Below are 115,343 nucleotides of genomic sequence, written 5' to 3'. Positions count from 1 at the left end.
TAACAACTTTAACTACTCTTTAATGCAGTATTAAAGATTAATCGGTAACAAAGTGAGCTGTTATGACTGATAAAACCATTGCATTTTCGCTACTCGATCTGGCCCCCATTCCCGAAGGTTCTTCAGCGCGAGAAGCATTCTCCCACTCTCTCGATCTCGCCCGTCTGGCTGAAAAGCGCGGCTATCATCGCTACTGGCTGGCAGAACACCACAATATGACTGGCATTGCCAGTGCTGCCACGTCGGTATTGATTGGCTATCTGGCGGCGAATACCACCACGCTGCATCTGGGGTCTGGCGGCGTGATGTTGCCTAACCACTCACCGTTGGTCATTGCCGAACAGTTCGGCACGCTCAATACACTCTATCCGGGGCGAATCGATTTGGGGCTGGGTCGTGCTCCGGGTAGTGACCAGCGAACCATGATGGCGCTACGTCGTCATATGAGCGGGGATATTGATAATTTCCCCCGCGATGTCGCGGAGCTGGTGGACTGGTTTGACGCCCGCGATCCCAATCCGCATGTGCGCCCGGTACCAGGCTACGGCGAGCAAATCCCCGTGTGGTTGTTAGGCTCCAGCCTTTACAGCGCGCAACTGGCGGCGCAGCTTGGTCTGCCGTTTGCGTTTGCCTCACACTTCGCGCCGGATATGTTGTTCCAGGCGCTGCATCTTTATCGCAGCAACTTCAAACCGTCGGCACGACTGGAAAAACCATACGCGATGGTGTGCATCAATATTATCGCCGCCGACAGCAACCGCGACGCCGAATTCCTGTTTACCTCAATGCAGCAAGCCTTTGTGAAGCTGCGCCGTGGCGAAACCGGGCAACTGCCGCCGCCGATTCAAAATATGGATCAGTTCTGGTCACCGTCTGAGCAGTATGGCGTGCAGCAGGCACTGAGTATGTCGTTGGTAGGTGATAAAGCGAAAGTGCGTCATGGTTTGCAGTCGATCCTGCGCGAAACCGACGCCGATGAGATTATGGTTAACGGGCAGATTTTCGACCACCAGGCGCGCCTGCATTCGTTTGAACTGGCGATGGACGTGAAGAAAGAGTTGTTGGGCTAATTTTATAACGCCGGTTTTCAACGGTGATGGTTGGCAATCGGTGATTTTTTTCGAAGTAATCATAGCCGGGCTTCAACATACGCCAGAAATTATATTCCGGCCATGCTTGCGCCTGGCGCATATTTTCGTCGTTCATCGTAAATGGGAAGATATGGACAGGCACGCTCTTCTGCCCGCTCTTTAGCGCCTGCGCCACCAGTTGATAAATCTCTTCAATACCGGCATCAGTCATGGCATAGCAGCCCGCCGAAACACAATTCCCGTGAACCATAATGAAATCACCGGTGTAGCCGTTTGCCCGATCGTAAGCATTCGGATAGCCAATATTAAATGCCAGATGGTAGCGGCTGTTTGGGTTAAGTAACCCTTTGTTGGTGGCATAAAAACCTTCCGGGCTTTTACCATCCCCCTGTTTGTGTTTTGGCCCTAAGCCACCAGACCACGCACATATAATCCAGGTTTTGTAGAGTTCGTAGGGCTTGTTATTGGAGCTTGCCCACAGTTCCAGCTTATCTTCCGCTTTCAAAATACGGATAAATAACTGGTCGCTGGGGTGAATGATTTTTAAAGACGATATGACAGGTTGTTCAACGGGTAGGAAAACATGTTCATCGTGCGGGGTGGGCCAGAAAAATTTTAAAATCAAAGCGATAAACAGGCTCAACAATACAATAGCGAGTAGTCCTTTACGCCCCATTTTCGTATTCCGCTTATTCTGACCAAGTTCAAGTATATATTTTCCTATGATATGAAATAGAGGAAAGGTCCAGTTCTGTACTTTTATAAAATAGTAATCGTTTTATCATCACCGAACAGGGATATGAATAAATCGACTTATTACCAGAGAAAATAATCATGAGTGAACCTGCTTCCTTTTTTCTTCACGCACATATTACTGAGAGTAACCTCGAGAAGTTTTTCCATTCACCAGCAACAAATATCAAAGACTATGACGACTGGTTGCCATGGTTTATCGAGAAGCAGCGGTTGTACGGCGATCCTGCAAAAATGCTTAACAATCTTGCAGCTTGTAATTCTGGTGACAGTGAAAAGAATATTTATGCCGAACATATCAACTTTAATAAAGAAACACAGATAGTCACTATGGATCACATATTTATCTCAGAGAGCTATGAAATCTTCATGCCACTCATGGCCTGTGTGCGGGGAATCGAGAAATTTATTACGCCGGGTGAAAGTAATTTTGCGCTAATTTATTATTACTGGTGGGGTTCGGAGACAGCTATCGCGCTCGAATTTGATGCCAATGGTAGCAGAATAACGGCAAATCCTAAGGCAGAAAATTTAACTATCGCCGATGCTTTTTTTGATGAAAACGGGGAAGCACTCGCTGAAGAACTTTATAATAAACAGGGTTTTATTTGATACGATCTCGCGTATTTGTTCAATATTGCCGGATGAAAACAACTCATCCGGCTCGTGCAATTACTGATACACCGGCAGTAAATTAAAGCTCGATAAAATATGGATCAGTGCGTTACCAACGCCAAACACCAGAATCAGCACGATCATCGGTTTGCCGCCCCAGACGCGGAATTTCGGACTACCAAAGCGTTTACGCGATGCGCGGGCCAGCAACGCAGGAACTATTGCCGCCCAGATGGTAGCCGCTAAACCGGCATAACCAATGGCGTACAGGAATCCGTTCGGGAACAGCAGGCCACCCACAACAGGCGGGGCAAAGGTCAGCAACGCTGTTTTCAAACGGCCCATAGCCGAGTCGTCGAAACCAAACAGATCTGCCAGATAGTCAAACAAACCCAGCGTTACGCCAAGGAACGAACTCGCTACCGCAAAGTTTGAGAACACGACCAGCAGAAGGTCCAGACTACGGCTGTTCAGCACGCCGCTTAACGCCTGTACTAGCACATCAATATTGCCGCCCTTCTCGGCGATGCCGATAAACTCCGGACGAGGGATGTTGCCCATTGTCGCCAGCAACCAGATGGTATACAGCGCCAGCGCCATCAGCGTACCGTACACCAGGCATTTCACGATGGTTTTCGGATCTTTGCCGTAATACTTCATCAGGCTTGGCACGTTACCGTGATAACCAAACGACGCCAGGCAGAACGGCAGGGTCATCAGTAAATACGGTGCATAAGACGCATTGCTTTCGGCGACGTTGAACAATGTCGCAGGCTGCACATGCCCCAGCAGGCTACCGAAGGTGAGGAAGAAGGTAATGACTTTCGCCCCCAGCACAATCGCCGTCATCCGGCTGACCGCTTTGGTGCTCAACCACACCACAAACGCCACCAACAGTGCAAAACCAAAACCCGCCGCCCGTGCCGGGACATTCAGCGACATCTCCGCGAAGGTGTGATGCAGAATCGAACCACTGGCAGAAATATAGGCATAGGTCAGGATATAGAGCACAAAGGCAATGGAAATGCCGTTGACCACGTTCCAGCCTTTGCCCAGCAAGTCTTTGGTGATGGTGTCAAAACTCGAACCGATTCGGTAATTCAGGTTAGCTTCCAGAATCATCAAGCCAGAATGCAGCATACAGAACCAGGTGAAGATCAGCGCCGCCATTGACCAGAAGAACCACGCACCGGACATGACCACTGGCAGAGAAAACATCCCTGCGCCAATAATGGTGCCGCCGATAATCACCACGCCGCCAAGCAGCGACGGTGACGTTTGGGTGGTGGTTAGTGTTGCCATGAGGGCTTCTCTCCAGTGAAAAATAGTGCGACTGCGTTGTTATGTATTGCACTGTACCAGTACATGAGTACAAAAGACAGAAAAAAAGCCCCGATTGTTAAAATCGGGGCTGTATATATTATTTTACAGACTGTGTTCGCTGTTCAGCGATGATTACGCATCGCCACCGAAACGACGACGACCGGTAGAGTCATCACGACGCGGTGCGCGGCCTTCACGACGTTCACCGCTAAAACGACGACCATCACCACGACCACCTTCACGGCGTTCACCGCTGAAGTTACGACCGCCTTCACGACCACCTTCACGACCACCTTCACGACGCTCGCCACTGAAACCACGACCACCGCCACGACGCTCACCACCAGTATGCGGCTGCGCATCGCCCAGTAACTGCATGTTCATCGGCTTGTTGAGAATGCGAGTGCGCGTAAAGTGTTGCAGCACTTCACCCGGCATACCTTTCGGCAGTTCGATGGTGGAGTGAGAAGCAAACAGCTTGATGTTACCGATGTAACGGCTGCTGATGTCGCCTTCGTTAGCAATCGCGCCAACGATATGACGAACTTCAACACCATCATCGCGGCCCACTTCAATGCGATACAGTTGCATATCGCCAACATCACGACGTTCACGACGCGGACGATCTTCACGGTCGCCACGCGGGCCACGATCGTTACGATCGCGCGGACCACGGTCATCACGGTCACGGAATTCACGTTTCGGACGCATCGGCGCATCTGGCGGAACAATCAGAGTACGTTCACCCTGTGCCATTTTCAGCAGTGCGGCGGCCAGAGTTTCGAGATCCAGTTCTTCACCTTCTGCAGTCGGCTGAATTTTGCTCAGCAGTGCGCGGTATTGATCCAGATCGCTGCTTTCCAGCTGCTGCTGTACTTTAGCGGCGAATTTTTCCAGACGGCGTTTGCCCAGCAGTTCTGCGTTCGGCAGTTCTACTTCCGGAATAGTCAGCTTCATAGTACGTTCAATGTTGCGCAGCAGACGACGCTCGCGGTTCTCAACGAACAGCAGCGCGCGGCCAGCACGACCCGCACGACCGGTACGACCGATACGGTGAACGTAAGACTCAGAATCCATCGGGATATCGTAGTTAACTACCAGGCTGATACGCTCAACGTCCAGGCCACGAGCCGCAACGTCGGTCGCAATCAGGATGTCCAGACGACCGTCTTTCAGGCGTTCCAGAGTCTGCTCACGCAGCGCCTGGTTCATGTCACCGTTCAGCGCGGCGCTGTTGTAGCCGTTACGCTCAAGAGCTTCAGCCACTTCCAGAGTCGCGTTTTTGGTACGAACGAAGATAATCGCCGCATCAAAATCTTCCGCTTCCAGGAAACGTACCAGTGCTTCGTTTTTACGCATACCCCAGACAGTCCAGTAGCTCTGGCTGATGTCAGGACGGGTAGTCACGCTGGACTGAATGCGCACTTCCTGCGGCTCTTTCATAAAGCGGCGGGTAATGCGGCGAATCGCTTCCGGCATGGTTGCAGAGAACAGAGCGGTCTGATGACCTTCCGGGATCTGCGCCATAATAGTTTCAACGTCTTCGATGAAGCCCATGCGCAGCATTTCGTCAGCTTCATCCAGAACCAGACCGCTCAGTTTAGAGAGGTCCAGAGTGCCACGTTTCAGGTGGTCCAGCAGACGGCCCGGAGTACCGACAACGATCTGCGGCCCCTGACGCAGGGCGCGTAATTGCACGTCATAACGCTGGCCGCCGTACAGGGCAACCACATTTACGCCGCGCATGTGTTTAGAGAAATCCGTCATTGCTTCAGCAACCTGTACCGCCAGTTCGCGGGTCGGTGCCAGCACCAGAATCTGTGGTGCTTTCAGCTCAGGATCAAGATTCTGCAGCAGAGGTAAAGAGAATGCTGCAGTTTTTCCGCTCCCCGTCTGGGCCATACCCAGAACGTCGCGGCCATTCAGCAGATGTGGAATACACTCTGCCTGAATTGGAGATGGTTTTTCGTAACCCAGATCGTTAAGGGCTTCAAGGATAGGAGCCTTCAGGCCCAGATCTGCAAAAGTGGTTTCGAATTCAGCCATGTAGTACGTGTGCCTCAAAATTAATGGCGGCCAGTCTACATAACTCATCATGAAATTGATCAGCAATTTTCATTGAAAAGTGTGAACCGGCTCAAAGTAGGTGTATTAACGAACAACAACGCCCTCACCCGTTAAGGTGATGGCAATCAAAAAAGATTACGGGCTGATGTGTACGTCAGCTATTGCTGGTCCGATTCTGCCAGGTCATCTTGGTCCTGGCCCAGGAGCGATAATTCCAACAATGCGTATCGGTGCTCAACAAAGTTATGAACGTTGTTGGCAACCGCCAGTTTGAACAGTGCCGTGGCGCTGTCCAAATCCCCCAGACTTAGGTAGTACTTACCTAAATAGAAGTTGGTTTCACTGAGATGCTCAGCGAGCGAGGTGTTATCCGTTGCGTCCGCCTTGAGCCTTTCCATTAACGTTTGTTCGCTAATGTTGCCCAGGTAGAACTCGACAATGTTCCATCCCCACTGTTCCTTGTCCGATTTTTCGAAGTGCTGTTTCAACACTTCTTTAGCCTGCTTCTCATCGAGCTTCTGCTCGGCGAGATAAAGCCACAGACTACGGAAAGGATCATTGGGATCGTCTTGATAAAACGCCAGCAGATCATCTTGCGCTAACTTGTCACGACCGCCGTAATATAATGCGATCCCGCGATTCAAGTGCGCGTAGTTGTAAGTTGGATCAAGCTCAAGTACAGAATCAAACGCTTCATAGGCAGCATCAAAATTGCCTGCCTGCGTTAAATATATGCCTAAGTAATTGAATACTTCAGGCATATCTGGTCGGATTGCCAGCGCTTGCGAAAAATCGTTACGCGCTAATGCCCTCAGACCGAGACTATCATACAACACTCCGCGCTCATATAAAAGCTGTGCGCGTTCGTCATCGGTTAAAGCCCGACTGGCAAGGATTTGTTCCATACGTGCCAGAATCACTTCCTGCTGTAAAGTCGGTTGCAATGGTACCGCGAGGACTTCACTTTTACGCCAGGAAGTATTACTGCATCCTGCAAGCGTAAGTGCTGTCGCAACGAAACACCAGCGCAAAAAAGGCTTCATTTCCCACTCCCGAAGACCACGGTTGAATGAACGTCCTGTTCCCGGTTGCTAACAAGGCGTCCTGCCCGGTTAAAAGCCCCCCGCCGCAGCGGAGGGCAAATGGCAACCTTACTCGCCCTGTTCAGCAGCCGGAGCTTCCGGTGCTGCAGCAGGTTGAGACTGCTCAGTCGCTTCTTTAATGCTCAGACGGATACGGCCCTGGCGATCAACTTCCAGAACTTTCACCGGTACTTCCTGACCCATCTGCAGGTAATCGGTCACTTTCTCAACGCGTTTGTCAGCGATTTGAGAGATGTGGACCAGACCTTCTTTACCGCCGCCGATGGCAACAAATGCGCCAAAGTCAACGATACGGGTCACTTTACCATTGTAGACGCGGCCCACTTCGATTTCTGCAGTGATCTCTTCGATACGACGAATAGCATGTTTCGCTTTCTCGCCGTCGGTCGCTGCGATCTTCACAGTACCGTCATCTTCGATTTCGATGGTGGTGCCAGTTTCTTCGGTCAGGGCACGGATAACAGAGCCGCCTTTACCGATAACGTCTTTGATCTTGTCCGGGTTGATCTTGATGGTATGGATACGCGGAGCGAACTCAGAGATATCGCCACGTGGCGCGTTGATCGCCTGTTCCATTACACCCAGGATGTGCAGACGCGCACCTTTAGCCTGGTTCAGTGCAACCTGCATGATCTCTTTGGTGATACCTTCAATTTTGATATCCATCTGCAGTGCAGAGATACCGTCGCGGGAACCCGCAACTTTGAAGTCCATATCGCCCAGGTGATCTTCGTCACCCAAAATGTCAGACAGTACAACGTAGTTGTCGCCTTCTTTCACCAGACCCATTGCGATACCTGCAACAGCGGCTTTGATTGGCACACCTGCGTCCATCAGCGCCAGAGACGCGCCGCACACGGAAGCCATAGAAGAAGAACCGTTGGATTCGGTGATTTCAGACACAACACGTACGGTGTACGGGAATTTGTCCATATCCGGCATTACTGCCAGCACGCCGCGCTTCGCCAGACGACCGTGACCAATTTCACGACGCTTCGGAGAACCGACCATGCCAGTTTCGCCTACGGAGTACGGAGGGAAGTTGTAGTGGAACAGGAAGGTGTCAGTACGTTCGCCCATCAGTTCATCAAGAACTTGCGCGTCACGTGCAGTACCCAGCGTTGCGGTAACCAGCGCCTGCGTTTCACCACGGGTGAACAGCGCAGAACCGTGAGTACGCGGCAGCACGCCAGTACGCACATCCAGACCACGGATCATATCTTTTTCGCGACCGTCGATACGCGGTTCGCCTGCCAGTACGCGGCTACGAACAACGTTTTTCTCGATAGCGTGCAGAATTTCACCCAGTTCGTTTTCGTCCAGGGTTTCATCTTCAGCAAGCAGCGTCGCGATGGTTTCAGATTTGATGACATCAACCTGCGCATAACGCTCTTGTTTGTCGGTGATGCGATAAGCATCGCTCAGACGAGCTTCAGCCAGCGCAGCAACGCGCGCGTTCAGCGCTTCGTTTACCGGCTCCGGCTGCCAATCCCAACGCGGTTTGCCGGCTTCTTTCACCAGTTCATTGATGTTCTGAATAACAACCTGCTGTTGTTCATGACCGAACACTACTGCGCCCAGCATCTGGTCTTCGCTCAGCAGTTCAGCTTCAGATTCAACCATCAGTACAGCGGCTTCAGTACCCGCAACAACCAGATCCAGTTTGCTCTCTTTCAGCTCGTCCTGAGTCGGGTTCAGTACGTACTGGTCATTGATGTAACCTACGCGGGCAGCACCAATCGGGCCATTGAACGGAATACCAGACAGAGACAGTGCTGCGGAAGCACCAATCATCGCGACGATATCCGGGTTAACCTGCGGGTTAACAGAAACCACGGTGGCGATAACCTGAACTTCGTTGACGAAGCCTTCCGGGAACAGCGGGCGAATCGGGCGGTCAATCAGACGCGCGATCAGGGTTTCGCCTTCGCTTGGGCGGCCTTCACGACGGAAGAAGCTACCCGGGATACGACCAGCAGCGTAGGTACGCTCCTGATAGTTAACGGTCAGAGGGAAGAAGTCCTGACCTGGTTTGGCTTTTTTCTGGCCGACAACGGTAACAAATACCGCGGTGTCATCCATGCTAACCATAACAGCGGCAGTGGCTTGACGCGCCATCATGCCGGTTTCCAGAGTCACGGTGTGTTGGCCGTACTGGAATTTACGAACGATCGGATTAAGCAATGTAATACCCTTTTCTTTCTTAGACAGCACCTTACGGTACTGGTGTTAATACCCGATCTTCTGCGCATCCTCGCGACTAATGACAACCCTAACCCAGCCAAATGTGGGTAAAGCCTCTCATTAGCCGCGCGAACCTCTGCAACGGAAGATCATTCATAGCAACAATACATTAGTTTCCAGTGAATTGCTGCCGTCAGTTTGAAAAAAGGGGCCACTCAGGCCCCTTTTCTGAAACTCGCAAGAATTAGCGACGCAGACCCAGGCGCTCGATGAGCTGGGTGTAACGTGCTACGTCTTTACGTTTCAGGTAGTCGAGCAGTTTACGACGCTGAGAAACCATGCGCAGCAGACCACGACGGCTGTGGTGATCTTTTTTGTGCTCTGCAAAGTGACCCTGCAGGTGGTTGATCTGTGCAGTCAGCAGTGCTACCTGAACTTCGGTAGAACCGGTGTCGTTTTCACCACGACCAAACTCAGAAACGATTTTAGCTGTTGCTTCAGTACTTAGAGACATTTTAAAACTCCAAAGTATATAGAATGAAAGGACGCCGATCTCTAATTCAGCGATCCCAGTGTACGTTACGCAAAGTGTTAAACAATTTACGCGACGTTAAGCGGCAGTATTCTACTCGTAGCGACCTGTTATCGCAAGACGGTTAACATTACGCCGGATATTCAACCACCAGACGACGAGGCGCAACGCGGCCTTCATCGTCAATTTCACCCATACCGATAAACTTGCCATTCTCACCTTCTGTAACACGAACCAGTCCTTCCAGCGGCGCACCAGATGTACGAACTGGGTTACCATTTTTGAAGTAAACAGAAGACGTTAACGGAAGATTCACCACCGGATAGTCCGAAGCTGGACTGTCCATTGGCATCAGTAATGGATCAAATAACTCCGCAGCCGGAATATCCTGCTGTTCAGCTTGCTCAACAAGTTCTCGCAGGTGCTCCAGGGTCACCATCCGTTCAACCGGATATTTACTTACCGCCAGACGGCGCAGGTAAATAACATGCGCGCCACAGCCGAGTTTTTCACCCAGGTCGTCAATGATAGTGCGGATATAAGTGCCTTTTGAGCAGTGAATTTCCAGCTCCAGCTCATTGCCTTCATGGCGAATAAACAGCAATTCATAAACGGTAATCGGACGCGCTTCACGCGGAACTTCAATGCCCTGACGCGCGTATTCGTACAGTTTTTTGCCCTGATATTTCAGTGCTGAATACATTGAAGGGATCTGTTCGATATCGCCACGGAAGGTATCCAGCGCCGCCGCCAGTTGCTCTGCACTAAAGGTTACCGGACGTTCTTCAACGATTTGTCCATCGGCGTCAGAAGTATCGGTACGCTGTCCAAGACGCGCAATCACCCGATAGCGTTTGTCGGAGTCCAGCAGATACTGGGAAAACTTCGTCGCTTCCCCGAGGCAAATCGGCAACATGCCAGTTGCCAGCGGGTCCAGCGCGCCGGTGTGTCCGGCACGGTTGGCGTTATATATACGTTTCACTTTTTGCAGCGCATCGTTGCTGGACATACCCTGCGGTTTATCCAGCAACAAAACGCCGTTAATGTCGCGACCGCGACGACGAGGACGACTCATTAGTCCTCCTTGCTGTCGTCCGGGTTAACACGACGCTCTTCGTCATGTTTGACCACGCTGGTCACCAGGTTTGACATACGCATCCCTTCAACCAGTGAGTTGTCGTAGAAGAAGGTCAGTTCCGGCACGATACGCAAGCGCATCGCTTTACCCAGCAGGCTGCGGATGAAACCAGAAGCTTCCTGCAACGCTTTGATGCCCGCTTTAACCGCGTCTTCATCTTTGTCGTTGAGGAACGTCACATATACTTTGGCATACGCCAGGTCACGAGACATTTCGACACCGGAAACGGTGGTCATCATGCCCAGACGAGGATCTTTAATTTCACGCTGCAGGATGAGAGCGATCTCTTTTTGCATTTCCTGCGCTACGCGCTGCGGGCGACCAAATTCTTTCGCCATAATAAATTCTCCTGACAAAAAAGGGGCTGTTAGCCCCTTTTTAAAAATTAATTTCAGGTGGAAGGGCTGTTCACGTTGGCCTGATAAGACGCGCCAGCGTCGTATCAGGCAATCCATGCCGGATGCGGCATAAACGCCTTATCCCGCATGGAACCCTAAAAACCTTAAGCGATGGTACGTTGGATCTCGATGATTTCGAATACTTCGATCACATCGCCAGTGCGGACGTCGTTGTAGTTCTTAACGCCGATACCACATTCCATACCGTTACGGACTTCGTTAACGTCATCTTTGAAGCGGCGCAGGGACTCCAGCTCACCTTCGTAGATAACCACGTTGTCGCGCAGGACGCGGATCGGGTTGTGACGTTTAACCACACCTTCAGTAACCATACAGCCTGCGATGGCACCAAATTTCGGCGATTTGAACACGTCACGAACTTCCGCCAGACCGATAATCTGCTGTTTCAGTTCCGGAGACAGCATACCGCTCATCGCCGCTTTCACTTCGTCGATCAGGTTATAGATGACGGAGTAGTAACGCAGATCCAGGCTTTCCGCTTCAATCACTTTACGTGCAGAGGCATCAGCACGAACGTTAAAGCCAACCAGGATGGCATTGGACGCCGCAGCCAGGGTGGCGTCGGTTTCGGTGATACCACCTACACCAGAACCGATGATCTTCACTTTAACTTCGTCAGTAGACAGTTTCAGCAAGGAGTCGGAGATCGCTTCCACAGAACCCTGTACGTCTGCCTTCAGGACGATATTCACTTCGTGAACTTCGCCTTCGGTCATGTTGGCGAACATGTTCTCGAGTTTAGATTTCTGCTGACGAGCCAGTTTAACTTCGCGGAATTTGCCCTGACGGTACAGTGCAACTTCACGTGCTTTCTTCTCGTCACGTACAACGGTAACTTCATCACCCGCAGCCGGAACACCGGACAAGCCGAGGATTTCCACCGGAATGGACGGACCCGCTTCCAGCACTTCCTGACCCAGTTCGTTACGCATCGCACGAACACGACCGTATTCGAAGCCACACAGAACGATATCGCCCTTATGCAGAGTACCTTCGCGGACCAGTACAGTAGCAACCGGACCACGACCTTTATCGAGGAAGGATTCGATAACCGCACCGCTCGCCATCCCGTTACGCACGGCTTTCAGTTCAAGGACTTCAGCCTGCAGCAGGATAGCATCCAGCAGTTCATCAATACCGGTACCCGCTTTTGCAGATACGTGTACGAACTGGCTTTCGCCGCCCCACTCTTCTGGCAGGATGCCGTACTGAGAGAGTTCGTTCTTAACGCGATCCGGATCGGCTTCTGGTTTATCGATTTTGTTCACAGCAACCACCACCGGAACACCCGCCGCTTTCGCGTGCTGGATAGCTTCGATGGTTTGCGGCATTACGCCGTCGTCTGCAGCAACAACCAGGACTACGATGTCCGTTGCCTGCGCACCACGTGCACGCATTGAAGTAAACGCGGCGTGCCCCGGGGTGTCCAGGAAGGTGATCATGCCGTTTTCAGTTTCAACGTGGTATGCACCAATGTGCTGGGTAATACCGCCCGCTTCGCCAGAGGCCACTTTCGTTGAACGAATGTAGTCCAGCAGAGAGGTTTTACCGTGGTCAACGTGACCCATGATGGTCACAACCGGTGCGCGCGGTTCAGCCGCAGCGCCCGTGTCACGGTCGCTCATTACCGCTTCTTCCAGCTCGTTTTCACGACGCAGGATAACTTTGTGGCCCATCTCTTCGGCTACCAGCTGTGCGGTTTCCTGGTCGATAACCTGGTTGATGGTCGCCATTGCGCCCAGTTTCATCATCGCTTTGATGACCTGAGAGCCTTTAACCGCCATCTTGTTAGCCAGTTCGCCAACGGTGATGGTTTCGCCGATCACAACGTCACGGTTAACGGCCTGAGCTGGCTTCTGGAAGCCCTGCTGCAGCGAAGAACCTTTACGTTTTCCGCCTTTACCGCCACGTACCGCTGCACGCGCTTCTTCGCGATCAGCTTTTGATTCAGCGTGTTTGTTGCCTTTCTTCGGACGCGCTGCTTTCGCGTTACGACCACGGCCACGGCCGCCTTCGACTTCACGATCGCTTTCGTCTTCTGCCTGACGGGCATGTTGAGAGGTAGTAACGTGATAATCGCTGGAATCTTCAGTTGGTTCCGCGTTATCAGTCCATTTATTTTCTTCCGCCATACGACGTGCTTCTTCAGCAACGCGACGTGCTTCTTCTTCGAGTTTACGACGCGCTTCTTCTTCAGCTTTACGCTTGAGCTCTGCAGCTTCCTGCTCACGGCGGGCTTTTTCAGCCTGGGCGGTTTTAGTCATATCGTCTTGTTGATTGCTCACTTTGTCTTTTTCCGCAGCTTCACGTTTCGCTTGTTCAGCGGCTTCACGTTTAGCTTGTTCTGCGGCCTCACGTTCAGCTTTTTGTTGCGCCTCGCGTTTGGCCGATTCTTCTGCCTCACGACGGGCTTGCTCTTCCGCTTCACGCTGCGCTTGCTCTTCCGCCGCAAGGCGCTCGGCCTCTTGCGGGTCACGTTTCACAAAGGTGCGTTTCTTGCGGACTTCGATTTGTACCGATTTGCTTTTTCCACCGGTACCAGGAATGTTAAGGGTGCTGCGTGTCTTACGCTGCAGCGTTAATTTGTCCGGCCCTGAATTTTTCTGATTCAGGTGGTCAATTAAAGCCTGTTTCTCTTGTGCGGACACAGAGTCGTCAGCAGACTTCCGGATACCTGCATCAGCAAATTGCTGTACCAGGCGTTCCACGGAGGTCTGTCGCTCTGCGGCCAGCGTTTTAATCGTTACATCTGTCATGCTGTTCCTTCCTGCTACAGTTTATTACGCTTCGTCACCGAACCAGCAAATATTACGGGCAGCCATAATCAGTGCTCCGGCTTTTTCGTCGGTCAACCCTTCGATATCAGCCAGATCATCAATGCCCTGTTCGGCGAGATCTTCCAGCGTACAAACGCCACGGGCGGCCAGTTTGAATGCCAAATCACGATCTATCCCTTCAAGGTTCAGCAGATCGTCAGCCGGTTTGTTATCACCGAGGCTTTCTTCCTGGGCCTGTGCAATGGTGGCCAGTGCATTTTTAGCACGCTCACGCAGTGCTTCAACGGTCGGCTCATCAAGGCCTTCGATTTCCAACAGCTCTTTCATCGGCACATAGGCCAGTTCTTCCAGCGTCGAGAAACCTTCTTCTACCAGGACAGTCGCGAAGTCTTCGTCAATGTCGAGATAACGGGTGAAGGTGTCAATCGCTGCATGCGCTTCCGCCTGATGCTTAGCCTGCAGGTCGTCAACGGTCATCACGTTGAGTTCCCAACCGCTGAGCTGCGAAGCCAGACGCACGTTCTGACCGTTACGGCCAATCGCCTGTGCCAGGTTACCGGCTTCAACGGCGATATCCATGGTGTGTTTATCTTCATCCACCACGATAGAAGCAACGTCTGCCGGTGCCATCGCATTAATCACGAACTGCGCCGGGTTATCATCCCACAGGACGATATCGATACGCTCGCCGCCCAGTTCAGTAGAAACCGCCTGAACACGCGCGCCACGCATACCTACGCAAGCACCTACCGGATCGATACGTTTATCGTTGGTTTTCACCGCGATTTTCGCACGAGAACCCGGGTCGCGAGCCGCTGCTTTAATTTCAATCACTTCTTCGCCGATTTCTGGCACTTCAATGCGGAACAGTTCGATCAGCATTTCCGGCTTGGAACGGGTAACGAACAGTTGCGCGCCACGCGCTTCCGGGCGAACGGAATAAAGCACGCCACGAACGCGGTCGCCAGGGCGGAAGTTTTCACGCGGCAGCATATCTTCGCGCAGGATCACGGCTTCAGCGTTGTTGCCCAGATCCAGAGAGATGTTGTCGCGGTTTACTTTTTTCACCACGCCGGTGATGATTTCACCTTCGTGTTCACGGAACTGATCAACCACCATCGCACGTTCGGCTTCACGCACTTTCTGCACGATAACCTGTTTTGCCGTCTGGGTGGTGATACGGTCAAAGGTAACAGACTCAATCTGATCTTCAACGTAATCGCCCAGGTTCAGGCTTTCATCTTCATAACGTGCAGCTTCAAGGGTGATTTCCTTGGTCGGCTGGGTGACTTCATCAACAACTAACCAGCGACGGAAGGTGTCAAAATCACCGCTTTTGCGATCGATCTGTACGCGGACGTCGATCTCTTGTTCATATTTTTTCTTTGTTGCTGTCGCCAGCGCGCTTTCCAATGCTTCGAAAATCTTCTCGCGAGGTAGCGCCTTTTCATTGGATACGGCTTCAACTACAGCCAAAATTTCTTTGTTCATCGCGGGCTTTTCACCTCATCCAGACTATTAAAAGTGGGGAACCAGGTTCGCCTTCTGGATATTACTCAGCGCGAACACTTCATCTTTACCTTCGACGGTAACTGTGATCATTTCACCGTCTACCGCTTTGATAACGCCCTGCCATTTACGACGGTTTTGTACCGCCATACGGAGAACCAGAGTCACCTCTTCTCCGACAAAACGGGCGTAGTGTTCAGCCGTGAACAGTGGGCGATCGAGACCCGGTGAGGAGACTTCCAGGTTATAAGCAACGGTGATGGGATCTTCAACATCCAGCACAGCACTTACCTGGTGGCTCACATCAGCACAATCATCAACATTGATGCCATCTTCACTATCAATATAGATGCGCAGTGTGGATGTGCGACCGCGAATAAACTCGATGCCAACCAGCTCAAAACCCAGGGCCTCAACTGGCGCAGTAATCATCTCTGTTAATTTTTGCTCTAATGTGGACAAGCCCACCCCCAAGACATAAAAAAAGGGCCTAAAGCCCAGTTATTCTGTAGTCAGATAACAAAAAACCCCGATAAATCGGGGCTTTATATAACTGAACCCTATAACCGCAACTGCGGTCTGGAGCACTTTCCAGAAGGATTTTTTCAAATCCCACTACGAAGGCCGAAGTCTTCACAGTATATTTGAAAAAGAACTCTAAGGGAAAGTGGTTGCGGGGGCCGGATTTGAACCGACGACCTTCGGGTTATGAGCCCGACGAGCTACCAGGCTGCTCCACCCCGCGCCTGAAACGTGGCAAATTCTACTCGTTTTGGGTAAAAAATGCAAATACTGCTGGGATTTGGTGTACCGAGACGGGACGTAAAATCTGCGGGCATTATAGTGATCCGCGCCACATTTTGTCAACATTTATTGCTATTCACGTGAATGGATATCCAGTTCACTTTCATTTGTTGAATACTTTTGTCTTCTCCTGCTCTCCCTTAAGCGCATTATTTTACAAAAAACACACTAAACTCTTCCTGTCTCCGATAAAAGATGATTAAATGAAAACTCATTTATTTTGCATAAAAATTCAGTTAGAGCGGAAATACAGGCTCATCATCAGTTAATTAAGCAGGGTGTTATTTTATGACGACGATTCTCAAGCATCTCCCGGTAGGTCAACGTATTGGTATCGCTTTTTCTGGCGGTCTGGACACCAGTGCCGCACTGCTGTGGATGCGAAAAAAGGGAGCGGTTCCTTATGCATATACTGCAAACCTGGGCCAGCCAGACGAAGAGGATTACGATGCGATCCCTCGTCGTGCCATGGAATACGGCGCGGAGAACGCTCGTCTGATCGACTGCCGCAAACAACTGGTGGCTGAAGGTATTGCCGCTATTCAATGTGGCGCATTTCATAACACCACCGGCGGCCTGACCTATTTCAACACGACGCCGCTGGGCCGCGCCGTGACCGGCACCATGCTGGTTGCTGCCATGAAAGAAGATGGCGTGAATATCTGGGGTGACGGCAGCACCTATAAAGGAAACGATATCGAACGTTTCTATCGTTACGGTCTGCTGACCAATGCTGAACTGCAGATTTACAAACCGTGGCTTGATACTGACTTTATTGATGAACTGGGCGGCCGTCATGAAATGTCTGAATTTATGATTGCCTGCGGTTTCGACTACAAAATGTCTGTCGAAAAAGCCTACTCCACAGACTCCAACATGCTTGGTGCAACGCACGAAGCGAAGGATCTGGAATACCTCAACTCCAGCGTCAAAATCGTCAACCCGATTATGGGCGTGAAGTTCTGGGATGAGAGCGTGAAGATCCCGGCAGAAGAAGTCACAGTACGCTTTGAGCAAGGTCATCCGGTGGCGCTGAACGGTAAAACCTTTAGCGACGACGTAGAAATGATGCTGGAAGCTAACCGCATCGGCGGTCGTCACGGCCTGGGCATGAGCGACCAGATTGAAAACCGTATCATCGAAGCGAAAAGCCGGGGTATTTACGAGGCTCCGGGGATGGCACTGCTACATATCGCTTATGAACGTCTGTTGACCGGTATTCACAACGAAGACACCATTGAGCAGTATCATGCACATGGTCGTCAATTGGGCCGTCTGCTGTACCAGGGGCGTTGGTTTGATTCCCAGGCGCTGATGCTGCGTGACTCTCTGCAACGCTGGGTTGCCAGCCAGATCACTGGTGAAGTGACGCTGGAACTGCGTCGCGGGAACGACTACTCGATCCTCAATACCGTCTCTGACAACCTGACCTATAAAGCAGAGCGTTTGACCATGGAGAAAGGCGACTCTATGTTTACGGCTGAAGATCGTATTGGTCAACTGACCATGCGTAACCTGGATATTACCGATACCCGCGAGAAGCTGTTCGGTTATGCCAAAACTGGCCTGCTTTCCTCCTCTGCCGCTTCAGGCGTGCCGCAGGTGGAGAATCTGGAAAATAAAGGCCAGTAATATCAGAGCTTTCGTGCTAAAGGCCGCCGATGCGGCCTTTTTTACGACCAATAAAATCTGATTGTGCATAACGATTTAGATGTCTGTTCCAGCAAAGCTGGGCAATATCATGAGTTCATTAATATCGCTTGTCGCATGCAAACTGAAGCTAAACGCACTATTGTGCGCCGATTCGTTTTGACGTTCGAAAGACAACGGAAATTGATCAAGTTGATGACATTCAGGATGGATCAATAAAAACGAAAAAGACGCTTTTCAGCGTCTCTTTTTTGGAATTTGGTACCGAGGACGGGACTTGAACCCGTAAGCCCTATTGGGCACTACCACCTCAAGGTAGCGTGTCTACCAATTCCACCACCTCGGCACGGATACTACTTTTTAGTTCGGGATATCGCTGGTCGGCTTAGCCGGAGCAGCTGGCTGAGTTTGTTCGGTTTTCGCCGGCGCACTCAGGTTTTCCCATTCGCTACCTTTATTGGTTTTGTTGCTATTGATGTTACCCAGCACCAGACTGATGATGAAGAATAACGTTGCCAGCAGCGCCGTCATGCGGGTCATGAAGTTACCAGAACCACTTGAACCAAACAGCGTAGCGGAAGCGCCTGCTCCGAAGGAGGCTCCCATATCAGCGCCTTTACCTTGCTGCAGCATGATCAGACCTACAAGGCCAATTGCTACAATAAGGAAAACTACTAAAAGAGCTTCGTACATAATCAACCTGTTCCTTGCGGAGTTGCCGCGTACCAATGCTTCAACCAATAAAGCGGGAGTTTTTAATCTTTCCCACTGAAGCGGGTGTGAATACTAACCAAAGCGAATGACCTTCGCAAGGGCAATTTTATCGCATTGTATCAACTGCGGAAAAAAACAGCAAAACCGATGTGCTTAAGAAGAACAAAGGCGACAAGCGCCGCCTTTTTAGCCAGTTAGCTATCGAATCAAACTGCTTTTACCGCGTCAGCGATGCGATGCGCAAATTCGGTTACCTGCGCTTCGTCTTCACCTTCTACCATCACGCGAATTAACGGCTCGGTGCCAGATTTACGCAGCAACACGCGTCCACGGTTGCCCAGCGCAGCTTCAACCTCTGCGGTCACGGATTTAACTGACTCATGCTCAAGCGGATCGCCGCTACCTGCGGTGTAACGCACATTAACCAGAATCTGCGGGAACATTTTCATGCCGCTGCAAAGGTCGTGCAGGCTCATATGGTTACGCGCCATCGCCGCCAGCACCTGCAAACCAGCAACGATGCCGTCACCGGTAGTGGTTTTATCCAGCAGGATCACATGACCGGAGTTCTCGGCACCGATGCGCCAGCCTTTCTCCTGCATTTTTTCCAGTACGTAGCGGTCGCCCACTTTCGCACGAGCAAATGGAATACCTAACTGTTTCAGCGCCAGTTCCAACCCCATGTTGCTCATCAATGTACCCACAGCGCCACCACGCAGCTGGCCCTGACGAAGACCTTCACGCGCGATGATATACATGATCTGATCGCCATCGACTTTATTGCCTTCATGGTCAACCATAATCACGCGGTCGCCGTCACCGTCAAAGGCGATACCGAGATCTGCTTTTTCAGCCAGTACGCGCGCCTGTAACGCACGAACATCAGTTGCGCCCACTTCGGCATTGATGTTTACGCCGTTCGGCTCACAACCGATAGAGATAACATTCGCTCCCAGCTCGCGCAGCACGTTCGGTGCAATGTGATAAGTCGCGCCGTTGGCGCAATCCACCACAATTTTCAGTTCGCTCAAACTAAGTTCATTCGGGAACGTGGCTTTACAAAATTCGATATAGCGCCCCGCTGCGTCAACGATACGGCTGGCTTTACCCAGTTCTGCCGAATCAACGCAGCTAATCTCTTTTTCCATTTCAGCTTCGATGGCTTCTTCAACTGCATCCGGCAGCTTGGTGCCGTCGATAGAGAAGAATTTAATGCCATTATCGTAGAACGGGTTATGCGATGCAGATATCACAATTCCGGCCTCTGCGCGGAAGGTACGCGTCAGATAAGCCACGGCCGGTGTTGGCATCGGGCCAGTGAAGAGTGCGGAAAGACCGGCAGCCGCCAGACCCGCCTCCAGCGCCGACTCCAGCATATAGCCAGAAATACGCGTGTCTTTACCAATAATGATCTTACGGGAGCCGTGGCGCGCCAGCACTTTACCCGCAGCCCACCCCAGCTTAAGCACAAAATCAGGCGTGATCGGCGCATCCCCAACACGACCACGAATCCCATCGGTACCGAAATATTTACGATTACTCATAGCGTTTGTTTTCCTTTGCAGACAGAGTGGCTTCCACCACTCGCATCGCTTCTACGGTTTCTTTGACGTCATGAACACGAATAATGTGCGCGCCTTGCATTGCGGCAATGACCGCACAGGCCAGACTACCGCTCAGACGCTCAGATGGCCCAACGTTCAGCAGCTGTCCAATCATCGATTTTCGTGACATACCCACCAATAGCGGCAGGTTGAAATGGTGAAATTCAGCCAGACGCGCCAGTAATGAATAGTTATGGGAGAGATTTTTACCGAAACCGAATCCGGGGTCGAGCAACAATTTCTCTTTTGCGATACCCGCCTGTTCGCAGCGTGCTATTTGCTCAACAAAGTAGCGATTTACCTCGGCAAAGACATCGTCATACTTTGGTGCTTCCTGCATGGTCTTTGGGTTTCCCTGCATATGCATCAGGCAAACTGGCAAACCAGTTTCAGCGGCAGCTTCCAGGGCGCCGGGTTCGGAAAGGGAGCGGATATCATTAATGATGTGAGCGCCTGCTTTAGCTGACTCACGGATCACTTCTGGTTTGGATGTATCTACCGAGATCCAGACTTCGAAGCGTTGAGCAATTGCCTCAACCACAGGAATAACACGTTGCAACTCTTCTTCAACGCTCACTTCCGCAGCCCCTGGACGTGTGGACTCGCCGCCAACGTCAATGATCGTTGCGCCAGCATTGATCATCAGATTCGCATGTTTCACCGCATCAATCAGCGAATTATGCGTGCCGCCATCGGAGAAAGAATCAGGCGTGACGTTGAGGATCCCCATTACGTGAGGATGGCTAAGGTCCAGTGAAGTGCCCTGGGCAAAGAGTTTCATGGTGTTATCCCTGGTATGAATTGATAAGAAAAAACCCCGGAGCACGCCCCGGGGTTTTCGGTACAAATACAGTCATCTGATGCGGGAACTTACTTGTCGCCTAACTGCTCTGACATGGTGTTACCCGGGTTCGGCGTACGCGGTTCATCAACCGGACGCGGAGCCTTTGGACTACCATTGTCGCCAGAATTGTTAGAAGCGCCTGGTTCTTCCCAGCCCGCTGGCGGACGTACATCGCGACGTGCCATCAGGTCGTCAATCTGCGGTGCATCGATGGTTTCATATTTCATGAGCGCATCTTTCATCGCATGCAGAATATCCAGGTTGTCGTTCAACAACTGACGCGCACGATTGTAGTTACGCTCAATCAGTAACTTCACTTCCTGGTCGATGATACGCGCAGTTTCATCGGACATATGTTTCGCTTTCGCCACGCTACGACCGAGGAACACTTCACCTTCTTCTTCCGCGTACAGCAGCGGACCCAATTTCTCAGAGAAGCCCCACTGGGTCACCATGTTACGCGCCAGGTTGGTCGCAACTTTAATATCGTTGGACGCCCCGGTAGAAACATGTTCCGGCCCGTAGATGATCTCTTCTGCCAGACGACCACCGTACAGCGTAGAAATCTGGCTTTCCAGTTTCTGACGGCTGGCACTGATTGCGTCGCCTTCAGGCAGGAAGAAGGTCACACCCAACGCACGTCCGCGCGGGATAATCGTCACTTTGTGCACCGGATCGTGTTCTGGAACCAGGCGACCGATAATCGCATGGCCTGCTTCGTGGTATGCCGTCGATTCTTTCTGCGCTTCCGTCATCACCATGGAGCGACGTTCCGCACCCATCATGATTTTGTCTTTCGCTTTCTCGAACTCAACCATCGACACAACGCGTTTGTTGCCACGAGCAGCGAACAGTGCCGCTTCGTTCACCAGGTTCGCCAGATCAGCACCGGAGAAACCAGGAGTACCACGGGCAATGATTGCCGCGTCGATATCGGGTGCCAATGGTACGCGACGCATGTGAACTTTCAGGATCTGCTCACGACCGCGAACATCTGGCAAGCCAACCACAACCTGACGGTCGAAACGGCCAGGACGCAGCAGTGCCGGGTCCAGAACGTCCGGACGGTTAGTCGCGGCGATAACGATGATACCTTCGTTACCTTCGAAGCCATCCATCTCAACCAGCATCTGGTTCAGAGTCTGTTCACGTTCATCGTGACCACCGCCCAGACCTGCGCCACGTTGGCGGCCGACGGCGTCGATTTCATCGATAAAGATGATACACGGTGCCGCTTTCTTCGCCTGTTCGAACATGTCACGAACACGGGATGCACCCACACCGACGAACATTTCTACGAAGTCAGAACCGGAGATAGTAAAGAACGGAACTTTCGCTTCGCCTGCAATCGCTTTCGCCAGCAGCGTTTTACCGGTACCCGGAGGACCGACCATCAGGACGCCTTTCGGGATCTTACCGCCGAGTTTCTGGAAGCGGCTTGGCTCGCGCAGATACTCAACCAGTTCGGCAACTTCTTCTTTTGCTTCGTCGCAGCCCGCAACGTCAGCAAAGGTCGTTTTGATCTGATCTTCCGTCAGCATGCGCGCTTTGCTCTTACCGAACGACATGGCACCTTTGCCACCGCCGCCCTGCATTTGACGCATGAAGAAGATCCAGACACCAATCAGCAACAGCATCGGGAACCAGGAGATGAAGATAGAAGCCAGTAGGCTTGGCTCTTCAGGCGGTTCACCGACAACCTTGACGTTCTTGGTCAGCAGGTTATCCAGTAACTTCGGATCCTGAACCGGAATGTAAGTGGTATAACGGTTACTATCTTTCTTGGTAACGTTGATTTCACGTCCGTTGATACGCGCTTCACGAACCTGGTCGTTATTGACCTCTTGTAGGAAGGTAGAGTAATCCACCTTACGTCCATTAGACTCGCTGGGCCCAAAGCTCTGGAATACTGACATCAGCACAACGGCAATGACCAGCCAGAGTATTAGGTTTTTCGCCATGTCACTCAAGGGATTAACCTCTTATTACAACTGTGTTAAAAACAGCGTCAGGATACTCTATATCCAGCATCTTTCAAACTTTCGTCTGAAATCTCCCGGTTAGGGTTTACGCCCGGTCGCTACAATATACACTTCCCGCGAACGTGCACGAGAAGAGTCCGGCTTACGAACTTTGACCTTCGTAAACAGGGAGCGAATTTCCCTTAGATACTCATCGAAACCTTCGCCCTGGAACACCTTCACTACAAAACTGCCACCTGGCGCTAATACATCACGACACATTTCTAGCGCCAGTTCCACCAGATACATGGCACGGGGGATATCCACCGCCGGTGTTCCGCTCATGTTTGGTGCCATATCGGACATGACAACCTGGACTTTGCTGTCGCCTACGCGCTCCAGCAGTGCTTTCATCACCAGTTCATCACGAAAATCGCCCTGAAGAAAGTCCACACCAACGATAGGATCCATAGGTAAAAGATCGCAAGCGATGATACGGCCTTTGCCGCCAATTTGGGTGACCACATATTGTGACCAACCACCTGGCGCAGCACCAAGGTCGACAACCGTCATTCCCGGTTTAAAGAGTTTGTCACTTTGCTGTATTTCATCAAGTTTAAACCAGGCACGGGAACGTAACCCCTTTTTCTGTGCCTGTTGAACATATTTATCGCTAAAGTGTTCCTGAAGCCAGCGACTGGAGCTGGCAGAACGCTTCTTACCTGTCATTTAACTTTCCCATTGGGATAACTCATCGTAACCAATTGCGTAAATTTTTACGCGCCTATTTGGCGATATATGGGAGATGGCGGTAGAATGACCCGTTTTCAATCCCAACGTAAGCAAAAAAATACGATGAATCTGAGTACTAAACAAAAACAGCACCTGAAAGGTCTGGCACATCCGCTCAAGCCAGTTGTTCTGCTTGGCAGTAATGGTTTGACCGAAGGGGTGCTGGCCGAGATTGAACAAGCGTTAGAGCACCATGAACTCATCAAGGTGAAAATCGCCACTGAAGATCGCGAAACTAAAACCTTGATCGTGGAAGCTATCGTGCGCGAAACCGGCGCCTGTAATGTACAGGTCATCGGTAAAACGCTGGTGCTTTATCGTCCAACTAAAGAACGTAAAATCTCGCTGCCACGCTAAGATTATCCTAAAGTTACACACATTTGCTGTGTAAAACGAGGGATTTTCCGCAAGCAGGAGAGCAAAATGCCACGCTCTGTTCGTTGATAAAAGGCCGCATAGCGGCCTTTTTCCTTTCTTTACAATACATCAACATTTTGAGTATTGGGTAATTCTTACAGGTATTCCACCTTAATTACTTCAAATTCTACATCGCCGCCCGGCGTTTTGATGACCACTACATCATCTTCTTCTTTGCCAATCAGTCCACGAGCGATAGGCGAGTTAACAGAAATCAGGTTCTGTTTAAAGTCAGCTTCGTCATCGCCAACGATGCGATAAGTCTGTTCTTCGTCAGAATCCAGATTCAGCACCGTTACGGTAGCACCAAAAATAACGCGCCCATTGTTGGGCATTTTGGTGACATCAATCACTTGCGCGTTCGACAGCTTAGCTTCGATATCTTTGATACGGCCTTCGCAGAAGCCCTGCTGTTCACGCGCTGCGTGGTATTCGGCGTTTTCTTTCAGGTCGCCATGCTCACGCGCTTCCGCGATAGCAGCAATGATTTCAGGACGGCGCACAGATTTCAGAAAATCCAGCTCTTCGCGTAATTTTTCAGCGCCGCGTAAGGTCATCGGAATAGCTTGCATTTGTTATACCTCTTGAATATTCCTGATGGGGAGAGTCTCCACTCGCCCCGGCTGTTCGGCATGCCCGGCACAACTCCTCGTCGGGGCCAGAAGCAAAAAAATACCGACCCGGGAACAGGTCCCAGGCCAGCAATAATTCACATTTTGATAGTCATTTTACCCTGAAGTTCCCGAAGGGTCATCGTTTACTTTATAGGGCGTTGCGCCGTAGTATGACGGCTCGATTCCAGGTTGTTAGCGCGAGATTATGCGATTTTCCAGATTTATCATCGGATTGACCAGCTGTATAGCGTTCAGTGTTCAGGCCGCGAATGTAGATGAGTACATTACTCAACTCCCCGCTGGCGCCAACCTTGCCCTGATGGTGCAAAAAGTCGGCGCGTCTGCCCCCGCTATTGATTACCATAGTCAGCAAATGGCGCTGCCCGCCAGTACGCAGAAGGTGATCACTGCGCTGGCGGCGTTGATTCAACTTGGCCCCGATTTTCGTTTTACCACGACGCTTGAAACCAAAGGCAATGTGGAAAACGGCGTACTCAAGGGTGACTTAGTGGCGCGATTTGGTGCCGATCCGACGCTAAAACGTCAGGATATTCGTAATATGGTGGCGACCCTGAAAAAATCAGGCGTCTCCCAAATCGAGGGCAATGTGTTCATAGACACGTCCATTTTTGCCAGTCACGATAAAGCCCCCGGCTGGCCCTGGAACGATATGACACAATGCTTTAGCGCCCCGCCTGCCGCCGCCATTGTTGACCGCAATTGCTTTTCCGTCTCGCTCTACAGTGCCCAAAAACCCGGTGATATGGCCTTTGTTCGCGTGGCCTCTTATTACCCTGTAACGATGTTCAGCCAGGTACGCACTCTCCCCCGTGGTTCAGCCGAAGCGCAATATTGCGAGCTGGATGTGGTGCCAGGCGACCTTAACCGCTTTACGTTAACCGGATGCCTACCACAACGTTCTGAGCCGCTCCCGTTGGCTTTTGCCGTACAGGATGGCGCCAGCTACGCCGGAGCGATTCTGAAAGATGAGTTAAAACAGGCAGGCATTACCTATTCCGGCACGCTACTGCGACAAACGCAGGTTAACGACCCAGGAACGGTGGTTGCCAGTAAACAGTCGGCCCCTTTGCACGATCTGCTTAAGATTATGCTGAAAAAGTCCGACAACATGATCGCCGATACCGTCTTTCGCATGATTGGTCATGCGCGCTTTAATGTCCCTGGGACATGGCGGGCCGGGTCGGACGCCGTGCGTCAGATCCTGCGTAAGCAGGCGGATGTGGATATTGGCAACACGATTATTGCAGATGGTTCAGGCCTTTCACGGCATAACCTTATTGCACCAGCCACCATGATGCAGGTGCTGCAATACATTGCCCAACACGACAATGAGCTTAACTTTATCTCAATGCTACCTTTGGCAGGCTACGATGGTTCGTTGCAGTACCGTGCAGGTCTGCATCAAGCGGGAGTAGATGGTAAAGTTTCAGCGAAAACAGGTTCGTTGCAGGGCGTGTATAACCTGGCAGGATTCATCACCACAGCAAGTGGGCAACGAATGGCGTTCGTACAATATCTTTCTGGTTACGCAGTAGAACCCGCGGATCAGCGTAATCGCCGTATTCCGTTGGTACGTTTTGAAAGCCGTTTGTATAAAGATATTTACCAGAACAATTAGTCAAAAAGAAACCCCGGCACATGGCCGGGGTTTCAGATTATTGACAAAGCGCGCTTTGTTTATGCCGGATGCGGCGTGAATGCCTTATCCGGCCTACAAAATCGTGCAAATTCAATATATTGCAATCATCTTGTAGGCCTGACCTGATAAGTGTAGCGCATCAGGCTTATTTGGCGTTTGTCATCAGTGATTAACGCTTGTAAATGAACTCAACGCCTTCTTCGTCGTCTTCGTCCCAGTCGTCATCCCAGTCTTCATCATCCTCTTCAGCAATCTCTTCAAGCTGCTGACGGTGATAATCATCCCACATGAATTCGACTTTCTCAGGCTGTTTCGCTTCTTCTGCCTGCACGACCGGGTTTTCAATGATAAAGGTCATCACATCCCAGCAGAGATCTTTCACGCCCAGTCCGCTCGCCGCAGAGATCAGATAATATTTATCTTCCCAGCCCAGCGCCTCAGCGATCGCTTTCGCTTTCTCTTCAGCTTCTGCTTTATCCAGCAAGTCAATCTTGTTGAAGACTAACCAGCGTGGTTTCGCCGCCAGATCCTGGCTGTATTTTTCCAGCTCGCTGATAATAATACGCGCATTTTCAACCGGATCGGAGCCGTCAATCGGATCGATATCGATGAGGTGCAACAGGACGCGGCAACGTTCCAGGTGTTTCAGGAAGCGAATGCCCAGACCTGCGCCTTCCGCAGCGCCTTCAATCAACCCCGGGATATCAGCAACAACGAAGCTCTTCTCGTTGTCCATACGTACCACACCAAGGCTTGGTACGAGCGTAGTAAACGGATAGTCCGCTACTTTCGGTTTAGCCGCCGAGACAGCGCGGATAAATGTCGATTTACCGGCATTTGGCATCCCCAGCATACCGACATCAGCCAGCAGCATCAGCTCCAGCAGCAGCTCGCGCTTATCGCCCGGCGTACCGTTGGTTTTCTGCCGTGGTGTACGGTTAACGGACGATTTGAAACGGGTATTGCCCAGACCGTGCCAGCCGCCCTTGGCAACCAGCAGACGCTGACCGTGTTTGGTCATATCGCCCATGGTTTCACCGGTACCCTGGTCGATTACACGCGTACCTACCGGCACTTTAATCGTCACGTCTTTACCGCGCTTACCGGTACAATCGCGGCTTGCGCCGTTTTGACCGCGCTCTGCACGGAAAGATTTTTCAAAACGATAATCGATAAGCGTGTTCAGGTTCTCGTCGGCTTCCATCCATACGTCACCACCGTCACCGCCGTCGCCGCCATCCGGGCCGCCTTTCGGAATATATTTTTCGCGGCGGAAGCTCACGCAACCATTACCGCCATCACCTGCAACGACCAGAATCGATGCTTCATCAACAAACTTCATTTTATTCTCCGTAAATCATTCGCCTGCGCGGGGTTGCGATACCACCGTTGTATGCTTACGTAATCCGCCCCAAATACGATGACCAATGGCGGAATACATCGCGCCCGCAACCACGACAAACGCACCGAGATAACCTAAAAGGTTTAACATCGGTCTGGCGAAGAAATCGGGCCAGGCCAGTGATAAAAGATCTGAAAAAAACAGCGTAAACAGTGGGGTGAGCGTGATGATCGCACTCACCTGCGCTGCCTGCCAGCGAGCCATCGCTTCCGCCAGGGCGCCATATCCTACCAAGGTATTCAGTCCGCAAAAAATTAAACATGCGAGCTGCCAGTGGCTAAGCTGCGCTATCACCTCTGGATTTGCCAGAGGGAAGAGCGCAATTGTACATAAAGTGTACAGCAAAAACAGGATCTGCGGTGAGGCCAGCCGACGCAATAAAACCTTTTGCGCCACGCCATAACTCACCCAGACCGTCGCCGCACCGACCCCAAAGATAACTCCCCAGGTATAATCGGTGAGCTTTGTAAATATCTCGACCAGACTGGTGTTAAAAAACATCACCAGGCCGCTCAGGAGCATCAATGCCCCTACAACCTGAGTGCTGCGCATTTTCTCTTTCAGGATAAATACGCTGGCAACCATCATGCCAACTGGCGAGAGTTGCCCAATCACCTGCGAAGCGGTCGGACTCAGGTATTGCAAGGATGAGCTGAACAGGATGAAGTTCCCAAACAGCCCGGCGGTCGCCACTGCCAACAAAATCAACCAGCGTGGCTTACGAAACACGCGTAATGGCGGCAACCTCTTCTTCATCGCAAGAATGGCACCAAGACCAATACTCGCCATCAAGAAACGGTAAAACACGATTGTCGGAGGCTCCATCACCTCCAGCACCTGCTTCATTGCGATTGGCAACGCCCCCCAGCAAATTGCTGTGGTGAGCGCCAAAAGAATGCCAATGCCTGCCTGCTGCTTCATACCGTATTCCCTGCAAAGCGCATTTGCGGATTAACGCCGCACCATGCGCATTTTACCGGTTATCGAATGTAAAAAGCCCCGCAACGTGTTGCGGGGCTTTCATCCGTTACCGGGACGCGAAAAACTTATTCAGCTTCGATGCTGATAAATTTACGGTTTTTCGGGCCTTTAACTTCGAATTTCACTTTACCGTCTGCTTTAGCAAACAGAGTGTGGTCACGACCGCAACCTACGTTAGCGCCAGCGTGGAATTTGGTACCACGTTGACGAACGATGATGCTACCCGCCAGAACGGATTCGCCACCGAAACGCTTAACGCCCAGGCGTTTAGCTTCTGAATCGCGACCGTTACGTGTGGAGCCGCCAGCCTTTTTATGTGCCATTTGAAATCTCTCCTCAGGTCTTAGGCGCTGATGCCAGTAATTTTCACATCAGTGAACCACTGACGATGGCCCTGCTGCTTACGATAGTGTTTACGACGGCGAAACTTAACGATTTTAACTTTCTCGCCACGACCGTGAGCAACAACTTCAGCTTTGATTACGCCGCCATCAACGAAAGGAACGCCGATTTTGACTTCTTCACCGTTTGCGATCATCAGCACTTCAGCGAACTCAACAGTTTCGCCAGTTGCGATGTCCAGCTTTTCCAGGCGAACGGTCTGACCTTCGCTTACTCGGTGTTGTTTACCACCACTTTGGAAAACCGCGTACATATAAAACTCCGCTTCCGCGCACACCTTTTCAATGATTCAGAGTGCGCTATAAATATTCACAATAGGGCGCGAATATTACGCAAAACGCACGCCTTTGACAAGTGCTACAGTCAATACACGAAGAAAAAAAACACAACTTGTACGGTAACGTTTATCTGTGCCATTTTTTCAGTACAATCACTCTATATTCCTAACCATAAACCCTAAGTTGCCTCTGTTCACAGTAAGGTAATCGGGGCGAAAAGCCCGGCTTTTGCGATGAATTTAGAAAAAATCAATGAGTTAACCGCGCAAGATATGGCGGGTGTTAATGCAGCAATTCTCGAGCAGCTTAATTCCGACGTCCAACTGATCAATCAGTTAGGCTATTACATCGTCAGCGGCGGCGGTAAACGTATTCGTCCGATGATTGCTGTACTGGCTGCACGAGCTGTTGGCTATGAGGGGAATGCACATGTCACCATTGCTGCCCTAATTGAGTTTATCCACACGGCGACCCTGCTACACGACGACGTTGTGGATGAATCAGATATGCGCCGAGGTAAAGCTACCGCCAACGCCGCTTTTGGTAACGCTGCCAGCGTGCTGGTAGGCGATTTTATTTATACCCGTGCGTTCCAGATGATGACCAGCCTCGGCTCGCTCAAAGTGCTGGAAGTGATGTCAGAGGCTGTAAACGTCATCGCGGAAGGTGAAGTTCTGCAACTGATGAACGTTAACGACCCGGACATCACCGAAGAGAACTACATGCGTGTTATTTACAGCAAAACCGCACGTCTGTTCGAGGCTGCAGCTCAGTGTTCCGGTATTCTGGCAGGCTGTACGCCGGAAGAGGAAAAAGGCCTGCAAGATTATGGTCGTTACCTCGGCACCGCTTTCCAGTTGATCGACGATTTGCTCGATTACAATGCCGATGGCGAACAGTTGGGTAAAAACGTCGGCGACGATCTGAACGAAGGAAAACCAACGCTACCGCTGCTTCATGCGATGCATCATGGCACACCAGAACAGGCACAGATGATCCGAACCGCCATCGAACAGGGTAACGGTCGACATCTTCTGGAACCGGTTCTGGAAGCAATGAACGCTTGCGGCTCTCTGGAATGGACGCGTCAGCGTGCAGAAGAAGAAGCAGACAAAGCTATTGCTGCATTGCAAGTATTGCCGGATACCCCGTGGCGAGAGGCGTTAATCGGCCTCGCACACATCGCTGTTCAACGCGATCGTTAATCCCTTCCTGTTATCCCGCGTACTGCGCGGGATAATTCTAATAAACTCCCAAAAACCCTCAATCAATCGCAAAATTGTCTGAAATACAGATAACTTATCTTAATATATTCTGAATATTCACACTCCTTACAGGAACTTTTTAGAACAATGCGCCATCAGGAGTATAGTAGCGTTACCCGGAGTGCATGTTCTGAAAATAAGCGACTAACTTAAGGAGTGAGGGAAGATGGAGAATAATTTTATTGACTGGCATCCCGCCGATATCATTGCGGGTTTGCGGAAAAGAGGAACGTCAATGGCGGCGGAATCTCGCAGAAATGGTTTGAGTTCCTCGACACTGGCGAATGCATTATCGCGTCCCTGGCCAAAAGGAGAGATGATTATTGCGAAAGCATTAGGAACTGATCCCTGGGTTATCTGGCCATCACGCTATCATGACCCGCTGACTCATGAGTTTATCGACAGATCGCAGTTGATGCGCAGCTACACCAAACCGCAAAAATGAGTAGCCTGGCGGTAGCCCCGCGAACGGGGCTGCCAGCTATCAGACGATTACTCGCCTTTCACACGCTCAATGTTAGCACCAAGCGCGCGAAGTTTGTCTTCAATGCGCTCGTAGCCACGATCGATGTGATAAATACGATCAACAACCGTAGTACCTTCTGCAATGCAGCCAGCCAGCACCAGACTTGCTGAAGCACGCAGATCGGTTGCCATTACCTGTGCACCGGAAAGTTTTTCAACACCGTGACAAATAACGGTATTGCTTTCAATTTCGGCATGCGCGCCCATACGGCTCAGCTCAGGTACGTGCATAAAGCGGTTTTCAAAGACCGTTTCGGTGATGAATCCCGTTCCTTCTGCCACCAGGTTCAGCAGCGTGAACTGGGCCTGCATATCGGTCGGGAACGCCGGATGCGGCGCAGTACGTACGTTAACGGCCTTCGGACGTTTGCCGTGCATATCCAGGCTAATCCAGTCTTCACCCACTTCAATGTCCGCCCCAGCGTCACGCAGTTTCGCCAGCACAGCGTCAAGGGTATCTGGCTGGGCGTTACGGCAGATGATTTTGCCGCGAGAGATCGCCGCCGCCACCAGGAAGGTGCCGGTTTCGATGCGGTCAGGAAGCACACGATAGACACCGCCCCCCAAGCGCTCCACACCTTCGATAACAATACGATCGGTACCCTGGCCGCTAATTTTCGCGCCCAGCGTAACCAGGAAGTTCGCGGTATCGACGATTTCCGGTTCACGTGCCGCGTTTTCAATAATCGTGGTGCCTTCTGCCAGGGTTGCAGCACACATAATGGTCACGGTTGCACCAACACTGACTTTATCCATCACGATATGCGCGCCTTTCAGACGGCCATCGACGGAAGCTTTAACGTAACCTTCTTCCAGTTTGATGGTCGCGCCTAATTGCTCAAGGCCGGAAATATGTAAATCAACCGGACGAGCACCAATCGTACAACCACCAGGCAGAGAAACCTGCCCCTGACCAAAACGAGCCACCAGCGGCCCAAGCGCCCAGATAGAGGCACGCATGGTTTTAACCAGATCGTAAGGCGCGCAGAAGACATTAACGTCACGGGCATCGATATGCACAGAACCATTACGTTCTACTTTGGCGCCAAGCTGGCTAAGCAGCTTCATTGATGTATCGACGTCTTTCAGTTTCGGGACGTTCTGGATCTCCACCGGTTCTTCCGCCAGCAGTGCAGCGAAAAGGATAGGCAGAGCAGCATTTTTAGCGCCGGAAATTGTGACTTCGCCCTGGAGCTTCGTTGGCCCCTGAACACGAAATTTATCCATTTAGTATGTTCTCAGTTAACAATTCATATCCGCTACCGGCGTATCGCCCATAGCTCAAAAGCCGTTCAGTTTGCGATCACGCGCCCACTCCGCAGGGGTATACGCTTTGATCGACACAGCATGAATGCGGTTATCCGCAATATATTCCATCAGCGGACCGTAAACCGTCTGCTGTTTTTTAACCCGGCTCATGCCATCAAACATCTCACCCACGGCAATAACCTGAAAGTGGCTGCCATCGCCGGAAACGTGGACTTCCTGGAGGGAAAGAGCGTTCATCAGCACGCTCTGAATTTCATTATTTTCCATGGGATCTTCATTCATCAGTTAATAAACCAGCGAAACATCTTAGAGCAAAGTTGCGCTGTCATAAATAAGCAAAAAGCCTTGCTGATTAATCAGACAAGGCTCGACTTACTGGTAGGTTTGCCGGACTGGCGGGTAACGCCTTATCCAGCCTGAAAAAAATTAACGAGGCAGAACATCAGACGGCAAATTATACAATTTTGCCAGGGTATACACCTTGTCGTTTACCCCCTGAAGCGTCACGCTGTTGCCTTGCTTTTTCGCCAGATCGATCAGATGGAGCAGCAACGCCAGTCCACCCGTATCAACGCGGGACACTCGACTAAGATCGATGCGGGTAATCCCCCTCACCGCTTCGTCACGCATTTCCCACAGCGGCAGCAGAACGTCCTGATCCAGCTCTCCGGTCAATACCAGGGTGTCACCCGTCTGCATCCAGCTCAGTGACTCGCTCATTATTTTTTCTCTTCCAGGGTGATTTTCTGTTGAGAAATAGACTTCAGTTGTGCGGTCAGACCATCGATGCCTTTCGTGCGCAGTAAAGTCCCCCACTCATTTTGTTTCGTGGTGATCATGCTGACGCCTTCGGCAATCATGTCATAAGCCTGCCACTTGCCAGTCTGAGAGTTTTTACGCCACTGGAAATCGAGACGTACCGGTGGACGGCCATTCGGGTCAATAATGGTGACGCGGATAGGCACAATGGTTTTATCACCCAACGGCTGTTCTGGCGCAATCTGATAGGTCTGACCGTGATACATCGCCAGCGCCTGACCGTAAGCCTGCTTCAGATACTCATGGAAAGCGGCAAAGTAGGCTTCACGCTGGGCTGGGGTCGCGCTTTTGTAGTACTGACCCAGTACCAGCGCACCGGCGTATTTTATCTGTACGTACGGTAGCAGTTCCTGATCGACGATGGTACGCAGGTAATCCGGATTAGCCCGAATTTGCGATTGTTCATTCTTCAGGCGATCGAACGTTTTCTGTGCCGCCTCGTCCATCAGCTTATACGGATTGGTCTGATCTGCCGCGGTTGCCGCACTCAGAGGTGCAATCATTAGCAAAGCGACCATCATTAAACGTTTAAACATGCGTCGGTTCTCCTGAAATTATTTCGTTGTACCCACAGGTTCAGTGGTTTCATTATTACCTGGCGCAGCGGCTGGCGCATCGCCACTATTCTTATTGTCATCACCTTTACTGCCGTAAAGGAACTGACCAATGAGATCTTCCAGAACCATCGCAGATTTGGTGTCCTGAATCGTATCCCCCTCTTTCAGAATAGCAGTCCCTAGTTCCGGGTCTTCAAAACCGACGTTTAATGCCAGATATTGTTCCCCAAGCAAACCGGAAGTACGAATGCTCAACGAACTGGTATCAGGAATGTGGTTATAACGTTGTTCAATTTCCAGCGTCACGCGCGGTAGATAGGTTTTCGGGTCCAGCGTAATATCTGCAACCCGGCCGACGACAACACCACCAATACTAACCGGAGAGCGCGCTTTCAGGCCGCCGATATTATCGAACGTCGCATAAAGCGTGTAGGTCGGTTCAGTTCGCATTGACGTCACGTTTGCCGCCTTCAGGCAAACAAACAGCGCCGCCAGCAGTGCTGCTAATAAAAAGATACCCACCCAAATTTCATTTTTTTTCGTTTGCATGAACTCAATTCCCAAACATCAATGCGGTCAGCACAAAATCCAGCCCCAGAACGGCCAGAGACGAGTGGACAACGGTACGAGTGGTTGCCCGGCTAATCCCGGCAGAGGTCGGGATGGCGTCATAACCGTTAAACAGCGAAATCCACGTCACCGTAATAGCGAACACCACGCTCTTAATCAGACAGTTGACCAGATCCATACGCCAGTCGACGGCGTTTTGCATTGCCGACCAGAAGAACCCACTATCAATGCCTTTCCAACTGACGCCAACCAGCGATCCGCCCCAGATCCCCACGGCGACGAAAATTATCGTCAGCAGCGGTAGTGAAATTACCCCCGCCCAGAAACGTGGGGAAATGACGCGGCGCAGTGGATCCACGGCCATCATCTCCATGCTGGAGAGCTGCTCTGTGGCGCGCATCAAACCGATTTCCGCAGTTAACGCCGAACCGGCACGTCCGGCAAACAGCAGTGCTGCGACCACCGGCCCCAGTTCGCGCAGCAGCGACAAGGCCACCAGCATCCCCAGACTGGTTTCCGCACTATAAGTGGTCAGCACCAGATAACCTTGCAGACCCAGCACCATTCCGATGAACACGCCAGAAACCACAATAATCAGCATCGACAGGACGCCGACATTATAGAGCTGACGCACCAACAGCGGCGCATGTTTGCGAAATTCCGGTTTGCCGACCAGCGCATTGAATAACATTAACCCGGCTCGCCCGAACGTTCTCAGGGTTTTAATCCCTTTATGTCCGAGCGACGCCAGCGCATTTAACAGCATGAGTGGCTTAACTCCCTGGTAAAAGATCAGCGTGATAATCGCCGGCAGGATAACGGAACGGAACTGGTCCGTCAGCAATCCCGTCCAGAAACTGACGTACGCGAGGATCAGGATTCGCCTGCAACGCCTGGGCGCTACCGTGAGCGACAATCTTTTTGTCTGCCAGGATCCAGGCGTGATCCGCAATACTTAAGACTTCCGGCACATCGTGAGAAACCACCACACAGGTTACGCCCAGCGCGCTGTTCAGCTCGGAAATCAGCTTCACCAGGACGCCCATAGTGATGGGATCTTGCCCAACAAACGGCTCATCAAACATGATGAGATCCGGCTCCAGCGCAATTGCACGCGCCAGTGCCGCACGACGCGCCATCCCGCCTGAAAGCTCCGATGGCATAAGTTTAGCCGCTCCGCGCAGCCCCACGGCTTCCAGCTTCATCATCACCGTGCTATGCAGCAACGCCATGGGAAGGTGGGTATGCTCGCGCAGTGGATAGGCGACGTTGTCAAAAACGTTCATATCGGTGAACAGCGCGCCGGACTGAAACAACATGCTCATTCGTTTGCGCACGGTATACAGGCGCGAACGAGACATTGCCGGAATATTTTCACCATCAAAAAGGATCTCGCCGTGATCTGGCGCGATTTGCCCACCAATCAGACGGAGTAGCGTCGTTTTACCGATGCCTGATGGCCCCATAATCGCCGTGATCTTCCCTCGCGGCACGGTCAGGGAAATATTATCGAAGATGCAGCGATTGCCACGCGTAAAACTGACATCGCGCATATCGACTAAATTCGCCACAGACTGCTCCATAATTCACCCTTTGTCTTGCGTTGATTTTCTAAGCATGGCGCTCAATTTAACCTTGAACCCAACATATTTACAGAATATTACCCGCCGCGGTTAGCGAAAGCTGGCATTTGTTTTACTTTTTAGCCGCATAAAGTCAAAATTAAGAATTCATTACGGCTTTCTGAAAATCTTCAGCGGACCGGCGAGTATACCTGAAGAAAGGACGTTAGATGCTTTTAGCTACGGCACTGTTAATTGTTGGTTTACTTTTGGTCGTTTACAGTGCCGACCGTCTGGTATTTGCCGCCTCTATTCTTTGCCGCACTTTTGGCATCCCACCGCTGATCATCGGCATGACGGTGGTCAGTATTGGTACGTCACTTCCAGAAATAATCGTTTCGCTTGCCGCGTCGCTGCATGAACAACGAGATTTAGCCGTCGGCACAGCACTCGGCTCAAACATAATCAATATTTTACTGATCCTCGGTCTGGCAGCGCTGGTGCGCCCTTTTACCGTCCATTCCGATGTTCTGCGCCGTGAATTACCATTAATGTTATTAGTCAGTGTGGTGGCCGGTTCCGTACTCTATGACGGACAACTTGGTCGCAGCGATGGTATCTTTCTCCTCTTTCTGGCTGTGCTATGGCTGCTGTTCATTGTTAAACTTGCACGTCAGGCAGAACGTCAGGGGACTGACAGCCTGACCAGAGAACAGCTTGCAGAGCTACCGCGCGAAGGCGGTTTACCTGTCGCGTTTTTATGGCTCGGCATTGCATTGATTATCATGCCGGTAGCAACGCGGATGGTGATTGACAACGCCACCGTACTGGCGAATTACTTTGCCATCAGCGAGTTGACGATTGGTCTGACGGCAATCGCTATCGGCACTAGTCTGCCGGAACTGGCAACCGCGATAGCAGGTTTTCGCAAAGGTGAAAACGACATTGCTGTCGGTAATATCATTGGCGCAAACATTTTTAATATTGTCATCGTGCTGGGTTTACCCGCGCTGATAACGCCCGGGGAGGTTAACCCACTGGCGTACAGCCGTGACTGCAGCGTGATGCTGTTGGTCAGTATTATTTTTGCGTTGCTATGCTGGCGACGCTCCCGGCAATCTGGCCGTGGCATTGGGGTATTATTAACAGGCGGATTTGTCGTATGGCTGGCGATGTTGTACTGGTTATCGCCAATACTCGTTGAATAACTGGAAACGCATTATGTCGCACGTAGAGTTGCAACCGGGTTTTGACTTTCAGCAAGCAGGTAAAGAAGTCCTGGCGATTGAACGTGAATGCCTGGCAGAGCTTGATCAATACATCAATCAGAATTTCACGCTCGCCTGTGAAAAGATGTTCTGGTGTAAAGGTAAAGTCGTGGTCATGGGAATGGGTAAATCGGGACACATTGGGCGCAAAATGGCAGCAACCTTTGCCAGCACCGGTACTCCGTCATTTTTCGTCCATCCCGGTGAGGCCGCACATGGCGATTTAGGCATGGTCACCCCGCAGGACGTGGTCATTGCGATTTCTAACTCAGGTGAATCCAGCGAAATCACGGCCTTAATCCCGGTACTCAAACGCCTGCATGTACCGTTAATTTGCATCACCGGTCGTCCGGAGAGCAGCATGGCACGCGCAGCAGACGTGCATCTGTGTGTTAAAGTAGCAAAAGAAGCTTGTCCGTTAGGGCTGGCGCCAACCAGCAGTACTACCGCGACGCTGGTCATGGGAGATGCGCTCGCCGTCGCCTTGTTGAAAGCGCGCGGCTTTACCGCCGAAGATTTTGCACTTTCGCATCCAGGCGGCGCACTTGGTCGTAAACTTCTGCTTCGCGTCAGCGATATTATGCATACGGGCGACGAGATCCCGCATGTCAAGAAAACGGCCAGCCTGCGCGATGCGCTGCTGGAAGTCACCCGCAAAAATCTTGGTATGACCGTCATTTGCGATGACAATATGATGATTGAAGGCATCTTTACCGACGGTGATTTACGCCGTGTCTTCGATATGGGCGTGGATGTCCGTCAGTTAGGTATTGCCGATGTGATGACGCCAGGGGGAATTCGTGTACGTCCTGGCATTCTGGCCGTTGAGGCGCTGAACTTAATGCAGTCCCGCCATATCACTTCCGTAATGGTTGCCGATGGCGACCACTTACTCGGTGTGTTACATATGCACGATTTATTGCGTGCTGGCGTAGTGTAAAGATTCAAGGATAAACAACAATGAGTAAAGCAGGTGCGTCGCTTGCGACCTGTTACGGCCCTGTTAGCGCCGATGTGATGGCAAAAGCAGAGAACATTCGTCTGCTGATCCTCGACGTTGATGGCGTATTGTCAGATGGTCTGATTTATATGGGTAACAATGGCGAAGAGCTGAAAGCGTTCAATGTTCGTGACGGTTACGGTATCCGCTGTGCGCTCACCTCTGATATTGAAGTCGCCATCATTACTGGACGAAAGGCTAAACTGGTAGAAGATCGGTGTGCAACGTTAGGGATCACCCATCTGTATCAGGGGCAATCAAACAAGCTTATCGCCTTTGGCGATCTGCTGGAAAAACTGGCGATTGCGCCAGAAAACGTGGCTTACGTTGGTGATGATCTTATCGACTGGCCAGTGATGGAAAAAGTGGGCTTAAGCGTGGCCGTAGCCGATGCGCATCCGCTATTGATTCCGCGCGCTGATTACGTGACGCGCATTGCTGGCGGTCGTGGCGCGGTTCGTGAAGTTTGCGACTTATTACTTCTGGCGCAGGGCAAACTGGATGAAGCCAAAGGGCAATCGATATGAGTAAAGCCAGACGTTGGGTTATCATTGTGCTATCACTGGCGGTTCTGGTGATGATCGGCGTTAACATGACCGAGAAAGACGATACCGCCCAGGTGGTCGTCAACAACAATGATCCCACCTATAAAAGCGAGCATACGGACACGCTCGTCTATAACCCAGAAGGAGCCCTAAGCTATCGATTGATTGCTCAACACGTTGAATATTATTCCGATCAGGCCGTTTCGTGGTTTACGCAACCCGTACTTACCACGTTTGATAAGGATAAAATCCCGACATGGTCGGTTAAAGCAGATAAAGCCAAGCTAACCAATGACCGGATGCTCTATTTATATGGACACGTTGAAGTCAACGCACTCGTGCCGGACTCTCAACTTCGCAGAATCACGACGGATAACGCGCAGATCAATCTGGTGACGCAGGATGTTACCTCTGAAAACCTCGTCACGTTATACGGAACAACATTTAACTCCAGCGGTCTGAAAATGCGCGGCAACTTACGCAGCAAGAATGCCGAGCTGATTGAAAAGGTTAGAACATCCTATGAAATTCAAAACAAACAAACTCAGCCTTAATCTTGTGCTTGCCAGCTCACTTCTGGCCGCCAGCATTCCGGCATTTGCCGTTACCGGAGATACTGACCAACCGATCCACATTGAGTCGGACCAGCAATCTCTTGATATGCAAGGCAACGTGGTTACCTTTACCGGTAATGTCGTCGTGACTCAAGGCACCATTAAAATTAATGCCGATAAAGTGGTCGTTACCCGTCCGGGCGGCGAACAAGGTAAAGAGGTGATTGACGGCTACGGTAAACCGGCAACGTTCTACCAGATGCAGGACAACGGTAAACCCGTTGAAGGTCACGCTTCCCAGATGCATTACGAACTGGCAAAAGATTTTGTCGTTCTGACGGGTAACGCTTATCTGCAGCAGGTCGATAGCAACATTAAGGGCGATAAGATCACTTACCTGGTGAAAGAGCAGAAAATGCAGGCTTTCAGTGACAAAGGTAAGCGTGTGACCACCGTTCTGGTGCCGTCACAGTTGCAGGACAAAAACAACAAAGGCCAGACCCCGGCGCAGAAGAAGGGTAATTAATTCGTTATGGCAACTTTAACTGCAAAGAACCTTGCAAAAGCCTATAAAGGCCGCCGCGTGGTGGAAGACGTCAGCCTGACCGTCAACTCCGGGGAGATTGTCGGTCTGCTGGGGCCAAACGGTGCCGGTAAGACGACCACTTTCTATATGGTCGTTGGCATTGTACCGCGCGATGCGGGCAACATTATTATTGATGACGACGATATCAGCCTGCTGCCGCTGCATGCGCGTGCGCGTCGCGGTATCGGCTATTTGCCGCAGGAAGCCTCTATTTTCCGTCGCCTCAGCGTTTACGATAACCTGATGGCGGTACTGCAAATTCGTGACGACTTATCCGCTGAACAGCGTGAAGATCGCGCGAACGAGCTGATGGAAGAGTTCCACATTGAGCATTTACGCGACAGCATGGGGCAATCGCTCTCCGGTGGTGAACGCCGTCGTGTAGAAATTGCGCGCGCACTGGCTGCGAATCCGAAATTTATCCTCCTCGATGAACCATTTGCCGGGGTTGACCCGATCTCGGTTATCGACATCAAACGTATCATTGAACACCTGCGCGACAGCGGCCTGGGCGTGCTTATCACCGACCATAACGTGCGTGAAACGTTGGCTGTTTGTGAACGCGCTTATATCGTCAGTCAGGGGCATTTAATCGCTCATGGCACGCCGACAGAAATCTTACAAGATGAACATGTTAAGCGTGTATACCTTGGGGAAGACTTCAGACTCTGATAGGGTAGAAGTTTGCGACGTTTTAGCAGGAGAGTACGATTCTGAACATGAAGCAAGGTTTGCAACTCAGGCTTAGCCAACAACTGGCAATGACGCCTCAGCTACAACAGGCGATTCGTCTGTTGCAGTTGTCCACGTTGGAGCTTCAGCAGGAGCTACAGCAGGCGCTGGAAAGTAATCCATTGCTTGAGCAAATCGACACTCATGATGAAATCGACACTCACGAAACGCCAGACAGCGAAACGCTGGATACCGCTGACGCGCTCGAACAAAAAGAGATGCCGGAAGAGCTGCCGCTCGATGCCAGTTGGGATACCATCTACACCGCCGGTACGCCATCAGGCACCAGCGGTGACTACATCGACGACGAGCTGCCGGTCTATCAGGGCGAAACGACGCAGACCTTGCAGGATTATCTGATGTGGCAGGTCGAGCTGACACCGTTTTCCGACACTGACCGCGCTATCGCCACCTCCATCGTCGATGCCGTTGATGACACCGGTTATCTGACCGTCCCGCTGGAAGATATTCTCGAAAGTATGGGCGATGAAGAGATCGACATCGATGAAGTTGAAGCAGTTCTGAAACGCATCCAGCGTTTTGATCCGGTCGGTGTGGCAGCGAAAGATCTGCGTGACTGTCTGCTGATCCAACTTTCCCAATTCGATAAAACCACGCCGTGGCTGGAAGAAGCTCGACTGATCATTAGCGATCATCTCGATCTGCTGGCCAATCACGACTTTCGCTCATTAATGCGCGTCACGCGTCTGAAAGAAGATTTGCTGAAAGAAGCCGTCAATCTGATCCAGTCACTCGATCCACGTCCTGGCCAGTCGATCCAGACCGGTGAACCGGAATATGTCATCCCTGATGTGCTGGTGCGTAAGCATAACGGCCAGTGGACGGTTGAACTGAACAGCGACAGTATTCCACGTCTGCAAATCAACCAGCATTACGCCTCAATGTGCAATAACGCACGTAACGATGGCGACAGTCAGTTTATCCGCAGCAATCTGCAGGATGCTAAATGGTTGATTAAGAGCCTGGAAAGCCGTAACGATACGCTGCTGCGCGTCAGTCGCTGTATTGTTGAACAACAGCAAGCCTTCTTTGAGCAAGGCGAAGAATATATGAAACCGATGGTGCTGGCTGATATCGCCCAGGCCGTCGAGATGCATGAATCGACGATATCTCGCGTGACCACGCAAAAGTACCTGCATAGTCCACGAGGCATTTTTGAACTGAAGTATTTCTTTTCCAGTCACGTCAATACCGAAGGGGGTGGCGAAGCCTCTTCCACGGCGATTCGTGCACTGGTGAAGAAATTAATCGCGGCGGAAAACCCAGCGAAACCGTTGAGCGACAGCAAGTTAACCTCTTTGTTGTCAGAACAAGGTATCATGGTGGCACGCCGCACTGTTGCGAAGTACCGAGAGTCTTTATCCATTCCGCCGTCAAACCAGCGTAAACAGCTCGTTTGACCCAACCGATAAGGAAGACACTATGCAGCTCAACATTACCGGAAATAACGTCGAGATCACCGAGGCCCTGCGCGAATTTGTCACCTCAAAGTTTGCCAAACTTGAGCAATATTTTGACCGAATCAACCAGGTTTATGTTGTTCTGAAAGTGGAGAAAGTCACCCACACCTCAGATGCAACACTGCATGTTAACGGTGGCGAAATTCATGCCAGCGCGGAAGGTCAGGACATGTACGCCGCCATTGATGGCTTAATTGATAAGTTGGCACGTCAGCTAACCAAGCATAAAGATAAATTGAAACAACACTAATTGTCCGGGCAATTAGCAAGTGCATGGCGGCCTGTTGTATGGCACAACAGGCCATTTGTACGGTTAATGCTCCGAATCTGCCCCACTGTTTGAGTGGGCAGATTCTTAGGTGAAATTATGACAAATAATGATACAACTCTACAGCTTAGCAGTGTTCTTAACAGGGAATGTACGCGAAGCCGCGTCCACTGTCAGAGCAAAAAACGCGCCCTGGAAATCATCAGCGAACTGGCGGCAAAACAACTTAGCCTGCCGCCGCAGGTGGTTTTTGAAGCTATTCTGACGCGGGAAAAAATGGGCAGTACCGGTATTGGTAATGGCATTGCCATTCCGCACGGCAAACTGGAAGAAGATACCCTACGCGCGGTTGGCGTTTTCGTTCAGCTAGAAACACCCATTGCTTTTGATGCCATCGATAACCAGCCGGTAGACTTACTTTTTGCCCTGTTGGTACCCGCAGACCAAACCAAAACGCACCTGCACACTCTTTCGCTGGTCGCGAAACGTCTGGCGGACAAAACTATCTGCCGCCGTTTACGTGCAGCCCAGAGCGATGAAGAGCTGTATCAAATCATTACGGATACCGAAGGTACTCCGGATGAAACGTAGTTATTCTGTAATGTCTCTTTTAGACGTTGTGAGGAGAAACAGTACATGGTACTGATGATCGTCAGCGGACGTTCAGGGTCAGGCAAATCTGTCGCCCTGCGGGCGCTGGAAGATATGGGTTTTTACTGCGTGGATAACCTTCCCGTAGTGCTGTTACCCGATCTGGCTCGGACTCTGGCCGATCGCGAGATTTCTGCCGCCGTCAGCATTGATGTCCGCAATATGCCAGAGTCGCCAGAAATATTCGAACAGGCGATGAGCAATCTGCCTGATGCTTTCTCACCGCAACTCCTGTTTCTCGATGCCGATCGTAACACGCTGATTCGTCGTTACAGCGATACGCGCCGCCTGCATCCGCTTTCCAGCAAAAACCTGTCGCTGGAAAGTGCTATCGACAAAGAAAGCGATCTGCTGGAACCGCTGCGTTCACGGGCGGATCTGATTGTCGATACGTCTGAAATGTCCGTTCATGAACTGGCAGAAATGCTGCGTACCCGCCTGCTGGGTAAACGCGAGCGTGAACTGACAATGGTCTTTGAATCCTTCGGCTTCAAGCACGGTATTCCTATCGACGCGGATTACGTCTTTGACGTACGTTTCCTGCCGAACCCACACTGGGATCCGAAACTGCGTCCGATGACGGGCCTTGATAAACCTGTCGCCGCATTCCTCGATAGGCACACAGAAGTACACAATTTTATCTACCAGACGCGTAGCTATCTTGAGCTATGGTTACCTATGCTGGAAACCAACAACCGTAGCTACCTGACGGTCGCCATTGGTTGTACTGGCGGGAAACACCGTTCGGTGTATATTGCAGAACAGTTGGCTGACTACTTCCGCTCACGCGGTAAAAACGTCCAGTCACGCCATCGCACGCTGGAAAAACGTAAACCATGACCGTCAAACAAACTGTCGAAATCACTAACAAGCTGGGCATGCATGCCCGGCCTGCTATGAAACTGTTTGAATTAATGCAGGGTTTTGACGCCGAAGTGCTTTTACGTAATGACGAAGGCACCGAGGCTGAAGCCAACAGCGTTATTGCGCTGTTGATGCTGGATTCTGCCAAAGGACGACAGATTGAAGTCGAAGCGACCGGTCCGCAGGAAGTTGAGGCGCTGGCCGCCGTCATCGCCCTCTTTAACTCAGGTTTTGACGAAGATTAATCTTCGTCATTCCGACACTTAATTCCCCCAGACACGCCCCTTCCGCCCTAACGTACGAAAAAAGCACAACCCCCAAATATCCCCATTTCTCGCAAATTGTACATTTCGTGCGCTTTTCTGTAAGTATAAAACCTTAAGAAAACCTTAAAAAAGCTTGTTTAGGTTTTGTTTAAGTTAAGCCCTCATACTGGAGACAGTCAGAAAATACCTCCAGGAGATGGCATGATTCGCTTATCTGAACAAAGTCCCCTGGGCACCGGAAGACATCGAAAATGTTATGCGCATCCGGAAGATGCCCAACGCTGTATTAAAATTGTCTACCACCGTGGCGACGGTGGTGATAAAGAGATCCGCCGTGAGTTAAAGTACTATGCGCATCTTGGTCGTCGTTTGAAAGACTGGAGCGGTATTCCGCGCTATCACGGTACGGTTGAGACTGATTGCGGAACCGGTTATGTCTACGATGTCATTGCCGATTTTGATGGCAAACCGTCTATTACACTGAGCGAATTTGCTAAACAATGCCATTACGAAGAAGATATCGCGCAACTGCGTCAGTTACTAAAACAGTTAAAGCGTTATTTGCAGAATAACCACATCGTGACGATGTCGCTGAAGCCGCAGAATATCCTCTGCCACCGCATCAGTGAGTCAGAAATTATCCCTGTCGTCTGTGACAACATTGGTGAAAGCACGTTGATTCCACTGGCGACCTGGTCGAAGTGGTGTTGTCTGCGTAAGCAAAAGCGGTTGTGGCGACGTTTTATCACTCAACCAGCGTTAGCTGTTGCTCTGCAAAAAGAGGCGCAACCGCGTGACAGCAAAAAGCTCGCCCTCTCCTCGCGCGAAGCCTAATACAGCTGGTGTTGTTGCATAAACGACTCACCGCCTAACTGATGCATTTGCTGCAAAATCCACGCCTGACGGCTACGCACGTAGCCCGAAGGTGCAGTAACTTTGAAACGAAGTGGATTGGGTAATACAGCCGCCAGTAACGCTGCTTCCGAACGGGTAAGTTTGCTGGCGGATTTATGGAAATAACGCTGTGCCGCAGCCTCGACGCCAAACACACCTTCGCCAAATTCGGCGACATTCAGGTAAACCGTCAGGATGCGCTTTTTGCTCCAGACCGTTTCTATCCCCAGTGTTAATCCGGCTTCCAGCCCTTTTCTTACCCAGCTTCGCCCATCCCACAAAAAGAGATTTTTGGCTGTCTGCTGCGAAATTGTTGATGCGCCGCGAATGCGGTTTTCATTGCGCTCGTTGTGCGCCAGGGCTTTCTCAATGGAAGCGACATCAAAACCCCAGTGCTCGGGAAATTTCTGATCTTCTGCGGCAATCACCGCCAGCCCCATCCACGACGAGATTTGATCCATACTGACCCAGTCAGAATGCGCCACGTAACGAAAGTTGCCATGCAGCCAGGCACTTAGCTGACGCTCGGCCATCACCGCAGAGAACGGGACTGGCGCTATACTAAACAGCGCTATACCCCCGCCCCAGAGCACAACGAGGACAATCAGTAACCGCAGAATGAAACGGCGAACGAAACCGAACGCCGTTATGCGGCGTTTGCTCATTCCGCCAGAACCAGTACGCGGGAAACCAGCTTATCAATACCACTTGCTGCTTCCGCAATGTTCTGTGCCAACATATACGCAGGTGTGGTAACAATCTTATTGTCTTCATCAACGACAATATCATCTACCGGACATGGCACATGCTCCGCGCCCATATCTTCCAGCACTTCTGCGGTATCGATATCTGTACCGATAGTCAAACGCAGCGGGAAATTGAAGATTTTCGGCAACATTGCCGGGGCAATGCACATAAAGCCAAGCGGTTTTCCGGCCTGATGCATTGCCTGCGCCAGCGCCTTTAACTCACGATCCACGCTGCATTCACTGCCAAGACTGGCAAAATCACTCAAATTCTTTGCCGCGCCAAATCCACCCGGCACAATTAACGCATCCAGTTCGGCGGCATCAGCCTGTGCCAGAGGGCGGATCTCACCACGCGTAATACGCGCCGCTTCAATCAACACATTGCGCGTTTCCGCCATTGCTTCACCGGTTAAATGGTTGATGACATCAACCTGCTGCTTATCTGGAGCAAAACAAACTGCCTGCGCGCCGCTGCGAGATATCGCTAATAACGTCAATACCGCTTCATGAATTTCAGAACCGTCATAGACGCCGCATCCGCTCAGAACTACGCCAATTTTCTTCATTGTGATCATCCTTTCGCAATTGACTGAAACACATTAATTTTTTTAATAAAAACGCTACGCATCACACATTTAACTGATTCATGTAACAAATCATTTAAGATTTGCTATCTTAACTGCATGCGGCCTGAAAAACAGTGCTGTGCCTTTGTTACTTATCATAAAAAATTACGGCGCAGCCAAGATTTCCCTGGTGTTGGCGCAGTATTCGCGCACCCCGGTCTAGCCGGGGTCATTTTTTAGCGGCTTTTGCCACCCACGCTTTCAGCACTTCTACGTCGTGACGCCACTCTTCTTTCATCTCTTCAATCCATTCACCTACGTTATCTTCCCACGCAGGAAGATCGGGAGACTGAATTTGCTGCCCCAGCTGTTGTAGATGGCGTAACCCCACGGAACCCGCCGCGCCTTTAATTTTATGTCCTTCCTCAACGATGCCTTTTTTGTCCTGTGCCGTCAGGTTCGACTCCAGTACGCTGACATAGCCCGGCATCATCTTCTCAAACACGGCCAACCCGTCGGTAATCAGCTTCGGTCCTACAAGTTCGAGATACTGTTCCAGCATGGGAATATCGAGCAATGCTTCTGATTTACCACTCTCTTCTGTCGTCACCATGCTCTCCTCATCATCCTGGGTATCCCAGAATTTCTTGATCATCGCGGTTAGCGCCGGAACAGAAAGCGGCTTACTCAGCACATCATCCATTCCAGCATTGAGGTACTCTTGTTTGTCTTTCAGCACGTTAGCGGTTAAGGCCACCAGCGGTGGTAAATCTTCACGCGGATAACGCTTCGTCAGTTCGCGAGATATATCCAGCCCGGTCATATCTGGTAACTGAATATCCAGCAATACAAGGTCGTATTCGCCCGGCTTAAACATCTCCAGTGCTGCCTTACCAGACATCGCCACATCAACGCTGTTGCCCAGTTTTTCCAGCACCGAACGGGCAACGATGACGTTCAGCTCAATGTCTTCTACCAACAGCACATTCAGCGCTGGTAAAGGCATATCATCTTCATCAAACGCGTCATCTACTTCTTCCGCCACCGACGGCGCGTGGATCGTCAGGGTAAAGGTCGAGCCTTTACCTTGTTCGCTGGTGACTGTGATATCACCACCCATATTTTTCGCCAGTCGACGAGAAACCGCCAGGCCAATACCCGTACCGGTTGCAGGTTTGCCACCGTGGCTGTCTTTCACCTGGTAATACATGGCGAAAATTTTATCCAGTTCATTCTGTGGAATACCGATGCCGGAGTCTTCCACTTCAAAATGCAGCATGTCGCCTTCGTCATAACGTACGCGAACAGTCACCTGGCCCTTCTGGGTAAATTTCACAGCGTTACTGATTAAGTTCCACAGGATCTGGCGTAAGCGAGTCCCGTCGGTAATCACCTGATGCGGCAACGGCAGTGTTGGTTCAAGAACAAAGCGCAAACCTTTTTGTTGCGCCTGCAGTGCGGAGAGGTTTTCCAGATCGGCCAGGAAGCTGGTGAAATCAACCGGCTGGTTATCGAGCTGAACTTTACGTCGCTCCATCTTATCCATATCAATAATATCGTTGAAGATATTCCCCAAAGTGATGGCGGAAACATGGATAGTTTTGAGATATTTTTCCTGCTCGGCGGTGAGCTCTGTATCCAGCAGAATTCGGCTTAAGCCGACGATACCGTTCAGCGGCGTACGCAACTCATGACTGATGGTGGAGATAAAGGTTGTTTTGTCGCGGCTGGCGCGTTCTAGCGCATCCTGATAACGCTTACGCTCGGTAATGTCGCGGCCGAACCCCATCAAGCCGTGGCGTTTACCCACGCGGTCGTAGTACGGCACTTTACGGATTTCAAAGCAGGCTTTGCGTCCATCCGGATAATCCAGCCACTGCTCATAGGTTAGTGACACATTATGACGGAACACCTTCTCGTCGGTTTCAATGACTTTCGCTGCGGCTTCCGGCGAGTAAACGTCCGCAGGTTTCAAATGCACCAACTGTTTTTCGCTTTTCCCGGTCAGCAGTTCCATCGCACGGTTACAGCCGGAAAACTCTTTATCTTCGTTACGGTAAAAAACCAGATCGGGTGAAGCATCAAGGAAGGAACGTAAGAACGAAGATTGTTGTTCGAGTTGAATTTGCGTCTCTTCGCGCTCTTTGATTTCAATTTTCAGCTGACCGAAGGTTTCCTGCAGTTCTGCTTCTGCTTTTTCACGAACGGCGATTTCCTGATTTAGCTGGGCAATATTATCTTTTAACTGAACGTTGAGGCTTAGATCGCGCTCGCGCATCTCCTCCAGTTTTTGCACCAGCCGTGACAGGCGTTGCCGTGACTCCTCGAGTTGCTCAACGACTACCGAAAGAAAGTAGACCGCCCATGGCGTAATCAACAAACCAAAGAAAATAGAGCGGATAACATCAATGCTTTCGACCTGACCATGCAGCACCATGGTTACCGCCATTTGTACCACAATGGCAAGAACGACGAGGGCCAGCGCCAGCAACATTGAGAAGCGCACCAGACCTAACTTCATCATCAGGTCAACATAGTACTGCGCCAGCAGACGAATTTGCTTCATTAGGGGATTCCTTCACGACAACCTGCCCCAATAATACCCAATTCTGGCAGTTACGTTATAAATTGTGTGAGAAATGCGGAATTCCCCTCAATGGCCTACGCCGTTGGAGGTAGCCACGGACGTCCCAGCGCCGATCCCTGTACGCCATGTTCAGTAAGATAGCGATCCAACTCAACCATCCCCGTCCAGCGATTTTCACACCATAGCGGTGCAAGTAGCGTCGGGCGACGGGCGCTGGCGGAAATGCGGTGGTAGATAACTTCCGGCGGCGTATGGCGAATCATTTCTCCGGCAGTGAGCGTGTAATCTTCCAGTTCAATACCGTTCAAACGCCCCGCTTCCCAGGCTTTCGCCATAATGCTGCCTTTCACAATATGCAGCGGATGCAGCTTTATGCCGTCCACGCCGGTTTCAACCACTCGCTCCAGCGTTTGCAAACATTCAGCCTGCCCTTCGCCAGGCAGCCCGACAATTAAGTGAGAACACACCTTCAGACCGCGCTGACGTGCCAGCTGGGTTTTACGCTGATAACAGGCAAAATCATGGCCGCGATTGATGCGATGCAGCGTTTTGTCGTGTGCGGTTTGCAGCCCCAGCTCCAGCCACACTTCATAGCCCTGGTCTTTATATTCGCAAAGCAGATCCAGCACCGCATCTGGCACGCAGTCCGGGCGCGTACCAACACACAAACCAACGATATTGGCCTGGCTTACCGCCTGTTGATACATAGAACGCAGCACCTGAACTTCCGCAAAGGTGCTGGTATACGCCTGAAAGTAAGCCAGATAGCGTTTCGCGCGGTTAACTAAATTCGCCTGGTGCGCCAGTTGCTCGGCAATGGAACGATGTTGCTGCGCTTCATCGGCAAACGAGGCAACATTACAGAATGTGCAGCCGCCACGCCCGATGGTACCGTCACGGTTAGGGCAGCTAAAACCGCCGTGCAGCGTCAGCTTATGCACCTTTTGCCCATAGCGACGGGTGAGATCACCACCAAACATATTGACTAATTTCTGTAACTGCATAATCTGATAGACCGCGCCTTGAAAAGAGGCCAAAGCCTGCCATTTTTAGCTCAATTCGGCGATGACCTGGATCAATCGTCCCGGCTTGCTTTTATCAACTGCATAATCAATCAAAATTACCGAAATTTCATGCATAATCACATAAATCACTTTTGCTTATCTTGTGTCAGATTTTTTTATCTCCTTATGGATTTTAGGCAAAAACAGTAGCATGAAACGTCATTACCAATTAAGGCAGTATAAAATGCTGGTTTTCTCGTCAGTTCAAGGCAGGATAAGGGTTAACACGCCTTAATGACAGTCAGGAATTGGCTGTTTCTCTAACGACGTCCCTTTTAGCCTTAAATAGAAAATCTATTTTAATTTCAGATAATTAATAAAGAATTTTGCGCTAAAGCACATTTTTGTACCAATAAGCTTGCCATTTGACCTGTATCAGCTTTCCCGATAAGTTGGAAATCCGCTGGAAGCTTTCTGGATGAGCAGCCTGCTCATCATATTTATGCAGTAATTGAGATCCCCTCTTCACCGTATTAACCGATGCGAAAAGGACAACAAGGGGGCGAATGCGAGGCGCGCGTATGACACGCAAACCCCGTCGCCACGCTCTTTCTGTGCCCGTGCGTAGCGGTTCGGAAGTGGGGTTCCCGCAGAGCCTGGGGAGGTTCACTGATATGTTGTACGATAAATCCCTTGAGAAGGATAACTGTGGTTTCGGCCTGATCGCCCACATAGAAGGCGAACCTAGCCACAAGGTAGTGCGTACTGCAATACACGCACTGGCCCGAATGCAGCACCGTGGTGCGATTCTCGCCGATGGTAAAACCGGTGACGGTTGCGGCCTGCTATTACAAAAACCGGATCGCTTTTTTCGCATCGTTGCGCAGGAGCGCGGCTGGCGTTTAGCAAAAAACTACGCCGTCGGGATGCTCTTCCTGAATAAAGATCCTGAACTCGCCGCTGCCGCACGCCGCATCGTTGAAGAAGAGCTGCAACGCGAAACCTTGTCGATTGTGGGCTGGCGTGATGTCCCCACTAACGAAGGCGTGCTGGGTGAAATCGCCCTCTCTTCTCTGCCACGCATTGAGCAAATTTTCGTTAACGCTCCGGCTGGCTGGCGTCCGCGTGATATGGAGCGCCGTCTGTTTATCGCCCGCCGCCGCATTGAAAAGCGTCTCGAAGCCGACAAAGACTTCTACGTCTGTAGCCTGTCGAATCTGGTGAACATCTATAAAGGTCTGTGTATGCCGGCAGATCTGCCGCGCTTTTATCTGGATCTTGCGGACCTGCGTCTGGAATCTGCCATTTGCCTGTTCCACCAGCGCTTCTCCACTAACACCGTACCGCGCTGGCCGCTGGCGCAGCCGTTCCGCTATCTGGCGCATAACGGCGAGATCAACACCATTACCGGTAACCGCCAATGGGCGCGCGCCCGTACCTATAAATTCCAGACGCCACTGATCCCTGACCTGCACGACGCCGCGCCGTTCGTCAACGAAACCGGCTCCGACTCCAGCTCAATGGATAACATGCTGGAACTGTTGCTGGCTGGCGGGATGGATATCATCCGCGCCATGCGCCTGTTAGTACCACCCGCCTGGCAGAACAACCCGGATATGGACCCGGAACTGCGTGCCTTCTTTGACTTTAACTCCATGCATATGGAGCCGTGGGATGGCCCGGCGGGCATCGTGATGTCTGACGGTCGTTTTGCCGCCTGTAACCTTGACCGTAACGGTCTGCGTCCGGCGCGCTATGTCATCACCAAAGATAAGCTCATCACCTGCGCCTCTGAAGTCGGTATCTGGGATTATCAGCCTGACGAAGTGGTCGAAAAAGGCCGCGTCGGGCCAGGCGAACTGATGGTAATCGACACTCGCAGTGGGCGCATTCTGCACTCGGCAGAAACCGATGACGATCTGAAAAGCCGCCATCCCTATAAAGAGTGGATGGAGAAAAACGTCCGCCGTCTGGTACCGTTTGAAGATCTGCCCGATGAAGAAGTAGGTAGCCGCGAACTGGACGACGACACGCTTGCCAGCTACCAGAAACAGTTTAACTACAGCGCGGAAGAGCTGGACTCTGTAATCCGTGTGCTGGGCGAAAACGGCCAGGAGGCGGTCGGTTCGATGGGCGACGACACTCCATTCGCCGTGCTCTCCAGTCAGCCGCGCATTATTTACGACTATTTCCGTCAGCAGTTTGCGCAGGTAACTAACCCACCAATCGACCCGCTGCGTGAAGCGCACGTTATGTCGCTCGCCACCAGTATCGGTCGTGAAATGAACGTCTTCTGCGAAGCAGAAGGCCAGGCGCACCGTTTAAGCTTTAAATCGCCGATTCTGCTCTACTCCGATTTCAAACAGCTCACGACGATGAAAGAGAAACACTACCGCGCAGATACGCTGGATATCACCTTTGACGTCACCAAAACCACGCTCGAAGCGACGGTCAAAGAGCTGTGCGACAAAGCCGAAAAAATGGTACGTAGCGGCACCGTATTGCTGGTGCTTTCCGACCGGAATATCGGCAAAGATCGCCTGCCGGTTCCGGCCCCGATGGCGGTTGGCGCGATCCAGACCCGTCTGGTCGATCAAAGTCTGCGTTGCGATGCCAACATCATCGTCGAAACCGCCAGCGCCCGCGATCCGCACCATTTCGCCGTGTTGCTGGGCTTCGGCGCGACGGCTATTTATCCATACCTTGCCTATGAAACGCTGGGCCGCCTGGTAGACACTCAGGCGATTGCTAAAAATTATCGTACCGTGATGCTGAACTACCGTAACGGCATCAACAAAGGCTTGTACAAAATCATGTCCAAAATGGGCATCTCCACCATCGCCTCTTATCGCTGCTCGAAACTGTTTGAAGCGGTCGGCCTGCACGATGATGTAGTGGGCCTGTGCTTCCAGGGCGCGGTCAGCCGCATTGGTGGGGCAAGCTTTGAAGACTTCCAGCAGGATCTGCTGAATCTGTCGAAACGTGCCTGGCTGGCGCGTAAGCCCATCAGCCAGGGCGGCCTACTGAAATATGTGCACGGCGGCGAATACCACGCCTACAACCCGGACGTGGTGCGCACGCTGCAACAGGCGGTCCAGAGTGGCGAGTACAGCGACTATCAGGAATACGCGAAGCTGGTTAATGAGCGTCCGGCAACAACGCTGCGCGATCTGCTGGCAATTACGCCGGGTGATGAAGCGATCAACATTGCTGATGTTGAACCGGCAAGCGAACTGTTTAAACGCTTCGATACCGCTGCAATGTCTATTGGCGCATTAAGCCCGGAAGCGCACGAAGCGCTGGCAGAAGCGATGAACAGCATCGGTGGTAACTCGAACTCCGGTGAAGGTGGTGAAGACCCTGCCCGCTATGGCACCAACAAAGTGTCGCGCATCAAGCAGGTGGCTTCCGGTCGATTCGGTGTTACTCCGGCGTACCTGGTCAATGCCGACGTCATTCAGATTAAAGTCGCCCAGGGCGCGAAGCCGGGTGAAGGCGGTCAGTTGCCGGGCGATAAAGTCACGCCTTACATCGCCAAACTGCGCTATTCGGTGCCGGGCGTGACACTGATCTCCCCGCCGCCGCACCACGATATCTACTCTATCGAGGACCTGGCGCAGCTGATTTTCGACCTCAAGCAGGTCAACCCGAAAGCGATGATCTCCGTAAAACTTGTGTCCGAACCGGGCGTCGGTACCATCGCGACTGGCGTGGCGAAAGCTTATGCCGATTTAATCACCATCGCAGGCTATGACGGCGGTACGGGGGCAAGCCCGCTGTCGTCGGTGAAATATGCAGGCTGCCCGTGGGAACTCGGTCTGGTGGAAACCCAGCAGGCGCTGGTTGCTAACGGTCTACGTCATAAAATTCGGTTGCAGGTTGATGGCGGCCTGAAAACGGGTGTCGATATCATTAAAGCAGCAATTCTCGGCGCAGAAAGCTTCGGCTTCGGCACTGGCCCAATGGTCGCACTCGGCTGTAAATATCTGCGTATTTGCCACCTGAACAACTGCGCCACGGGTGTAGCAACTCAGGATGACAAACTGCGTAAGAATCACTATCACGGCCTGCCGTTCAAGGTGACGAATTACTTTGAGTTTATCGCCCGTGAAACCCGCGAGCTGATGGCACTGTTGGGCGTAACGCGTCTGGTGGATCTGATTGGCCGTACCGACCTGCTGAAAGAGCTGGACGGTTTCACCGCCAAACAGCAGAAGCTGGCGCTGTCGAAGTTGCTGGAGACTGCCGAGCCTAAGGCTGGTAAGGCGCTCTACTGCACCGAAAACAACCCGCCGTTTGATAACGGCCTGCTGAATGCGCAGTTGCTGCAACAGGCGAAACCGTTTGTCGATGAACGCCAGAGCAAAACCTTCTGGTTCGATATTCGCAACACCGACCGTTCTGTCGGCGCGTCGCTTTCAGGCTATATCGCCCAAACGCACGGCGATCAGGGGCTGGCAGCCGATCCTATCAAAGCGTACTTCAACGGCACCGCAGGCCAGAGCTTCGGTGTGTGGAACGCGGGCGGCGTGGAACTGTACCTGACCGGTGATGCCAACGACTATGTTGGTAAAGGCATGGCGGGCGGCTTAATCGCCATTCGTCCTCCGGTTGGCTCAGCCTTCCGCAGCCATGAAGCAAGCATTATCGGCAACACCTGCCTGTATGGCGCGACCGGTGGTCGTCTGTATGCCGCAGGCCGCGCGGGTGAACGTTTCGGCGTGCGTAACTCCGGTGCTATCACCGTGGTAGAAGGTATTGGCGACAACGGCTGTGAATATATGACGGGTGGTATCGTCTGTATTCTGGGTAAAACCGGCGTTAACTTCGGCGCGGGCATGACCGGCGGCTTCGCTTACGTTCTCGATGAAAGCGGCGATTTCCGCAAACGCGTTAACCCGGAACTGGTCGAGGTCTTAAGCGTTGACGATCTGGCGATCCATGAAGAGCATCTGCGTGGTCTTATCACCGAGCATGTGCAGCATACCGGTTCTCAGCGCGGTGAAGAGATTCTGGCGAACTGGTCAACCTTCGCCACTAAATTTGCGCTAGTTAAACCGAAGTCCAGTGATGTAAAAGCACTGCTGGGTCACCGTAGTCGTAGCGCAGCAGAGTTGCGCGTGCAGGCGCAGTAAGGGGTAGCAACAATGAGTCAGAATGTTTATCAATTTATCGACCTGCAGCGCGTTGATCCGCCAAAGAAACCGCTGAAGATCCGCAAAATTGAGTTTGTTGAAATTTACGAGCCGTTTTCCGAAGGCCAGGCCAAAGCGCAGGCTGACCGCTGCCTGTCGTGCGGCAACCCATACTGCGAGTGGAAATGCCCGGTACACAACTACATCCCGAACTGGCTGAAGCTCGCCAACGAGGGACGTATTTTTGAAGCGGCAGAACTGTCGCATCAGACCAATACCCTGCCGGAAGTTTGCGGACGTGTCTGCCCGCAAGACCGTCTGTGCGAAGGTTCCTGTACTCTGAACGATGAGTTTGGTGCAGTGACCATCGGCAACATTGAGCGTTATATCAATGATAAAGCGTTCGAAATGGGCTGGCGTCCGGATATGTCCGGCGTGAAACAGACCGGTAAAAAAGTGGCGATTATCGGCGCAGGCCCGGCCGGTCTGGCGTGTGCGGATGTCCTGACGCGCAACGGCGTAAAAGCGGTCGTCTTCGACCGTCACCCGGAAATTGGCGGCTTGCTGACCTTCGGTATTCCGGCCTTCAAGCTGGAAAAAGAGGTAATGACGCGCCGCCGTGAAATCTTCACCGGCATGGGTATTGAATTCAAACTCAATACCGAAGTAGGCCGCGACGTACAGCTGGACGATCTGCTGAGTGATTACGATGCGGTGTTCCTTGGCGTCGGGACTTATCAGTCAATGCGCGGCGGACTGGAAAACGAAGACGCCGATGGCGTGTACGCGGCGCTGCCGTTCCTCATCGCCAACACCAAACAGTTAATGGGCTTTGGTGAAACCCGCGAAGAACCGTTTGTCAGCATGGAAGGTAAACGCGTGGTGGTACTTGGCGGTGGCGACACTGCGATGGATTGCGTGCGCACGTCTGTACGCCAGGGTGCGAAGCACGTTACCTGTGCCTATCGTCGTGATGAAGAGAACATGCCGGGTTCCCGCCGCGAAGTGAAAAACGCGCGGGAAGAAGGCGTAGAGTTCAAATTTAACGTCCAGCCACTAGGTATAGAAGTGAACGGTAACGGCAAAGTCAGCGGCGTAAAAATGGTGCGTACCGAAATGGGTGAACCGGATGCCAAAGGTCGTCGCCGCGCGGAGATCGTTGCAGGTTCCGAACATATTGTTCCGGCGGATGCGGTGATCATGGCGTTTGGTTTCCGCCCACACAGCATGGAATGGCTGGCAAAACACAGCGTCGAGCTGGATTCGCAGGGGCGCATTATCGCCCCGGAAAGCAACGACAACGCCTTCCAGACCAGCAACCCGAAAATCTTTGCTGGCGGCGATATCGTCCGTGGTTCCGATCTGGTGGTGACCGCTATTGCCGAAGGTCGTAAGGCGGCGGACGGCATTATGAACTGGCTGGAAGTTTAAACTCTGTCACAGCGCCGCCTCCTCAGAAAAGAGTCGGCGCTGAAATTCTCCTTTCTTTCTGGAAAACGCCTCGCATAATCTGAAGAAAACCAATGTAATACGCTCATCTGGATTGTTACCGGCAGATGCCCGGCGTATAGCTGATTCCATTATTCAACACAGCTCCATATAAAGGGAAAGATAATGGAATCGCTCTCATTTCAAACCACCGCAGGCTACCAGCAAATCCACGACGGCATTATTCACCTGGTCGATAGTGCCCGGACGGAAACGGTACGTAGTGTTAACGCGTTAATGACCGCGACGTATTGGGAAATTGGCCGACGGATAGTCGAATTTGAACAAGGTGGTGAGGCTCGGGCCGCGTATGGTACGCAGCTAATCAAGCGGCTATCAAAGGATTTAAGTCTAAGGTATAAGCGTGGGTTCTCTGCAAAAAACTTACGCCAAATGAGGCTTTTTTACCTTTTTTATCAACATATTGAAATTCGGCAGACGCTGTCTGCCAAATCTTTCCCCCTGCCCTGGTCCACCTACGTCCGTTTACTTTCCGTTAAAAACGCTGACGCCCGCAGCTTTTATGAAAAAGAGACGCTCCGCTGTGGCTGGTCTGTTCGCCAGCTAGAGCGGCAAATTGCGACCCAGTTTTATGAGCGGACACTACTGTCACATGACAAATCAGCCATGCTGCAACAACACGCTCCTGCCGAGACGCATATTCTTCCGCAACAGGCGATACGCGATCCTTTTGTGCTCGAATTTCTGGAGTTGAAAGATGAATACTCAGAATCCGATTTTGAGGAGGCGCTGATCAACCACCTGATGGATTTCATGCTGGAACTTGGGGATGATTTTGCCTTTGTTGGTCGACAGCGAAGGTTACGCATTGATGACAACTGGTTTCGGGTCGATCTGTTGTTTTTCCACCGCCGTTTACGCTGCCTGCTAATCGTCGATCTAAAAGTGGGCAAATTTAGCTATAGCGATGCCGGACAAATGAATATGTATCTCAACTACGCCAAAGAGCACTGGACGCTACCTGATGAGAAACGACTCGCGGATGAACTCGTTCGAACACAGGCGGTGTTAGAGGAAGGCTATAGACGCCGTTAATTTCAGCGGTTTCGAATTCTGCAGACGGTGTCTGCAGAATCTTTAAAACGAACTAAGTTTTAAGCCATTAAATCAGCCTTAACCTTCACCACAACCTTTTTAATCTCTCCAGGCTCGCCGACAACGCATCCTGGTTTATGCGGTTCACCTGGCATAAACACGGCGAACATTCCCGGTTTTAAGATGATGGCTTGCTCGTTATCAATGGTGCTGCAAAGCTGATAATCATCCTCATGGTGGAACTCTTCACACTGACGCGCAGTGCCTGCCATGCCAAACAGAATCCGTTCCTCACCGTTTAATAACAGCTGGATATCAATGTATTGCTCGTGCAATTCCGCTTTTTTCTCAACGGGCGATTGAGTGTTAAACGTCATGACATTCATAAAGATATTGTCGCCCTGTAATTCGTAACGACCCGGTGCTTTTTCTTGTGGTCTGGCAGCTAATGCCAGCGTTAACGCGTCCTGTAACGCAGGATGTAATCCGGCAGACGGTAATGACTGTACTTCACCCATCATCATAATTTTTCTCCCTGGGCCAACAGCGCAGCCCCAAGTAAACCTGCATCATGGCGGTAGTGCGCCGCCAGTAAATCAACATGAAATGCCGCTGGCTCCTGCGCCAGATACGTTTCCACCAGCGCCAGATACCCTTCTGCCAGACCAACGCTGCCACCGACCACTACGCACTGGCAATCAGTTGTGGCTTTAATATCGGCGATCAGCCTTGCCAGCACGCGGGCGGAGCGGTGAATCAGTTGCTGCGCCTGCTCGTCGCCCTGCCCGGCGCGCATGAAAATGGTTTTCGCATCCGCGCCAGCCAACTCCCCCTGCGCTGCCGCTGCAATGCCGCGACCAGAAGCAATCGCCTCCACGCAACCTGTGCGTCCACAGCCACAGACGGGACCATGCGGATCGGCAAGTGTATGCCCGATATGCCCCGCCAGACCACCAGGGCCGGTAAGCAGTTTGCCGCCGCTCACTACACCGCCGCCGACGCCAGTGGAAACGGTGATAAACACCATCTCGGTTATATCGCCTTCCAGCGCCTGATACTCCGCCCACGCAGCGGCCTGCGCATCGTTAATGGCAATGGTCGGCAAATCGGTAAGTTGTTCCAGTGTTTTGACTAACGGAAAGTGTAGCAATCCACCGAGATTATGCGGATTTAGCGCCAGCAGGCTGCCATCGCGGATTATCCCGGTTGAAGCGATGGCAACTTGTTGCGCATGAGCGTGTAACGGGGAGACTAATGCGGATAAGGCATCACGCAGCGCCTGCGGAGTCTGGCTGGCAGGTGTCGGTAGTTCACGGCGATCGCGGATCTGCCCATCAGCGCCAATCAGCGCAGCGGCAAGTTTTGTACCGCCAATATCAATCGCCAGTGTGGTCATAGCACCGCCTTTTTCATCGCTGTGTTGTACCACTGGCAAATGTGCTCAAGACGCGTAATGGCAGAACCAACTGTTACCGCCCACGCGCCGTGGCGCATTGCGTCTGCCGCCTGCGCTGGCGAGTTGTAACGCCCTTCGGCAATCACCCGACATCCGGCGTCGCTCAATGTTTTCACCAGCGCCAGATCCGGCTCTTCTGGCGTTTCAGGCATGGTATAGCCAGAAAGCGTAGTACCAATAATTTCGGCTCCCAGCTTTTGGCATGCCAGGCCGTCTTCCGGCGTTGAGCAGTCGGTCATCGCCAGTAAACCATGATGATGGATACGTGCCAGCAGCGTTTCAACAGGCACCGGACGCGGTCGGTCGGTGCCGTCAATGGCGATAATGTCCGCGCCCGCCTGCGCCAGCGCATCAACATCTTCAATATAGGCCGTGATGCGTACCGGAGAATCCTCCAGATCGCGTTTCACAATCCCAATAATCGGCACGCTCACCACCGCACGCGTGGCTTGCAGATTTGCCACACCTTCGATGCGAATGGCAACCGCACCCGCCTGCTCTGCCGCTAATGCCATGGCAGCGACGATTTCCGGTTTATCAAGTGGGCTGTCAGGCACCGGCTGGCAGGAGACAATCAGGCCACCGTTGGCGGCGATTTTTTGATCCAGTTGTGCAAGTAACGACATACTTCTTCCCTTAGCAAAAGGCCCGGCACATGACCGGGCAACAGGATTAACTTTTGGTTTTGACTAAATCGTTTTTGGCGCTGCCAAACGGCACGGCACCGCTAAATGGTTTGCCGTCGATAGCGTCATGAGTACGCAATGCTTCCGGGCGCAGCCAACGCTGAACACGAGAAGGCATATCCAGCCCAATCAGCAGGATCACCACGAACGTCAGACTGAACGAAAGCGATCCCAGTGCCGTGCCCAGATCCAGACGTTGAGCAATCAGCGCACCAATGATCGGCGCCAGTGCGCCGCCAAGTGCACCAACGTTGTAGGTAAAACCCAGGCCCGCCGCACGCTGATCGGTATCGAAATAACCACCAATCAGTTTCGGTAAGATCCCGGAGATCCCCTGACCGAGCATCTGCTGGAAGAACAGCAACAGACCAAGTACCCAGACGTTTGCACCGCCAATCGCAAATACCGGAATAATCAGCAATTGCGAGGCTAACAGGCTACAAACGTAGGCTTTGCGCGTTCCCAGCCAGTCACCGAGGAAGCCGCCGACACAGCAACCCACCGCCGCCCCAAAGCCGCTAAAGAACAGCACATTGGCGACAGTATGCGGGTCATAAGCAAGATCGGTTTTCAGATACGTTGGCAGCAGTGCCTGAATCGGCCACGAGTAGAGGAAAGCAAATAACACAACCACCATCAGCATTACGCCCGTTGGCCAGCGTTTGCCCGTACTCTGTACCATAAAGCTGATAAAGATTGCGGCGCATAACAGCCCGAGAACAGCGACGATTGCGGCATTTTGCAGGTTACCGGCGAAGCAGAACCACAGCGCAGTAGCCGCCGCCAGCGTCATCACGATATTGGCGATGCGATGTTCACCACGGTAGAGAATATCCACCATCGTGCGCACCGGTGCTTTGCCCCCGTGTTTCTCTTTCCAGTCTTCCGCTTCCGGGATGTTTTTCCGCAGCCAGAGAGCAAAGATGATCGGCAAAATGCCGATAAAGAACAGCGCACGCCAGCCCCAGACCGGAACCACCAGGCTGTAGACCTGAGCGGCAACGACGGCCCCCACAGAGAAGCCTGAAATCAGAAAACCACTGGCTTTGTTACGCAGCTGTTTTGGCCAGCTTTCAATGACATAGGTGGCGCTGGAACCGTATTCACCCGCCATCCCCATGCCTATCACCAGACGAGCAATAAACATAGTGATGTAGCCAGGCGCAAAGCCGCAGGCCAGCGTCCCAACCGAGAAGAGAACGATACTGGTGACCATTGCCAGACGACGCCCGTAGCGGTCGCCCATAGCGCCAAGCATCAGGCCGCCGAACCAACGAGAGATGAAGGCTGCGGAAATCAGACTTGCCGCCTGTACCGTTGTCAGCCCGAATTCACCTTGTACTTCAGTGAGTACCAGGGCAATTAAAACGAAATCAAAACCATCAAGCAGATATCCCAACCAGGCAGCGGAAAATGCGCGCCATTGCGCACGATTGAGATGGCGATACCACGGGATATTCTGGGTTGTAGTACTCATTGTGAGTCTCCCGCGGTGGGCAATGCCCACACGCTTTGGTATGAAAATTGTAGGGTACAGATGCGCTTAGTTCCCCTCACCCGGTAGGGGCGAGCGAGGGGAAAAAACTCACCCGCGCTCTTGCATCAACTGCTGAGCAAGCGCCTTCAGTTCTGGCAGATATTTTTCATCTACCGGACCAAACGGTTTACGGCACAGCGGAACAGACACCACATCCATATAGTGCAGGACGGTTTTCAGGCCGCGGAATACGCCGGTTTTAATGAGCAAATCAATGACTTTGTTGCACTCAGTTTGCAGCTTCTGCGCGGTCTGGATATCGCCTTCTTTCAGCGCCTTCACGATACCCTGATAACGCCAACCCATGATGTTGTAAGTACTGCCGATACCGCCGTCTGCGCCCGCCAGCAGGCCGGAAGCGAAGATTTCGTCGTAACCGTTATAGAGCACCAGATCCGGGTGTTCGCGACGGATCTGTTCCATCTGATAGAGATCGCCAGAGGTCTGTTTCAGCGCACCTACGCCAGGTAACGTAACCAGTGTATTGATCTGATCCAGAGTCAGTTTTACCCCGCTCAGTGCCGGAATGTTGTACACCACCATCGGCAAACCATCCGCCGAGTCAATGATTGACCGATAGTGATCGCAGTGTTCTTCAAAGCTGAAAGGATAGTAGAACGGCGTAACGGCGGAGACGGCATCGAAGCCATAACGTTTGGCTGAAGCCGCAAGCTGTTGGCTTTCAGCAGTACTGACGCAACCTACGTGAGCGATTAATTTAATCTTACCTTTCGCCTCTTCGGCGACGATTTCCATTACCTGTTCACGCTCGGAAAGGCTCTGCACAAAGGCTTCGCCTGTCGAACCACCCACGTACAAACCGTCGATGCCCTGCTGAATATTGAACTGAACCAGGCGGCGCAGACTCGCTTTATCCAGTGCTTGTTGTTGATCAAAAGGAGTCAGGAGTGCGGCCATCACGCCACGTAAATTCGTTGCCATAAATACCTCTGAAGTGATGCTGTCTGTTGAAACGATATACCTTTATACCTGTTATACCAGATCAAATAAGCAACACATCATACAGAACGCTTATAATGCGATCTGCTTCACTAAAGTGGCATTATTTCTTTTTGTGAGTGGTTTGGCCGAAGGCGTGCCAGGTGGCAGAAACGCTGTTGAGATGTGATTGCAACGCGCGATCGGCTTCGTCGGGATCGTGGCGGCGGATCGCGTCAACGATCGCAATATGTTGTTGATAGCTGACGTTATTATGCTCATGCAATGCCTGATCGGCGACCGTTGGGCGCGCGGCGATCAACCAGTCGAGCAAGGCAACGTGGATTGCCTTAAAGATCGGATTACCCGGGATCTCCGCCAGTACGCGGTGGAAATCAACGTCTGAACGAATGAACGCGGCATTGTTATCCAGCGACTGACTGTTGATTTCCAGGGCTTTTGCCAGCAAATCGATTTGTTCATCGGTGGCATGTTCAGCCGCATAGCGCACCAGGCTGGACTCAAAGAACAGACGTAACTGTTCGAAATGGGCTATCCCTCCTGGATGAGAAAGGAAATCTTTCGCCATACCGGACAACTCGCCGATGATGGTGTCCGCAGAAGGACGCGAGACGCGAGCGCGCTCACCGTTATTTATTTGCACCAGACCTTTACGCTTTAACGCCGCCAGTGCTTCACGCACCGAAGGACGCCCGACGTTAAAGAACGCCATGAGTTCGCGCTCAGACGGCAACTGCTCCCCTTCGCCAAACTCGCGGCGGCGGATCATCTGCTCCAGCTCTTCTTCCACCATTTCGGAGAGTTTTTTACGCGCCAGCGGACGGCTACGCAAGTTGCGACCAATTGCAGGTGAAGAATCTTCGTTTTGCGAATCAAATGCGTTCATAAGGCCCATTCTTTAAGGTCAGTGTGATTAACATCATCAATGACATCCTATCACAGGAATGAAAGCAGGGTGAAACGAAGGGTTTTACTCTTCGTACACCATCATTATCGTAATTAATTTAATAATTAACTTTTGCGAAAAATAAATATAACGTAGATAAAAACATCCCAGCTAAATTATTTACAAGAATATTCATAGACATTATGAATATTATGAACGTGTTCTTGCGAAATAATCATAAATATATATTTTATAATGAAAAACTCTCTTTATTACGATTAAAAAATTCGACACCAACACCATAAATAACCTTGTAAAAAATATAACATCATTGTTTTCAATCTGCCGTTAATGGGATTGACCATATTCTTTTGACACGGAGTTGAACAATGTTCGGCATAATTATTTCTGTCATCGTGTTAATAACGATGGGCTATTTGATCCTTAAAAATTACAAACCACAGGTGGTGCTGGCCGCAGCGGGTATCTTCCTGATGATGTGTGGTGTCTGGTTAGGGTTTGGGGGTGTACTCGACCCCGCCAAAAGCAGCGGCTATCTGATTGTTGATATTTATAATGAAATCCTGCGCATGCTGTCCAACCGCATTGCCGGGTTGGGGCTGTCGATTATGGCGGTGGGCGGTTATGCCCGTTACATGGAGCGCATAGGAGCCAGTCGGGCGATGGTGAGCTTGTTAAGCCGCCCGTTAAAGCTCATTCGCTCACCGTATCTCATACTGTCGGCAACTTACGTCATCGGTCAAATCATGGCGCAGTTTATTACCAGCGCCTCCGGTCTGGGTATGTTGCTGATGGTCACGTTATTTCCGACGCTGGTGAGTCTGGGAGTAAGTCGCCTCTCTGCGGTGGCGGTTATAGCGACCACCATGTCTATTGAATGGGGAATTCTGGAAACGAACTCCATTTTTGCCGCCCAGGTAGCGGGAATGAAAATCGCCACTTACTTCTTCCACTATCAGCTACCGGTCGCCTCTTGTGTCATTCTCTCAGTGGCAATCTCCCACTTTTTCGTGCAACGCGCTTTTGACAAAAAAGATAAAAATATCAATCACGAACAGGCGGAGCAAAAGGATCTCAACAATGTCCCACCGCTCTATTACGCCATTTTACCGGTGATGCCGTTAATCCTGATGCTCGGCTCGCTGTTCCTCGCCCACGTCGGGCTGATGCAGTCAGAACTGCATCTGGTGGTGGTGATGTTACTGAGTTTGACGGTGACGATGTTTGTTGAGTTCTTCCGCAAGCATAACTTGCGCGAAACAATGGACGATGTGCAGGCGTTTTTTGACGGCATGGGTACGCAGTTTGCCAACGTGGTAACGCTGGTGGTCGCGGGTGAAATATTTGCGAAAGGCTTAACGACGATTGGCACCGTTGATGCGGTTATCAAAGGCGCCGAGCATTCTGGCCTTGGTGGCATTGGCGTGATGATTATTATGGCGCTGGTAATTGCCATTTGTGCCATTGTGATGGGCTCCGGCAATGCGCCATTTATGTCATTTGCCAGCCTTATTCCGAATATCGCAGCTGGACTGCACGTACCCGCGGTAGTGATGATTATGCCGATGCACTTTGCCACAACGCTGGCGCGTGCGGTTTCGCCGATTACTGCGGTAGTGGTAGTAACTTCAGGAATAGCAGGCGTTTCGCCCTTTGAAGTGGTGAAGCGGACTGCGATCCCAATGGCAGTCGGATTCGTGGTGAATATGATCGCCACAATTACGCTATTTTATTAAGCCCTTAAAACGACAAAACAGGCCTCCTGGGCCTGTTTTTGTTTTACTTCACAACGCGTAATGCCGGGCGACCACCACGTGGCGGTTGCGGCGGTTCATCATCAGGATGATTATCATCATCGCGATCTGGCTTATCGCCATCAATGACCGACATAACGGTTTCATTATCTGCCGATACATCTTCATCATTCATGATGCTGGCATCTTCGTCGTAGGCAGCTTCAGGCTCGAACATTGTGCCTGCGCCATTTTCACGGGCGTAGATAGCCAGCACAGCAGCCAGCGGTACTGAAACTTGCCGCGGGATACCGCCAAAGCGCGCGTTAAAGCGCACTTCATCATTCGCCAGTTCCAGGTTGCCGACCGCACGCGGAGCAATGTTGAGTACGATTTGCCCGTCACGTGCATATTCCATAGGAACCTGCACGCCAGGGAGCGTCACATCCACCACCAGGTGCGGCGTGAGCTGGTTATCCAGCAACCACTCATAGAATGCACGCAGCAGATAGGGACGACGTGGTGTTAGCTGTGACAAATCCATACAGATTAACTCCGGCCCAGACGCATTTCACGTTCAGCTTCGGTTAAGGAAGCAAGGAAAGAGTCACGCTCAAAGACGCGGGTCATATAGCCTTTCAGCTCTTTCGCACCCGGGCCGCTGAACTCGATGCCCAGTTGCGGCAGACGCCACAGCAGCGGAGCAAGGTAGCAATCGACCAGGCTGAACTCATCGCTCAGGAAGTACGGCTTCTGACCGAAGACCGGCGCAATCGCCAGCAGTTCTTCGCGCAGTTGCTTACGTGCGGCATCCGCTTCAGAGGCTGAACCGTTGATGATGGTGTTCATCAGCGTGTACCAGTCTTTTTCGATGCGGTGCATGTACAGGCGGCTTTCACCGCGAGCTACCGGGTAAACAGGCATCAGTGGCGGATGCGGGAAACGCTCATCCAGGTATTCCATAATGATGCGAGATTCCCACAGGGTCAGCTCACGATCCACCAGGGTCGGAACGCTCTGATTCGGGTTGAGGTCAATCAGATCCTGAGGCGGATTGTCCTTTTCCACGTGTTCGATCTCGAAACTTACACCTTTTTCAGCCAGCACAATGCGGACCTGATGGCTATAGATGTCAGTAGGACCGGAAAACAGCGTCATTACCGAACGTTTGTTGGCAGCGACAGCCATGAAAACCTCCAGGTATAGTCAGAATTTTTACTGCTACCAGCCACCAGGTGGCCAGTCAGAAGTTGTGTTACCCAGTAAGGAACGACTCTCTTTGTTCGAAAAACAAACAAAAAATGAGCAATACCCGACATTTGGGCAGAAAATTGGATGATAGTTTACCAGATTTTGCGACCTTTGTGGTGAGTCGATGCCGGAAATGGGGAAAAAGAGATGTTCCTTAGTCTGAAATGCTTGACTTAATCCCCACCAGAAATGTTGTTTACCTCTTTTACGCCGTTGCTATCGGTGCGCCCCAGCCATCAAAACTACCGCCATGCTTTTCAGCCAAATCGGTAAGCTGGCATGTAATCTCGGTCATATGCCATTGTTCAGGAGCATCAGTGTTAGTAAATGACGCCATATACCCTGGTTGTTGGTCGTTCATCCGAATGCTCACCAGCGTAATGCCATATGGCAATTTCGTCACGTCCTCCGCAAAGGCGCGTGCAGCAGCTTCTGTCGGCAATGTCGCGTAGTAATCAATGGTGCGTGGAAGAGTCAAATCGTCACCATGTTCCAGCAGCCCACGGCATACGCGGGAATCGTGTATCCAGTTCCAGTCATATTTCGACGGGTACAGGAACTGGCGATAGTAATTTCCGTTATCGTTTTTACTCATACTATAGCTGCAAGAGACTTCCGGGCCACCCGCGAGCAATTTATCCAGCGTTCTTTCCCAGTCCAGTTCTTTTTCCGACTGGAAAACAAAATCGCGCCAGCCTTCTTGTGTTACCACCCCCACCAACCAAATCGGTAAGGCCTTGCCCCTCTCCTCAAGCCAGTCCTCTATACGATTTAAACGTTGTGTTTCATCAGGCTGCGGTAAACCGTTTTCATAACAATGGGTATAACGCACACGAAAGAACCAGGTGTGGTTAAGTCGATCAAATCTTTCGTCCTGAATGGCGCCGATATCAACACGTATGCCCGTGACATGGTCATCCACTGTTGTAATAAAGAACTCCCATTTATTCGACAACGTTAAAGATTCTTTCTTGTTAAACAATGCATTAAATAATCCCATCGCGATATCCTTTTCTACAGTACGTGGAAAATACTATTAAAAAGAGAATAATGCTGAAGAGAGAGGGAAAAGAGGCTGGAATCGGACTTTAGCCATAAAAAAACCCGCCGAAGCGGGTTTTTTTCGCAAATTGTATTCTGCCGAAGCAGAAAGCAATTAACGTTTGGAGAACTGCGGACGACGACGTGCTTTACGCAGACCGACTTTCTTACGTTCAACCTGACGAGCGTCACGAGTAACGAAGCCAGCTTTACGCAGTTCAGAACGCAGGGATTCGTCGTACTCCATCAGAGCGCGGGTGATACCGTGACGGATCGCACCAGCCTGACCAGAGATACCACCACCTTTAACAGTGATGTACAGATCCAGTTTCTCAACCATGTCGACCAGTTCCAGCGGCTGACGAACTACCATGCGGGCAGTTTCACGACCGAAGTACTGTTCCAGAGAACGTTGGTTGATAACGATTTTACCGTTGCCCGGTTTGATGAAAACGCGAGCTGCGGAACTTTTGCGGCGACCAGTGCCGTAGTATTGATTTTCAGCCATTGCCTATAATCCCGATTAGATGTCAAGAACTTGCGGTTGCTGTGCCGCGTGGTTGTGCTCGTTACCCGCGTAAACTTTCAGTTTACGGAACATAGCACGACCCAGCGGGCCTTTTGGCAACATGCCTTTAACCGCGATTTCAATCACACGCTCAGGACGGCGAGCAATCATCTCTTCAAAGGTCGCTTGTTTGATACCACCGATGTGACCGGTGTGGTGATAGTACACTTTGTCAGTACGCTTGTTGCCGGTTACAGCAACTTTGTCAGCGTTCAGAACGATGATGTAATCACCGGTATCTACGTGCGGAGTGTATTCCGCTTTGTGCTTACCGCGCAGGCGACGAGCCAGTTCAGTAGCCAGACGGCCCAGAGTTTTACCGGTCGCGTCAACAACATACCAGTCGCGTTTTACGGTTTCTGGTTTAGCTGTAAAAGTTTTCATTAAAAGCTTACCCAATAAATAGTTACACGTTGGTGAACACCCAAACGTCTTCAATTGTTGAGGTTCACACGACAAAGTCCGGCAAACCTACCCCTTCGAATAGCCTATGCCAGCACACAAAAAGTTTCGGGAAAAAAAACTTTCTTGTAACGTGGGGTCGCAGGATTATAGAGAAGTCGGGGTCAAAGATCGACCCCTTTTTGTGATTTATGGCAGGTTTTACCCTGCCAAATGCTCGCGCTTCAAATACTCTTCGCTCTGCATCTCTTGTAGACGTGACAGGCAACGCTGGAACTCAAACTTCAGTCGCTCGCCCTGATAAATTTCATACAAAGGCACTTCTGCGCTCACCACTAATTTGACATGGCGCTCGTAAAACTCATCCACCAGCGCAATAAAACGTCGTGCTTCGCTCTCCATCAACCGCGTCATGACTGGCACATCAAACAACATCACTGTGTGAAACAGGCGTGAGAGCGCTATATAGTCATGCTGGCTGCGGGCATCGACACACAAGGTGGTAAAAGAGACGGCAAGCGTCTGATTCTCAACGCCCATTGTCGCCAGCGGTCGATGGTTAATTTCTAACGTCGGTGAATTTTCGCGTTTCGCCCCCGCCAGCACCAACCAAAGTTTATCCATTTGCGCACGGGTTTCATCATTGAGCGGCGACAGCCATAAATGCGCCTGGGTAAGCGTTCGTAGTCGATAATCGACGCCTGCATCGACATTCATTACATCGCAATACTGTTTAATGGCGTCGATAGCCGGTAGAAAACGCGCTCGTTGCAGACCATTACGATAAAGCTCATCAGGCGGAATATTTGACGTTGCGACCAGCGTTATTCCGCGAGCGAACAGGGCTTTCATTAAACCGCCAAGCAACATGGCATCGGTAATATCCGAAACAAAAAATTCATCAAAACAGAGGACATCGGTTTCTGCTTTGAAGCGATCGGCAATAATTTCCAGCGGGTCAGTCTGCCCCTGTAATGCAGTCAGTTCTTCATGCACGCGCAGCATAAAACGGTGAAAGTGCAGGCGCTGTTTCCGCTCACCCGGCAAACTTTGATAGAAAAGGTCCATCAGCCAGGTTTTCCCGCGTCCTACACCGCCCCACATATATAAGCCACGCACCGGCGCACTGCTTGCCTCTTCGCGCTTACCCCACAGTTTACCGACTCGCGCCATTAACCCACTCGCCCTCGCAGTGGGCTGCGTGCTGTTGATTAATTCCTGGTAGATAATCTCCAGCCGACTGACGGCCTCTTTTTGTACGTCGTCAGGTTGATGGCTGCCCTCATTGAGCGCCTTCAGGTATTGCGATGTCGGGGTAATGCTTTGCATGATGTTCTTGTTATTCCTTGAATAATCGGTGTGCCGTTGTTCACGGTTGACGAAAAAAAGGCCGTTCTACACTACGCGATATGCAGTCGGGATTCCACTTCTGTGGAATTAACGGTTATAGTGGCATAATCAGCCGCAGGCATGGAGCCTGAAGCCAACACCCTACGGAAACAAAAGACAACGGGAGATGTTCATGACCTGGGAATATGCGCTAATTGGGTTAGTCGTCGGCATCATTATTGGTGCTGTGGCCATGCGTTTTGGTAATCGTAAACTACGCCAGCAACAGGCGTTGCAGTACGAACTGGAAAAAAATAAAGCTGAACTGGACGAGTATCGCGAAGAGTTGGTTAACCACTTTGCCCGCAGCGCGGAATTACTGGATACCATGGCGCATGACTATCGCCAGTTGTATCAACACATGGCGAAAAGCTCCAGCAGCCTGCTGCCGGAACTGTCCGCAGAAGCAAACCCGTTCCGTAATCGTCTGGCTGAGTCTGAAGCCAGCAACGATCAGGCACCGGTGCAGATGCCACGCGACTATTCTGAAGGCGCATCTGGCCTGCTGCGCACTGGCGCAAAGCGCGACTAATTTATTTTGCGGGCGCAGCCATTGCGCCCTCCTCTTCTCTCCCTCCCCGACTATCATTTAATCTGGTGTCTCATTGTTAGCCGTCTGAAAATTCAATAACATCAAACTGTTTTGAATCTCTTTTTCTTATCATTCAGGTACGAGAGCAGGAATAATGAAAAAACAAACCCAGCTGTTGAGTGCATTAGCGTTAAGTGTCGGGTTAACTCTCTCGGCGCCGTTTCAGGCTGTCGCGTCGATTCCCGGCCAGGTTGCCGGTCAGGCGCCATTGCCCAGCCTGGCCCCGATGCTGGAAAAAGTGCTTCCCGCGGTGGTAAGCGTGCGAGTTGAAGGGACTGCCAGCCAGGAACAGAAAATCCCGGAAGAATTCAAAAAATTTTTTGGCGATGATTTACCGGATCAACCTGCGCAACCCTTTGAAGGTTTAGGCTCCGGTGTCATCATCAATGCCAATAAAGGTTATGTACTGACCAACAATCACGTCATCAATCAGGCGCAGAAAATCAGTATTCAGCTCAATGACGGACGCGAGTTTGATGCGAAGTTGATTGGCAGCGACGACCAGAGCGATATCGCCCTGCTACAAATTCAGAATCCGAGCAAATTAACGCAAATCGCCATTGCCGACTCCGACAAACTGCGCGTCGGTGATTTTGCCGTCGCGGTCGGTAACCCATTTGGCCTTGGGCAAACCGCGACTTCAGGCATTGTTTCCGCATTAGGTCGCAGCGGGTTAAATCTCGAAGGTCTGGAAAACTTTATCCAGACCGATGCTTCCATTAACCGGGGTAACTCCGGCGGTGCGCTGTTAAACCTTAACGGCGAGTTGATTGGTATTAACACCGCAATTCTTGCCCCTGGCGGCGGTAGCGTCGGGATTGGTTTTGCTATCCCCAGCAATATGGCGCGTACCCTGGCGCAGCAACTTATCGACTTTGGTGAAATTAAACGCGGTCTGTTAGGCATTAAAGGTACCGAGATGAGTGCCGATATCGCCAAAGCGTTTAATTTAGATGTGCAACGTGGCGCGTTTGTCAGTGAAGTTCTGCCTGGTTCTGGCTCGGCGAAAGCGGGCGTGAAAGCAGGCGATATTATTACCAGCCTCAACGGCAAACCGCTCAATAGCTTCGCCGAGTTGCGTTCCCGCATCGCCACCACTGAACCTGGTACTAAAGTGAAGCTTGGTCTGTTACGTAACGGCAAGCCGCAGGAAGTGGAAGTGACGCTTGATACCAGCACATCTTCTTCAGCCAGTGCAGAGATGATTACACCGGCGCTGGAAGGCGCAACGTTGAGTGACAGTCAGCTAAAAGATGGCGGAAAAGGCATTAAGATTGACGAAGTTGTCAAAGACAGCCCCGCCGCTCAGGCAGGTTTACAGAAAGATGATGTAATTATTGGCGTGAACCGCAATCGGGTGAACTCGATTGCTGAGATGCGCAAAGTACTGGCAACCAAACCGGCAATTATTGCCCTGCAAATCATGCGCGGTAATGAGAGCATTTACCTGCTAATGCGTTAATGTCATAAACCGGGCATCAGGCTGACGTGTGATGTCCGGTTAACTCGTGATATGCTGCTGCCGTTCCCTTTTTTAATGACGCCTCCATCATGTTTGTGAAGCTCTTACGATCCGTTGCGATTGGATTAATTGTCGGCGCTATTTTGCTGGTTGCCATGCCTTCGCTGCGCAGCATTAACCCGCTTTCCACACCGCAATTCGACAGTGCCGACGAGACGCCTGCCAGTTATAATCTGGCGGTCCGCCGCGCCGCGCCAGCGGTGGTAAATGTCTATAACCGTGGTTTGAACACATCCTCACACAACCAGCTTGAGATCCGTACGCTAGGGTCAGGTGTGATCATGGATCAACGTGGTTATATCATTACCAATAAACATGTAATCAACGACGCCGATCAGATCATCGTCGCCTTACAGGATGGTCGTGTATTTGAAGCGCTGCTGGTTGGCTCTGATTCACTGACTGATCTGGCGGTGCTCAAAATTAATGCCACTGGCGGTTTACCCACCATTCCAATCAATTCTCGTCGCATACCGCACATTGGCGATGTAGTGCTGGCGATCGGTAACCCGTACAACCTCGGGCAAACCATTACCCAGGGGATTATCAGCGCCACGGGGCGCATCGGCCTGAACCCGACCGGGCGGCAAAACTTTCTGCAAACCGATGCATCCATTAACCACGGCAACTCCGGCGGTGCACTGGTGAACTCGCTGGGCGAACTGATGGGCATCAACACACTGTCGTTTGATAAGAGTAACGATGGCGAAACTCCAGAAGGCATCGGTTTTGCCATTCCCTTCCAGTTGGCAACCAAAATTATGGATAAGCTAATCCGCGATGGACGTGTTATTCGTGGCTATATCGGTATTGGCGGCCGCGAAATCGCACCATTACACGCGCAAGGTGGTGGTATCGATCAACTGCAAGGGATTGTGGTTAATGAAGTGTCACCTGATGGCCCGGCGGCTAATGCCGGTATCCAGGTCAACGATCTGATTATCTCGGTGGACAACAAACCTGCAATCTCCGCTCTGGAGACAATGGATCAAGTGGCAGAAATTCGACCAGGTTCGGTGATTCCGGTGGTGGTGATGCGTGACGATAAAAAACTGACATTGCAGGTCACTATTCAGGAATATCCAGCGACCAATTAAGTCGTGCGCTCAAAACAAAAAACCGGAGACGTTGCTCCGGTTTTTTATTATTCGTTAATCAATTACTTATTAACGAACTCTTCGCCCAGGGCGATATCTTTCTTCAGCGTATCCAGCATTCCTTCCAGCGCGTTCTGTTCAAATGCGCTCAGAGTACCGATGGATTTACGCTCTTCTACGCCATTTTTACCCAGCAGAAGCGGTTGAGAGAAGAAACGAGCATACTGGCCGTCACCTTCAACGTAGGCACATTCAACGACACCTTTTTCGCCTTGCAGCGCACGAACCAGAGACAGGCCGAAGCGTGCAGCTGCCTGGCCCATGGACAGGGTTGCAGACCCGCCACCGGCTTTCGCTTCAACCACTTCCGTACCCGCGTTCTGGATACGTTTGGTCAGATCAGCAACTTCCTGCTCGGTAAAGCTTACGCCAGGAACTTGAGACAGCAGCGGCAGAATGGTAACGCCAGAGTGACCGCCAATAACCGGAACTTCAACTTCGCCCGGCTGTTTGCCTTTCAGTTCAGCGACAAACGTATTAGAACGAATGATATCCAGCGTGGTGACGCCAAACAGTTTGTTCTTGTCATACACACCCGCTTTTTTCAGCACTTCCGCAGCGATTGCTACCGTGGTGTTTACCGGGTTTGTAATGATACCGATGCACGCTTTCGGGCAGGTTGTCGCAATTTGCTGTACCAGATTCTTCACGATACCGGCGTTAACGTTAAACAGGTCGGAACGATCCATCCCTGGTTTACGCGCTACACCTGCGGAGATTAGAACCACATCAGCGCCTTCCAACGCAGGGGTCGCATCTTCACCAGAAAAACCTTTGATTTTCACAGCAGTAGGGATATGGCTCAGGTCGACGGCCACACCGGGAGTGACTGGAGCGATATCATACAGGGAGAGTTCTGAACCTGAAGGCAGTTGGGTTTTTAACAGTAATGCAAGCGCCTGGCCAATACCGCCAGCAGCGCCGAGGACTGCGACTTTCATCCTAAACTCCTTATTATATTGATAAACTAAGATATGTTGCTCCGCTGCCGCGACCTTAATCCACAAATTAACAGTTTACAATGACCACTTCTCAAGAATGTGTAGTCACGCAAATTTGGCGTTTATGCATTTAATTGACGTAATCAGGAACCTAACTTACGTAATTAACAGCCGCTTATGCATCAGAGCAACATTCCAACAGGTGGTGACAATATACCCTACCGTTCAGCCAAAACAACATCAATTTGATAACAATTAATTTACTTTTAAGCAGAATTTGCGCGCCGTGACGCAGGCATGTTTCTCAATCACGAAATTTGATAAAATCCCGCTCTTTCATAACATTATTTCAGCCTTCTCCAGGGCAGACTGTTTGCATAAAAATTCATCTGTATGCACAATAATGTTGTATCAACCACCATATCGGGTGACTTATGCGAAGCTCGTCTAAGCAAGAAGAATTAGTTAAAGCGTTTAAAGCGTTACTTAAAGAAGAGAAATTTAGCTCCCAGGGCGAAATCGTCGCCGCATTGCAGGAGCAAGGCTTTGACAATATTAATCAGTCTAAAGTCTCGCGGATGTTGACCAAATTTGGTGCTGTACGTACCCGCAATGCAAAGATGGAAATGGTTTACTGCCTGCCAGCTGAACTGGGCGTACCAACCACCTCCAGTCCGTTGAAGAATCTGGTGCTGGATATCGACTACAACGACGCTGTTGTTGTAATACATACCAGTCCTGGCGCGGCGCAGTTGATTGCGCGTCTGCTGGACTCTCTGGGCAAAGCAGAAGGTATTCTTGGCACCATCGCAGGTGATGACACCATCTTTACCACCCCTGCTAAAGGTTTCACCGTCAAAGACCTGTACGAAGCGATTTTAGAGCTGTTCGACCAGGAGCTTTAATCTCTGCCCCGTCGCTTCTGGCGGCGGGGAAAATAATGCATTCTCCATTCATCGCCCTGCTTTCCCCTGCCATTCATTTAACGAATAGTGCGTTTTATAGCGACAAAACATTCACACAACGAATACACAGAGCAAAAAACGCACATTTTGCAAAAACACATATCTTATTGAAACAAATGTCATTTTTACTAAACGCCCGTATTTTTAATTCACTTTTGTTATAAAAATTAATCTTTTTAACAATTCTCCCTCAATAGAAACAGTTAGCGTGGTATTAATTAGCTCAATAATTAGTGTATACTTAATTTTGTGATATGGGTCACGAAACAAAGGCCCAGCTAAAAGATTATGTCGAGGTAAAAATCATGAAAATCAAAACCACTGTTGCTGCATTAAGTGTGCTCTCTGTTCTCTCTTTCGGTGCTTTCGCTGCCGATTCCATTGATGCTGCACAAGCACAAAATCGTGAAGCCATCGGCACCGTGTCCGTCAGCGGTGTAGCATCTTCTCCAATGGATATGCGTGAAATGCTGAACAAAAAAGCGGAAGAGAAAGGCGCGACTGCTTACCAGATTACCGAAGCGCGTAGCGGCGATACCTGGCACGCCACAGCTGAACTGTACAAATAAACCCTCATCGTCTTGTCCGACGACATTGCCCCCGGTTTGGGGGCTTTTTTTTGCGCTAGTGACGAACATTGAAACGCAAATGCCCTTCCAGCTCTTCCTCCGCCTCATCAAACAGCAATATTAACGCGCCAAAACGCCGACGCGTTTTTTCTCCCAGATGAACAAATTCGATCTCCAGCGGTAGCGGCAGAACATCGTTCATTAATACATCCCACAGTGAGTCGAGATCGCGCACCTTATCTTTCGCCAGACCAAAGGTTTGGCGAAAGTCGCGATAAAAGTCCTCCTGACTCTCAATCTCATCAAAATCAAAGCTATAGATATTCATCTGTTGCCACCGTCACGTTTCGCGGCGAGTTCTGCCGTTCATCGCTAAGTATAGACATGAAAAAACCGACGCTTTTGGCATCGGTTTCTGATTACTGACAAAGTGCACTTTGTTCATGCCGGATGCGGCGTGAACGCCTTATTCGGCCTACCAGGGGGGCAAATTCAATATAGGCCTAATAAGCGTAGCGCATCAGACAATTTGGAGTATGTCAGCAATCTCAACCGACACCTTTTGGCGTCGGCTTTGACTTAATTATCGGTTAGCGCGTGCTGGTATTTATGCAGCATACCGGTAAGCCGATACACCGGTTCCGTGACCTGCGGCGGCGCTTGCCAGATGCGTAGTTTCTCCTGGTAGATATCCAGTTCTTCCAGCAACTGACCGAAGTAACGACGGCGTTTGTCATCGCTGCGGGCAGAAATCACATGGTCCGCTGTGCGGCGCATTTGTCGGTGAAATGCCGATAAATCATCATTCACGGGTATCGGCGCATCACGCAATCGCTGGTGAGCGATAATCATCGTTAACGCCAGGCGAAACTTCGGCAAATCGCCGGGAAATTTATTCATCAGCAAAAACAACTGCTGATAAAGCGCTGGCAGATGGTTCTCTTTACGCCGGGCGACATTGGTGGTCATCGCGGAAACAGCGGCAGAAACAAACTGATTAAGCAGCACGCGTCCTGTCCTGTCGCGCGATTTATCCCGCACCAGTAGAATGACGATGAACGCCAGCACACAGCCCACGATTTGCCCCAGCGCGCTATCGAGAAACTGACTGAACTGAAAGGTCATCGGGTTATCCAACACGATAATATTAATCGTACTGGCCAGCGCGCCCATCGATCCCAACCGCCGTTTCTGCACTTCAATACCAAGGAAAAATCCCAGCACCGCCAGGCTAAGGCACAGCAGCAACATACTCTGTTGGGTATTGGGGATAATCACCAAAAAATAGAGCAGTCCTAACGGTAGCGCCGCTACCGTGCCGTAGATAAAGTCGATCGCCACCATGCGTGGATTAGGTAAACGCATTGCCAGCGACGTTACGACGGCAATCATCACCATTGCGCCACTGCCGGAGGTCCATCCGGTCCACAGCCAGAACAAAGTCCCCAGCATGCAGGACAGCGTGGTACGCCAGAAGTTGACCATTGCATGATGACGCTCGGCGGATTCTACTTTTACTTCCGGCTCGCCTTGCAGGATCTCTTCTTCAGTGGCGTTAATTTTGGTGTTACTGATAACGCCTCGCTTGAGCAACTGATAACGCGTTGCCGCCGCAACCCAGCTATAAATAGTGATGGGTGTTTCACGTTCCCCGGTCCAGGCAATCACTCGCCGCAGGCGTTTTAGCTGCTTATGGACGTCCTGCGCAGTTTCTACCGGCGTGTCAAAAAATTCGCGGAAGGTATCAGTGATCAACTCCGGGCGCGAGTTCTGAATGAGATAAGTTTCGCAGGACTGGGTGATCAGCGTCAGCGACAACGTATTGATCGCTTTTAAACGCCGATTGGCACGCGCCCAGCGGGAAGATTCCATGTTCAGATTGCTACGCATCCCTTGCAGCGCCGTGGTGCGGCGAACCAGGTCGCCCCAGGCCTTATCAACAATCTCGCCATCACCATGTTTGATGCATAATTGCATGAGTTGATATTGCGCCACCAGCAAACTTTCCAGCTCTCGATCCACTTCTTGTTTGATCGATCGTGGAGAAAAGAGCAGATCCGCCACAATAGCACACACAATACCAATGACGATTTCACTACAACGTTCAACGGCAAACTGCGGCGTCAGCAGCGGTTCTGGCTGAATGGTGATCACAATGATCAGCGCTGTATAACCGGCAAGCCCCCACGCATAGGAGTTCTCTACTCGTACCAGCGAGGAGAGCCAGGTACAAAAACCGGCCCAGATACAACACACCAGAATCATCAACAATGGCGCACGGATCATCGCAATAATGGTCACCAGCCCGGCAATACAACCGATAAATGTACCGATGATGCGCAAAAAACCGCGATAGCGGATGGCGCCAGAGTACGGTTCGCCACCGGCGGCAAAGGCAGGACCGGCAGCAACAATCGCCGCAGTCAGAACAGCCCAGCGTGGTGTTTCAAGCTGAAAATGAAAGCCAACAAACAGCGCCAGCACAATGGCGGTCGCCAGTTTTACCGCGAAGCGAATATGTTGGTTAGCAATGGAGAAAATGCCCATCGTGATTAACCAAACTCACGCAGGCGATGGGCCATTTTACGGAAGAACGAATCCTGACTTTCATCGCGATCTTGTTTACCCGTAACCACCACAGTAGCGGTAGTCCCCGCAGGCCAGATGTTATCTTGCTGGTTGTCGAGACGAATACGTACCGGGACACGTTGCGCCAGACGCACCCATTCAAGGTTGGAATCGATGGTCGCCATCCCTTTGTCGTCACGCGTACTGCTGGCGTTAGTGACCCCAGCGGCAACACTATCGACAGTCCCTTTCAGCACTTTATTGCTACCAAGCGGCGTGATTTCTGCGCGATACCCAGAACGTACCCCTTCCAGCTTGGTTTCTTCCATATAGGCCAGCACATAGAAGGAGTTCTGTTTCACCAGCGCTACAGCCGTTGAACCACGCGTAATAAATTCACCGGTATAGACGTTGAGGTTGGTCACCCAGCCATCTGCTGGCGCGCGGATCACGGTACGTTCAAGATCCAGTTTTGCCAGATCGCGGGTTGCCTGAGCTTTCGCTAACTGATGCAGGACCGTTTGCAGCACGTTATTGGCCTGGTCTATCTCTTCGCGAGACATCGCCTGTATGCCGAGACGGTTGCGACGTCCAGCTTCCTGGCGTTTTTCCTGCGCCAGTACCTGATAATAGGCAACATCAGCTTCCGCTTCTTCGAGGGCCTTTTGGTAGCGTGGCTGGTCGATGGTGAACAGTACCTGTCCTTTTTTCACCAGCTGGTTATCATGAACATTCACTTGGGTGATGAGTCCGGAGACATCCGGCGCAATCGCGACCACATCGGCGCTAAAACGCGCGTCACGCGTCCACGGAGATTCGGTGTAATAGACCCAGGCATTAAAAATTGCGATGAAGGCCAGAATGACTAATACGACCGTGATGGCCGTACGGGAGAATTTTCTTATTAGTGTTTTCACTTCAACCTCAAACGAACAGTCGCGATATCAAATAAAACAAACAGCAATAGAGCGCGGTGTTGAACAGCGCCGGATGCCAGACGAAGTCGTAGATACCTGTTGGCACAAGGACCCGGCGCACCAGCCAGAAAATCGCCAGTGATAAAAGCAATTCGAAAAATATCGGTGGGAAGGACAGCCCAAACACCACGATAACGGGAAACAGACTCATGTTGACCTTGGTTGTATAGAGAGAGCAGGTGTTATTATTTTCAGCATCTGTCGCCGCAGAGAAGGGCATAGAAAGCCGGGCGAGAGCAACATTGCTGTAGATTGATATTTAATATATTAGCGTAACTGTTATGCTGTTATCTATATTATGTGATCTAAATCACTTTTAAGTCAGAGTGAATAATGGAACGACTAAAACGCATGTCGGTTTTCGCCAAAGTGGTTGAATTTGGTTCGTTTACCGCCGCCGCCAGACAGCTTCAAATGAGCGTTTCATCCATCAGTCAGACGGTGTCTAAACTGGAAGATGAGTTGCAGGTAAAGTTGTTAAACCGCAGCACACGCAGCATTGGCCTGACCGAAGCAGGTAGAATTTACTACCAGGGCTGCCGTCGGATGCTCCATGAAGTGCAGGATGTCCATGAGCAACTGTATGCCTTCAATAACACGCCTATCGGGACGCTGCGCATTGGCTGTTCTTCAACTATGGCTCAAAATGTTCTCGCTGGGCTGACGGCAAAAATGTTGAAAGAATACCCTGGTTTAAGCGTCAATCTGGTTACCGGAATTCCTGCACCCGACCTGATTGCCGACGGTCTGGATGTCGTGATCCGCGTCGGCGCGTTGCAGGATTCCAGCCTGTTTTCCCGCCGTCTGGGGGCGATGCCGATGGTGGTGTGCGCCGCTAAAAGCTATCTCACACAGTATGGCATACCGGAAAAACCCGCCGATCTAAGTAGCCATTCATGGCTTGAGTACAGCGTGCGTCCGGACAATGAATTTGAACTGATCGCGCCAGAAGGGATCTCGACTCGCCTCATCCCACAAGGACGGTTTGTCACTAACGATCCAATGACGCTGGTGCGCTGGTTAACGGCAGGCGCTGGGATCGCGTATGTACCGCTGATGTGGGTGATCAATGAGATCAATCGTGGGGAGCTGGAGATCCTGCTGCCGCGTTATCAGTCGGATCCACGCCCGGTTTATGCACTGTATACCGAAAAAGATAAGCTGCCACTGAAGGTGCAGGTCGTGATCAACTCACTGACGGATTATTTTGTCGAGGTCGGTAAGTTGTTTCAGGAGATGCACGGGCGCGGGAAAGAGAAGTAATTCATGTGCGTAGGCCGAATAAAGCGTTTACGCCGCATCCGGCAACCAATGCCTGATGCGACGCTTACCGGCCTGGATAGATTACGCGGTACCGCCAACGGTCAGGTTGTCGACTTTAAGCGTCGGCTGGCCCACGCCAACTGGCAAGCTCTGCCCTTCTTTACCACAGACACCCACGCCGTTATCCAGTTTCAGGTCGTTGCCCACCATCGAAATTTGCTGCATGGTTTCGATACCGGAACCAATCAGCGTTGCGCCTTTCACCGGTTTCGTCACTTTGCCGTTTTCAATCAGATACGCTTCTGAGGTGGAGAAGACAAATTTGCCGGAGGTGATATCCACCTGACCGCCGCCGAAGTTCGGCGCATAGATGCCATACTCGACGGATTCAATGATTTCCTGCGGCGTCGATTTACCCGGCAGCATGTAGGTGTTGGTCATACGCGGCATGGGCAGGTGAGCATAGGATTCACGACGACCATTACCGGTCGGTGCCATACCCATTAAGCGAGCGTTGAGTTTATCCTGCATGTAACCTTTCAGGATCCCATTTTCAATCAGCACGTTGTACTGACCCGGCGTACCTTCGTCATCAATCGCCACCGAACCACGGCGATCAACCATCGTGCCATCATCCACTACCGTACACAGTTCAGATGCTACCAGTTCGCCGACCTGGCCACTAAAGACCGAAGTGCCACGGCGGTTGAAGTCGCCTTCCAGACCGTGACCTACCGCTTCATGTAACAGCACGCCCGGCCAACCTGCGCCAAGTACTACCGGCATGGTGCCCGCAGGCGCGGCAACGGCAGAAAGATTGACCAGCGCCATACGCACTGCTTCTTTGGCCCATGCATCCGCACGGACTTCACCGTCGAGATCGGCAAGGAAAAATTCATAACCAAAACGACCGCCGCCGCCGCTGGCACCGCGTTCGCGTTTACCATCTTCTTCGACCAGAACGCTTACTGAGAGGCGCACCAGTGGACGCACATCTGCCGCCAGGGTGCCGTCGGTGGCCGCAACCAGAATTAATTCATAGACGCCACTGAGGCTGGCAGTCACTTCCTGTACGCGTTTGTCGGCCTCACGGGCAACTTTATCGACGCGACGTAAAATATCCAGTTTCTCCTCGCGACTCATGCTTTGCAGCGGATCAAGCGAGGTATACAGCGGGCTATGCTCTACCGCGCCCAACGTCTGTACTTTGCCATCGCCACTGTCACGGACAATGGTACGCGCCGCTTGTGCGCTCTGTTCCAGGGCCAGCAGGCTGATTTGGTCGGCGTAAGCAAAACCGGTTTTTTCACCGCTGACTGCACGCACGCCAACGCCCTGATCGATGTTGTAAGAACCATCTTTGATAATGCGATCTTCTAAAACCCAGGATTCGTGATAGCTCGACTGAAAATAGAGATCGCCGTAATCGAGGCGACGTTCGGCCAGTTGACCGAGAATCGCGAACAAATCCTGATGTTTCAGGCCGTTCGCCGCTAGCAATTGTTCACTTACCAGGTTCAGACTCATCGTTTTTGTTACTCGTTAGTTACTTCGGTAGAGGATTTTTTACGGCTGCCGGATGCGGCGTGAACGCCTTATCCGGCCTACGGTTATGTTCCGGCTCGTTGGCCTTTGGCAACGATTATCTAATGAGATTGGGGCAATTACACGCCATCGTCAAATCATTGCGCTTTTTCTTTACGCGGTTGGCGCAATACTTCGTTGATTTGCGGAGCGTCCAGCGGACCAGAAATGTGGTAGCGCAAAATGGAGACTTTGCTCCACAGCGGCCCCAGCACTTTACTGGCAGCAAACACCGCCGCACCGACAATGGGGTTAACCGCAAAGGCCGCAGCCACACCCACCGTCGCGGAAATTTCTGGTGCGACAACCGCCTCCATATTCAGATCGCGGCGTACCAGATTTACCGACCCTTTCATGGCGATATCCGCTTCCAGGCCATCCACCAGCGTGTCATCAGTGTGCATAACACCGTCTTTAATCCACGCCGTGCTGCGAATGGAGTCAAAATAGAAACCTTCGCCAAAGGTATCCCTGAAATCAAAGCGCAGCTTACGCATCAGAGCATCGACGCTCAATAAGCGCAGCAATTGCCCGGCATGTCCGGTGCTGATGTCGGTAATTTCACCTTTGCCCAGTTGAGTATGGATGATGCCATTCAACGTTGCCTCATCCGGCTGCCACGGCGCTTTCCGCCAGTGTAAATCGTAATCCACATTAAATGACGACTGGCGTATTGGCGTCGTGACACCAAAAAATTCAGCAGCGGCATCAATTTTCTGCCCGCGTAATTTTCCTTTCAGCGAGGTACGTTCATTCCCCGGATTGTTAACCCATTCACCATCGGCAGTAAGCCGCGAGAAACCGGTATCAATCAGTCCATTAGCCAGCGTTAACGTATCGCCAGAAATGGTGATATCGCTGTCGATGCGACCGAATTTTTGCCCCCAGAACCAGCACTCTGCGCAACGTATTTGCGCATCCGGCCAACCACGGAAGCTAATGCGCGCCGTAGTTGGGAAAGGTGACGACGGCGTGGAGTCACCACTGGTTTTCGCCACGCTGGGGTTGTAATAGAGATATTTAATCGTCGCCAGCCACGGCGCGTTATTGCGCATTGCCAGCGTAGCGTTGATTTCACGTCCTTGCGCCTCGACCTGAGTGCCATTTGCCATCGGTTGCGAAACAATACTCAGGTTATTCCATTGCTGATTTCCCAGCGACAACGCTGGCGTACGCAACGTAATGTGCTGGGGAAAACTCACCGCACTACCGACTTTATCCGTCGCGCCTTTCTGGAAAAGCGCCAGCCACTCGGCACCATCCATCGGTGGCATATTTAACTCAACACCGCTTTGTTCCGGTAACGGCGGAAGCGTTTTACTGTCTGCCGCCCAAATAGCGCGATCGAGCGTCAGCTTTTGACCGAGCAACCAGCGGCTGTTGAAATGGTTATCCGCGCCGGCCTGTCCGGTTAATTCAAAGCTATTGAGATTGCCATCGACCTTGATGTTAACCGGCAGCGATTCGCCAGCGGGTTTGGCTAACGGCGAAGGTAAGTGACTACTCACATTCTTCAGATCACCGTTCAGTTCTACGTTATACGTTGCGCCAGCATGATAAGGCAGCTCAATGCCCACTTTACCATTCCACGCCACGCTGCCGCTTAACGCTTCATTCACCGCTTCAGGCAGAACGTCAGTTTTCGCTGGCTGCCAGTTACCGTTGAGATTCACCGCGACCTGGTAGGCTTTCGCCCCTTCTTTGGTGGAAAAATCCACGTTCAGTGGCTGATTAAACCAGCTTGCTGTCAGTGGTTCGCTTTGCAGATCGCCATTGATAAAGCTGAATTTACCGCTCAAATTTTTCAGTGTGCTATCAAGTGGTTTGATAAACAGACTGTTATTACGCAGCGTCACTTCGCCTTTCGCTGTAACCAGTTCGCCGTTCAATGGGATATCGAGATGTAAGCGAGCATTCACATCGCCGTCGAGCTGGAGTTCTTGCAGGGTTGCTCCCAGAGAGTCTTTCAGCGGCGTCTCATCAAAGTAAGGACCAACAGCTTTGCCCGGACCTTTAATGTCAGCATCAATCAGCAATTTTTCTTTCGAGTAGTCAGGGATCACTGCGGTGAGATTACTCGCACGCACGCCGCCCAGATTGACGCCATCGGTTTTCATCCATAAACCGTCGTTTATGAAGTCCAGTTCAATATCGAGATTAGTTAATGCTGGCCAGTCCGGCTGGAAGGCAAACTTCGCGTTACGCAGCGGCACCAGCACCTCAAACTGACCTTCGTTGTGTTTATAGGGGAAGAGTTGCGGATTGCCGCCATAAACCAGCGTCGCGTTATCCGCTTCACCGCCCTGAATTGCGCCACTTAAGTAATCGACTAACTCTTTCCCCATCAGATTTTCCGGGAAATAGCGCCACGCTTGTGAACCATCATCGGTACTGATACCAGCCAGAATGCCCAGCCAGGGTTCATCATTAGTCGGTTGCAGGTAGCGGAAACCGCCGCGTGCATGGACGGCTTTGGCTTTAACATCTATGTTGCGGCCATCAAGCTGGAAACCTTTGTCGTTATTCAGCCAGCTTAGGGTCGCCTTACCGTCAGCAATTTCCAGCGGTGCGCGGAAAACTGTTTCGTAAGGCATTTTCGCCTGTTTCATGGACGCGGTCAGTAAACCATTTTCTACACTACCGGAAAGCGTCCCGGAGAAATGTTCCGCGCCCGGCAGTAATTTCCATTGCTTCCAGGCCAGATCGCTCCACGATGCCTGAAAGCGAGTCTTGTCTGCTGCCTGAAGCGGGATATCCAGCGCCAGGGTGTTGATCTTGCCGCTCGGTTGCGTAGACCGCCAGATGTCGCCCAGCGCAGGTGAAAGTTTTGCTGCCAGCGGACGAATACCTTCCAGCCCCGCCAGTTCCAGATTGCTGGCGCGAATCCGCAGTTCGTCACTGCGTTTATTGTCTTTGCCGCCAACATCCTGTTCCGGTATCCAGGCCAGCGTCAATGCCCCACTCGGCCAGCGTTTGCCATCCATCGTGATCCGGGTATCGGGAATAGAAAACTGCCAGCCGGGATGTTCACGCGTAATGTGTGCGGTGAGATTATCTACCGCCAGTGAATGCGTTTGCTTCTCGCCCAACCAGCTGGCACCGCCCTGTTTCAGCCAGACGTCACCGCCGGTTACATCGCCTTTGTCGATCGTCATCCAGCCTTCGAGGGAGAACTGCGCCGTTTCCAGCGCAATGTTGTCCTGCATCCATTTACCCAGCCACGGCTTCAGGTCAATATCATCAGCCTGCAACCAGACGCGGCCGTTGCTTAACAGCCCTTCGTCATCACGCAGATCCATACGAACTTGCATCACGCCGTGCTGCCCGGTGAGGCTGGAGAGACTTACCTGACCTTCCGCACGGTGTCGGCGCGGATTGTTAAGCCAGGTGAGTTGCGGGATCGCCAGTTCGGCGCGCTGACCGGATGGCGTGAGGAAACTGACTTCGCTGTCGCGAAGATCGAAGTGATCAAACTGACGAAGAAACAGGTCGCTGATGTGGCTGGCTTCCAGACCATCATTACCACCACCGCTGGTGATGGGGGTATTGGTGCGGAAACGCAGTTGCCAGAAAGTCAGATCGCGAAACTGCCAGCGCATATGCAGCAGGCTCTGCCAGACGTCCAGCGCCAGAGTGACGCGTTTGACAGAAAACTCACCGCCATCTTTCAGCTCCGCGCGAATGTCGCGCGCTTCAAGCGTGGGGCCAAAATTCTGCCAGCTGGCGGAAAGCTGGCTGGCTTCTACCGGCATACCGGTAGCGGATTCAATTTTATTGAGGATTTCTGGACGCCAGACATCAAGATGCGGCAAAGCAATACGCAGGCCGCTGACCAGCAGCGCAGCGATCACAACGAGCGCGGCTCCAGTAAGCAGTAAAATCCCCGGCAATCGCCTCACCCGTCACTCCTTGTCTGCTAAAAATGTGACTCAAAAAACATTGCCGGATGGCGGCCCAGCATTTGTTTACATCATGACGACGTCAAACTGCTCCTGGTTGTAGAGCGGTTCGATTTGTACTTTAACCTGCTTACCCACAAAAATTTCCACTTCCGCCAGCGAGTGCGACTCTTCGCCTTTCAAGGCCTCGGCAACTGCCGGAGAAGCATAGACCAGGAAACGGTCAGAGTCGTAAGCATGGTGCACGCGAACAATCTCGCGCATGATTTCATAGCACACGGTTTCCACGGTTTTCACCGTTCCGCGACCGTGGCAAGTTGGGCATTCGTTACACAATACATGTTCAATGCTTTCGCGGGTGCGTTTACGCGTCATTTCCACCAGCCCCAGCGCAGAGAAGCCGTTAACGCTGGTTTTCACCCGGTCTTTGCTCAACGCCTGCTCCAGCGAATGCAGTACCCGACGACGGTGATCTTCATTATTCATGTCGATAAAATCAATAATGATAATTCCGCCCAGGTTACGCAACCGTAACTGGCGAGCAATGGCCTGCGTCGCCTCAATATTGGTATTGAAGATGGTGTCGTCCAGATTGCGATGACCGACAAACGCCCCGGTATTGATGTCCACGGTGGTCATCGCTTCGGTCTGGTCGATAATCAGATAACCGCCAGACTTCAACTCAACTTTGCGTTCCAGCGCCCGCTGAATCTCGTTTTCGACGTCAAAGAGATCGAAAATCGGCTGGCGCCCCGTGTAATGCTCCAGCTTGCTGGTCATCTCGGGAATGTACTCCGAGGTGAACTCAAGTAATGCTTCGTAAGTCAGCCGTGAGTCAACGCGAATGCGGTCCAGCTCGGCATCGGCAAAATCACGCAGCACACGCTGCGCCAGCGCCAGTTCACCGTACAGTTGATAACGCGTCTGTGGGCGCTTTTTACGCTCCATGACTTTGGTCCAGACACGCTTCAGATAAGCGGCATCGGAGGCTAGTTCAGCTTCGCCTACACCTTCTGCCGCGGTACGGATGATAAATCCGCCCTGCTCGTCGCAATACTCGGCGACCACTTTTTTCAGGCGTTCACGTTCGGATTCACTTTCGATACGTTGGGAAACCCCAACATGAGACGCTCCTGGCATAAACACCAGATAGCGAGATGGCAGCGTGATATCCGTGGTCAGGCGCGCGCCTTTGGTACCAAGCGGATCTTTCACCACCTGTACCATCAGATCTTGCCCCTGACGGACCAGTTCCGAGATGTCACGCACCGTAAATTGTTTTTGTTCCTCACCAGCCACACATTCGGTGTGCGGCATGATGTCAGAAGCGTGTAGAAACGCAGCTTTATCCAGCCCAATATCTACAAAAGCCGCCTGCATACCCGGAAGTACGCGACTTACACGACCCTTGTAGATATTGCCTACTATTCCGCGTCGCGCCTCACGTTCAATATGAATTTCCTGCAGAATACCGCCATCAATATACGCCACTCGTGTTTCCGAAGGCGTTACGTTTACCAACAATTCAGCCGTCATGTTTATCCCTTTTCTCACGCAGTGCGTTAAAATTACTCAATAATTCACACGTTTCAACCAGCGGTAAGCCGACTACGGCGTGATAGCTGCCATTTATCTTCCTGACAAAACAACCACCAAGCCCCTGAATACCGTATGCACCTGCTTTATCTAACGGTTCACCGCTGGCGACATAGCCCGCGATATCTTCATCTGTTAACGTTCTGAAAGTCACATCGGTGACCACCAGGCAATCGAGAATGTGCTGACTGTCGGCCAACGCCACTGCTGTCATTACCTGATGAGTCTGTCCCGATAATTTGCGCAACATCTGCGCCGCATGATCTGCATCACGCGGTTTCTCCAGTACTTCGCCGTTCAGAATCACAATGGTATCCGCACCCAACACAGGGAGATCCTGCGCCGTTTGCGCGACGCCCGCCTGAGCCTTCTCGCGCGCCAGACGCACAACGTATTGCTGCGCGCTCTCCTGCGGAAAGCGTTGCTCCTCAATGCCCGTAACGATACGTTCGAAGGAAACGCCAAGTTGCGCAAGTAACTCCTGCCGACGCGGAGAACCGGAAGCTAAATACAGAGAAGTCATAGAAACCTTTATTGCACTGCAAACTGCTGACGAATTTTGCGCATCAGCATGAAAATCCACGGCCAGAGCACGCCATTGACAACACTACTCCAGAACACTTCCGGTCTGAAAGAGACGTTGATCACTAAAAACTCTGCCCAGAAAACAATAATATCCACAACCAACGAAAGCAACATGACGACCAGCGCCTGCTGCCACAATGCCAGATTACGGAAAAGCTGGAATTTCAGCGCGACCAGATAAGCAATGATACTCATCGATAACGCCCGTACACCGAGCGTGGAGCCACTGATCAGATCCAGTATGGCACCCATCACAAAACCTGTGCCCACATTTACGCGATGGGGCAAGGCGAGGCTCCAATACAATAAGATGAGCAAAACCCAGTTAGGCCGGAAAACGATAAGATTATCCGGCCAGGGCATAATTTGCAGTAATAACGCAATGAGGAAAGAGAGCCAGATAACCCAGCGTCCCTGGCTACGATAGCTCGCCACTATTGCCCTCCTGGCGTACGCGCAGGTGGTTGAGTACCACTCTGCGGCGGCGTAGCCCTTTGTGGAGAGCGGTCAGCGGCAGTACCTGTTGCAGGTTGCTGCGGGCTTGGCTGGGTAATTCCCGTTGCCGGTTCAGGCAGTTTTGGCCCCATTGCATCTGGCGAAGGCAACACCTGCGGCATCATTTGCATCAGGCGTTCATTAGCAACGCGATGCACCTCTTCCGGCGTCATCGGGTTGGCCCCGTTACGATCCGCCCCCCACAACAGAAGCAGATAACGTAAACGTTGCAGTCCCGCAGTCGGACGCGCCTGAATCACGGTATATGCGCGCTGGGTATCGAGTTTCACGGAAGAGACAACCGCCACCGGATAACCTTCCGGGAAACGACCGCCCAGACCTGAAGTCACCAATACATCACCAACACGAATATCAGTATTCGCTGGCAGGTGCTCAAGCTGTAAATCATCAGTACAGCCATTACCCGCCGCGATAACGCGGATATCATTACGCAGCACCTGAATCGGCAGCGCATGGGTCGCGTCGCAGATCAGCAGTACGCGGCTGGTCAGTTTTGCGACCGCCACCACCTGGCCGACCACACCTTTATCGCTAATGACTGGCTGGCCTTCGTAAACACCGTTGACACTGCCTTTGTCAATAACAACCTGATCGCTGTACGGATCGTTAACAGTAGAGATAACCTGGGTCACCATCTTCTGCTCGTCCTGACGCAATGGAGAACCCAGAAGCTCACGCAAGCGCGCGTTCTCCTGTTTATATTGTCCCAACATCAGCAGATCGCTGTTTTTCAGCAGCAACTCCTGACGTAACGCCCGGTTTTCAAGTTCTAGTTGGTCACGCGAGGCCAGCGTCTGCGATACGCCATCCAGCAATTCACGAGGAGCATTGGAAATAAAGTAGAAAGGACTGACAGCGGTATCCATATAGGTACGGATTTGACTGAAAGTCCCCAGGCGGCTGTCGGCAATAATAATGCCGAGCGCCACCAGCACCGCCAGAATAAGGCGAATCTGTAGCGACGGGCCACGGCTAAAAATTGGCTTCATAAGTTATGCGTATTCTCGTATCAGACCAGGCAGGATAAACAAACGCTTCCCCTGCCTGCATCCGATTACTCTTCGCTGAACAGGTCGCCGCCGTGCATGTCGATCATTTCCAGCGCCTTGCCGCCACCGCGCGCCACACAGGTCAGCGGATCTTCAGCAACAACGACTGGAATGCCGGTTTCTTCCATTAATAAACGGTCAAGGTTACGCAGCAATGCGCCACCGCCAGTGAGCACCATTCCGCGCTCAGAGATGTCGGAAGCCAGTTCCGGCGGACACTGTTCCAGCGCAACCATCACTGCGCTAACGATGCCGGTCAGCGGCTCTTGTAGCGCTTCGAGGATTTCGTTGGAGTTCAGCGTAAAGCCGCGTGGAACGCCTTCAGCCAGGTTACGACCACGAACTTCAATTTCACGCACTTCATCGCCCGGATAAGCCGAACCGATTTCGTGTTTAATACGCTCTGCTGTCGCTTCACCGATCAAGGAACCGTAGTTACGACGAACATAGTTGATAATGGCTTCGTCGAAGCGGTCACCGCCGATGCGTACAGAAGAGGAGTAAACCACGCCATTCAGCGAGATTACGGCAACTTCAGTAGTACCACCGCCGATATCAACCACCATGGAACCGGTCGCTTCAGAAACCGGCAGACCGGCGCCAATTGCTGCGGCCATCGGCTCTTCAATCAGGAACACTTCACGGGCGCCAGCGCCCTGCGCGGATTCACGAATTGCGCGGCGTTCAACCTGGGTTGCGCCAACCGGCACACAGACCAGAACGCGCGGGCTTGGGCGCATAAAGCTGTTGCTGTGCACTTGCTTAATGAAGTGCTGGAGCATTTTTTCAGTCACGAAGAAGTCAGCGATTACGCCATCTTTCATTGGGCGAATAGCAGCAATATTGCCCGGCGTACGGCCCAGCATCTGCTTCGCGTCATGACCAACTGCAGCCACGCTTTTTGGTGAACCGGCACGATCCTGACGAATGGCCACAACGGAAGGCTCATTCAATACGATGCCTTGTCCTTTTACATAAATGAGGGTATTCGCAGTACCCAAGTCAATGGACAAGTCATTGGAAAACATGCCACGAAATTTTTTCAACATACTAAGGGATAATCCTGAAAGCTGGGGCGGAAAAGAAAATCCGCTTACTTTACCAACCACACGCAGCAGCGACAAGGCGCAAAAATCATCTGCTACGGTGAAAATTAGTGCAGTTCGTTTCCTTTGTTACAAATCTCTGCCTGAGTCCAGATAAGGCTAAATGCGTCAACAGCATTCCTCGCCTGTTTGCAACTGCGTAAGGTCATTCATCTGCATATGTGCTGCAACAATCTGGCGAGCAGATAAGCACACTCCCACGAAACGCAGCGCGCGTTATTCTACGTGAAAACGGATCAAACGGCAGGTTAAACCGAGTATCTTTGTGAATATTTTTTCACGTTAGTATCAAGTGGCTGTGAGGACGCGAAAAAATCCCCCTGGCCACCCAAAACCCCGCGCTGAATCAGGGTCTGCCACTCGCTTCGCGAACGTACCCCAGTCGCGTAAACCTGGGTGTTGGTCCCGGAACAGGCTTCTACCATGCTCTGAACCAACAATTGGTTTTCCGTTCGCTTCTCAATATTTCTTACCAGCCCCGGATGAAGCTTGAGTAATTCGACATTAAGTTCTTTGATCCAACTGGTACTTACCAGCGTCAATCCAGCCTGGTTCACGGCAACTCGAACCCCTAAAGCATTCACCAAACGAATGACAGGTTGCAAGCGACCGATATGTTGACCAACATCAGCCTCTGCAAGTTCAATAATTATGCGTTTTCGTTGCGATTTTTCACACTGCATCAACGTATCGCGCAGCCAACGCTGGAAACGCGGGCGGATCAACGACTCAACGGTCACCTGAATCGCCAGATTTTCTTGCGGCCAATAGCGTAACAGCGGGATGAGACGACTGATTTGCAGGCGGTCATACTCTTCCGATAAACCAAACTGCAACACCATCGGCATATATTCCGCCGAGCTTACCTCTTCATTACCATCAAAGATGCGACACATAATTTCGCGATGATGAACCTGCCCCTCCCGGGTGACCGCAGGTTTTTGATAAAGCCTGGGCCCGCCACGACTCAACATTTGTTCGATTAGCGTACGCCAGCGAACGTTGCCGCGCCCTTTTTCTGGTAATGAATCATCGTAAATCGCCCAGCTATTACCACCCTGTAATCCCGCATTACGCGTGGCGGATTCGGCATGGTCCATCACTTGTTCTGTTTCCTGGCCGCTACGCCAGGCGCAGATGCCGATATGAATCATATCTTCACGATCGAGCATTTTATTGCTTGGTAAGGTATCAACCGCTTTGATCAACTGCCCGGCAATGCTCTCCGCCTCTTTTAAAGTCCGATGCGGCAACAGCGCGGCAAAATCGCTACGGTGATAGCGCGCCAGCAGTGCACCTGGATAGCGCATCATAAATGTCGACAGCAGATTCGTCAGAGTGAAGAGCTGTTCTTCGGCCTGGCTGTGTCCCCACGTGTCGCTCAACATATTGAAATCAGGTAGACGGATCATCATCACGATCCCGTGAGTCCCTACCTTCTCTTGATCTTCCAGTAATGTAGCCAACTGGTTGTCGAAAAAGAGACGGTTATTGAGGCCGGTTTTGATGTCCTGCGCGGCGTAAGAGCGAATCAGCGTATCAAGACGGCTGTGCTGTTCACGCGCATTCTGAATTTCTGAAAGCAGCATATCCAGCGCACTGCTGGTTCCTGGCGGCCATTCATAGATGGAGCCAAGCACATTCGGCCCACGCTCCCCGTTTAAGATACGCGCCGAGCGAGTTTCCAGTAGTTCTTGCCCGGCAAGTTGCCGTTGCAACCAGCGTACTGCAAGGAAGAGCATAATAATGATAAAACCAATTGCCCCAGTGAGCGGCGCGGTGGTCATCAGCGAGTGAAAATAGTTTCCCATCGGGTCCTGATAAACCAGATGTAACGACATTCCTGGATGTTTAACTAACGGAACGGTCAGTTCGCGAAACAGATCGCTGGTGCCAACAGGACGGTAACTCCCCTGGCGGGAAAGGGTATAAACCTGTTTGTTATTGTGTAACAGGTCCACGCGAACGATATCTGCTGACATCATCAGTTCACTGATTTGTGGCCTCAGCGAGCTGAAATCAGACGACACCAGATGCGTATCGATCGCCGTCGCCACCGCCTGAACGCGATGGCTAAACTTATACTGAATCGCGTTATAGAAACTTAACGAGCAGCCCATCAGAGTCACAAAGATCGTTAACCCGGTGAGCAGCGTGACAAAGGCCGAAAATTTCGTCGTTAATCTCATCCTTGTGTTAACTCCGATAGTGAGGAAGCGGGCATACTAGCAAATCAGATTTATCTCGCAATTTATTGCGCTTCATCGACTTTGCTTTTCAATTAGCGAGTATAGTCTTCAGAAATTATTTTCCAATCCATCATGCACATGAGGACTTCTTATGCAGGCGTTACTTTTAGAACAGCAGGACGGTAAAACCCTCGCATCTGTACAGACTCTGGACGCAAGTCGCCTGCCGGAAGGCGATGTGACGGTCGATGTCCACTGGTCGAGCCTGAATTATAAAGATGCGCTGGCAATAACCGGTAAAGGAAAAATAATCCGCAATTTTCCGATGATTCCTGGCATCGACTTCGCCGGAACCGTACGCGCCAGTGAAGATCCTCGTTTTCATACTGGTCAAGAAGTGTTACTCACGGGCTGGGGAGTTGGTGAAAATCATTGGGGCGGGCTGGCAGAACAAGCACGCGTGAAAGGCGACTGGTTGGTTGCCATGCCGCAAGGTCTGGACGCGCGTAAAGCGATGATTATTGGTACTGCTGGGTTTACCGCCATGCTGTGCGTGCTGGCCCTGGAAGATGCCGGTATTCGTCCACAAGATGGCGAGATTGTGGTAACGGGCGCCAGCGGCGGCGTTGGCAGTACTGCCGTGGCGCTGTTGCATCAGTTAGGTTATCAGGTGGTTGCTGTTTCCGGTCGCGAAAGTACCCATGAATATCTGAAAAGTTTAGGTGCCAGCCGAATTCTGCCGCGTGATGAATTTGCTGAATCCCGTCCACTGGAAAAACAGCTTTGGGCTGGGGCGATTGACACCGTCGGCGACAAAGTGCTGGCGAAAGTGCTGGCGCAAATGGATTACGGCGGCTGCGTGGCGGCCTGTGGTCTGGCGGGTGGTTTTACTCTGCCAACCACGGTCATGCCATTTATTTTGCGTAATGTCCGTTTGCAAGGGGTGGATTCAGTGATGACACCACCAGCACGCCGTGCGCAAGCCTGGCAGCGTCTGGTTGCCGATTTACCGGAATCATTCTATACCCAGGCGGCAAAAGAGATTTCACTGGCTGATGCACCTAAATTTGCCGAGGCCATTATTAACAATCAGATCCAGGGCCGTACGCTGGTAAAAATCAGCAAATAAAATCAACACAGGATCCTTTGAGAGGGAACTCATTTTGAAATCGTTTTTCAACCGGTTAACAGGAAAAGCCGTTAGCAGGACGGCATTCGTTGAACATCTTGGTCATGAAGTGTTGAATCGCTATCCGCACTGGAAAGTCATGATTTCAACTAACCATAAATTGATGCGTATTGATACTGGCAACCAAACGCTGGAAATCACGCTTGACGAGGCCTATAAACGCTATCTGGCAGCACCCGATCCTCTCGAAAAGGTGGCGGAGGATATGCTCAAACAGCTTGTAGAAACATTACCGTCAGGACCATGCGTCATCCCGGTTATCAAAGAAAAAGCCTGGCTGGATACCGTTCGCCAACAGCTTAGCCAGTATGAGTCAGATCCAGAAATCCTCAACGCCTCTCTGGATTTTGCCTGGGAAGCATTTAATGATGAGTTAATTATCCTCTTTGCTGAAGATAGTAGCGAAACCATGCGCTTCCTGATGCGCCATGAAGTCACAATTGACCGCAGCGAAGCTATCAGTAATCTCATGCAAATACTGCCTGAAATTAGTGCTGAAATGCTGGATGAGGAAGCTATTGGCGGTAAGGTTGTGGCTCTCTCGGCTGGGGGAACCTATGAATCCAGCCTGCTGTTACTTGATGATCTTTGGGCACAAAACCCCGATCCTGCATGTGGCGAACTTTTGGTGACGATTCCTTCCCGCGGGAAGTTATTTTTTACCCATGCTGACGAGTCGTCGAATATCACTGCATTGCGTCAGATAACTGAACAACTCTATCGCGAAGATGAGCATTCTCTGACAACGCAGATATTTACTCGTCGGAACGGTCAATTCTTTCGCTGGGAAGAAACCTTGCATTAATGCCTGCCTCCACCATGCTTAAAAAAAGCTAGCTGGAGGATGCAATCATAAACCGCAAATACACCGACGCAGACATTACTGCCGAATCGGCTTTTTTTATGCAACGGCGCCAGATCCTGAAAGCATTAGGCATCAGCGCCGCCGCCCTCTCTTTACCAAATGCCGCCCACGCGGATTTGCTTGGCTGGTTCAAAGGGAACGATCGCCCGCCCGCGCCTGCCGGAAAACCCCTGGAGTTCAGCAAGCCTGCTGCCTGGCAAAATAACCTGCCACTGACGCCGGAAGATAAAGTTTCCGGCTACAACAATTTCTATGAATTTGGGCTGGATAAAGCCGATCCCGCCGCGAATGCTGGCAGCCTGAAAACCGATCCGTGGACGTTGAAAATCAGTGGTGAAGTCAGTAAACCGTTAACCCTCGACCACGATGCGCTAACCCGTCGATTCCCGTTAGAAGAGCGGATTTACCGGATGCGCTGCGTGGAAGCGTGGTCGATGGTGGTGCCGTGGATTGGTTTTCCGCTACATAAACTGCTGGCGCTGGCAGAGCCGACCAGCAACGCGAAGTACGTCGCTTTCGAAACAATTTATGCACCGGAACAAATGCCCGGCCAGCAGGACAGGTTTATCGGCGGCGGTCTGAAATATCCCTATGTAGAAGGATTACGTCTCGACGAAGCGATGCATCCGCTCACGCTGATGACCGTCGGCGTCTACGGCAAGGCGCTACCGCCGCAAAATGGCGCGCCGATACGCCTGATTGTGCCATGGAAATATGGCTTTAAAGGCATCAAGTCGATAGTGAGCATTAAGCTGACCCGAGAACGCCCACCAACCACCTGGAATCTTTCGGCCCCCAACGAATACGGCTTTTACGCCAACGTTAATCCGCATGTTGATCACCCTCGCTGGTCGCAGGCCACTGAGCGATTTATCGGTTCAGGTGGCATCCTGGATGTGCAACGCCAACCGACACTACTATTTAACGGCTACGCCGATGAAGTCGCGTCACTTTATCGCGGACTGGATCTACGGGAGAACTTCTAAGTGCGTTTGACTGCAAAACAGGTTACCTGGCTGAAATTTTGCCTGCATCTTGCCGGATTTTTGCCGTTTGTCTGGCTGGTTTGGGCAATCAATCATGGCGGGCTAAGTGCCGACCCGGTGAAAGATATTCAGCATTTTACCGGTCGGACTGCGCTGAAATTTTTATTGGCGACGTTGTTAATTACCCCGCTGGCGCGCTACGCTAAGCAGCCATTATTGATACGCACCCGCCGCCTGTTAGGTTTATGGTGTTTCGCCTGGGCGACGCTGCACTTAACCAGTTATGCATTGCTGGAACTTGGCGTGAACAACCTGGCGTTATTCGGTCAGGAATTAATCACCCGACCTTATTTAACCCTGGGTATTATCAGTTGGTTGATTTTGCTTGCTTTAGCATTCACGTCTACACAAGCGATGCAGCGAAAACTAGGCAAACACTGGCAACAGTTGCATAACTTCGTCTATCTTGTTGCGATCCTGGCCCCCATACATTATCTGTGGTCAGTGAAGGTTATCTCACTGCAGCCGATCATCTACACCGGGCTGGCATTACTGCTTTTAGCCTTACGTTATAAGAAGTTCCGTCAATGGTGGCGCTAATTTCGTGAACTGTGCGGCTTATTGCAAATTACGCGACGTTGAAAGTTATTTACATGTTAGCTGTTGATTATCTTCCCTGATAAGACCAGTATTTAGCTGCCATTTGCTACGAAATCGTTATAATGTGCGACCTCGTTCTCCCTGAGGCAGCTTTTAAGCTGCTGAAAAGGTGACAATGGCGCAACGAAGGTATATTTTGTTTTTTGCCGGAGGATAGCAGCAGATCGCTGCACAATGTCCGTCAAGTCTCACATTGACACTCTGGGGCAAAATAGACCGGCGTCCCGGCCTGCTGGAATTTACCGCTATGCATACAGCTGTCGGGGCATACGCTTTACAGACGGCGGTGAAACGCCTGTCACAATCACACTAAACAAAGAGTACGGAACCCACTCATGGATATTCGTAAGATTAAAAAACTGATCGAGCTGGTTGAAGAATCAGGCATCTCTGAACTGGAAATTTCTGAAGGCGAAGAGTCAGTACGCATCAGCCGTGCAGCACCTGCCGCAAGTTTCCCGATGATGCAACAAGCTTACGCTGCACCAATGATGCAGCAGCCAGCTCAATCTAACGCAGCCGCTCCGGCGACCGTTCCTTCCATGGAAGCGCCAGCAGCAGCGGAAATCAGTGGTCACATCGTACGTTCCCCGATGGTTGGTACTTTCTACCGCACCCCAAGCCCGGACGCGAAAGCGTTCATCGAAGTGGGTCAGAAAGTGAACGTGGGCGATACCCTGTGCATCGTTGAAGCCATGAAAATGATGAACCAGATCGAAGCAGACAAATCCGGTACTGTGAAAGCAATTCTGGTCGAAAGTGGACAACCGGTAGAATTTGACGAGCCGCTGGTCGTCATCGAGTAACGAGGCGAACATGCTGGATAAAATTGTTATTGCCAACCGCGGCGAGATTGCATTGCGTATTCTTCGTGCCTGTAAAGAACTGGGCATCAAGACTGTCGCTGTGCACTCAAGCGCGGATCGCGATCTAAAACACGTATTACTGGCAGATGAAACGGTCTGTATCGGCCCTGCTCCGTCAGTAAAAAGTTATCTGAACATCCCGGCAATCATCAGCGCCGCTGAAATCACCGGCGCAGTAGCAATCCATCCGGGTTACGGCTTCCTCTCCGAGAACGCCAATTTTGCCGAGCAGGTTGAACGCTCCGGCTTTATCTTCATCGGCCCGAAAGCAGAAACCATTCGCCTGATGGGCGACAAAGTATCCGCAATCGCCGCGATGAAAAAAGCGGGCGTTCCTTGCGTACCAGGTTCTGACGGCCCGCTGGGCGATGATATGGATAAAAACCGCGCCATTGCTAAACGCATTGGTTATCCGGTAATTATCAAAGCCTCCGGCGGCGGCGGCGGTCGCGGTATGCGCGTAGTACGCGGCGACGCTGAACTGGCACAATCCATCTCCATGACCCGTGCGGAAGCGAAAGCTGCTTTCAGCAACGATATGGTTTACATGGAGAAATACCTGGAAAATCCTCGCCACGTCGAGATTCAGGTACTGGCTGACGGTCAGGGCAACGCTATCTATCTGGCGGAACGTGACTGCTCCATGCAGCGCCGCCACCAGAAAGTGGTCGAAGAAGCGCCAGCACCGGGCATTACCCCGGAACTGCGTCGCTACATCGGCGAACGTTGCGCTAAAGCGTGTGTTGATATCGGCTATCGCGGTGCAGGTACATTCGAGTTCCTGTTCGAAAACGGCGAGTTCTATTTCATCGAAATGAACACCCGTATTCAGGTAGAACACCCGGTTACCGAAATGATCACTGGCGTTGACCTGATCAAAGAACAGCTGCGTATCGCTGCCGGTCAGCCGCTGTCTATCAAGCAAGAAGAAGTTCACGTTCGCGGCCATGCGGTGGAATGCCGTATCAACGCCGAAGATCCGAATACCTTCTTGCCAAGCCCGGGCAAAATCACCCGTTTCCACGCGCCAGGCGGTTTTGGCGTGCGTTGGGAGTCTCATATCTACGCGGGCTACACCGTGCCGCCGTACTATGACTCAATGATCGGTAAGCTGATTTGCTACGGTGAAAACCGTGACGTGGCGATTGCCCGCATGAAGAATGCGCTGCAGGAACTGATCATCGACGGTATCAAAACCAACGTTGATCTGCAGATCCGCATCATGAACGACGAGAACTTCCAGCATGGTGGTACTAACATCCACTATCTGGAGAAAAAACTCGGTCTTCAGGAAAAATAAGACTGCAAAAGCGTCAAAAGGCCGGATTTTCCGGCCTTTTTTATTACTGGGGATCGACAACCCCCATAAGGTACAATCCCCGCTTTCTTCACCCATCAGGGACAAAAAATGGACACTCGTTTTGTTCAGGCCCATAAAGAGGCGCGCTGGGCGCTGGGGCTGACCCTTTTGTATCTGGCGGTATGGTTAGTAGCCGCTTACTTACCTGGCGTTGCCCCCGGTTTTACCGGCTTTCCGCGCTGGTTTGAGATGGCCTGCATCCTGACGCCGCTGCTGTTTATTGGACTGTGCTGGGCGATGGTGAAATTTATCTATCGCGATATCCCGCTGGAGGATGACGATGCAGCTTGAAGTGATTCTACCGCTGGTCGCCTATCTGGTGGTGGTGTTCGGTATCTCTGTTTATGCGATGCGTAAGCGGAGCACCGGCACCTTCCTTAATGAGTATTTCCTCGGCAGCCGTTCCATGGGCGGTATTGTGCTGGCGATGACGCTCACCGCGACCTATATCAGTGCCAGTTCGTTTATCGGCGGGCCAGGCGCTGCTTATAAATACGGCCTGGGTTGGGTATTGCTGGCGATGATTCAGCTTCCTGCAGTCTGGCTTTCGCTCGGTATACTCGGCAAGAAGTTCGCGATTCTTGCGCGCCGCTACAATGCGGTGACGCTGAACGATATGCTGTTTGCCCGCTACCAGAGTCGTCTTCTGGTGTGGTTGGCGAGTTTGAGTTTGCTGGTTGCGTTCGTTGGCGCGATGACCGTGCAATTTATCGGCGGTGCACGCCTGCTGGAAACCGCGGCGGGTATTCCTTATGAAACCGGGCTGCTGATTTTCGGTATCAGTATTGCGTTATATACCGCCTTTGGCGGCTTTCGCGCCAGTGTGCTGAACGACACCATGCAAGGTCTGGTGATGCTGGTTGGCACCATTGTGCTGCTGGTCGGCGTGGTACATGCCGCTGGCGGCTTAAGCAACGCGGTAGAGACGCTGCAAACCATCGATCCACAGCTGGTTACGCCACAAGGTGCTGACGATATTCTGTCACCTGCCTTTATGACATCGTTCTGGGTACTGGTGTGCTTTGGCGTTATTGGCCTGCCGCATACTGCGGTGCGCTGTATCTCTTATAAAGACAGCAAAGCAGTGCATCGGGGGATCATCATCGGGACGATTGTAGTCGCAATCCTGATGTTCGGTATGCATCTGGCCGGAGCGTTAGGTCGTGCAGTGATCCCCGATCTCACCGTACCGGATCTGGTGATCCCGACGTTGATGGTAAAAGTGCTGCCACCGTTTGCTGCCGGGATCTTCCTGGCTGCACCTATGGCTGCGATCATGTCGACAATTAACGCCCAATTGCTGCAAAGTTCCGCTACGATCATTAAAGATCTCTATCTGAATATCCGTCCGGATCAAATGCAAAACGAGACGCGTCTGAAGCGGATGTCGGCGGTAATTACGTTAGTTCTCGGCGTGTTGCTGCTGCTTGCCGCCTGGAAGCCGCCAGAAATGATCATCTGGCTGAATTTGCTGGCCTTCGGTGGGCTGGAAGCCGTTTTCCTGTGGCCGCTGGTGCTGGGTCTTTACTGGGAACGCGCCAACGCCAAAGGCGCGCTAAGTGCGATGATCGTTGGCGGCGTGCTGTATGCCGTACTTGCAACGCTGAATATTCAGTACCTGGGCTTCCACCCTATCGTGCCCTCGTTACTACTAAGTTTGCTGGCTTTCCTGGTCGGAAACCGTTTCGGTACATCCGTCCCGCAAGCTACCGTTTTGACTACTGATAAATAAAGAGTTTTGCCATGCCTTGGATCCAACTGAAACTGAACACCACCGGCGCGAACGCTGAAGATCTTAGCGATGCGCTGATGGAAGCAGGTGCCGTATCTATTACTTTTCAGGATACCCACGATACGCCAGTATTTGAGCCGCTGCCGGGCGAAACGCGCCTGTGGGGCGACACCGATGTGATTGGTCTGTTCGACGCTGAAACCGATATGAACGACGTGGTGGCGATTCTGGAAAACCATCCGCTGCTCGGCGCAGGTTTCGCGCATAAAATCGAACAACTGGAAGATAAAGACTGGGAGCGCGAATGGATGGACAATTTCCACCCAATGCGCTTTGGTGAACGTCTGTGGATCTGCCCAAGCTGGCGTGATGTGCCAGACGAAAACGCCGTCAACGTGATGTTAGACCCGGGCCTGGCGTTTGGTACGGGGACTCATCCAACCACCTCTCTGTGCCTGCAATGGCTCGACAGCCTCGATTTAACTGGTAAAACAGTCATCGACTTTGGCTGTGGCTCCGGCATTCTGGCAATCGCGGCACTGAAACTGGGCGCAGCAAAAGCCATTGGTATTGATATCGATCCGCAGGCCATTCAGGCCAGCCGCGACAACGCCGAACGTAATGGCGTTTCTGACCGTCTGGAACTCTACTTACCCAAAGATCAGCCTGAAGCGATGAAAGCCGACGTGGTGGTCGCTAACATCCTCGCAGGCCCGTTACGTGAACTGGCGCCGTTAATCAGCGTCCTGCCGGTTTCAGGCGGTTTGCTGGGCCTTTCCGGTATTCTGGCAAGCCAGGCGGAGAGCGTTTGTGAAGCTTATGCCGACAGCTTCGTTCTGGACCCGGTCGTGGAAAAAGAAGAGTGGTGTCGCATTACTGGTCTTAAGAATTAACCGCCAGAATGCGGCATAGTGATGTAGAGAGAAGTGCGAGCAACGTCACAAAAGGCACGTAATTTTGCTGATTATTTAGGCAAATTTGCGTGCCAAAATTTTCATTCATAAAGAAAAATTGAGAACTTACTCAAATTTCTTTGAGTGCGAATTTTAATCACTTATTTCTAATGTGATGATTTTTATGATTAATTATTCCGCCGAGTTCATTTTAAATGCAATTCTTTGATCCATCTCAGAGGATTGGTCAAAGTTTGGCCTTTCATCTCGTGCAAAAAATGCGTAATATACGCCGCCTTGCAGTCACAGTATGGTCATTTCTTAACTCATGCGCATCGGACAATATCAGCTCAGAAATCGCCTGATCGCAGCGCCCATGGCTGGCATTACAGACAGACCTTTTCGGACGTTGTGCTACGAGATGGGAGCCGGATTGACAGTATCCGAGATGATGTCTTCTAACCCTCAGGTTTGGGAAAGCGACAAATCTCGTTTACGGATGGTGCACATTGATGAACCCGGTATTCGCACCGTGCAAATTGCCGGTAGCGATCCGAAAGAAATGGCAGATGCAGCACGTATTAACGTGGAAAGCGGTGCCCAGATTATTGATATCAATATGGGTTGCCCGGCTAAAAAAGTGAATCGCAAGCTTGCAGGTTCAGCCCTCTTGCAGTACCCGGATGTCGTTAAATCGATCCTTACCGAGGTCGTCAATGCAGTGGACGTTCCTGTTACCCTGAAGATTCGCACCGGCTGGGCGCCGGAACACCGTAACTGCGAAGAGATTGCCCAACTGGCTGAAGACTGTGGCATTCAGGCTCTGACCATTCATGGCCGTACACGCGCCTGTTTGTTCAATGGAGAAGCTGAATACGACAGTATTCGGGCAGTTAAGCAGAAAGTTTCCATTCCGGTTATCGCGAATGGCGACATTACTGACCCGCTTAAAGCCAGAGCTGTGCTCGACTATACAGGGGCGGATGCTCTGATGATAGGCCGCGCAGCTCAGGGAAGACCCTGGATCTTTCGGGAAATCCAGCATTATCTGGACACTGGGGAGTTGCTGCCCCCGCTGCCTTTGGCTGAGGTTAAGCGCTTGCTTTGCGCGCACGTTCGGGAACTGCATGACTTTTATGGTCCGGCAAAAGGGTACCGAATTGCACGTAAACACGTTTCCTGGTATCTCCAGGAACACGCTCCAAATGACCAGTTTCGGCGCACATTCAACGCCATTGAGGATGCCAGCGAACAGCTGGAGGCGTTGGAGGCATACTTCGAAAATTTTGCGTAAACAGAAATAAAGAGCTGACAGAACTATGTTCGAACAACGCGTAAATTCTGACGTACTGACCGTTTCTACCGTTAACTCTCAGGATCAGGTAACCCAAAAACCCCTGCGTGACTCGGTTAAACAGGCACTGAAGAACTATTTTGCTCAACTGAACGGTCAGGATGTTAATGACCTCTATGAGCTGGTACTGGCTGAAGTAGAACAGCCCCTGTTGGACATGGTGATGCAATACACCCGTGGTAACCAGACCCGTGCTGCGCTGATGATGGGCATCAACCGTGGTACGCTGCGTAAAAAATTGAAAAAGTACGGCATGAACTAATTCAGGTTAGCTAATTGCTTGATTAAAAGGCGCTACTCGGCATGGGGAAGCGCCTTTTTTATAGGTGTCGCAAAGGGAGTGACCATGAGAACAGGATGTGAACCCACCAGGTTTGGCGACAATGCAAAGACCATTATCCACGGTGATGCATTAGCTGAACTTAAAAAGATACCCGCAGAAAGTGTTGATCTAATCTTTGCTGACCCGCCTTATAACATCGGTAAAAATTTCGATGGCCTGATCGAAGCGTGGAAAGAAGATCTGTTTATTAACTGGCTATTTGAAGTGATTACAGAGTGCCACCGCGTTCTGAAAAAACAGGGCAGCATGTACATCATGAACAGCACGGAAAACATGCCCTTTATTGACCTCCAGTGCCGCCAGCTTTTTACCATCAAAAGTCGCATCGTCTGGTCGTATGACAGCTCCGGCGTTCAGGCCAAAAAATATTACGGCTCCATGTATGAACCCATCCTGATGATGGTGAAAGACGCAAAGAACTACACCTTTAACAGCGATGCTATTCTGGTAGAAGCCAAAACCGGAGCACAGCGTGCATTAATCGACTATCGCAAAAATCCCCCACAACCTTACAATCATCAAAAAGTGCCAGGTAACGTCTGGGATTTTCCACGCGTACGTTATTTGATGGATGAATATGAAAACCATCCGACGCAAAAGCCTGAAGCTTTACTGAAGCGCATTATTCTCGCCTCTTCTAACCCTGGCGATGTCGTTCTCGATCCGTTTGCTGGTAGCTTCACCACCGGTGCCGTCGCCATCGCGACCGGGCGAAAATTCATTGGTATTGAGATTAACAGCGAGTACATCAAGATGGGGCTACGCCGACTGGATGTCGCGTCACATTACTCCATGGAAGAGCTGGCGAAAGTGAAAAAAAGAAAGACCGGCAACCTGTCAAAACGAAGCCGGATCAGCGAAGTTGACCCCGATCTCATTGCAAAGTAAAGGAAGTGTAAGCCTGGTTTTCAGATTATTCATTTCGTGTATATTTCCTGCCAGACTTGGTTAAACATGCACAGGCTCAGGTAATGATTCGCAAGTATTGGTGGCTCGTCGTTTTCGCTGTCTCCGTTTTTCTGTTTGATACCTTACTGATGCAGTGGATCGAACTACTGGCAACAGAAACAGACAAATGTCGCAATATGAACTCGGTTAATCCGCTAAAACTGGTTAACAGTGACGAACTTGATTTTCACAATAGAATGTAACTTTATACGATACCTAATTCATTTGTTTTATGAATTAATTTCGTTATGTTTTCATCTGGCATAAACATTCTTAATACATTATCGACTAATGCGGGTGCTTGTTTATAAAGATCGTAACCCGCTATATTCATTAACCAGTTTTGAACAATACCGCTGAAGGCACCATCAATAATAATCATTACGACGTCTAAGTCGAGGCTTTTAGCTATATCCCCCTGTTGCTGACATGCTTGTAATACTTCACGAAGAATCTGTGGATTAAAGCCCATCTTTTCACGTATTACTGCCTCGGCCAGCATTTCATCACTAAATTCACACTTGTGATATAAGATTTGCAGTAACGCCTGCTGGCGGGGAATTTCGGCAATATATTGCAAGCCAACAATCAGTTTTTCACGCAATTGCAGGAAAGGATCATGTTCTAACCCTTCCGTTAAACGTTCCTGGATTAACTCACGCAATGAAGGCTGTTGCAGCCACATCTCGTTAAACAGTTGAGCCTTGTTTTCGAAGTGCCAGTAGATTGCGCCACGCGTGACGTTGGCGGCGTCGGCGATGTCATTGAGCGTCGTCTTGCTTACGCCATACTGCGCAAACTGGGCGATGGCGGTTTCAATCAGTTCTTGCCTGGTCTTCAGGGCTTCAGCTTTGGTTCTTTTTGCCATGATTAATCATTCAAGGAATAAATATATTCAACATAAGGGAAACAGCGAGAAGTAATGTATCACCTAATGTTTATTTATACGAGAAGCTAAATCCCATCTGCTACCAATCGTCAAATAAGTCAAATCTATTGTTTACCGATAATATATTTACTTAATAAATGTATATTTCACTTTGCGTTAAAATGCTTCCATTTTTTTCAACTCACATCAAATGAGAACATTAGAATATTAATCTCTTTTTGTGTTTACGTGCCTTGAATAGCGACTATTCATAACTATTCCTTACATCGCAGGACGATAATTTGTAGGATAGCGAACTGTATTTTTATTTCTGCGAGTTAACGCGTTGCCTTTTTCTGGCTAATAACGCGCTTTTGGTTTTTTGAGGAATAGTAATGACGAAACATGCCAGGTTTTTCCTCCTGCCCTCCTTTATCATGATCTCCGCAGCGTTAATTGCGGGTTGTAACGATAAGGGAGAAGAGAAAGCTCACGTCGGTGAACCGCAGGTTACCGTTCATGTTGTGAATACTGCCCCGTTAGAAGTTAAAACTGAATTACCAGGCCGTACTAATGCTTTCCGTATTGCCGAGGTTCGCCCGCAGGTTAGCGGGATAGTGCTGAATCGTAATTTCACTGAAGGCAGCGATGTGCAAGCTGGCCAGTCCCTGTACCAGATCGATCCGGCCACTTATCAGGCAAGTTATGACAGCGCGAAAGGCGAACTGGCGAAAAGCGAAGCTGCCGCGTCCATCGCGCATTTAACGGTAAAACGTTATGTTCCGCTTGTGGGTACGAAATACATCAGCCAGCAGGAGTACGATCAGGCGATTGCTGATGCTCGTCAGGCCGATGCTACCGTCATAGCCGCAAAAGCCACGGTCGAAAGCGCCCGCATCAATCTCGCTTATACCAAAGTGACTGCGCCAATTAGCGGGCGTATCGGCAAATCTTCGGTGACCGAAGGTGCTCTCGTCACTAACGGGCAAACGACCGAACTGGCGACTGTCCAGCAACTCGATCCTATCTATGTCGATGTGACCCAATCCAGCAACGACTTCATGAGACTGAAGCAATCCGTAGAGCAAGGGAATTTGCATAAGGAAAACGCCACCAGCAACGTAGAGTTGGTCATGGAAAACGGTCAAACCTATCCCCTGAAAGGCACGCTGCAATTCTCTGATGTGACCGTTGATGAAAGCACCGGTTCCATTACCCTGCGCGCAGTTTTCCCTAACCCGCAACACACGCTTCTGCCAGGTATGTTTGTGCGCGCACGGATCGATGAAGGTGTACAACCTGACGCCATTCTTATCCCGCAACAGGGAGTTAGCCGTACACCGCGTGGTGACGCTACCGTGCTGATTGTTAATGATAAAAGCCAGGTTGAGGCGCGTCCTGTTGTCGCCAGCCAGGCCATTGGCGATAAATGGCTGATTAGCGAAGGACTAAAAGCGGGTGATCAGGTCATTGTCAGCGGCCTGCAAAAAGCACGCCCGGGAGAGCAGGTTAAGGCCACTACCGATACCCCCGCAGATACTGCGTCGAAGTAAGGCAATCTGATATGGCAAACTTTTTTATTCGACGACCAATATTTGCATGGGTGCTGGCCATTATTCTGATGATGGCGGGCGTACTGGCGATCCTACAATTGCCCGTAGCCCAGTATCCAACCATTGCCCCGCCTGCGGTTTCTGTGTCGGCAAACTATCCGGGCGCTGATGCGCAAACCGTGCAGGATACGGTGACACAGGTTATCGAACAGAATATGAACGGCATCGATAATCTGATGTATATGTCCTCCACCAGCGATTCTGCCGGTAGCGTGACAATTACTCTCACCTTCCAGTCCGGGACCGATCCAGACATCGCGCAAGTGCAGGTACAAAACAAACTTCAACTCGCCACACCGTTGCTGCCGCAGGAAGTCCAGCAACAGGGGATAAGTGTCGAGAAATCAAGTAGCAGCTTTTTGATGGTGGCTGGTTTTGTTTCTGATAACCCAAGTACCACGCAAGACGATATTTCCGACTACATCGCCTCTAACGTCAAAGATACCATTAGCCGTCTGAACGGCGTTGGCGACGTGCAACTGTTCGGTGCTCAGTACGCTATGCGTATCTGGCTCGATGCCGATCTGCTGAACAAATATAAACTCACATCGGTTGATGTCATTAACCAGTTGAAAGTACAGAACGACCAGATTGCGGCCGGTCAGTTAGGCGGCACGCCGGCATTACCAGGACAGCAGTTAAACGCGTCGATTATTGCCCAGACACGGTTAAAAGATCCGGAAGAGTTCGGCAAAGTCACCCTGCGCGTGAACAGCGACGGTTCGGTAGTGCGGCTGAAAGATGTCGCACGGATTGAACTCGGTGGTGAAAACTATAACGTTATCGCCCGTATCAACGGCAAACCCGCGGCTGGCCTCGGCATTAAACTGGCAACGGGAGCTAACGCACTTGATACCGCAAAAGCCATCAAGGCCAAACTGGCAGAACTACAGCCGTTCTTCCCACAGGGAATGAAGGTTCTTTACCCTTATGACACCACGCCTTTCGTCCAGCTTTCTATCCAGGAAGTGGTGAAAACGCTGTTCGAAGCCATTATCCTGGTATTCCTGGTGATGTATCTGTTCTTGCAGAACATGCGGGCGACATTGATACCCACCATTGCTGTACCTGTCGTGTTGTTAGGGACGTTTGCCATACTCGCCGCTTTTGGTTACTCCATCAATACGCTAACGATGTTCGGGATGGTGCTTGCCATCGGGCTTCTTGTTGATGATGCGATAGTCGTTGTGGAGAACGTCGAGCGCGTAATGATGGAGGATAAACTCCCCCCCAGAGAAGCGACGGAAAAATCGATGTCGCAAATCCAGGGCGCGCTGGTAGGTATCGCGATGGTACTGTCGGCGGTATTTATTCCGATGGCATTCTTCGGTGGCTCAACAGGGGCAATTTATCGACAGTTCTCTATCACTATTGTTTCAGCAATGGCGCTTTCAGTACTGGTTGCGCTGATTCTCACCCCCGCGTTATGTGCAACATTGCTGAAACCAGTCTCTGCCGAGCATCACGAAAATAAGGGGGGGTTCTTCGGCTGGTTTAACACCACTTTCGATCATAGCGTTATTCACTACACCAATAGCGTTGGCAAAATCCTCGGTTCCACAGGGCGATATTTACTGATCTATGCGCTGATTGTCGCCGGAATGGTAGTGCTGTTTTTACGCCTCCCTTCTTCTTTCTTGCCGGAAGAAGATCAGGGTGTCTTCCTGACCATGATCCAACTGCCCGCTGGCGCGACGCAAGAGCGGACACAAAAAGTACTGGATGAAGTGACGGATTACTATCTGAAGAACGAGAAGGCGAACGTTGAAAGTGTCTTTACAGTCAATGGATTTAGCTTCAGCGGTCAGGCGCAAAACGCCGGGATGGCCTTTGTCAGCCTTAAACCGTGGGAAGAGCGCAGTGGCGAAGAAAATAGCGCGGAAGCGGTAATCCAACGTGCCAAAATGGAACTGAGTAAAATCCGCGACGGTTTTGTCATTCCATTCAATATGCCAGCCATTGTTGAACTGGGTACGGCAACAGGTTTCGACTTTGAGTTAATCGATCAGGCGGGTCTTGGTCACGATGCCTTAACCCATGCCCGCAACCAGTTGCTTGGCATGGCGGCGCAACATCCTGAAAGCTTAGTCAGTGTGCGCCCCAATGGACTGGAAGATACTGCGCAGTTCAAACTTGAAGTTGACCAGGAAAAAGCACAGGCATTAGGCGTTTCGCTTTCTGACATTAATCAGACCATTTCTACAGCGTTAGGCGGGACGTATGTCAACGACTTCATCGACCGTGGCCGCGTGAAAAAAGTATATGTTCAGGCGGATGCCAAATTCCGTATGCTGCCAGAAGATGTCGATAAACTTTATGTCCGCAGCGCTAACGGCGAAATGGTGCCATTCTCCACCTTTACCACTTCACATTGGGTATATGGTTCTCCGCGTCTGGAACGCTACAACGGTCTACCCTCCATGGAGATTCAGGGGGAAGCTGCGCCAGGCACCAGTTCCGGCGATGCGATGTCTCTAATGGAAAGCCTCGCCTCACAACTACCTAACGGAATCGGTTATGACTGGACGGGGATGTCGTATCAGGAACGCTTGTCAGGTAACCAGGCCCCTGCTCTGGTAGCCATTTCATTCGTGGTCGTTTTCCTGTGCCTTGCGGCGCTCTATGAAAGCTGGTCAATTCCTGTCTCGGTTATGTTGGTCGTGCCGTTAGGGATTGTCGGCGTGCTGCTGGCGGCGACACTCTTTAATCAGAAAAATGACGTTTATTTTATGGTGGGCTTGTTAACGACAATTGGCTTATCGGCTAAAAACGCTATTTTGATTGTTGAGTTCGCCAAAGACCTGATGGAAAAAGAGGGGAAAGGTGTCATTGAAGCAACGCTGATGGCCGTACGTATGCGTCTTCGTCCTATTCTGATGACATCACTCGCCTTTATTCTCGGCGTATTGCCGCTGGCTATCAGTAATGGTGCGGGAAGCGGCGCGCAGAACGCGGTAGGGATTGGAGTCATGGGTGGCATGATTTCCGCAACATTGCTGGCAATCTTCTTTGTCCCTGTGTTCTTTGTGGTGATCCGCCGTTGCTTTAAAGGGTAAAATTAAAACACAAAGGCGTCTTCGGACGCCTTTTTAATTTGCGGTTAAAACTATAAAAATTAATGAGTTAATGATTCATTAGCTTTTAAATTGAGTGCATTCATTCTTTCTCCCTTCATTATTTTTACAATTCACATAATTTGTCATTATTCATCTCACAAGAATTATAACTCCCGGTGATAAAATGGAATTCAGCACGTTAATAAGAAAGTTAGCTTATTAAGCGGTAGCGTTATTACTGAGGTAACACCATGAAAAGATTAATTCCTGTCGCATTGCTCACCGCATTGCTGGCGGGCTGCGCTCACGATTCACCCTGCGTTCCGGTTTATGACGATCAGGGCCGTCTGGTTCACACGAATACCTGTATGAAAGGTACGACTCAGGATAACTGGGAAACGGCTGGGGCTATTGCTGGCGGGGCAGCGGCTGTTGCTGGCCTGACGATGGGGATCATCGCTCTGTCGAAATAACTGAACAGGGCGCGGAGTTCCGCGCTCTGTTTAACGGTACAGAATCTCACCGTAAGATAAAATACAACTATATTCTGCTAGCTTATTCCCTTTTAATTTAGCATTTTATTTCGAACTATCGAAATAACACATCCATTAGTTTTTACCCTCATTTAAAACACATGCTCACGCTAACAATCATTATCCTGCTTAGTAAAATGCGAATAAATATTTTGCGCTAAAATGTGGCGTATGTTTCATTTTCGCACCATTGCGAGGCGATGTTTTTATTATTTCCTGTCTACACTCAGCTTATTGCGACGCGGAATCGTGCGCAAAAGCTGGCACTACTTTTGCTTATAAAAGGATGGCCACAGACAGGTAAAAGACGTTTCCCAAACGTCCTATAACGATAATTTTCGCCTCACAGGAAGCATTATGAAAAAGATGATGATAGCCACACTGGCTGCAGCCAGCGTGCTGCTTGCCGTTGCAAATCAGGCGCATGCTGGCGCGACACTTGATGCCGTAAAGAATAAAGGGTTTGTGCAATGCGGGATCAGTGACGGATTACCTGGGTTCTCTTATGCCGATGCAGACGGTAAGTTTTCAGGTATTGATGTAGATGTTTGTCGTGGTGTTGCCGCTGCTGTATTTGGTGACGACACGAAAGTGAAATATACCCCACTCACAGCAAAAGAACGCTTCACCGCTTTACAGTCAGGGGAAGTGGATTTGCTTTCCCGTAATACGACCTGGACTTCATCCCGCGACGCAGGAATGGGAATGGTATTTACTGGCGTCACTTATTACGACGGCATTGGCTTCCTGACGCACGATAAAGCGGGATTAAAAAGCGCGAAAGAACTGGATGGCGCAACCGTCTGTATTCAGGCGGGGACTGATACCGAACTCAACGTCGCCGATTACTTCAAGGCAAACAATATGAAGTACACGCCAGTAACCTTCGATCGCTCAGACGAATCAGCGAAGGCTCTGGAATCTGGCCGCTGCGATACGCTGGCCTCGGATCAGTCGCAACTGTATGCCCTGCGGATCAAATTAAGTAATCCTGCCGAATGGATTGTCCTGCCAGAAGTTATCTCTAAAGAACCGCTTGGTCCGGTCGTCCGTCGTGGCGATGATGAATGGTTCTCTATTGTGCGCTGGACGCTTTTCGCCATGCTGAATGCTGAAGAGATGGGCGTTAACTCGCAAAACGTTGATGAAAAAGCGGCTAATCCAGCTACGCCTGATATGGCGCATCTGCTGGGTAAAGAGGGCGATTACGGCAAGGATCTGAAGCTGGATAATAAATGGGCTTACAACATCATCAAACAGGTGGGTAACTACTCGGAAATTTTTGAGCGTAATGTAGGTTCAGAAAGCCCGCTGAAAATTAAACGTGGGCAAAATAATCTCTGGAATAACGGCGGTATTCAGTACGCGCCGCCCGTGCGTTAAGTCGGTGTGAGGTAACGGGCGTCGCTACGGCGGCGCTCTCTTCAGCGTTATGGTTTCCGAGGTTTATATGCCCCATCGCCGCTCAACCGTTAAAGGCTCACTCTCCTTTACCAACCCTACGGTTCGCGCCTGGTTATTCCAGATCCTCGCCGTTGTTGCCGTCGTCGGCATTGTTGGTTGGTTATTTCACAACACCGTGACGAATCTAAACAATCGCGGCATAACATCAGGATTTGCCTTTCTGGATCGCGGCGCAGGCTTCGGGATCGTCCAGCATTTGATCGATTACCAGCAGGGCGATACCTACGGACGCGTTTTTATTGTCGGCTTACTCAATACGCTACTGGTTTCAGCATTGTGTATCGTATTCGCATCTGTCCTGGGCTTCTTTATCGGTCTGGCGAGACTTTCGGACAACTGGCTGCTACGAAAGCTTTCCACAATTTATATTGAGATCTTCCGTAATATTCCCCCGCTGCTGCAAATCTTCTTCTGGTACTTTGCCGTGTTGCGCAATTTGCCTGGACCACGCCAGGCAGTGAGCGCGTTTGAGCTCGCCTTTTTGAGCAATCGTGGGCTCTATATTCCGTCGCCGCAGCTGGGAGATGGATTTATTGCGTTTATCCTGACTGTTGTTATTGCTATAGCCATTTCTGTTGGACTATTCCGTTTTAATAAAACGCACCAGATAAAGACCGGACAACTGCGCCGTACCTGGCCTTGCGCCGTTGTGTTGATCATTGGTTTACCTTTACTGGCGCAATGGCTTTTTGGCGCAGCACTACACTGGGATGTCCCAGCCCTTCGAGGCTTTAATTTCCGCGGCGGGATGGTTTTAATTCCTGAACTGGCAGCCTTAACGCTAGCACTTTCGGTTTATACCTCTGCATTTATCGCCGAGATTATCCGCGCCGGGATCCAGGCAGTGCCTTATGGTCAACATGAAGCGGCTCGATCACTGGGATTACCCAACCCGGTTACGCTACGCCAGGTCATTATTCCCCAGGCATTGCGGGTGATTATTCCACCGTTAACCAGCCAGTATCTCAACATCGTCAAGAACTCCTCTCTTGCCGCCGCTATTGGCTATCCCGATATGGTTTCGCTGTTTGCTGGCACCGTGCTGAACCAAACGGGGCAAGCCATCGAGACGATAGCCATGACGATGTCGGTCTATCTGATTATCAGCCTGACTATCTCGCTGCTGATGAATATCTATAACCGCCGTATCGCGATCGTTGAACGCTAAGGAGTCATGATGACAAAAGTATTGCTGTCTCATCCCCCGCGCCCGGCGAGCCATAACTCAAGCCGCGCTATGGTGTGGGTGCGAAAAAATCTGTTCTCCAGCTGGAGCAATAGCCTGCTGACTATTGGCTGCATATGGTTGATGTGGGAACTGATCCCACCATTGCTGAACTGGGCATTTTTGCAGGCTAACTGGGTTGGCTCAACGCGTGCCGACTGCACAAAAGCCGGTGCCTGTTGGGTCTTCATCCACGAACGATTTGGTCAGTTTATGTATGGGCTTTACCCACACGACCAACGCTGGCGAATTAACCTGGCATTACTGATTGGCCTTGTGTCTATCGCACCAATGTTCTGGAAAATACTCCCGCATCGCGGTCGCTATATTGCGGTATGGGCGATTATCTACCCACTGATTGTCTGGTGGCTGATGTATGGCGGTTTTTTTGGTCTTGAGCGGGTTGAAACCCGGCAATGGGGCGGGCTGACGCTAACTTTAATTATTGCATCAGTTGGGATTGCGGGGGCGCTACCGTGGGGGATCTTACTGGCGTTAGGTCGCCGCTCCCATATGCCGATTGTGCGTATCTTATCGGTCGTTTTTATCGAGTTCTGGCGCGGCGTACCGCTGATTACCGTACTGTTTATGTCTTCGGTCATGCTGCCGCTCTTTATGGCGGAAGGCACCAGCATCGACAAACTGATTCGTGCGTTGGTCGGCGTGATCCTGTTTCAGTCAGCATACGTTGCGGAAGTCGTGCGAGGCGGATTACAGGCGCTGCCCAAAGGGCAATACGAAGCGGCAGAGTCGCTGGCGTTGGGTTACTGGAAAACTCAAGGGCTGGTTATTCTGCCCCAGGCACTGAAGCTGGTGATTCCAGGGCTGGTAAATACCATCATCGCGCTATTCAAAGACACAAGTCTGGTGATCATCATCGGGTTGTTCGATCTTTTCAGTAGCGTTCAGCAGGCAACCGTTGACCCCGCCTGGCTGGGTATGTCCACAGAAGGGTATGTTTTCGCCGCACTGATCTACTGGATCTTCTGTTTCAGCATGTCGCGCTATAGCCAACATCTGGAAAAACGTTTTAACACCGAGCGTACACCGCATTGAGGACACTATGAGCCAAATTTTACTGCAACCTGCTAACGCGATGATTACGCTGGAAAACGTCAATAAATGGTATGGACAATTCCATGTTTTGAAAAATATAAATTTAACCGTGCAACCGGGCGAACGGATCGTTCTGTGTGGCCCTTCAGGTTCCGGTAAATCGACAACCATTCGTTGTATTAATCATCTGGAAGAACATCAACAGGGACGGATCGTGGTAGATGGCATCGAACTTAATGAAGATATCCGTAATATTGAGCGCGTCAGGCAGGAAGTGGGGATGGTCTTTCAGCATTTCAATCTATTCCCACATTTGACCGTTTTACAGAACTGTACCCTGGCGCCGATTTGGGTACGCAAGATGCCAAAGAAAGAGGCTGAAGCTCTGGCGATGCATTACCTTGAGCGGGTGAGAATTGCCGAACATGCGCATAAGTTTCCCGGACAGATTTCAGGTGGTCAGCAGCAACGCGTTGCCATTGCGCGTTCGCTGTGTATGAAGCCGAAAATTATGTTGTTTGATGAGCCAACGTCGGCGCTCGATCCTGAGATGGTGAAAGAGGTGCTGGATACGATGATTGGGCTGGCGCAGTCGGGTATGACAATGTTGTGTGTAACACATGAGATGGGGTTTGCACGAACCGTCGCTGACCGGGTGATTTTTATGGATCGTGGGGAGATAGTGGAACAAGCTGCACCGGATGAGTTTTTTGCGCATCCTAAGTCAGAGCGTACGAGGGCATTTTTATCGCAGGTAATCCATTAATTGAATGTTAGTTCGAAAAGCAAAAAGGCCATCCTTTCGGATGGCCTTTCGCTTGATTTGATATCTGGCAGTTTATGGCGGGCGTCCTGCCCGCCACCCTCCGGGCCGTTGCTTCGCAACGTTCAAATCCGCTCCCGGCGGATTTGTCCTGGTCGGGAGAGTGTTCACCGACAAACAACAGATAAAACAAAAGGCCCAGTCTTCCGACTGAGCCTTTTGTTTTATTTGATGTCTGGCAGTTCCCTACTCTCGCATGGGGAGACCCCACACTACCATCGGCGCTACGGCGTTTCACTTCTGAGTTCGGCATGGGGTCAGGTGGGACCACCGCGCTACTGCCGCCAGACAAATTCTTTTCTAATCTGCCGAACTTTAACCTAAAAAGTGGTGCTGATACCCAGAGTCGAACTGGGGACCTCACCCTTACCAAGGGTGCGCTCTACCAACTGAGCCATATCAGCACGCTAAATTTGATGCCTGGCAGTTCCCTACTCTCGCATGGGGAGACCCCACACTACCATCGGCGCTACGGCGTTTCACTTCTGAGTTCGGCATGGGGTCAGGTGGGACCACCGCGCTAAGGCCGCCAGGCAAATTCTGTTTATTAACCCGCTTACGCCGGTTAATCTAATCTGTTATCAGGCTTACTTATTGATGTCTCAT

General features: G+C 51.2%; 107 protein-coding genes, 3 tRNA genes, 2 rRNA genes and 1 pseudogene. 49 read left to right on the top strand and 64 right to left on the bottom strand.

The features are described from left to right. Positions 1–62: 62 nt before the first annotated feature. Positions 63–1,070 (top strand): luciferase-like monooxygenase, encoded by a 1,008-nt coding sequence (locus D9597_RS18150; protein ID WP_130223796.1) that lies wholly within the window; start codon positions 63–65, stop codon positions 1,068–1,070. Here D9597_RS18150 and D9597_RS18145 read toward each other — a convergent pair. After that, a pseudogene (locus tag D9597_RS18145) lies at positions 1,054–1,767 on the bottom strand (murein L,D-transpeptidase family protein); the annotation flags it as partial. The gene D9597_RS18150 and the pseudogene D9597_RS18145 sit on opposite strands and share 17 nt — an antisense overlap. A 158-nt stretch (positions 1,768–1,925) precedes the next feature. On the opposite strand from D9597_RS18145, the gene D9597_RS18140 reads away from it, so the two are divergent. Further along, positions 1,926–2,456: a cytoplasmic protein gene (locus D9597_RS18140; RefSeq protein WP_130223794.1), complete on the top strand. Its 531-nt coding sequence runs from the start codon at positions 1,926–1,928 to the stop codon at positions 2,454–2,456. 60 nt (positions 2,457–2,516) lie between these two features. Here D9597_RS18140 and mtr read toward each other — a convergent pair whose 3' ends face one another. From mtr to D9597_RS18075, 12 genes are all read right to left on the bottom strand, one after another. Continuing rightward, positions 2,517–3,761, bottom strand: coding sequence for a tryptophan permease (gene mtr, locus D9597_RS18135; RefSeq protein ID WP_130204608.1), 1,245 nt, complete (start codon positions 3,759–3,761; stop codon positions 2,517–2,519). Between the two features lie 153 nt (positions 3,762–3,914). Continuing rightward, positions 3,915–5,828: an ATP-dependent RNA helicase DeaD gene (deaD, locus tag D9597_RS18130; protein ID WP_130223792.1), complete on the bottom strand. Its 1,914-nt coding sequence runs from the start codon at positions 5,826–5,828 to the stop codon at positions 3,915–3,917. Next, positions 5,821–5,901 (bottom strand): protein YrbN, encoded by an 81-nt coding sequence (yrbN, locus tag D9597_RS18125; RefSeq protein ID WP_010723222.1) that lies wholly within the window; start codon positions 5,899–5,901, stop codon positions 5,821–5,823. The genes deaD and yrbN overlap by 8 nt, the downstream gene beginning before the upstream one ends. 106 nt (positions 5,902–6,007) lie before the next feature. Beyond that, on the bottom strand, positions 6,008–6,892 hold the full coding sequence (gene nlpI / locus D9597_RS18120) for a lipoprotein NlpI (RefSeq protein WP_000802080.1): 885 nt from the start codon (positions 6,890–6,892) through the stop codon (positions 6,008–6,010). Between the two features lie 108 nt (positions 6,893–7,000). Further along, positions 7,001–9,136 carry a polyribonucleotide nucleotidyltransferase gene (gene pnp, locus D9597_RS18115; protein WP_001298330.1) on the bottom strand — a complete coding sequence of 712 codons (2,136 nt, stop codon included), beginning with the start codon at positions 9,134–9,136 and terminating at the stop codon, positions 7,001–7,003. Between the two features lie 244 nt (positions 9,137–9,380). Beyond that, positions 9,381–9,650 (bottom strand): 30S ribosomal protein S15, encoded by a 270-nt coding sequence (rpsO, locus tag D9597_RS18105; RefSeq protein WP_000059470.1) that lies wholly within the window; start codon positions 9,648–9,650, stop codon positions 9,381–9,383. Between the two features lie 148 nt (positions 9,651–9,798). Beyond that, positions 9,799–10,743 carry a tRNA pseudouridine(55) synthase TruB gene (gene truB, locus D9597_RS18100; RefSeq protein WP_061350105.1) on the bottom strand — a complete coding sequence of 315 codons (945 nt, stop codon included), beginning with the start codon at positions 10,741–10,743 and terminating at the stop codon, positions 9,799–9,801. After that, the gene (gene rbfA / locus D9597_RS18095) at positions 10,743–11,144 is read right to left on the bottom strand and encodes a 30S ribosome-binding factor RbfA (RefSeq protein ID WP_001040205.1); all 402 of its coding nucleotides are present in this window, start codon (positions 11,142–11,144) and stop codon (positions 10,743–10,745) included. Before rbfA ends, truB begins: the two co-directional genes overlap by 1 nt. A gap of 164 nt (positions 11,145–11,308) precedes the next feature. Next, positions 11,309–13,981 carry a translation initiation factor IF-2 gene (gene infB, locus D9597_RS18090; protein WP_130204600.1) on the bottom strand — a complete coding sequence of 891 codons (2,673 nt, stop codon included), beginning with the start codon at positions 13,979–13,981 and terminating at the stop codon, positions 11,309–11,311. Positions 13,982–14,005: 24 nt separating this feature from the next. Then, positions 14,006–15,493 (bottom strand): transcription termination factor NusA, encoded by a 1,488-nt coding sequence (nusA, locus tag D9597_RS18085; protein WP_130204598.1) that lies wholly within the window; start codon positions 15,491–15,493, stop codon positions 14,006–14,008. Between the two features lie 27 nt (positions 15,494–15,520). Further along, positions 15,521–15,973 (bottom strand): ribosome maturation factor RimP, encoded by a 453-nt coding sequence (gene rimP, locus D9597_RS18080; protein WP_001300397.1) that lies wholly within the window; start codon positions 15,971–15,973, stop codon positions 15,521–15,523. A 206-nt stretch (positions 15,974–16,179) separates the two neighbouring features. Continuing rightward, positions 16,180–16,256: transfer RNA gene (locus tag D9597_RS18075), tRNA-Met, on the bottom strand. Positions 16,257–16,603: 347 nt separating this feature from the next. Here D9597_RS18075 and argG point away from each other — a divergent pair. Beyond that, positions 16,604–17,947 (top strand): argininosuccinate synthase, encoded by a 1,344-nt coding sequence (gene argG, locus D9597_RS18070; protein WP_130223790.1) that lies wholly within the window; start codon positions 16,604–16,606, stop codon positions 17,945–17,947. A gap of 277 nt (positions 17,948–18,224) precedes the next feature. On the opposite strand, the gene D9597_RS18065 is transcribed toward argG, so the two are convergent. The 6 genes from D9597_RS18065 to rlmE form a co-directional block, all read right to left on the bottom strand. Further along, positions 18,225–18,311: transfer RNA gene (locus D9597_RS18065), tRNA-Leu, on the bottom strand. A gap of 14 nt (positions 18,312–18,325) precedes the next feature. Next, a complete protein-coding gene (gene secG / locus D9597_RS18060; RefSeq protein WP_001295556.1) occupies positions 18,326–18,658 on the bottom strand; it encodes a preprotein translocase subunit SecG in 333 nt (110 codons plus the stop codon). 227 nt (positions 18,659–18,885) lie between these two features. Then, on the bottom strand, positions 18,886–20,223 hold the full coding sequence (glmM, locus tag D9597_RS18055; protein WP_130223788.1) for a phosphoglucosamine mutase: 1,338 nt from the start codon (positions 20,221–20,223) through the stop codon (positions 18,886–18,888). After that, a complete protein-coding gene (gene folP, locus D9597_RS18050) occupies positions 20,216–21,064 on the bottom strand; it encodes a dihydropteroate synthase (protein ID WP_130223786.1) in 849 nt (282 codons plus the stop codon). The genes glmM and folP overlap by 8 nt, the downstream gene beginning before the upstream one ends. Positions 21,065–21,153: 89 nt before the next feature. After that, a complete protein-coding gene (gene ftsH / locus D9597_RS18045) occupies positions 21,154–23,088 on the bottom strand; it encodes an ATP-dependent zinc metalloprotease FtsH (protein WP_064529531.1) in 1,935 nt (644 codons plus the stop codon). Positions 23,089–23,187: 99 nt separating this feature from the next. Next, positions 23,188–23,817 (bottom strand): 23S rRNA (uridine(2552)-2'-O)-methyltransferase RlmE, encoded by a 630-nt coding sequence (gene rlmE / locus D9597_RS18040; RefSeq protein ID WP_000145975.1) that lies wholly within the window; start codon positions 23,815–23,817, stop codon positions 23,188–23,190. Between the two features lie 126 nt (positions 23,818–23,943). Here rlmE and yhbY point away from each other — a divergent pair, with 126 nt between their 5' ends. Further along, entirely contained in the window at positions 23,944–24,237 is a 294-nt protein-coding gene (gene yhbY, locus D9597_RS18035; protein ID WP_001054420.1) for a ribosome assembly RNA-binding protein YhbY, read from the top strand. A gap of 155 nt (positions 24,238–24,392) precedes the next feature. Here the strand turns inward: yhbY and greA are convergent, their stop codons facing one another. After that, positions 24,393–24,869, bottom strand: a complete 477-nt coding sequence (gene greA / locus D9597_RS18030) for a transcription elongation factor GreA (RefSeq protein WP_064529530.1) — start codon at positions 24,867–24,869, stop codon at positions 24,393–24,395. Between the two features lie 247 nt (positions 24,870–25,116). On the opposite strand from greA, the gene dacB reads away from it, so the two are divergent. Then, positions 25,117–26,550: a serine-type D-Ala-D-Ala carboxypeptidase gene (gene dacB / locus D9597_RS18025; protein WP_130223784.1), complete on the top strand. Its 1,434-nt coding sequence runs from the start codon at positions 25,117–25,119 to the stop codon at positions 26,548–26,550. 190 nt (positions 26,551–26,740) lie between these two features. Here the strand turns inward: dacB and cgtA are convergent, their stop codons facing one another. The 4 genes from cgtA to rplU all read right to left on the bottom strand — a co-directional run bounded on the left by cgtA (position 26,741) and on the right by rplU (position 29,609). Then, a complete protein-coding gene (gene cgtA / locus D9597_RS18020; RefSeq protein ID WP_130223782.1) occupies positions 26,741–27,913 on the bottom strand; it encodes an Obg family GTPase CgtA in 1,173 nt (390 codons plus the stop codon). Positions 27,914–27,928: 15 nt separating this feature from the next. Beyond that, positions 27,929–28,894, bottom strand: a complete 966-nt coding sequence (locus D9597_RS18015) for a DMT family transporter (protein ID WP_130223780.1) — start codon at positions 28,892–28,894, stop codon at positions 27,929–27,931. A 125-nt stretch (positions 28,895–29,019) separates the two neighbouring features. Continuing rightward, complete coding sequence (gene rpmA / locus D9597_RS18010) at positions 29,020–29,277, bottom strand: 50S ribosomal protein L27 (RefSeq protein WP_000940595.1); 258 nt, start codon at positions 29,275–29,277, stop codon at positions 29,020–29,022. Positions 29,278–29,297: 20 nt separating this feature from the next. Beyond that, on the bottom strand, positions 29,298–29,609 hold the full coding sequence (gene rplU / locus D9597_RS18005) for a 50S ribosomal protein L21 (RefSeq protein WP_000271401.1): 312 nt from the start codon (positions 29,607–29,609) through the stop codon (positions 29,298–29,300). Between the two features lie 258 nt (positions 29,610–29,867). Here rplU and ispB point away from each other — a divergent pair, with 258 nt between their 5' ends. Both ispB and sfsB read left to right on the top strand, forming a co-directional pair. Further along, entirely contained in the window at positions 29,868–30,839 is a 972-nt protein-coding gene (ispB, locus tag D9597_RS18000) for an octaprenyl diphosphate synthase (protein ID WP_001047336.1), read from the top strand. A 226-nt stretch (positions 30,840–31,065) separates the two neighbouring features. Beyond that, positions 31,066–31,344, top strand: a complete 279-nt coding sequence (gene sfsB / locus D9597_RS17995) for a DNA-binding transcriptional regulator SfsB (protein WP_064529526.1) — start codon at positions 31,066–31,068, stop codon at positions 31,342–31,344. A 47-nt stretch (positions 31,345–31,391) separates the two neighbouring features. Here the strand turns inward: sfsB and murA are convergent, their stop codons facing one another. From murA to mlaF, 7 genes are all read right to left on the bottom strand, one after another. Further along, positions 31,392–32,651 carry a UDP-N-acetylglucosamine 1-carboxyvinyltransferase gene (murA, locus tag D9597_RS17990; protein ID WP_130223778.1) on the bottom strand — a complete coding sequence of 420 codons (1,260 nt, stop codon included), beginning with the start codon at positions 32,649–32,651 and terminating at the stop codon, positions 31,392–31,394. A 54-nt stretch (positions 32,652–32,705) separates the two neighbouring features. Continuing rightward, positions 32,706–32,960: a BolA family iron metabolism protein IbaG gene (gene ibaG / locus D9597_RS17985; protein ID WP_010379217.1), complete on the bottom strand. Its 255-nt coding sequence runs from the start codon at positions 32,958–32,960 to the stop codon at positions 32,706–32,708. Between the two features lie 159 nt (positions 32,961–33,119). After that, positions 33,120–33,413, bottom strand: a complete 294-nt coding sequence (mlaB, locus tag D9597_RS17980) for a lipid asymmetry maintenance protein MlaB (RefSeq protein WP_130204582.1) — start codon at positions 33,411–33,413, stop codon at positions 33,120–33,122. After that, entirely contained in the window at positions 33,413–34,048 is a 636-nt protein-coding gene (mlaC, locus tag D9597_RS17975) for a phospholipid-binding protein MlaC (protein ID WP_130204580.1), read from the bottom strand. The genes mlaB and mlaC overlap by 1 nt, the downstream gene beginning before the upstream one ends. A gap of 18 nt (positions 34,049–34,066) precedes the next feature. Further along, the gene (gene mlaD, locus D9597_RS17970; RefSeq protein WP_130223776.1) at positions 34,067–34,618 is read right to left on the bottom strand and encodes an outer membrane lipid asymmetry maintenance protein MlaD; all 552 of its coding nucleotides are present in this window, start codon (positions 34,616–34,618) and stop codon (positions 34,067–34,069) included. Positions 34,619–34,622: 4 nt separating this feature from the next. Continuing rightward, positions 34,623–35,405, bottom strand: a complete 783-nt coding sequence (mlaE, locus tag D9597_RS17965) for a lipid asymmetry maintenance ABC transporter permease subunit MlaE (RefSeq protein ID WP_000925792.1) — start codon at positions 35,403–35,405, stop codon at positions 34,623–34,625. Positions 35,406–35,412: 7 nt separating this feature from the next. Further along, positions 35,413–36,222 carry a phospholipid ABC transporter ATP-binding protein MlaF gene (gene mlaF, locus D9597_RS17960; protein ID WP_130223774.1) on the bottom strand — a complete coding sequence of 270 codons (810 nt, stop codon included), beginning with the start codon at positions 36,220–36,222 and terminating at the stop codon, positions 35,413–35,415. Positions 36,223–36,431: 209 nt separating this feature from the next. Between mlaF and D9597_RS17955 the strand changes: the two genes are divergently transcribed. From D9597_RS17955 to yrbL, 12 genes are all read left to right on the top strand, one after another. Further along, entirely contained in the window at positions 36,432–37,409 is a 978-nt protein-coding gene (locus D9597_RS17955; RefSeq protein WP_130219199.1) for a calcium/sodium antiporter, read from the top strand. A gap of 13 nt (positions 37,410–37,422) precedes the next feature. Continuing rightward, complete coding sequence (gene kdsD, locus D9597_RS17950) at positions 37,423–38,409, top strand: arabinose-5-phosphate isomerase KdsD (RefSeq protein ID WP_130204572.1); 987 nt, start codon at positions 37,423–37,425, stop codon at positions 38,407–38,409. 20 nt (positions 38,410–38,429) lie between these two features. Next, positions 38,430–38,996, top strand: a complete 567-nt coding sequence (gene kdsC / locus D9597_RS17945; RefSeq protein WP_064529519.1) for a 3-deoxy-manno-octulosonate-8-phosphatase KdsC — start codon at positions 38,430–38,432, stop codon at positions 38,994–38,996. After that, a complete protein-coding gene (lptC, locus tag D9597_RS17940; RefSeq protein WP_130223772.1) occupies positions 38,993–39,568 on the top strand; it encodes an LPS export ABC transporter periplasmic protein LptC in 576 nt (191 codons plus the stop codon). Before kdsC ends, lptC begins: the two co-directional genes overlap by 4 nt. Further along, a complete protein-coding gene (gene lptA, locus D9597_RS17935; protein ID WP_130219197.1) occupies positions 39,537–40,094 on the top strand; it encodes a lipopolysaccharide ABC transporter substrate-binding protein LptA in 558 nt (185 codons plus the stop codon). The genes lptC and lptA overlap by 32 nt, the downstream gene beginning before the upstream one ends. 6 nt (positions 40,095–40,100) lie before the next feature. After that, positions 40,101–40,826: an LPS export ABC transporter ATP-binding protein gene (gene lptB, locus D9597_RS17930; protein ID WP_000224099.1), complete on the top strand. Its 726-nt coding sequence runs from the start codon at positions 40,101–40,103 to the stop codon at positions 40,824–40,826. Between the two features lie 47 nt (positions 40,827–40,873). Beyond that, on the top strand, positions 40,874–42,307 hold the full coding sequence (gene rpoN, locus D9597_RS17925) for an RNA polymerase factor sigma-54 (RefSeq protein ID WP_130223770.1): 1,434 nt from the start codon (positions 40,874–40,876) through the stop codon (positions 42,305–42,307). A gap of 22 nt (positions 42,308–42,329) precedes the next feature. Further along, positions 42,330–42,617, top strand: coding sequence for a ribosome hibernation promoting factor (gene hpf, locus D9597_RS17920; protein ID WP_001176602.1), 288 nt, complete (start codon positions 42,330–42,332; stop codon positions 42,615–42,617). A gap of 117 nt (positions 42,618–42,734) precedes the next feature. Next, on the top strand, positions 42,735–43,226 hold the full coding sequence (gene ptsN / locus D9597_RS17915; RefSeq protein ID WP_000183677.1) for a PTS IIA-like nitrogen regulatory protein PtsN: 492 nt from the start codon (positions 42,735–42,737) through the stop codon (positions 43,224–43,226). A gap of 45 nt (positions 43,227–43,271) precedes the next feature. Further along, positions 43,272–44,126, top strand: a complete 855-nt coding sequence (rapZ, locus tag D9597_RS17910) for an RNase adapter RapZ (RefSeq protein WP_000243741.1) — start codon at positions 43,272–43,274, stop codon at positions 44,124–44,126. Continuing rightward, on the top strand, positions 44,123–44,395 hold the full coding sequence (npr, locus tag D9597_RS17905; protein ID WP_000216792.1) for a PTS phosphocarrier protein NPr: 273 nt from the start codon (positions 44,123–44,125) through the stop codon (positions 44,393–44,395). Before rapZ ends, npr begins: the two co-directional genes overlap by 4 nt. Before the next feature lie 222 nt (positions 44,396–44,617). Then, the gene (gene yrbL / locus D9597_RS17900) at positions 44,618–45,250 is read left to right on the top strand and encodes a PhoP regulatory network protein YrbL (RefSeq protein WP_130219195.1); all 633 of its coding nucleotides are present in this window, start codon (positions 44,618–44,620) and stop codon (positions 45,248–45,250) included. Here yrbL and mtgA read toward each other — a convergent pair. The 4 genes from mtgA to D9597_RS17880 form a co-directional block, all read right to left on the bottom strand. Further along, the gene (gene mtgA, locus D9597_RS17895) at positions 45,247–45,975 is read right to left on the bottom strand and encodes a monofunctional biosynthetic peptidoglycan transglycosylase (RefSeq protein ID WP_130223768.1); all 729 of its coding nucleotides are present in this window, start codon (positions 45,973–45,975) and stop codon (positions 45,247–45,249) included. The two genes, yrbL and mtgA, sit on opposite strands and share 4 nt — an antisense overlap. Then, positions 45,972–46,625, bottom strand: coding sequence for an isoprenoid biosynthesis glyoxalase ElbB (gene elbB / locus D9597_RS17890; RefSeq protein ID WP_130223766.1), 654 nt, complete (start codon positions 46,623–46,625; stop codon positions 45,972–45,974). Before elbB ends, mtgA begins: the two co-directional genes overlap by 4 nt. A 229-nt stretch (positions 46,626–46,854) precedes the next feature. Next, a complete protein-coding gene (gene arcB, locus D9597_RS17885; protein WP_130223764.1) occupies positions 46,855–49,191 on the bottom strand; it encodes an aerobic respiration two-component sensor histidine kinase ArcB in 2,337 nt (778 codons plus the stop codon). Between the two features lie 95 nt (positions 49,192–49,286). Then, positions 49,287–50,216, bottom strand: coding sequence for a TIGR01212 family radical SAM protein (locus tag D9597_RS17880; RefSeq protein ID WP_130223762.1), 930 nt, complete (start codon positions 50,214–50,216; stop codon positions 49,287–49,289). A gap of 674 nt (positions 50,217–50,890) precedes the next feature. On the opposite strand from D9597_RS17880, the gene gltB reads away from it, so the two are divergent. From gltB to D9597_RS17865, 3 genes are all read left to right on the top strand, one after another. Continuing rightward, positions 50,891–55,351: a glutamate synthase large subunit gene (gltB, locus tag D9597_RS17875; protein WP_130223760.1), complete on the top strand. Its 4,461-nt coding sequence runs from the start codon at positions 50,891–50,893 to the stop codon at positions 55,349–55,351. A 12-nt stretch (positions 55,352–55,363) separates the two neighbouring features. Continuing rightward, positions 55,364–56,782, top strand: a complete 1,419-nt coding sequence (gene gltD, locus D9597_RS17870; protein ID WP_032185200.1) for a glutamate synthase subunit GltD — start codon at positions 55,364–55,366, stop codon at positions 56,780–56,782. Positions 56,783–56,965: 183 nt separating this feature from the next. Continuing rightward, entirely contained in the window at positions 56,966–57,895 is a 930-nt protein-coding gene (locus D9597_RS17865; protein ID WP_130223758.1) for a PDDEXK nuclease domain-containing protein, read from the top strand. Between the two features lie 59 nt (positions 57,896–57,954). Here D9597_RS17865 and nanQ read toward each other — a convergent pair whose 3' ends face one another. From nanQ to nanR, 6 genes are all read right to left on the bottom strand, one after another. Continuing rightward, a complete protein-coding gene (nanQ, locus tag D9597_RS17860; RefSeq protein WP_000979882.1) occupies positions 57,955–58,419 on the bottom strand; it encodes an N-acetylneuraminate anomerase in 465 nt (154 codons plus the stop codon). Then, positions 58,416–59,291, bottom strand: a complete 876-nt coding sequence (nanK, locus tag D9597_RS17855) for an N-acetylmannosamine kinase (RefSeq protein ID WP_130223756.1) — start codon at positions 59,289–59,291, stop codon at positions 58,416–58,418. The genes nanQ and nanK overlap by 4 nt, the downstream gene beginning before the upstream one ends. Next, positions 59,288–59,977, bottom strand: a complete 690-nt coding sequence (locus D9597_RS17850) for an N-acetylmannosamine-6-phosphate 2-epimerase (protein WP_130223754.1) — start codon at positions 59,975–59,977, stop codon at positions 59,288–59,290. Before D9597_RS17850 ends, nanK begins: the two co-directional genes overlap by 4 nt. 46 nt (positions 59,978–60,023) lie before the next feature. Beyond that, positions 60,024–61,514, bottom strand: a complete 1,491-nt coding sequence (gene nanT / locus D9597_RS17845) for a sialic acid transporter NanT (protein ID WP_130223752.1) — start codon at positions 61,512–61,514, stop codon at positions 60,024–60,026. A gap of 108 nt (positions 61,515–61,622) precedes the next feature. Beyond that, complete coding sequence (gene nanA / locus D9597_RS17840) at positions 61,623–62,516, bottom strand: N-acetylneuraminate lyase (protein ID WP_130219177.1); 894 nt, start codon at positions 62,514–62,516, stop codon at positions 61,623–61,625. A 121-nt stretch (positions 62,517–62,637) separates the two neighbouring features. Continuing rightward, positions 62,638–63,429 (bottom strand): transcriptional regulator NanR, encoded by a 792-nt coding sequence (nanR, locus tag D9597_RS17835; protein WP_130204540.1) that lies wholly within the window; start codon positions 63,427–63,429, stop codon positions 62,638–62,640. 380 nt (positions 63,430–63,809) lie between these two features. Here nanR and dcuC point away from each other — a divergent pair, with 380 nt between their 5' ends. Then, a complete protein-coding gene (gene dcuC / locus D9597_RS17830; protein WP_130223750.1) occupies positions 63,810–65,177 on the top strand; it encodes an anaerobic C4-dicarboxylate transporter DcuC in 1,368 nt (455 codons plus the stop codon). Between the two features lie 43 nt (positions 65,178–65,220). On the opposite strand, the gene sspB is transcribed toward dcuC, so the two are convergent. The 6 genes from sspB to zapE form a co-directional block, all read right to left on the bottom strand. Further along, positions 65,221–65,718: a ClpXP protease specificity-enhancing factor gene (gene sspB, locus D9597_RS17825; RefSeq protein ID WP_064529500.1), complete on the bottom strand. Its 498-nt coding sequence runs from the start codon at positions 65,716–65,718 to the stop codon at positions 65,221–65,223. Positions 65,719–65,723: 5 nt separating this feature from the next. Continuing rightward, positions 65,724–66,362: a stringent starvation protein SspA gene (gene sspA, locus D9597_RS17820; RefSeq protein WP_000257293.1), complete on the bottom strand. Its 639-nt coding sequence runs from the start codon at positions 66,360–66,362 to the stop codon at positions 65,724–65,726. A gap of 268 nt (positions 66,363–66,630) precedes the next feature. Further along, complete coding sequence (locus D9597_RS17815; RefSeq protein WP_130223748.1) at positions 66,631–67,425, bottom strand: DUF695 domain-containing protein; 795 nt, start codon at positions 67,423–67,425, stop codon at positions 66,631–66,633. 156 nt (positions 67,426–67,581) lie between these two features. Continuing rightward, on the bottom strand, positions 67,582–67,974 hold the full coding sequence (gene rpsI, locus D9597_RS17810) for a 30S ribosomal protein S9 (protein WP_000829818.1): 393 nt from the start codon (positions 67,972–67,974) through the stop codon (positions 67,582–67,584). Positions 67,975–67,989: 15 nt separating this feature from the next. Further along, positions 67,990–68,418, bottom strand: coding sequence for a 50S ribosomal protein L13 (gene rplM / locus D9597_RS17805; protein WP_000847559.1), 429 nt, complete (start codon positions 68,416–68,418; stop codon positions 67,990–67,992). Positions 68,419–68,637: 219 nt separating this feature from the next. After that, positions 68,638–69,765: a cell division protein ZapE gene (gene zapE, locus D9597_RS17800; RefSeq protein WP_130223746.1), complete on the bottom strand. Its 1,128-nt coding sequence runs from the start codon at positions 69,763–69,765 to the stop codon at positions 68,638–68,640. Between the two features lie 193 nt (positions 69,766–69,958). Between zapE and zapG the strand changes: the two genes are divergently transcribed. From zapG to degS, 3 genes are all read left to right on the top strand, one after another. Continuing rightward, entirely contained in the window at positions 69,959–70,357 is a 399-nt protein-coding gene (gene zapG / locus D9597_RS17795) for a Z-ring associated protein ZapG (protein ID WP_010345273.1), read from the top strand. Positions 70,358–70,511: 154 nt separating this feature from the next. Next, entirely contained in the window at positions 70,512–71,879 is a 1,368-nt protein-coding gene (gene degQ / locus D9597_RS17785) for a serine endoprotease DegQ (RefSeq protein WP_130219168.1), read from the top strand. Between the two features lie 89 nt (positions 71,880–71,968). Continuing rightward, on the top strand, positions 71,969–73,036 hold the full coding sequence (degS, locus tag D9597_RS17780) for an outer membrane-stress sensor serine endopeptidase DegS (RefSeq protein ID WP_064529496.1): 1,068 nt from the start codon (positions 71,969–71,971) through the stop codon (positions 73,034–73,036). Positions 73,037–73,098: 62 nt separating this feature from the next. On the opposite strand, the gene mdh is transcribed toward degS, so the two are convergent. Next, complete coding sequence (mdh, locus tag D9597_RS17775) at positions 73,099–74,037, bottom strand: malate dehydrogenase (RefSeq protein WP_064529495.1); 939 nt, start codon at positions 74,035–74,037, stop codon at positions 73,099–73,101. 434 nt (positions 74,038–74,471) lie between these two features. Between mdh and argR the strand changes: the two genes are divergently transcribed. Both argR and yhcN read left to right on the top strand, forming a co-directional pair. Further along, positions 74,472–74,942: a transcriptional regulator ArgR gene (gene argR, locus D9597_RS17770; RefSeq protein WP_064529494.1), complete on the top strand. Its 471-nt coding sequence runs from the start codon at positions 74,472–74,474 to the stop codon at positions 74,940–74,942. 365 nt (positions 74,943–75,307) lie between these two features. Continuing rightward, a complete protein-coding gene (gene yhcN / locus D9597_RS17765) occupies positions 75,308–75,571 on the top strand; it encodes a peroxide/acid stress response protein YhcN (protein ID WP_000695690.1) in 264 nt (87 codons plus the stop codon). A 55-nt stretch (positions 75,572–75,626) separates the two neighbouring features. Here the strand turns inward: yhcN and D9597_RS17760 are convergent, their stop codons facing one another. The 4 genes from D9597_RS17760 to aaeX form a co-directional block, all read right to left on the bottom strand. Continuing rightward, positions 75,627–75,899, bottom strand: a complete 273-nt coding sequence (locus tag D9597_RS17760; protein ID WP_001028998.1) for a barstar family protein — start codon at positions 75,897–75,899, stop codon at positions 75,627–75,629. A 251-nt stretch (positions 75,900–76,150) separates the two neighbouring features. Further along, entirely contained in the window at positions 76,151–78,118 is a 1,968-nt protein-coding gene (gene aaeB / locus D9597_RS17755; protein WP_130223744.1) for a p-hydroxybenzoic acid efflux pump subunit AaeB, read from the bottom strand. A 5-nt stretch (positions 78,119–78,123) separates the two neighbouring features. After that, the gene (gene aaeA / locus D9597_RS17750; protein ID WP_130223742.1) at positions 78,124–79,056 is read right to left on the bottom strand and encodes a p-hydroxybenzoic acid efflux pump subunit AaeA; all 933 of its coding nucleotides are present in this window, start codon (positions 79,054–79,056) and stop codon (positions 78,124–78,126) included. A gap of 7 nt (positions 79,057–79,063) precedes the next feature. Beyond that, complete coding sequence (aaeX, locus tag D9597_RS17745) at positions 79,064–79,267, bottom strand: p-hydroxybenzoic acid efflux pump operon protein AaeX (protein WP_000051841.1); 204 nt, start codon at positions 79,265–79,267, stop codon at positions 79,064–79,066. Positions 79,268–79,449: 182 nt separating this feature from the next. On the opposite strand from aaeX, the gene aaeR reads away from it, so the two are divergent. After that, positions 79,450–80,379, top strand: coding sequence for an HTH-type transcriptional activator AaeR (aaeR, locus tag D9597_RS17740; RefSeq protein ID WP_000440317.1), 930 nt, complete (start codon positions 79,450–79,452; stop codon positions 80,377–80,379). An 81-nt stretch (positions 80,380–80,460) separates the two neighbouring features. Here aaeR and tldD read toward each other — a convergent pair whose 3' ends face one another. The 8 genes from tldD to csrD form a co-directional block, all read right to left on the bottom strand. Beyond that, the gene (gene tldD / locus D9597_RS17735) at positions 80,461–81,906 is read right to left on the bottom strand and encodes a metalloprotease TldD (protein ID WP_130204524.1); all 1,446 of its coding nucleotides are present in this window, start codon (positions 81,904–81,906) and stop codon (positions 80,461–80,463) included. Positions 81,907–82,061: 155 nt separating this feature from the next. Then, the gene (gene yhdP, locus D9597_RS17730) at positions 82,062–85,862 is read right to left on the bottom strand and encodes an AsmA2 domain-containing protein YhdP (protein ID WP_130223740.1); all 3,801 of its coding nucleotides are present in this window, start codon (positions 85,860–85,862) and stop codon (positions 82,062–82,064) included. A 66-nt stretch (positions 85,863–85,928) separates the two neighbouring features. Then, entirely contained in the window at positions 85,929–87,398 is a 1,470-nt protein-coding gene (gene rng / locus D9597_RS17725) for a ribonuclease G (RefSeq protein ID WP_000123197.1), read from the bottom strand. Further along, complete coding sequence (yhdE, locus tag D9597_RS17720; RefSeq protein WP_130219162.1) at positions 87,388–87,981, bottom strand: nucleoside triphosphate pyrophosphatase YhdE; 594 nt, start codon at positions 87,979–87,981, stop codon at positions 87,388–87,390. The genes rng and yhdE overlap by 11 nt, the downstream gene beginning before the upstream one ends. A gap of 8 nt (positions 87,982–87,989) precedes the next feature. Next, complete coding sequence (gene mreD / locus D9597_RS17715; protein WP_130204518.1) at positions 87,990–88,478, bottom strand: rod shape-determining protein MreD; 489 nt, start codon at positions 88,476–88,478, stop codon at positions 87,990–87,992. Then, complete coding sequence (gene mreC, locus D9597_RS17710; protein WP_130204516.1) at positions 88,478–89,548, bottom strand: rod shape-determining protein MreC; 1,071 nt, start codon at positions 89,546–89,548, stop codon at positions 88,478–88,480. The genes mreD and mreC overlap by 1 nt, the downstream gene beginning before the upstream one ends. Before the next feature lie 65 nt (positions 89,549–89,613). Next, positions 89,614–90,657 (bottom strand): rod shape-determining protein MreB, encoded by a 1,044-nt coding sequence (mreB, locus tag D9597_RS17705; RefSeq protein ID WP_000913396.1) that lies wholly within the window; start codon positions 90,655–90,657, stop codon positions 89,614–89,616. Between the two features lie 305 nt (positions 90,658–90,962). Then, the gene (gene csrD, locus D9597_RS17700; protein ID WP_130223738.1) at positions 90,963–92,903 is read right to left on the bottom strand and encodes an RNase E specificity factor CsrD; all 1,941 of its coding nucleotides are present in this window, start codon (positions 92,901–92,903) and stop codon (positions 90,963–90,965) included. A 151-nt stretch (positions 92,904–93,054) separates the two neighbouring features. Here csrD and D9597_RS17695 point away from each other — a divergent pair, with 151 nt between their 5' ends. From D9597_RS17695 to D9597_RS17635, 13 genes are all read left to right on the top strand, one after another. Further along, a complete protein-coding gene (locus D9597_RS17695; RefSeq protein WP_130223736.1) occupies positions 93,055–94,032 on the top strand; it encodes an oxidoreductase in 978 nt (325 codons plus the stop codon). A 34-nt stretch (positions 94,033–94,066) separates the two neighbouring features. Continuing rightward, the gene (locus tag D9597_RS17690) at positions 94,067–94,897 is read left to right on the top strand and encodes a hypothetical protein (protein ID WP_130219154.1); all 831 of its coding nucleotides are present in this window, start codon (positions 94,067–94,069) and stop codon (positions 94,895–94,897) included. Positions 94,898–94,941: 44 nt separating this feature from the next. After that, positions 94,942–95,943, top strand: a complete 1,002-nt coding sequence (gene msrP / locus D9597_RS17685; protein ID WP_130223734.1) for a protein-methionine-sulfoxide reductase catalytic subunit MsrP — start codon at positions 94,942–94,944, stop codon at positions 95,941–95,943. Beyond that, entirely contained in the window at positions 95,944–96,543 is a 600-nt protein-coding gene (gene msrQ / locus D9597_RS17680; RefSeq protein ID WP_130223732.1) for a protein-methionine-sulfoxide reductase heme-binding subunit MsrQ, read from the top strand. It abuts the gene before it with no gap. A gap of 395 nt (positions 96,544–96,938) precedes the next feature. Beyond that, positions 96,939–97,409 (top strand): acetyl-CoA carboxylase biotin carboxyl carrier protein, encoded by a 471-nt coding sequence (accB, locus tag D9597_RS17675; protein ID WP_000354618.1) that lies wholly within the window; start codon positions 96,939–96,941, stop codon positions 97,407–97,409. 10 nt (positions 97,410–97,419) lie between these two features. Then, the gene (gene accC, locus D9597_RS17670) at positions 97,420–98,769 is read left to right on the top strand and encodes an acetyl-CoA carboxylase biotin carboxylase subunit (RefSeq protein ID WP_000884639.1); all 1,350 of its coding nucleotides are present in this window, start codon (positions 97,420–97,422) and stop codon (positions 98,767–98,769) included. Positions 98,770–98,877: 108 nt separating this feature from the next. After that, complete coding sequence (locus tag D9597_RS17665) at positions 98,878–99,120, top strand: YhdT family protein (RefSeq protein ID WP_000381170.1); 243 nt, start codon at positions 98,878–98,880, stop codon at positions 99,118–99,120. Beyond that, positions 99,110–100,561, top strand: a complete 1,452-nt coding sequence (gene panF, locus D9597_RS17660) for a sodium/pantothenate symporter (protein WP_130223730.1) — start codon at positions 99,110–99,112, stop codon at positions 100,559–100,561. Before D9597_RS17665 ends, panF begins: the two co-directional genes overlap by 11 nt. An 11-nt stretch (positions 100,562–100,572) precedes the next feature. Beyond that, positions 100,573–101,454, top strand: a complete 882-nt coding sequence (gene prmA / locus D9597_RS17655) for a 50S ribosomal protein L11 methyltransferase (protein ID WP_130223728.1) — start codon at positions 100,573–100,575, stop codon at positions 101,452–101,454. Positions 101,455–101,782: 328 nt separating this feature from the next. Then, on the top strand, positions 101,783–102,748 hold the full coding sequence (gene dusB / locus D9597_RS17650; RefSeq protein WP_001219652.1) for a tRNA dihydrouridine synthase DusB: 966 nt from the start codon (positions 101,783–101,785) through the stop codon (positions 102,746–102,748). Between the two features lie 25 nt (positions 102,749–102,773). After that, the gene (gene fis, locus D9597_RS17645) at positions 102,774–103,070 is read left to right on the top strand and encodes a DNA-binding transcriptional regulator Fis (protein WP_000462905.1); all 297 of its coding nucleotides are present in this window, start codon (positions 102,774–102,776) and stop codon (positions 103,068–103,070) included. Positions 103,071–103,154: 84 nt separating this feature from the next. After that, entirely contained in the window at positions 103,155–104,039 is an 885-nt protein-coding gene (gene yhdJ, locus D9597_RS17640) for an adenine-specific DNA-methyltransferase (protein ID WP_130223726.1), read from the top strand. 83 nt (positions 104,040–104,122) lie between these two features. Further along, on the top strand, positions 104,123–104,302 hold the full coding sequence (locus tag D9597_RS17635; protein ID WP_130223724.1) for a DUF2556 family protein: 180 nt from the start codon (positions 104,123–104,125) through the stop codon (positions 104,300–104,302). A 2-nt stretch (positions 104,303–104,304) separates the two neighbouring features. Here the strand turns inward: D9597_RS17635 and envR are convergent, their stop codons facing one another. Beyond that, positions 104,305–104,967 carry an acrEF/envCD operon transcriptional regulator gene (gene envR / locus D9597_RS17630; protein WP_130204500.1) on the bottom strand — a complete coding sequence of 221 codons (663 nt, stop codon included), beginning with the start codon at positions 104,965–104,967 and terminating at the stop codon, positions 104,305–104,307. A 395-nt stretch (positions 104,968–105,362) separates the two neighbouring features. Here envR and acrE point away from each other — a divergent pair, with 395 nt between their 5' ends. From acrE to D9597_RS17595, 7 genes are all read left to right on the top strand, one after another. Then, positions 105,363–106,520 (top strand): multidrug efflux RND transporter periplasmic adaptor subunit AcrE, encoded by a 1,158-nt coding sequence (gene acrE, locus D9597_RS17625; protein WP_130223722.1) that lies wholly within the window; start codon positions 105,363–105,365, stop codon positions 106,518–106,520. An 11-nt stretch (positions 106,521–106,531) separates the two neighbouring features. Continuing rightward, complete coding sequence (acrF, locus tag D9597_RS17620) at positions 106,532–109,636, top strand: multidrug efflux RND transporter permease subunit AcrF (RefSeq protein ID WP_130223720.1); 3,105 nt, start codon at positions 106,532–106,534, stop codon at positions 109,634–109,636. Between the two features lie 251 nt (positions 109,637–109,887). Next, positions 109,888–110,109, top strand: a complete 222-nt coding sequence (locus D9597_RS17615) for a membrane protein (RefSeq protein ID WP_000825639.1) — start codon at positions 109,888–109,890, stop codon at positions 110,107–110,109. A gap of 417 nt (positions 110,110–110,526) precedes the next feature. Beyond that, a complete protein-coding gene (locus D9597_RS17610; protein WP_130204494.1) occupies positions 110,527–111,552 on the top strand; it encodes an amino acid ABC transporter substrate-binding protein in 1,026 nt (341 codons plus the stop codon). Between the two features lie 67 nt (positions 111,553–111,619). After that, the gene (locus D9597_RS17605) at positions 111,620–112,801 is read left to right on the top strand and encodes an amino acid ABC transporter permease (protein WP_130223718.1); all 1,182 of its coding nucleotides are present in this window, start codon (positions 111,620–111,622) and stop codon (positions 112,799–112,801) included. Positions 112,802–112,810: 9 nt separating this feature from the next. After that, positions 112,811–113,914, top strand: coding sequence for an amino acid ABC transporter permease (locus D9597_RS17600; RefSeq protein ID WP_130224061.1), 1,104 nt, complete (start codon positions 112,811–112,813; stop codon positions 113,912–113,914). A gap of 7 nt (positions 113,915–113,921) precedes the next feature. Continuing rightward, on the top strand, positions 113,922–114,680 hold the full coding sequence (locus D9597_RS17595) for an amino acid ABC transporter ATP-binding protein (protein WP_000078338.1): 759 nt from the start codon (positions 113,922–113,924) through the stop codon (positions 114,678–114,680). Positions 114,681–114,910: 230 nt separating this feature from the next. Here D9597_RS17595 and rrf (D9597_RS17590) read toward each other — a convergent pair. The 3 genes from rrf (D9597_RS17590) to rrf (D9597_RS17580) form a co-directional block, all read right to left on the bottom strand. Then, positions 114,911–115,026, bottom strand: a 5S ribosomal RNA gene (rrf, locus tag D9597_RS17590). Positions 115,027–115,065: 39 nt separating this feature from the next. Next, positions 115,066–115,141 (bottom strand) — tRNA-Thr (locus D9597_RS17585). Between the two features lie 14 nt (positions 115,142–115,155). After that, positions 115,156–115,271: ribosomal RNA gene (rrf, locus tag D9597_RS17580) — 5S ribosomal RNA — on the bottom strand. Between the last annotated feature and the right edge of the window lie 72 nt (positions 115,272–115,343).

Origin of the sequence: Escherichia sp. E13S3 (genome assembly GCF_004212325.1) — a bacterium.
Classification (GTDB): Bacteria; Pseudomonadota; Gammaproteobacteria; order Enterobacterales; family Enterobacteriaceae; genus Escherichia.
This window is presented reverse-complemented; position numbering and strand designations above follow the sequence as displayed.

Bases quoted from the DNA above. Each gene is read 5' to 3' on its own strand.
- mlaB (WP_130204582.1), bottom strand. From the start codon at position 33,413: ATGAGCGAGTCACTGAGCTGGATGCAGACGGGTGACACCCTGGTATTG.
- D9597_RS17610 (WP_130204494.1), top strand. From the start codon at position 110,527: ATGAAAAAGATGATGATAGCCACACTGGCTGCAGCCAGCGTGCTGCTT.
- ptsN (WP_000183677.1), top strand. From the start codon at position 42,735: ATGACAAATAATGATACAACTCTACAGCTTAGCAGTGTTCTTAACAGG.
- panF (WP_130223730.1), top strand. From the start codon at position 99,110: ATGCAGCTTGAAGTGATTCTACCGCTGGTCGCCTATCTGGTGGTGGTG.
- deaD (WP_130223792.1), bottom strand. From the start codon at position 5,828: ATGGCTGAATTCGAAACCACTTTTGCAGATCTGGGCCTGAAGGCTCCT.
- lptA (WP_130219197.1), top strand. From the start codon at position 39,537: ATGAAATTCAAAACAAACAAACTCAGCCTTAATCTTGTGCTTGCCAGC.
- lptC (WP_130223772.1), top strand. From the start codon at position 38,993: ATGAGTAAAGCCAGACGTTGGGTTATCATTGTGCTATCACTGGCGGTT.
- murA (WP_130223778.1), bottom strand. From the start codon at position 32,651: ATGGATAAATTTCGTGTTCAGGGGCCAACGAAGCTCCAGGGCGAAGTC.
- mlaF (WP_130223774.1), bottom strand. From the start codon at position 36,222: ATGGAGCAGTCTGTGGCGAATTTAGTCGATATGCGCGATGTCAGTTTT.
- degQ (WP_130219168.1), top strand. From the start codon at position 70,512: ATGAAAAAACAAACCCAGCTGTTGAGTGCATTAGCGTTAAGTGTCGGG.
- aaeB (WP_130223744.1), bottom strand. From the start codon at position 78,118: ATGGGCATTTTCTCCATTGCTAACCAACATATTCGCTTCGCGGTAAAA.
- secG (WP_001295556.1), bottom strand. From the start codon at position 18,658: ATGTACGAAGCTCTTTTAGTAGTTTTCCTTATTGTAGCAATTGGCCTT.
- dacB (WP_130223784.1), top strand. From the start codon at position 25,117: ATGCGATTTTCCAGATTTATCATCGGATTGACCAGCTGTATAGCGTTC.
- D9597_RS17760 (WP_001028998.1), bottom strand. From the start codon at position 75,899: ATGAATATCTATAGCTTTGATTTTGATGAGATTGAGAGTCAGGAGGAC.
- cgtA (WP_130223782.1), bottom strand. From the start codon at position 27,913: ATGAAGTTTGTTGATGAAGCATCGATTCTGGTCGTTGCAGGTGATGGC.
- mlaC (WP_130204580.1), bottom strand. From the start codon at position 34,048: ATGTTTAAACGTTTAATGATGGTCGCTTTGCTAATGATTGCACCTCTG.
- D9597_RS17605 (WP_130223718.1), top strand. From the start codon at position 111,620: ATGCCCCATCGCCGCTCAACCGTTAAAGGCTCACTCTCCTTTACCAAC.
- mlaD (WP_130223776.1), bottom strand. From the start codon at position 34,618: ATGCAAACGAAAAAAAATGAAATTTGGGTGGGTATCTTTTTATTAGCA.
- D9597_RS17595 (WP_000078338.1), top strand. From the start codon at position 113,922: ATGAGCCAAATTTTACTGCAACCTGCTAACGCGATGATTACGCTGGAA.
- greA (WP_064529530.1), bottom strand. From the start codon at position 24,869: ATGCAAGCTATTCCGATGACCTTACGCGGCGCTGAAAAATTACGCGAA.
- elbB (WP_130223766.1), bottom strand. From the start codon at position 46,625: ATGAAGAAAATTGGCGTAGTTCTGAGCGGATGCGGCGTCTATGACGGT.
- ibaG (WP_010379217.1), bottom strand. From the start codon at position 32,960: ATGGAAAATAATGAAATTCAGAGCGTGCTGATGAACGCTCTTTCCCTC.
- D9597_RS17695 (WP_130223736.1), top strand. From the start codon at position 93,055: ATGCAGGCGTTACTTTTAGAACAGCAGGACGGTAAAACCCTCGCATCT.
- folP (WP_130223786.1), bottom strand. From the start codon at position 21,064: ATGAAACTCTTTGCCCAGGGCACTTCACTGGACCTTAGCCATCCTCAC.
- D9597_RS17850 (WP_130223754.1), bottom strand. From the start codon at position 59,977: ATGTCGTTACTTGCACAACTGGATCAAAAAATCGCCGCCAACGGTGGC.
- gltB (WP_130223760.1), top strand. From the start codon at position 50,891: ATGTTGTACGATAAATCCCTTGAGAAGGATAACTGTGGTTTCGGCCTG.
- zapE (WP_130223746.1), bottom strand. From the start codon at position 69,765: ATGCAAAGCATTACCCCGACATCGCAATACCTGAAGGCGCTCAATGAG.
- nusA (WP_130204598.1), bottom strand. From the start codon at position 15,493: ATGAACAAAGAAATTTTGGCTGTAGTTGAAGCCGTATCCAATGAAAAG.
- tldD (WP_130204524.1), bottom strand. From the start codon at position 81,906: ATGAGTCTGAACCTGGTAAGTGAACAATTGCTAGCGGCGAACGGCCTG.
- rplU (WP_000271401.1), bottom strand. From the start codon at position 29,609: ATGTACGCGGTTTTCCAAAGTGGTGGTAAACAACACCGAGTAAGCGAA.
- nanQ (WP_000979882.1), bottom strand. From the start codon at position 58,419: ATGATGATGGGTGAAGTACAGTCATTACCGTCTGCCGGATTACATCCT.
- D9597_RS17665 (WP_000381170.1), top strand. From the start codon at position 98,878: ATGGACACTCGTTTTGTTCAGGCCCATAAAGAGGCGCGCTGGGCGCTG.
- dcuC (WP_130223750.1), top strand. From the start codon at position 63,810: ATGTTCGGCATAATTATTTCTGTCATCGTGTTAATAACGATGGGCTAT.
- acrE (WP_130223722.1), top strand. From the start codon at position 105,363: ATGACGAAACATGCCAGGTTTTTCCTCCTGCCCTCCTTTATCATGATC.
- acrF (WP_130223720.1), top strand. From the start codon at position 106,532: ATGGCAAACTTTTTTATTCGACGACCAATATTTGCATGGGTGCTGGCC.
- D9597_RS17600 (WP_130224061.1), top strand. From the start codon at position 112,811: ATGACAAAAGTATTGCTGTCTCATCCCCCGCGCCCGGCGAGCCATAAC.
- kdsD (WP_130204572.1), top strand. From the start codon at position 37,423: ATGTCGCACGTAGAGTTGCAACCGGGTTTTGACTTTCAGCAAGCAGGT.
- mtgA (WP_130223768.1), bottom strand. From the start codon at position 45,975: ATGAGCAAACGCCGCATAACGGCGTTCGGTTTCGTTCGCCGTTTCATT.
- D9597_RS18015 (WP_130223780.1), bottom strand. From the start codon at position 28,894: ATGAAGCAGCAGGCAGGCATTGGCATTCTTTTGGCGCTCACCACAGCA.
- D9597_RS17865 (WP_130223758.1), top strand. From the start codon at position 56,966: ATGGAATCGCTCTCATTTCAAACCACCGCAGGCTACCAGCAAATCCAC.
- csrD (WP_130223738.1), bottom strand. From the start codon at position 92,903: ATGAGATTAACGACGAAATTTTCGGCCTTTGTCACGCTGCTCACCGGG.
- aaeX (WP_000051841.1), bottom strand. From the start codon at position 79,267: ATGAGTCTGTTTCCCGTTATCGTGGTGTTTGGGCTGTCCTTCCCACCG.
- kdsC (WP_064529519.1), top strand. From the start codon at position 38,430: ATGAGTAAAGCAGGTGCGTCGCTTGCGACCTGTTACGGCCCTGTTAGC.
- rpsI (WP_000829818.1), bottom strand. From the start codon at position 67,974: ATGGCTGAAAATCAATACTACGGCACTGGTCGCCGCAAAAGTTCCGCA.
- argG (WP_130223790.1), top strand. From the start codon at position 16,604: ATGACGACGATTCTCAAGCATCTCCCGGTAGGTCAACGTATTGGTATC.
- yhcN (WP_000695690.1), top strand. From the start codon at position 75,308: ATGAAAATCAAAACCACTGTTGCTGCATTAAGTGTGCTCTCTGTTCTC.
- nanK (WP_130223756.1), bottom strand. From the start codon at position 59,291: ATGACCACACTGGCGATTGATATTGGCGGTACAAAACTTGCCGCTGCG.
- sspA (WP_000257293.1), bottom strand. From the start codon at position 66,362: ATGGCTGTCGCTGCCAACAAACGTTCGGTAATGACGCTGTTTTCCGGT.
- argR (WP_064529494.1), top strand. From the start codon at position 74,472: ATGCGAAGCTCGTCTAAGCAAGAAGAATTAGTTAAAGCGTTTAAAGCG.
- aaeR (WP_000440317.1), top strand. From the start codon at position 79,450: ATGGAACGACTAAAACGCATGTCGGTTTTCGCCAAAGTGGTTGAATTT.
- ispB (WP_001047336.1), top strand. From the start codon at position 29,868: ATGAATTTAGAAAAAATCAATGAGTTAACCGCGCAAGATATGGCGGGT.
- prmA (WP_130223728.1), top strand. From the start codon at position 100,573: ATGCCTTGGATCCAACTGAAACTGAACACCACCGGCGCGAACGCTGAA.
- degS (WP_064529496.1), top strand. From the start codon at position 71,969: ATGTTTGTGAAGCTCTTACGATCCGTTGCGATTGGATTAATTGTCGGC.
- nanA (WP_130219177.1), bottom strand. From the start codon at position 62,516: ATGGCAACGAATTTACGTGGCGTGATGGCCGCACTCCTGACTCCTTTT.
- sfsB (WP_064529526.1), top strand. From the start codon at position 31,066: ATGGAGAATAATTTTATTGACTGGCATCCCGCCGATATCATTGCGGGT.
- mreB (WP_000913396.1), bottom strand. From the start codon at position 90,657: ATGTTGAAAAAATTTCGTGGCATGTTTTCCAATGACTTGTCCATTGAC.
- arcB (WP_130223764.1), bottom strand. From the start codon at position 49,191: ATGAAGCAAATTCGTCTGCTGGCGCAGTACTATGTTGACCTGATGATG.
- mdh (WP_064529495.1), bottom strand. From the start codon at position 74,037: ATGAAAGTCGCAGTCCTCGGCGCTGCTGGCGGTATTGGCCAGGCGCTT.
- rlmE (WP_000145975.1), bottom strand. From the start codon at position 23,817: ATGACAGGTAAGAAGCGTTCTGCCAGCTCCAGTCGCTGGCTTCAGGAA.
- yhdJ (WP_130223726.1), top strand. From the start codon at position 103,155: ATGAGAACAGGATGTGAACCCACCAGGTTTGGCGACAATGCAAAGACC.
- D9597_RS17635 (WP_130223724.1), top strand. From the start codon at position 104,123: ATGATTCGCAAGTATTGGTGGCTCGTCGTTTTCGCTGTCTCCGTTTTT.
- glmM (WP_130223788.1), bottom strand. From the start codon at position 20,223: ATGAGTAATCGTAAATATTTCGGTACCGATGGGATTCGTGGTCGTGTT.
- envR (WP_130204500.1), bottom strand. From the start codon at position 104,967: ATGGCAAAAAGAACCAAAGCTGAAGCCCTGAAGACCAGGCAAGAACTG.
- sspB (WP_064529500.1), bottom strand. From the start codon at position 65,718: ATGGATTTGTCACAGCTAACACCACGTCGTCCCTATCTGCTGCGTGCA.
- D9597_RS18150 (WP_130223796.1), top strand. From the start codon at position 63: ATGACTGATAAAACCATTGCATTTTCGCTACTCGATCTGGCCCCCATT.
- infB (WP_130204600.1), bottom strand. From the start codon at position 13,981: ATGACAGATGTAACGATTAAAACGCTGGCCGCAGAGCGACAGACCTCC.
- zapG (WP_010345273.1), top strand. From the start codon at position 69,959: ATGACCTGGGAATATGCGCTAATTGGGTTAGTCGTCGGCATCATTATT.
- yhdE (WP_130219162.1), bottom strand. From the start codon at position 87,981: ATGACTTCTCTGTATTTAGCTTCCGGTTCTCCGCGTCGGCAGGAGTTA.
- npr (WP_000216792.1), top strand. From the start codon at position 44,123: ATGACCGTCAAACAAACTGTCGAAATCACTAACAAGCTGGGCATGCAT.
- ftsH (WP_064529531.1), bottom strand. From the start codon at position 23,088: ATGGCGAAAAACCTAATACTCTGGCTGGTCATTGCCGTTGTGCTGATG.
- D9597_RS17880 (WP_130223762.1), bottom strand. From the start codon at position 50,216: ATGCAGTTACAGAAATTAGTCAATATGTTTGGTGGTGATCTCACCCGT.
- yrbL (WP_130219195.1), top strand. From the start codon at position 44,618: ATGATTCGCTTATCTGAACAAAGTCCCCTGGGCACCGGAAGACATCGA.
- mlaE (WP_000925792.1), bottom strand. From the start codon at position 35,405: ATGCTGTTAAATGCGCTGGCGTCGCTCGGACATAAAGGGATTAAAACC.
- rbfA (WP_001040205.1), bottom strand. From the start codon at position 11,144: ATGGCGAAAGAATTTGGTCGCCCGCAGCGCGTAGCGCAGGAAATGCAA.
- rapZ (WP_000243741.1), top strand. From the start codon at position 43,272: ATGGTACTGATGATCGTCAGCGGACGTTCAGGGTCAGGCAAATCTGTC.
- mtr (WP_130204608.1), bottom strand. From the start codon at position 3,761: ATGGCAACACTAACCACCACCCAAACGTCACCGTCGCTGCTTGGCGGC.
- nanT (WP_130223752.1), bottom strand. From the start codon at position 61,514: ATGAGTACTACAACCCAGAATATCCCGTGGTATCGCCATCTCAATCGT.
- mreC (WP_130204516.1), bottom strand. From the start codon at position 89,548: ATGAAGCCAATTTTTAGCCGTGGCCCGTCGCTACAGATTCGCCTTATT.
- D9597_RS17955 (WP_130219199.1), top strand. From the start codon at position 36,432: ATGCTTTTAGCTACGGCACTGTTAATTGTTGGTTTACTTTTGGTCGTT.
- hpf (WP_001176602.1), top strand. From the start codon at position 42,330: ATGCAGCTCAACATTACCGGAAATAACGTCGAGATCACCGAGGCCCTG.
- D9597_RS17815 (WP_130223748.1), bottom strand. From the start codon at position 67,425: ATGGGATTATTTAATGCATTGTTTAACAAGAAAGAATCTTTAACGTTG.
- dusB (WP_001219652.1), top strand. From the start codon at position 101,783: ATGCGCATCGGACAATATCAGCTCAGAAATCGCCTGATCGCAGCGCCC.
- lptB (WP_000224099.1), top strand. From the start codon at position 40,101: ATGGCAACTTTAACTGCAAAGAACCTTGCAAAAGCCTATAAAGGCCGC.
- nlpI (WP_000802080.1), bottom strand. From the start codon at position 6,892: ATGAAGCCTTTTTTGCGCTGGTGTTTCGTTGCGACAGCACTTACGCTT.
- fis (WP_000462905.1), top strand. From the start codon at position 102,774: ATGTTCGAACAACGCGTAAATTCTGACGTACTGACCGTTTCTACCGTT.
- rplM (WP_000847559.1), bottom strand. From the start codon at position 68,418: ATGAAAACTTTTACAGCTAAACCAGAAACCGTAAAACGCGACTGGTAT.
- D9597_RS18140 (WP_130223794.1), top strand. From the start codon at position 1,926: ATGAGTGAACCTGCTTCCTTTTTTCTTCACGCACATATTACTGAGAGT.
- rpmA (WP_000940595.1), bottom strand. From the start codon at position 29,277: ATGGCACATAAAAAGGCTGGCGGCTCCACACGTAACGGTCGCGATTCA.
- yrbN (WP_010723222.1), bottom strand. From the start codon at position 5,901: ATGAAAATTGCTGATCAATTTCATGATGAGTTATGTAGACTGGCCGCC.
- rpsO (WP_000059470.1), bottom strand. From the start codon at position 9,650: ATGTCTCTAAGTACTGAAGCAACAGCTAAAATCGTTTCTGAGTTTGGT.
- accC (WP_000884639.1), top strand. From the start codon at position 97,420: ATGCTGGATAAAATTGTTATTGCCAACCGCGGCGAGATTGCATTGCGT.
- accB (WP_000354618.1), top strand. From the start codon at position 96,939: ATGGATATTCGTAAGATTAAAAAACTGATCGAGCTGGTTGAAGAATCA.
- D9597_RS17615 (WP_000825639.1), top strand. From the start codon at position 109,888: ATGAAAAGATTAATTCCTGTCGCATTGCTCACCGCATTGCTGGCGGGC.
- nanR (WP_130204540.1), bottom strand. From the start codon at position 63,429: ATGGGCCTTATGAACGCATTTGATTCGCAAAACGAAGATTCTTCACCT.
- rng (WP_000123197.1), bottom strand. From the start codon at position 87,398: ATGACGGCTGAATTGTTGGTAAACGTAACGCCTTCGGAAACACGAGTG.
- truB (WP_061350105.1), bottom strand. From the start codon at position 10,743: ATGAGTCGTCCTCGTCGTCGCGGTCGCGACATTAACGGCGTTTTGTTG.
- yhbY (WP_001054420.1), top strand. From the start codon at position 23,944: ATGAATCTGAGTACTAAACAAAAACAGCACCTGAAAGGTCTGGCACAT.
- rpoN (WP_130223770.1), top strand. From the start codon at position 40,874: ATGAAGCAAGGTTTGCAACTCAGGCTTAGCCAACAACTGGCAATGACG.
- gltD (WP_032185200.1), top strand. From the start codon at position 55,364: ATGAGTCAGAATGTTTATCAATTTATCGACCTGCAGCGCGTTGATCCG.